The 115,061-nt window shown below is 72.1% G+C and carries 99 protein-coding genes, 1 tRNA gene and 2 pseudogenes (2 of these 102 running past the window's edge); 66 read left to right on the top strand and 36 right to left on the bottom strand.

The annotated features are described in order from the left end of the window. The 7 genes from AB0D29_RS16185 to AB0D29_RS16155 all read left to right on the top strand — a co-directional run. Positions 1-561: the 3' portion of a MoxR family ATPase gene (locus AB0D29_RS16185; protein WP_362854680.1), read on the top strand. 501 nt of this gene lie to the left of the window's left edge; the window shows 561 of its 1,062 coding nt (coding positions 502-1,062); its start codon lies beyond the left edge, outside the window; the stop codon is at positions 559-561. Between the two features lie 6 nt (positions 562-567). Beyond that, a complete protein-coding gene (locus tag AB0D29_RS16180) occupies positions 568-4,047 on the top strand; it encodes an SAV_2336 N-terminal domain-related protein (RefSeq protein WP_362854678.1) in 3,480 nt (1,159 codons plus the stop codon). Between the two features lie 100 nt (positions 4,048-4,147). Continuing rightward, a complete protein-coding gene (gene fxsA, locus AB0D29_RS16175) occupies positions 4,148-4,342 on the top strand; it encodes an FxSxx-COOH cyclophane-containing RiPP peptide (protein WP_362854677.1) in 195 nt (64 codons plus the stop codon). A gap of 136 nt (positions 4,343-4,478) precedes the next feature. Continuing rightward, complete coding sequence (locus AB0D29_RS16170) at positions 4,479-5,906, top strand: FxsB family cyclophane-forming radical SAM/SPASM peptide maturase (protein WP_362854676.1); 1,428 nt, start codon at positions 4,479-4,481, stop codon at positions 5,904-5,906. Then, on the top strand, positions 5,903-7,159 hold the full coding sequence (locus AB0D29_RS16165) for an HEXXH motif domain-containing protein (protein WP_362854674.1): 1,257 nt from the start codon (positions 5,903-5,905) through the stop codon (positions 7,157-7,159). Before AB0D29_RS16170 ends, AB0D29_RS16165 begins: the two co-directional genes overlap by 4 nt. Positions 7,160-7,233: 74 nt before the next feature. Then, on the top strand, positions 7,234-10,254 hold the full coding sequence (gene fxsT, locus AB0D29_RS16160; protein WP_362854673.1) for an FxSxx-COOH system tetratricopeptide repeat protein: 3,021 nt from the start codon (positions 7,234-7,236) through the stop codon (positions 10,252-10,254). Between the two features lie 72 nt (positions 10,255-10,326). Then, positions 10,327-11,067, top strand: a complete 741-nt coding sequence (locus AB0D29_RS16155; RefSeq protein WP_362854671.1) for a class I SAM-dependent methyltransferase — start codon at positions 10,327-10,329, stop codon at positions 11,065-11,067. A 120-nt stretch (positions 11,068-11,187) separates the two neighbouring features. On the opposite strand, the gene AB0D29_RS16150 is transcribed toward AB0D29_RS16155, so the two are convergent. The 4 genes from AB0D29_RS16150 to AB0D29_RS16135 form a co-directional block, all read right to left on the bottom strand. Beyond that, positions 11,188-15,066: a multifunctional oxoglutarate decarboxylase/oxoglutarate dehydrogenase thiamine pyrophosphate-binding subunit/dihydrolipoyllysine-residue succinyltransferase subunit gene (locus tag AB0D29_RS16150; RefSeq protein ID WP_362854670.1), complete on the bottom strand. Its 3,879-nt coding sequence runs from the start codon at positions 15,064-15,066 to the stop codon at positions 11,188-11,190. A gap of 259 nt (positions 15,067-15,325) precedes the next feature. Beyond that, positions 15,326-16,441, bottom strand: coding sequence for a HAMP domain-containing sensor histidine kinase (locus AB0D29_RS16145; RefSeq protein WP_362854669.1), 1,116 nt, complete (start codon positions 16,439-16,441; stop codon positions 15,326-15,328). Continuing rightward, on the bottom strand, positions 16,438-17,178 hold the full coding sequence (locus AB0D29_RS16140) for a response regulator transcription factor (protein WP_030709782.1): 741 nt from the start codon (positions 17,176-17,178) through the stop codon (positions 16,438-16,440). Before AB0D29_RS16140 ends, AB0D29_RS16145 begins: the two co-directional genes overlap by 4 nt. A 191-nt stretch (positions 17,179-17,369) precedes the next feature. After that, positions 17,370-19,127, bottom strand: coding sequence for a glycoside hydrolase family 3 N-terminal domain-containing protein (locus AB0D29_RS16135; protein WP_362854667.1), 1,758 nt, complete (start codon positions 19,125-19,127; stop codon positions 17,370-17,372). Positions 19,128-19,273: 146 nt separating this feature from the next. Here AB0D29_RS16135 and AB0D29_RS16130 point away from each other — a divergent pair, with 146 nt between their 5' ends. After that, a complete protein-coding gene (locus AB0D29_RS16130) occupies positions 19,274-19,942 on the top strand; it encodes a TetR family transcriptional regulator (RefSeq protein ID WP_362854666.1) in 669 nt (222 codons plus the stop codon). On the opposite strand, the gene AB0D29_RS16125 is transcribed toward AB0D29_RS16130, so the two are convergent. Further along, the gene (locus tag AB0D29_RS16125; protein WP_362854665.1) at positions 19,939-20,511 is read right to left on the bottom strand and encodes a hypothetical protein; all 573 of its coding nucleotides are present in this window, start codon (positions 20,509-20,511) and stop codon (positions 19,939-19,941) included. The genes AB0D29_RS16130 and AB0D29_RS16125 overlap by 4 nt on opposite strands. A 36-nt stretch (positions 20,512-20,547) precedes the next feature. Here AB0D29_RS16125 and AB0D29_RS16120 point away from each other — a divergent pair, with 36 nt between their 5' ends. From AB0D29_RS16120 to AB0D29_RS16100, 5 genes are all read left to right on the top strand, one after another. Further along, the gene (locus AB0D29_RS16120; RefSeq protein WP_362854663.1) at positions 20,548-21,930 is read left to right on the top strand and encodes a glycosyltransferase family 39 protein; all 1,383 of its coding nucleotides are present in this window, start codon (positions 20,548-20,550) and stop codon (positions 21,928-21,930) included. 70 nt (positions 21,931-22,000) lie between these two features. Then, positions 22,001-22,936: a sulfurtransferase gene (locus tag AB0D29_RS16115; RefSeq protein WP_362854661.1), complete on the top strand. Its 936-nt coding sequence runs from the start codon at positions 22,001-22,003 to the stop codon at positions 22,934-22,936. An 80-nt stretch (positions 22,937-23,016) separates the two neighbouring features. Then, positions 23,017-23,769, top strand: coding sequence for a DUF4097 family beta strand repeat-containing protein (locus AB0D29_RS16110; protein WP_362854660.1), 753 nt, complete (start codon positions 23,017-23,019; stop codon positions 23,767-23,769). Between the two features lie 366 nt (positions 23,770-24,135). Further along, complete coding sequence (gene lon / locus AB0D29_RS16105; RefSeq protein WP_362854659.1) at positions 24,136-26,532, top strand: endopeptidase La; 2,397 nt, start codon at positions 24,136-24,138, stop codon at positions 26,530-26,532. Between the two features lie 128 nt (positions 26,533-26,660). Then, positions 26,661-27,101 carry a MarR family transcriptional regulator gene (locus AB0D29_RS16100; protein ID WP_234323486.1) on the top strand — a complete coding sequence of 147 codons (441 nt, stop codon included), beginning with the start codon at positions 26,661-26,663 and terminating at the stop codon, positions 27,099-27,101. Positions 27,102-27,601: 500 nt separating this feature from the next. Here the strand turns inward: AB0D29_RS16100 and AB0D29_RS16095 are convergent, their stop codons facing one another. Beyond that, positions 27,602-28,375, bottom strand: coding sequence for a hypothetical protein (locus AB0D29_RS16095; RefSeq protein WP_362854658.1), 774 nt, complete (start codon positions 28,373-28,375; stop codon positions 27,602-27,604). A gap of 408 nt (positions 28,376-28,783) precedes the next feature. On the opposite strand from AB0D29_RS16095, the gene AB0D29_RS16090 reads away from it, so the two are divergent. Genes AB0D29_RS16090 through AB0D29_RS16070 form a run of 5 tightly spaced genes read left to right on the top strand, consistent with a single transcriptional unit; the run spans position 28,784 to position 35,156 of the window. Then, complete coding sequence (locus tag AB0D29_RS16090; protein ID WP_362854657.1) at positions 28,784-32,296, top strand: nitrate- and nitrite sensing domain-containing protein; 3,513 nt, start codon at positions 28,784-28,786, stop codon at positions 32,294-32,296. After that, a complete protein-coding gene (locus AB0D29_RS16085) occupies positions 32,293-32,784 on the top strand; it encodes a roadblock/LC7 domain-containing protein (RefSeq protein WP_362854655.1) in 492 nt (163 codons plus the stop codon). The genes AB0D29_RS16090 and AB0D29_RS16085 overlap by 4 nt, the downstream gene beginning before the upstream one ends. Further along, positions 32,781-33,170 carry a DUF742 domain-containing protein gene (locus AB0D29_RS16080; RefSeq protein ID WP_362854653.1) on the top strand — a complete coding sequence of 130 codons (390 nt, stop codon included), beginning with the start codon at positions 32,781-32,783 and terminating at the stop codon, positions 33,168-33,170. The genes AB0D29_RS16085 and AB0D29_RS16080 overlap by 4 nt, the downstream gene beginning before the upstream one ends. Beyond that, a complete protein-coding gene (locus AB0D29_RS16075; RefSeq protein ID WP_362854651.1) occupies positions 33,151-33,780 on the top strand; it encodes an ATP/GTP-binding protein in 630 nt (209 codons plus the stop codon). The genes AB0D29_RS16080 and AB0D29_RS16075 overlap by 20 nt, the downstream gene beginning before the upstream one ends. A 53-nt stretch (positions 33,781-33,833) precedes the next feature. Next, a complete protein-coding gene (locus AB0D29_RS16070) occupies positions 33,834-35,156 on the top strand; it encodes a styrene monooxygenase/indole monooxygenase family protein (protein WP_362854649.1) in 1,323 nt (440 codons plus the stop codon). Here the strand turns inward: AB0D29_RS16070 and AB0D29_RS16065 are convergent. The 5 genes from AB0D29_RS16065 to AB0D29_RS16045 form a co-directional block, all read right to left on the bottom strand. After that, positions 35,045-36,271, bottom strand: coding sequence for a C40 family peptidase (locus AB0D29_RS16065; protein ID WP_362854647.1), 1,227 nt, complete (start codon positions 36,269-36,271; stop codon positions 35,045-35,047). The two genes, AB0D29_RS16070 and AB0D29_RS16065, sit on opposite strands and share 112 nt — an antisense overlap. Positions 36,272-36,417: 146 nt before the next feature. Then, positions 36,418-37,665: an ABC transporter permease gene (locus AB0D29_RS16060; protein WP_362854646.1), complete on the bottom strand. Its 1,248-nt coding sequence runs from the start codon at positions 37,663-37,665 to the stop codon at positions 36,418-36,420. 11 nt (positions 37,666-37,676) lie between these two features. Next, a complete protein-coding gene (locus AB0D29_RS16055) occupies positions 37,677-38,375 on the bottom strand; it encodes an ABC transporter ATP-binding protein (RefSeq protein WP_362854720.1) in 699 nt (232 codons plus the stop codon). A gap of 59 nt (positions 38,376-38,434) precedes the next feature. Further along, on the bottom strand, positions 38,435-40,084 hold the full coding sequence (locus AB0D29_RS16050) for a peptidoglycan-binding domain-containing protein (protein WP_362854645.1): 1,650 nt from the start codon (positions 40,082-40,084) through the stop codon (positions 38,435-38,437). A 100-nt stretch (positions 40,085-40,184) separates the two neighbouring features. Continuing rightward, positions 40,185-40,880 carry a hypothetical protein gene (locus tag AB0D29_RS16045; RefSeq protein ID WP_362854644.1) on the bottom strand — a complete coding sequence of 232 codons (696 nt, stop codon included), beginning with the start codon at positions 40,878-40,880 and terminating at the stop codon, positions 40,185-40,187. Positions 40,881-41,704: 824 nt separating this feature from the next. Between AB0D29_RS16045 and AB0D29_RS16040 the strand changes: the two genes are divergently transcribed. The 3 genes from AB0D29_RS16040 to AB0D29_RS16030 all read left to right on the top strand — a co-directional run bounded on the left by AB0D29_RS16040 (position 41,705) and on the right by AB0D29_RS16030 (position 43,325). Beyond that, positions 41,705-41,962, top strand: a complete 258-nt coding sequence (locus AB0D29_RS16040) for a hypothetical protein (protein WP_362854643.1) — start codon at positions 41,705-41,707, stop codon at positions 41,960-41,962. Positions 41,963-42,064: 102 nt separating this feature from the next. Beyond that, a complete protein-coding gene (locus AB0D29_RS16035; RefSeq protein ID WP_362854641.1) occupies positions 42,065-42,811 on the top strand; it encodes a hypothetical protein in 747 nt (248 codons plus the stop codon). Between the two features lie 61 nt (positions 42,812-42,872). Beyond that, positions 42,873-43,325, top strand: a complete 453-nt coding sequence (locus AB0D29_RS16030; RefSeq protein ID WP_362854639.1) for a hypothetical protein — start codon at positions 42,873-42,875, stop codon at positions 43,323-43,325. A 15-nt stretch (positions 43,326-43,340) separates the two neighbouring features. Here the strand turns inward: AB0D29_RS16030 and AB0D29_RS16025 are convergent, their stop codons facing one another. Together AB0D29_RS16025 and AB0D29_RS16020 are read right to left on the bottom strand one after the other, a co-directional pair. Beyond that, a complete protein-coding gene (locus AB0D29_RS16025; protein ID WP_362854638.1) occupies positions 43,341-43,754 on the bottom strand; it encodes an SHOCT domain-containing protein in 414 nt (137 codons plus the stop codon). Further along, the gene (locus AB0D29_RS16020; protein ID WP_362854637.1) at positions 43,754-44,161 is read right to left on the bottom strand and encodes a DUF6325 family protein; all 408 of its coding nucleotides are present in this window, start codon (positions 44,159-44,161) and stop codon (positions 43,754-43,756) included. Before AB0D29_RS16020 ends, AB0D29_RS16025 begins: the two co-directional genes overlap by 1 nt. A gap of 96 nt (positions 44,162-44,257) precedes the next feature. Here AB0D29_RS16020 and AB0D29_RS16015 point away from each other — a divergent pair, with 96 nt between their 5' ends. Continuing rightward, positions 44,258-45,625: an FtsW/RodA/SpoVE family cell cycle protein gene (locus AB0D29_RS16015; protein WP_362854636.1), complete on the top strand. Its 1,368-nt coding sequence runs from the start codon at positions 44,258-44,260 to the stop codon at positions 45,623-45,625. Continuing rightward, positions 45,622-47,085 carry a penicillin-binding transpeptidase domain-containing protein gene (locus tag AB0D29_RS16010; protein ID WP_362854635.1) on the top strand — a complete coding sequence of 488 codons (1,464 nt, stop codon included), beginning with the start codon at positions 45,622-45,624 and terminating at the stop codon, positions 47,083-47,085. Before AB0D29_RS16015 ends, AB0D29_RS16010 begins: the two co-directional genes overlap by 4 nt. 655 nt (positions 47,086-47,740) lie before the next feature. On the opposite strand, the gene AB0D29_RS16005 is transcribed toward AB0D29_RS16010, so the two are convergent. Further along, positions 47,741-48,859: a ferritin-like domain-containing protein gene (locus AB0D29_RS16005; protein WP_362854634.1), complete on the bottom strand. Its 1,119-nt coding sequence runs from the start codon at positions 48,857-48,859 to the stop codon at positions 47,741-47,743. A 168-nt stretch (positions 48,860-49,027) separates the two neighbouring features. Here AB0D29_RS16005 and AB0D29_RS16000 point away from each other — a divergent pair, with 168 nt between their 5' ends. The 3 genes from AB0D29_RS16000 (at position 49,028) to AB0D29_RS15990 (ending at position 51,163) form a co-directional block, all read left to right on the top strand. Then, positions 49,028-49,957, top strand: a complete 930-nt coding sequence (locus AB0D29_RS16000) for a diiron oxygenase (RefSeq protein ID WP_362854632.1) — start codon at positions 49,028-49,030, stop codon at positions 49,955-49,957. A 212-nt stretch (positions 49,958-50,169) separates the two neighbouring features. Further along, positions 50,170-50,883, top strand: coding sequence for a helix-turn-helix domain-containing protein (locus AB0D29_RS15995; protein ID WP_351583520.1), 714 nt, complete (start codon positions 50,170-50,172; stop codon positions 50,881-50,883). 10 nt (positions 50,884-50,893) lie between these two features. Beyond that, positions 50,894-51,163, top strand: a complete 270-nt coding sequence (locus AB0D29_RS15990) for a hypothetical protein (RefSeq protein ID WP_362854631.1) — start codon at positions 50,894-50,896, stop codon at positions 51,161-51,163. Positions 51,164-52,312: 1,149 nt separating this feature from the next. Here AB0D29_RS15990 and AB0D29_RS15985 read toward each other — a convergent pair. The 3 genes from AB0D29_RS15985 to AB0D29_RS15975 form a co-directional block, all read right to left on the bottom strand. Continuing rightward, the gene (locus AB0D29_RS15985; RefSeq protein WP_362854630.1) at positions 52,313-53,548 is read right to left on the bottom strand and encodes a HAMP domain-containing sensor histidine kinase; all 1,236 of its coding nucleotides are present in this window, start codon (positions 53,546-53,548) and stop codon (positions 52,313-52,315) included. Continuing rightward, positions 53,545-54,369, bottom strand: a complete 825-nt coding sequence (locus tag AB0D29_RS15980; RefSeq protein WP_362854628.1) for a hypothetical protein — start codon at positions 54,367-54,369, stop codon at positions 53,545-53,547. The genes AB0D29_RS15985 and AB0D29_RS15980 overlap by 4 nt, the downstream gene beginning before the upstream one ends. Before the next feature lie 123 nt (positions 54,370-54,492). Further along, a complete protein-coding gene (locus tag AB0D29_RS15975; RefSeq protein WP_362854626.1) occupies positions 54,493-55,128 on the bottom strand; it encodes a hypothetical protein in 636 nt (211 codons plus the stop codon). Between the two features lie 191 nt (positions 55,129-55,319). Between AB0D29_RS15975 and AB0D29_RS15970 the strand changes: the two genes are divergently transcribed. Continuing rightward, a complete protein-coding gene (locus AB0D29_RS15970) occupies positions 55,320-56,123 on the top strand; it encodes a nuclease-related domain-containing protein (protein WP_362854625.1) in 804 nt (267 codons plus the stop codon). 88 nt (positions 56,124-56,211) lie between these two features. Here AB0D29_RS15970 and AB0D29_RS15965 read toward each other — a convergent pair whose 3' ends face one another. Continuing rightward, positions 56,212-57,318, bottom strand: coding sequence for a Ku protein (locus tag AB0D29_RS15965; RefSeq protein WP_362854623.1), 1,107 nt, complete (start codon positions 57,316-57,318; stop codon positions 56,212-56,214). Positions 57,319-57,349: 31 nt separating this feature from the next. Between AB0D29_RS15965 and ligD the strand changes: the two genes are divergently transcribed. Both ligD and AB0D29_RS15955 read left to right on the top strand, forming a co-directional pair. Next, a complete protein-coding gene (ligD, locus tag AB0D29_RS15960; protein ID WP_362854622.1) occupies positions 57,350-58,246 on the top strand; it encodes a non-homologous end-joining DNA ligase in 897 nt (298 codons plus the stop codon). Further along, a complete protein-coding gene (locus tag AB0D29_RS15955) occupies positions 58,246-59,148 on the top strand; it encodes an ATP-dependent DNA ligase (RefSeq protein ID WP_362854719.1) in 903 nt (300 codons plus the stop codon). Before ligD ends, AB0D29_RS15955 begins: the two co-directional genes overlap by 1 nt. Before the next feature lie 79 nt (positions 59,149-59,227). Here AB0D29_RS15955 and AB0D29_RS15950 read toward each other — a convergent pair whose 3' ends face one another. Together AB0D29_RS15950 and AB0D29_RS15945 are read right to left on the bottom strand one after the other, a co-directional pair. Continuing rightward, entirely contained in the window at positions 59,228-59,623 is a 396-nt protein-coding gene (locus AB0D29_RS15950; RefSeq protein ID WP_362854620.1) for a DUF6479 family protein, read from the bottom strand. Between the two features lie 117 nt (positions 59,624-59,740). Continuing rightward, complete coding sequence (locus AB0D29_RS15945; RefSeq protein ID WP_362854618.1) at positions 59,741-60,724, bottom strand: XdhC family protein; 984 nt, start codon at positions 60,722-60,724, stop codon at positions 59,741-59,743. A gap of 357 nt (positions 60,725-61,081) precedes the next feature. Here AB0D29_RS15945 and AB0D29_RS15940 point away from each other — a divergent pair, with 357 nt between their 5' ends. The 4 genes from AB0D29_RS15940 to AB0D29_RS15925 all read left to right on the top strand — a co-directional run bounded on the left by AB0D29_RS15940 (position 61,082) and on the right by AB0D29_RS15925 (position 66,506). Beyond that, positions 61,082-63,457, top strand: coding sequence for an AAA family ATPase (locus AB0D29_RS15940; protein ID WP_362854617.1), 2,376 nt, complete (start codon positions 61,082-61,084; stop codon positions 63,455-63,457). Further along, complete coding sequence (locus AB0D29_RS15935; RefSeq protein ID WP_362854615.1) at positions 63,454-63,846, top strand: hypothetical protein; 393 nt, start codon at positions 63,454-63,456, stop codon at positions 63,844-63,846. The genes AB0D29_RS15940 and AB0D29_RS15935 overlap by 4 nt, the downstream gene beginning before the upstream one ends. A 94-nt stretch (positions 63,847-63,940) precedes the next feature. Continuing rightward, on the top strand, positions 63,941-65,578 hold the full coding sequence (locus AB0D29_RS15930) for a hypothetical protein (RefSeq protein ID WP_362854614.1): 1,638 nt from the start codon (positions 63,941-63,943) through the stop codon (positions 65,576-65,578). A gap of 76 nt (positions 65,579-65,654) precedes the next feature. Further along, a complete protein-coding gene (locus AB0D29_RS15925) occupies positions 65,655-66,506 on the top strand; it encodes a nuclease-related domain-containing protein (protein ID WP_362854613.1) in 852 nt (283 codons plus the stop codon). An 823-nt stretch (positions 66,507-67,329) separates the two neighbouring features. On the opposite strand, the gene AB0D29_RS15920 is transcribed toward AB0D29_RS15925, so the two are convergent. Both AB0D29_RS15920 and AB0D29_RS15915 read right to left on the bottom strand, forming a co-directional pair. After that, positions 67,330-67,506, bottom strand: a complete 177-nt coding sequence (locus AB0D29_RS15920; protein WP_157854805.1) for a hypothetical protein — start codon at positions 67,504-67,506, stop codon at positions 67,330-67,332. A 34-nt stretch (positions 67,507-67,540) separates the two neighbouring features. Beyond that, positions 67,541-68,005, bottom strand: coding sequence for a hypothetical protein (locus tag AB0D29_RS15915; protein WP_362854611.1), 465 nt, complete (start codon positions 68,003-68,005; stop codon positions 67,541-67,543). 746 nt (positions 68,006-68,751) lie between these two features. Here AB0D29_RS15915 and AB0D29_RS15910 point away from each other — a divergent pair. Beyond that, on the top strand, positions 68,752-69,261 hold the full coding sequence (locus AB0D29_RS15910; RefSeq protein ID WP_362854609.1) for a hypothetical protein: 510 nt from the start codon (positions 68,752-68,754) through the stop codon (positions 69,259-69,261). 1,365 nt (positions 69,262-70,626) lie between these two features. Here AB0D29_RS15910 and AB0D29_RS15905 read toward each other — a convergent pair. After that, complete coding sequence (locus AB0D29_RS15905) at positions 70,627-70,836, bottom strand: e9imm peptide (RefSeq protein ID WP_362854607.1); 210 nt, start codon at positions 70,834-70,836, stop codon at positions 70,627-70,629. After that, a pseudogene (locus AB0D29_RS15900) lies at positions 70,833-70,974 on the bottom strand (NUDIX hydrolase); the annotation flags it as partial. The pseudogene AB0D29_RS15900 and the gene AB0D29_RS15905, both read right to left, overlap by 4 nt. Between AB0D29_RS15900 and AB0D29_RS15895 the strand changes: the two are divergent. Next, positions 70,971-71,339, top strand: a pseudogene (locus AB0D29_RS15895) (site-specific integrase); the annotation flags it as partial. The pseudogenes AB0D29_RS15900 and AB0D29_RS15895 sit on opposite strands and share 4 nt — an antisense overlap. 219 nt (positions 71,340-71,558) lie before the next feature. On the opposite strand, the gene AB0D29_RS15890 reads toward AB0D29_RS15895, so the two are convergent. Continuing rightward, positions 71,559-71,630 (bottom strand) — tRNA-Arg (locus tag AB0D29_RS15890). 83 nt (positions 71,631-71,713) lie between these two features. On the opposite strand from AB0D29_RS15890, the gene AB0D29_RS15885 reads away from it, so the two are divergent. The 25 genes from AB0D29_RS15885 (at position 71,714) to AB0D29_RS15765 (ending at position 97,669) form a co-directional block, all read left to right on the top strand. Further along, positions 71,714-72,211, top strand: a complete 498-nt coding sequence (locus AB0D29_RS15885; RefSeq protein ID WP_362854718.1) for a response regulator — start codon at positions 71,714-71,716, stop codon at positions 72,209-72,211. Positions 72,212-72,281: 70 nt separating this feature from the next. After that, positions 72,282-73,277 carry an ArgS-related anticodon-binding protein NrtL gene (nrtL, locus tag AB0D29_RS15880; protein WP_362854606.1) on the top strand — a complete coding sequence of 332 codons (996 nt, stop codon included), beginning with the start codon at positions 72,282-72,284 and terminating at the stop codon, positions 73,275-73,277. A gap of 19 nt (positions 73,278-73,296) precedes the next feature. Then, complete coding sequence (gene lysA, locus AB0D29_RS15875; protein ID WP_362854605.1) at positions 73,297-74,688, top strand: diaminopimelate decarboxylase; 1,392 nt, start codon at positions 73,297-73,299, stop codon at positions 74,686-74,688. 126 nt (positions 74,689-74,814) lie between these two features. Continuing rightward, positions 74,815-76,104 carry a homoserine dehydrogenase gene (locus AB0D29_RS15870; protein WP_362854716.1) on the top strand — a complete coding sequence of 430 codons (1,290 nt, stop codon included), beginning with the start codon at positions 74,815-74,817 and terminating at the stop codon, positions 76,102-76,104. Positions 76,105-76,110: 6 nt separating this feature from the next. After that, positions 76,111-77,181 (top strand): threonine synthase, encoded by a 1,071-nt coding sequence (thrC, locus tag AB0D29_RS15865; RefSeq protein ID WP_362854603.1) that lies wholly within the window; start codon positions 76,111-76,113, stop codon positions 77,179-77,181. A 361-nt stretch (positions 77,182-77,542) separates the two neighbouring features. Then, on the top strand, positions 77,543-78,469 hold the full coding sequence (gene thrB, locus AB0D29_RS15860) for a homoserine kinase (RefSeq protein WP_030708122.1): 927 nt from the start codon (positions 77,543-77,545) through the stop codon (positions 78,467-78,469). Between the two features lie 434 nt (positions 78,470-78,903). Next, a complete protein-coding gene (gene rho, locus AB0D29_RS15855) occupies positions 78,904-80,988 on the top strand; it encodes a transcription termination factor Rho (RefSeq protein WP_362854601.1) in 2,085 nt (694 codons plus the stop codon). A 256-nt stretch (positions 80,989-81,244) separates the two neighbouring features. Next, complete coding sequence (locus AB0D29_RS15850; protein WP_362854600.1) at positions 81,245-82,345, top strand: LCP family protein; 1,101 nt, start codon at positions 81,245-81,247, stop codon at positions 82,343-82,345. A 195-nt stretch (positions 82,346-82,540) separates the two neighbouring features. Continuing rightward, positions 82,541-82,759, top strand: coding sequence for a 50S ribosomal protein L31 (gene rpmE, locus AB0D29_RS15845; RefSeq protein ID WP_030708126.1), 219 nt, complete (start codon positions 82,541-82,543; stop codon positions 82,757-82,759). Positions 82,760-82,876: 117 nt separating this feature from the next. Further along, positions 82,877-83,956, top strand: a complete 1,080-nt coding sequence (gene prfA / locus AB0D29_RS15840) for a peptide chain release factor 1 (protein ID WP_362854598.1) — start codon at positions 82,877-82,879, stop codon at positions 83,954-83,956. 49 nt (positions 83,957-84,005) lie between these two features. Then, a complete protein-coding gene (gene prmC, locus AB0D29_RS15835; RefSeq protein ID WP_030295285.1) occupies positions 84,006-84,851 on the top strand; it encodes a peptide chain release factor N(5)-glutamine methyltransferase in 846 nt (281 codons plus the stop codon). Positions 84,852-84,900: 49 nt separating this feature from the next. Beyond that, positions 84,901-85,548, top strand: coding sequence for an L-threonylcarbamoyladenylate synthase (locus AB0D29_RS15830; protein ID WP_362854596.1), 648 nt, complete (start codon positions 84,901-84,903; stop codon positions 85,546-85,548). Next, positions 85,545-86,177, top strand: coding sequence for a protein-tyrosine-phosphatase (locus AB0D29_RS15825; RefSeq protein ID WP_351293191.1), 633 nt, complete (start codon positions 85,545-85,547; stop codon positions 86,175-86,177). The genes AB0D29_RS15830 and AB0D29_RS15825 overlap by 4 nt, the downstream gene beginning before the upstream one ends. Before the next feature lie 119 nt (positions 86,178-86,296). After that, a complete protein-coding gene (gene glyA / locus AB0D29_RS15820; RefSeq protein WP_362854595.1) occupies positions 86,297-87,526 on the top strand; it encodes a serine hydroxymethyltransferase in 1,230 nt (409 codons plus the stop codon). Between the two features lie 116 nt (positions 87,527-87,642). After that, positions 87,643-88,977: an MraY family glycosyltransferase gene (locus AB0D29_RS15815; RefSeq protein ID WP_362854593.1), complete on the top strand. Its 1,335-nt coding sequence runs from the start codon at positions 87,643-87,645 to the stop codon at positions 88,975-88,977. A 274-nt stretch (positions 88,978-89,251) separates the two neighbouring features. After that, positions 89,252-89,689 carry a hypothetical protein gene (locus AB0D29_RS15810; protein WP_362854592.1) on the top strand — a complete coding sequence of 146 codons (438 nt, stop codon included), beginning with the start codon at positions 89,252-89,254 and terminating at the stop codon, positions 89,687-89,689. A gap of 241 nt (positions 89,690-89,930) precedes the next feature. Further along, a complete protein-coding gene (atpB, locus tag AB0D29_RS15805; protein WP_362854714.1) occupies positions 89,931-90,737 on the top strand; it encodes a F0F1 ATP synthase subunit A in 807 nt (268 codons plus the stop codon). Positions 90,738-90,817: 80 nt separating this feature from the next. Beyond that, positions 90,818-91,045 (top strand): ATP synthase F0 subunit C, encoded by a 228-nt coding sequence (gene atpE, locus AB0D29_RS15800; RefSeq protein ID WP_030386954.1) that lies wholly within the window; start codon positions 90,818-90,820, stop codon positions 91,043-91,045. 40 nt (positions 91,046-91,085) lie between these two features. Continuing rightward, on the top strand, positions 91,086-91,628 hold the full coding sequence (locus tag AB0D29_RS15795) for a F0F1 ATP synthase subunit B (RefSeq protein WP_053705305.1): 543 nt from the start codon (positions 91,086-91,088) through the stop codon (positions 91,626-91,628). After that, positions 91,625-92,440 (top strand): F0F1 ATP synthase subunit delta, encoded by an 816-nt coding sequence (locus AB0D29_RS15790; protein WP_327264467.1) that lies wholly within the window; start codon positions 91,625-91,627, stop codon positions 92,438-92,440. The genes AB0D29_RS15795 and AB0D29_RS15790 overlap by 4 nt, the downstream gene beginning before the upstream one ends. Before the next feature lie 129 nt (positions 92,441-92,569). Further along, entirely contained in the window at positions 92,570-94,165 is a 1,596-nt protein-coding gene (atpA, locus tag AB0D29_RS15785) for a F0F1 ATP synthase subunit alpha (protein WP_266784490.1), read from the top strand. A gap of 20 nt (positions 94,166-94,185) precedes the next feature. Continuing rightward, positions 94,186-95,103 (top strand): F0F1 ATP synthase subunit gamma, encoded by a 918-nt coding sequence (locus AB0D29_RS15780; RefSeq protein ID WP_030153781.1) that lies wholly within the window; start codon positions 94,186-94,188, stop codon positions 95,101-95,103. Next, positions 95,103-96,545: a F0F1 ATP synthase subunit beta gene (gene atpD, locus AB0D29_RS15775; protein ID WP_266784486.1), complete on the top strand. Its 1,443-nt coding sequence runs from the start codon at positions 95,103-95,105 to the stop codon at positions 96,543-96,545. The genes AB0D29_RS15780 and atpD overlap by 1 nt, the downstream gene beginning before the upstream one ends. A gap of 140 nt (positions 96,546-96,685) precedes the next feature. Continuing rightward, positions 96,686-97,057: a F0F1 ATP synthase subunit epsilon gene (locus tag AB0D29_RS15770; RefSeq protein ID WP_030708154.1), complete on the top strand. Its 372-nt coding sequence runs from the start codon at positions 96,686-96,688 to the stop codon at positions 97,055-97,057. Between the two features lie 165 nt (positions 97,058-97,222). Then, positions 97,223-97,669, top strand: coding sequence for a DUF2550 domain-containing protein (locus tag AB0D29_RS15765; RefSeq protein ID WP_362800894.1), 447 nt, complete (start codon positions 97,223-97,225; stop codon positions 97,667-97,669). A 64-nt stretch (positions 97,670-97,733) separates the two neighbouring features. Here AB0D29_RS15765 and AB0D29_RS15760 read toward each other — a convergent pair whose 3' ends face one another. The 3 genes from AB0D29_RS15760 to AB0D29_RS15750 all read right to left on the bottom strand — a co-directional run bounded on the left by AB0D29_RS15760 (position 97,734) and on the right by AB0D29_RS15750 (position 101,604). Then, a complete protein-coding gene (locus tag AB0D29_RS15760) occupies positions 97,734-99,587 on the bottom strand; it encodes a glycoside hydrolase family 18 chitinase (RefSeq protein WP_362854590.1) in 1,854 nt (617 codons plus the stop codon). A gap of 182 nt (positions 99,588-99,769) precedes the next feature. Beyond that, positions 99,770-100,423 (bottom strand): response regulator transcription factor, encoded by a 654-nt coding sequence (locus AB0D29_RS15755; RefSeq protein ID WP_351293219.1) that lies wholly within the window; start codon positions 100,421-100,423, stop codon positions 99,770-99,772. Then, a complete protein-coding gene (locus tag AB0D29_RS15750) occupies positions 100,420-101,604 on the bottom strand; it encodes a histidine kinase (RefSeq protein ID WP_362854588.1) in 1,185 nt (394 codons plus the stop codon). Before AB0D29_RS15750 ends, AB0D29_RS15755 begins: the two co-directional genes overlap by 4 nt. A gap of 162 nt (positions 101,605-101,766) precedes the next feature. On the opposite strand from AB0D29_RS15750, the gene AB0D29_RS15745 reads away from it, so the two are divergent. Beyond that, positions 101,767-102,339, top strand: coding sequence for a hypothetical protein (locus AB0D29_RS15745; RefSeq protein ID WP_362854587.1), 573 nt, complete (start codon positions 101,767-101,769; stop codon positions 102,337-102,339). A gap of 4 nt (positions 102,340-102,343) precedes the next feature. Here AB0D29_RS15745 and AB0D29_RS15740 read toward each other — a convergent pair whose 3' ends face one another. Continuing rightward, on the bottom strand, positions 102,344-102,916 hold the full coding sequence (locus tag AB0D29_RS15740; protein ID WP_030708165.1) for a cob(I)yrinic acid a,c-diamide adenosyltransferase: 573 nt from the start codon (positions 102,914-102,916) through the stop codon (positions 102,344-102,346). 226 nt (positions 102,917-103,142) lie between these two features. Here AB0D29_RS15740 and AB0D29_RS15735 point away from each other — a divergent pair, with 226 nt between their 5' ends. The 3 genes from AB0D29_RS15735 to AB0D29_RS15725 all read left to right on the top strand — a co-directional run bounded on the left by AB0D29_RS15735 (position 103,143) and on the right by AB0D29_RS15725 (position 107,219). Beyond that, entirely contained in the window at positions 103,143-103,991 is an 849-nt protein-coding gene (locus AB0D29_RS15735) for a 3-hydroxyacyl-CoA dehydrogenase family protein (protein ID WP_362854586.1), read from the top strand. A gap of 177 nt (positions 103,992-104,168) precedes the next feature. Next, entirely contained in the window at positions 104,169-104,492 is a 324-nt protein-coding gene (locus AB0D29_RS15730; protein ID WP_030153791.1) for an STAS domain-containing protein, read from the top strand. Positions 104,493-104,684: 192 nt separating this feature from the next. Then, on the top strand, positions 104,685-107,219 hold the full coding sequence (locus tag AB0D29_RS15725) for an ATP-binding protein (protein WP_362854585.1): 2,535 nt from the start codon (positions 104,685-104,687) through the stop codon (positions 107,217-107,219). Positions 107,220-107,329: 110 nt separating this feature from the next. On the opposite strand, the gene nucS is transcribed toward AB0D29_RS15725, so the two are convergent. Beyond that, positions 107,330-108,001 (bottom strand): endonuclease NucS, encoded by a 672-nt coding sequence (gene nucS, locus AB0D29_RS15720; RefSeq protein WP_361754922.1) that lies wholly within the window; start codon positions 107,999-108,001, stop codon positions 107,330-107,332. A 220-nt stretch (positions 108,002-108,221) separates the two neighbouring features. On the opposite strand from nucS, the gene AB0D29_RS15715 reads away from it, so the two are divergent. Next, entirely contained in the window at positions 108,222-108,614 is a 393-nt protein-coding gene (locus AB0D29_RS15715) for an SCO5389 family protein (RefSeq protein ID WP_030660337.1), read from the top strand. Between the two features lie 16 nt (positions 108,615-108,630). On the opposite strand, the gene AB0D29_RS15710 is transcribed toward AB0D29_RS15715, so the two are convergent. Next, on the bottom strand, positions 108,631-109,662 hold the full coding sequence (locus tag AB0D29_RS15710) for an LLM class flavin-dependent oxidoreductase (protein WP_362854584.1): 1,032 nt from the start codon (positions 109,660-109,662) through the stop codon (positions 108,631-108,633). Between the two features lie 229 nt (positions 109,663-109,891). Here AB0D29_RS15710 and AB0D29_RS15705 point away from each other — a divergent pair, with 229 nt between their 5' ends. Then, positions 109,892-110,218, top strand: coding sequence for a hypothetical protein (locus AB0D29_RS15705; RefSeq protein ID WP_030009607.1), 327 nt, complete (start codon positions 109,892-109,894; stop codon positions 110,216-110,218). Between the two features lie 29 nt (positions 110,219-110,247). On the opposite strand, the gene AB0D29_RS15700 is transcribed toward AB0D29_RS15705, so the two are convergent. The 5 genes from AB0D29_RS15700 to AB0D29_RS15680 all read right to left on the bottom strand — a co-directional run. After that, positions 110,248-111,084: an ABC transporter permease gene (locus tag AB0D29_RS15700; protein WP_362854582.1), complete on the bottom strand. Its 837-nt coding sequence runs from the start codon at positions 111,082-111,084 to the stop codon at positions 110,248-110,250. Then, entirely contained in the window at positions 111,081-112,196 is a 1,116-nt protein-coding gene (locus AB0D29_RS15695; protein ID WP_362854581.1) for an ABC transporter ATP-binding protein, read from the bottom strand. Before AB0D29_RS15695 ends, AB0D29_RS15700 begins: the two co-directional genes overlap by 4 nt. A gap of 146 nt (positions 112,197-112,342) precedes the next feature. Further along, positions 112,343-113,113: an ABC transporter permease gene (locus AB0D29_RS15690; protein WP_362854579.1), complete on the bottom strand. Its 771-nt coding sequence runs from the start codon at positions 113,111-113,113 to the stop codon at positions 112,343-112,345. A gap of 2 nt (positions 113,114-113,115) precedes the next feature. Next, complete coding sequence (locus tag AB0D29_RS15685; protein WP_362854578.1) at positions 113,116-114,138, bottom strand: ABC transporter ATP-binding protein; 1,023 nt, start codon at positions 114,136-114,138, stop codon at positions 113,116-113,118. A gap of 104 nt (positions 114,139-114,242) precedes the next feature. After that, positions 114,243-115,061, bottom strand: partial view of a cellulose-binding protein gene (locus AB0D29_RS15680; RefSeq protein WP_030708181.1) — the 3' portion only. The gene runs 120 nt beyond the window's last position; only the last 819 of its 939 coding nucleotides appear in the window; its start codon lies beyond the right edge, outside the window; its stop codon occupies positions 114,243-114,245.

Raw genomic sequence — 115,061 nt, 5'->3', positions numbered from 1 at the left:
ATCGGGAAGTACATCCGGCTCGGGCCGCTGGGCACCGCCCTGCTGCCCACCGCGCGGCCCCGGGTGCTCCTCATCGACGAGCTCGACAAGAGCGACATCGACCTGCCCAACGACCTGCTGAACGTGCTGGAGGAAGGCGAGTTCGCGCTCCCCGAGCTGGAGCGCGTCGCCGACACCGAGCCCGAGGTGCAGGTGCTCACCGACGACGGGACCAAGGTGACCGTCCGCGGCGGCCGGGTCCGCTGCCGGGAGTTCCCCTTCATCATCCTGACCAGCAACGGCGAACGGGACTTCCCGGCCGCCCTGCTGCGCCGCTGCATCCAGCTCAAGCTCGGGCAGCCCGGCGAGAAACGGCTCGCCACCATGGTCCGCGCCCACCTCGGCGAGGAGGCCGCCCGGCTCGGGGCGGACCTGATCCGGGAGTTCCTCAGCCGCTCCCGGACCGAACTGGTCGCCGCCGACCAGCTGCTCAACGCCGTGTACCTGACCCACTACGCCGCCCCGCCCAGCCGGGAGGACCTCGCGGACCTGCTCATCCAGCGCCTCGACCGCCCGAGGTGACGGGCCGTGCCGCCGACCCCCGCCGTACCCCCGCCCGCCGTGCCGCCCCCCGCGGTGCCGCCTTCCGCCGTGCCTCCCGCCGCTCCCGAACCCCGACAGGGCGTCCGTGAACTGGCCGCACTGCTGCGCGCCGCCGGGCTCGACCCGAGCGCCGAGGAGCTCGCCGACGCCCTCTGGCTCGCCGGGCACATCCGCGGGCCGGGGCCGGCCGCACCGGTGCCGCCGGGGCCGGACCCCGAGGAGGACGCCGAGGATCCGGCCGGCAAGCCCGTCGAGCCCGAACGGGCGCGGCCGGACGCCGACGATCCGGTCAGGCTCTACGCACCCGGCGCGCGCCGCGCCGGCGGGGCCGAGGGGGACCGGCCCGAGGAGTCGCCCGAGGAGTACGGAGTGCCCGTACGGGTGCCCCGGGCCGCCGCGCTGCCGCGCATCCTGGACGTCCAGCGGGCCCTGCGCGCCCTCCAGCGGCACCGCCCGCCCGTCCCGCCCGCCCGGCTGGTGATCGACGAACCGGCCACGGCCGAGGCCAGCGCCCGGGCCCTCGGGCTGGTCATCCCGGTGCTCCGGCCGGAGAGCCGGCGCGAGGCGACCGTACGGCTGGTGATGGACGCCTCTCCCTCGATGGCCGTCTGGCAGGACATGTTCGACGAACTGCGTTCCGTGTGCGAGCGCTTGGGCGCCTTCCGGGACGTCCAGGTGCACTACCTGCACCGCCTGGCGGACGGCAGGGCGGTCCTCGGCCGCAGCCCCGTACCCGGCTCCGGGCTGCGCTCCGGCGACCAGTTGCGGGACCCCACCGGCCGGGCCCTGACCATGGTGGTCTCCGACTGCGCCGGGCCGCTGTGGCGCGAGGGCGCGGCGCAGCGGCTGCTGTACCGGTGGGCCGAGTGCACCCCGTGCATGGTCGTCCAGCCGCTGCCGCAGCGGCTGTGGGGCCGCAGCTGGCTGCCGACCGAACGGGGCACGCTCACCCGGCTGGAGGGCGGCGGGCAGCAGCTGCGGTTCCGCCCCGACCGGCCGCCGCTGCCCGGACGGCCCACCGGCGGGCTCACCGTGCCCGTGCTGCCGCCGAGCCCTACCGCCCTCGGGGCCTGGGCCCGGCTCGTCGCCGGACTCGGCACCGGACCGGTACCGGCCGAGGTCGGCCGGGTGCTGGCCGACCATCCGGCCGCGCCCGTACCGCCGCCGCGCGCCGTCCGGCCGCCGCGCGAGCTGGTGGCCAGGTTCCGGTCCTCGGCCGCGCCCCGGGCCGTACAGCTGGCGGTGTACCTGTCGGCGGCGCCGCTGACGCTGCCCGTGATGCGGCTGGTGCAGCGCACGATGCTGCCGGACTCGGAGCCCTCCGACCTGGCGGAGGTGCTGCTGAGCGGGCTGCTGCGACGCAGCGGCCCCGGGCCGGGGCACTGGTACGAGTTCGTCCCCGGGGTGCAGGACGTGCTGCTGGGGCCGCTCGGGCGGGACGAGGCCGCACTGGTGCTCAAGCACTGCTCGGAGTACGTGCTCGCGCACTTCGGGCGGGGCGTACGCAACTTCCCCGCGCTCGCGGTCTCGCAGCTCACCGGGGCGCCGCCGGCGGCGGTCGACCCCGGGCCGCAGGACGCCGAGCGGGCGCCCGAGGGGCGGCTCCCGCAGGCCTTCGCGCAGGTTTCGGCCAAAGTCGTACGGCGTTACGTGCCCGGCATGCCGGAGGAGGGCCCGGCCCGCCGCGAGCCTCCCGCCGTCCCCCCGCTCGGGCGGGCCGGAGCGGTGCGCGCAGCGCGGGCCCGGCTCGCGGACGCGGCCGCGGACGGCGGCGCGCGGGCCCTGCACGAGGCCGTGGCGGTCCTGCGGCGGGCGGTGACGGCCCCGGTGGCACCCGGCGACCCGCCGGAGGAGGCGGAGACCGAACTGGCGGGGGCGCTGCTGCGGCTGTGGGCGGCCCAGCGCGACCCGGAACTCCTCGCCGAGGCCGAACGGGCGGTGACCGGGCTGCGGACCGCGCCGGCGCGGGCGGTCCTCGGCCGGGTGCTGTACGAGCGGGCGCTGGCCCACGGCCCCGACGCGGAGCTGCTCGCCGAGGCGGACCGGGAGTTCGCGGCCGCGGGCGCCGCGGCCGACCCGGAGCTGCGGCGGGACTGCGCGGTGCGGCGGGCCGAGACACTGATCCGGCTGAGCGGGCTGCGCCCGGACGCGGGCGCGCTCCGCGAGGCCCGCGCGGCGCTGGAACCCCTGGCGGGACCCCCGGCGGCTCCCGGCCGGCCCCTCGACGGGCCCCTCGACGGGGACCCGGACGCGCACCCCGACGCGCACCCCGACGCCGAGCCCGAGCCGGACCCCGCACTGCAACGGGCCCTGGGCCGGGTGCTCCTGGCCCTGCTGCCCCGCACCCCGGACCCGGCCGAGCGCACGGCCCTGGCCGAACAGGCCGCCGCCCGGCTGGCCGTACCGGGCGCGGGCGCGGCCCGGGCCACGGCCGCGGAGGCCCGGGTGCGGGTGGACCTGGCGGGGGCGCTGCGCTACCTGCCGGCGCGGCTGGAGGAGGCGGCCGGCCAGCTCACCACGGCACTGGAGGAGGCCGGCGGGGACCCGGAGCTGCGGGTGGCCGCCCTGGTGTGCCTGGCCCGGGTACACCGGGAGCGGTACGCGCGCGACGCCGACCCGGCGGCGCTGGAGGACGCGGCCGAGGCGTACGGCCGGGCCCGGCGGCTGATCCCCCGCGACGGGGAGGCCTTCGGGGAGCTGCTGCCCGAGTGGGGCGAGGTGCTCCTGGAGCGGGCCCGGGCCGCCGACGGCCGGCGGTTCACCGGGGCCGCCGTACGCGTCCTGCGCGACAGCCGGGCGGCGGTCCCGCAGTCGGACCCGGGAGCCGCGCACCGGCTGATGCGGCTGGCCACCGGGCTGCGGCTGCGGCACGCGTACGAGGGCGACCCGGTGGACCTGCGGGAGGCGGAGTACCTGCTGGAACTGGCCGTCCGGCACAGCCGCAGCCCGCTGGAGCGGGCCCGGGCCTGGCGGGACCACGGCGACGTGCAGCAGGAGATCAACGGGCACACCCGGGCGGTGGAACGCCTCGACCGGGCGGCGGACTCCTACCGGCGGGCCTGGCGGGCCGCCCTGGAGGCCGACCGCGAAGGCCGCGAGCTCCGTGAGGTCCGTGAGGTCCGTGAGGTCCGTGAGGTCCGTGACGGCCGCACAGGCCATGCCGGGCCGGACGGGCACGCCGAGCCCGGGATCCGCGCGGACCTCGACCGCCGCGACGGTCACGAGGCCCCTGCCGGCATCGCGGGATCCGCGGGCTCCGCCGGCACCGCCGTCCGACTGGCCGCCCGCGTACAGGAGTCGCGCGGAGAGGTGCTGGAGCGCCTCGCCCGCCCCCGGGCCGCCCTGGACGCCTACCGCTCCGCGCTGGAGCTGTGGACGCGGCCCGATGCGGGCACCGAAGCCGAAGCCGAAGGCCGGACGGAGGCGCTCCGCGCCCGCGTGCGGGCCCTGGAAGCCGCACTCTGAACGCGGAGCGGCGAGCGGAGCGCGCTGTTTCCGCGGACCGGCCGGAGGGAAAGGGCAGTGGACCGTCCGGTCCGCGACGCGACAGGGGGAGCAGCGGCACATGGTGACGAAGCGGCAGGAAGTGGAGGCGGTGACCCCGGCATGCACCGGGCGCCTGCCGGATCTCTCCGGGCTGGACCTGGCCGCGCTGCGCGGGATCGACCATCCCGTGCTGGCCCAGGTGATCGAGGGCATGGTCGAGCGGGTGACGCATCCGGCCGAGATCCTCAACGCCTTCGACTCCGGAGTGGCCTGACCGGCGCGTGCCTGATCCGCCCCACCTTGAAAGCGAGTTGACCACTTTCCGCCGTTAGCCGGGTCCGTCCGAAGGGCAGGGATGGACCGTCCGCCGGGGGTCGCTCCCCGGAGGCGAGGGGGAGGGAGGTGGGGCGATGAGGCGAGCGGTCACGAGCGACTCCGTGCTGCCCGCGCCGCCCGCGCCCGGCGGCGCCGGCTCCGCCCCGCACCAGGACCCCGCCCGCCCCGCACCGGACCCCGCCCGCCCCGCACACGACCCCGCCGCAGGGCACCGGCTGCGCCACGCCCGGTACGCGCCCTGGCCCTACGCCCGGCTCGACGTGGCCGCCGCGCGGGCCGCCGGACACCGGCCGCACCCGATACGCCAGTTCGTCCTCAAGACGCGCAGCCGCTGCAACCTCGCCTGCACCTACTGCTACGTCTACGAGATGGCCGACCAGGGCTGGCGGGGCCAGCCACCCGCGATGACCCCCGCCACCGCCGCCCGCGCCGCCGAGCGGATCGCCGAGCACGCCGCCGCCCACGGACTGCCCCGCGTCGACCTGGTGCTGCACGGCGGCGAACCGCTGCTCACCGCCCCCGCCGCATTGGCCGGGCCGGTCGACGCCGTACGGGCCGCCGTGGCCCGGGCCGCCCCGCGCACCCGGGTCACCGCCACCGTCCAGACCAACGGCACCCTGCTCACCCGCGGCCGCCTCGCCGCGCTCGCCACCGCCGGGATCCGCGTCGGCGTCAGCCTCGACGGCGGCCTGCCCGCGCACAACGCCCGGCGCGTGGACCACGCCGGGCGGCCCGGCTTCGGCGCGGCCGCCCGGGGCCTGCGGCTGCTGGCCCGGCACCCGGACAGCTACGCCGGGGTGCTGTGCGTCGTCGACCTCGACCAGGACCCGGTGGAGACGTACGAGTCCCTGCTCGCCTTCGCCCCGCCCAGCATCGGGCTGCTGCTGCCGCTCGCCAACTGGAGCGCCCCGCCCCCCGGCCACCACCCGGGCCTGGCCCCGTACGCCGACTGGCTGCTCGCCGTCTTCGAGCGCTGGTGGCACGACGGGGTACGGCGCACCCGGATCCGGCTCTTCGAGGAGATCATCGCGCTGCTGCTCGGCCTGCCCGCCGCCACCGAGACCCTCGGGCTCGCGCCCGCCGCCACCGCCGTGATCGAGACCGACGGCTCCATCGAACAGGCCGATTCACTGAAATCCGCGTACGAGGGCGCCGCCGCGACCGGCATGAGCCTCGACACCCACAGCTTCGACCAGCTCCTCGACCACCCCGGCCTCGCCGCCCGCCAGCTCGGACGGGACGCGCTCGCCGCCGGCTGCCGCGCCTGCGAGCTGGTCGAGGTGTGCGGCGGCGGCCACTACCCGCACCGCTACCGCGCCGGCGAGGGCTTCCGGCAGCCGTCCGTGTACTGCGCCGACCTCCAGGTGCTCATCCGGCACATCGCCACCGCCGTCCACCGGGCCGCGCAGGCCCCCACGACGCCCGCCCGGCGCACGGCCCAGGCCGTGCCCCCGCGAGCCGCCCGTGCCGCCGCCGCCCACCCGCCGGCGGTCGCCTCATGACCACCGCGCTCACCGCCTTCACCGTCTCCTCCCGCACCCTGCGCGCCCTCGCCTCCACCGAACCCTCCCCGGAAGGCACCCGCCTGGTCCGCGACGTGCGCCGCTCCAAACGCCTCGTCCTGCTCCGCGCGGTCCTCGACGCCGCCCCCGGCGGCCCCTCCGGGGAGGCCGCCGACCACTGGGCCCTGCTGGAGGCGGCCGAGCGCCGCGACGCGGGCGCCGTGCGCGACGTACTGCACTACCCGGCCACCGGGGTCTGGGCCGAGGAGACCCTGCGCCGGCTGCACGCCTCCTACGGACCCCCGCCCGACCTCGGCCACCTCGGCGCCCTCGCCGTCGCCGCGGCCCTGCGCGCCGGGATCGCCTTCACCCACACCCTGCGGCCCCAGCAGGGCCGGCTCGTCCTGCCCACCCTCGGACTGCTGCGCCCGGAGCGCCCCGGCCCCCTCGCCCTCACCGAACGCTCCTGGGACCCCGACGACCCCGCCACCCTGCCCCTCCACGCCCTGCCCGGGGGCCGGACCGCCCTCGACGACCTCGACCCGTACCGGGCGCCCGGCCCCGCGCAGCCCGCACCCGTCCGCCCCGCCCGCCGGCTCACGCCGAAGGGGCACAAGCGCTGGGACACCCAGTGGTCCGGCGCGCTCACCCTGCTCCTGCGCTACGACACAGTCCGCGCCGAGGAGACCGCACAACTGCTGCGCTCCGTCGTACCGCTGTCCGGCGGCTCCCGCTCCAACGGCGCCACCCTGCCCGCGGCCGCCGGCTCCGTCCTGGCCCGCGCCCAGGCCCCGCCCGCCCTGGCCGCCACCCTCGTCCACGAGGTCCAGCACGGCAAACTCGCCGCCCTCGCCGACGTCCTGACCCTGCACAACGCCGACCGCACGGCCCGCCACTGGGCCCCCTGGCGCGGCGACCCCCGCCCGCTGGAGGGACTCCTGCACGGCGCCTACGCCCATCTGGCCCTGGCCGGGTACTGGCAGCGGGCCGCCCTCTACGGGGCCCGCGGCGCCTGGGCCCAGCACGCCCGGATCCGCGCCCAGGTGGCTGCCGTCCTGCCGGCCCTGCTGGCCCACGACCGACTGACCGCCGCCGGAAGGGAGTTCACCGAGGCGATGGCCGCCGCCGAACGGGCCATGGACGAGCTGCCGCCGCCAGGCGACCAGCACACCGCGGCCCGCCGGGCCGTCGACCGGGAGCGCCGAGCCTGGTGCGAGGCGCACCCCGAACTCGCCCCGTTCGCCCGCGGTTGAGGGGCCGCGCCCACCGGCACCCCTGCGGTACCTTTTCAGTCCCGTCCACTGCCCGGAGCCCAGGGAGACGGCGCATGACCACCGGTAGTCGGCAGGACCAGGGCAACACCGCGCACCCGTACCCGCACGCCCAGCCGCAGCGCTTCGTCATCAGCTTCGCCGGGTTCAACCGCCCCTGGGCCGTGTGGATCGGCCACCGCCTGGAGGAACACGGCCACCGCGTCGCCCTCCAGCGCTGGGACCCGCAGAACAGCCCCGGCATCGCCCAGGCCCTCGACGACCTCGCCCGCTCCGGCAGCCGGGTCCTCCTCGTCCTCAGCGAACGCTACTTCTCCGCCGGCACCCACGCCGACGAGGAGTGGAACACCGCCCTGCGCGCCGTCACCGACCGCCACCCCGACCGGTTCGCGGCCGTCTGCCTCACCGACGCCCCGCTGCCCAGCGCCGTCGCCGTACTGGAGAAGACCGACCTGTGGGGCCTGGACGCGTACGAGGCGGAGTACCGCGTGCTGCGCCGGCTGGAGCTGCCCACCGACCGGATCGGCACCGAGACCGGCCGCCGCGGACCCCGCTTCCCCAACGACCCGCCCGAGATCTGGGGCCGGGTCCCGCGCCGCAACCCGCGCTTCACCGGCCGCAACGACGTCATCGGCACCCTGCGCGAAGCGCTGACCGAGGCACCGGCCGGCGCCTCCACCGTGACCCTGCTCGGTCTCTCCGGCGTCGGCAAGACCCAGGTCGCCACCGAGTACGCCTACCGCTTCGCCTCCGAGTACGACGTGGTGTGGTGGGTCCCCGCCGAGGACCGGCCCACCCTGCGCGAACGCCTCGCCGACCTGGCCCCCGCCCTCGGCCTGCCCCGCGGCGCGGGCAGCTACGGCGAGCAGATCCGGGCCGTCCTCGAAGCGCTGCGGCGCGGATCCCCGTACGGCCGCTGGCTGATGGTCTTCGACGGCTGCGACAACCCCGACGACCTCATCGACCTGCTGCCCTCCGGCGCGGGCGACGTGATCATCACCTCCCGCAACCGCGAATGGGCCACCCGGCACACCAGCCTCGTCGAGGTCCCGCTCTACGCCCGCCCCGAGTCGATCACCTTCATCCGCCGCCGCGCCCTGCGCCTCACCGCCGACGAGGCCGACCAGCTCGCCGAGGCCCTGGAGGACTACCCGCTCGCCCTCGACCAGACCGCCGGCTGGCTCGCCGACTCCCCGCTCGCGGTCGGCGACTACCTCGCCCTGCTCCAGCGCCGGATGGACTCCCACGAAGCCGTCACCGTCTCCGACGACTACCCGCTGCCCTTCCCCACGGCCCTCGCCATACTCCTCAACAACGTCCGGGAGAACTTCCCCGACGCCCTCGCCCTGCTGCGGCTGTTCGTCTTCTTCGCCCCCGGACCGGTACCGCTGAGGCTGCTGCGCGAATTCCCCGCCGACGACGTCCCCGAACAGCTCGCCGGGCTGATCAACGACCAGATCCGGTGGAACGCCGCCCTCAACAAGCTCGTCCAGTTCTCCGTCGTCCGGCTGGAGTACTCCGACCTGCCCCTGGAGGAGGGCGGCGGTGGGCTGGAGACCGTACAACTGCACCGCATGGTCCACGGCATCGTCCGCGAGAACCTCTCCGAGGAGGAGGCCGAACCCCTCGCCCGCGCCGTACGGCAGGTCCTCGCCGCCGCCGACCCCGGCGGGCCCTCCGACTCCCGGCTGTGGCCCCGCTACGCCGAACTCGTCCCGCACCTGGCCACCTCCGGGGTACTCACCAGCGGCAACCCGCGCATCCAGAACTTCCTGCTGCGCTGCCTGCGCTACCTGATCCTCGCCGGGGAGTACCGCACCTGCCTGCGGCTCTCCGAGGAGACCGACCTGATCTGGCGGGCCGTGCTCGGCGAGGACCACCCCAAGGTCCGCGAGCTCAGCTACCAGTACGGCAACGCCCTGCGCAACCTCGGCCTGTTCCGGCGGGCCGAGACCCTCACCAGGGCCGTGTCCGGCCGGCTCACCGCGGAGCGCGGCGACCGGGACCTGGAAAGCCTGCGCGCCACCAGCGCGTACGGCGGCGTACTGCTGTGCATCGCGAAGTTCGAACCGGCCCGGGAGATCTTCGAGCACTGCCTGAGCACCTACCGGGAACTGCTCGGCGAGGACGACTCCGTCACCCTCGACGCCCAGAACAACCTCGCCGCCACCTACCGGCTGCTCGGCCGCTACCAGGACGCCTACGACCTCGACCTGGACACCCTGCGCCGCCGCGAGCGGGTCCTGAAGCCCCTGCACATCTCCACCCTCGCCTCCGGCATCGCCTGCGCCATGGGCCTGCGGCTGATGGGCCGCTACCGGGAGGCGCAGACCCGGCAGGAACAGGGGGTCAAGCTGAACACGCAGGTGCTGGGGCTGGGCCACCCGCAGACCCTGCGCGCCGAGCACAACCTCGGGATGTGCCTGCGCCGTTCCGGCGACATCCCCGGCGCGGGGCTGCGGCTGCGGACCGTGTGGGAGCGGGCGACGCGGGTCTTCGGGGTCGACTACCCCTGGACCCTGATGGTCGCCTCCGACTACGCCACCTACCTCCGGGAGTACGGGGACATCGGCGAGGCCCGACGGATCTCCGAGGACGTGGTCCGCGGCTACCAGACGCAGCTCGGCCTCGCCCACCCGTACAGCATCGGCACGGTCGGCAACCTCGGGCTGGTGCTCCGCGCCCAGGGCGAACGCGCGGAGGCCCTCTCCCTGGCGGAGCAGGCCCTCGTCGGCATGCGGGGCGCGCTCGGCGACCGCCACCCGTGGACCCTGGGCTGCGCCCTGAACGCCACCGGCCACCGCAACATCACCGGCCGGCTGGAGGACGCGCTGGACCTGAGCCGGGACACCCTGCGCACCGCGGAACAGGTGCTGGGCCCGGACCACCCGATGACGCTGAGCGCCCAGATCGCACTCGCGGCCGACCTCCGCTCCGTCCGCGAGGACACGGAGGCCGCGAAGCACGAGGACGCCGGCATCAAGGGCCTGACCCGCACCCTGGGCGCCCAGCACGTCCACACGATCTCCGCGAAGCAACGCGTCCGCCCGTACTGGGACTTCGAACCGCAGCCGTAGGCGGTACGGGACCACGCGCGCGGAGGGTAATTGCGTCGACAGCGCCCTCGGCACCCGGCAAAGTGGCCGCCCGTGACGAGCAGTGAACTGTGGACCCGTGCGACCGCCGACCGCTACGACGCCGAGGAGGCCGAAACGTCCTCGGCCGCCGTTCTCGGACCGACCCTCGCCTTCCTCGCCGAGCTCGCCGGAGACGGCCGGGCCCTGGAGTTCGCCATCGGGACCGGACGGGTGGGCGTCCCGCTCCGGGAGCGCGGCGTGCCGGTGGTGGGCATCGAACTGTCCGAGCACATGGCGGCGGTGCTGCGGCGCAAGACCGACGAGGACACGCTCCCGGTGTTCATCGGGGACATGGCCACCACCGTCGTTCCCGGCGGGTTCACCCTGGTCTATCTCGTCTACAACACCATCACGAACCTGCTCACGCAGGACGAGCAGGTCGAGTGCTTCCGCAACGCCGCACGTCATCTGGAGCCCGGCGGCCGATTCGTCATCGAACTGGGCGTGCCGCCGCTGCGGTTCCTGCCGTCCGGCCAGGTCGCGGTGCCGTTCGACGTCTCCGAGCGGCATCTCGGCTTCGACACCTTCGACCTCGTCGAGCAGATCCTCGTCTCGCACCACCTCACCCGCGACGGCGACGACGGCCGCTACCGCCGCGACGACTCCCGGCACCGCTACGCCTGGCCGGCGGAGCTCGATCTGATGGCACGGATCGCCGGGCTCGAGCCGGAACGCCGCGTCGCGGACTGGGACGGGGCGCCGTTCACCCAGGACTCCGCGAAGCACATCTCCGTGTGGCGCAAGCCGACCTGAGGTCGGCCACCGGGCCGTCGCCGGACGGCCGAGAGCCGACGGATCCGCCCCGGACGGCCGGAAGGCCCGGCCCCCGAGAGGGGAGCCGGGCCTTCCGTACTGCTGAGCTCAGCGCAGCCGTTACGCCTCGAAGACCTCGTTCAGCAGGAGCTGCTGCTCCGCCTGGTGGCGCTTCGCGGAGCCGACCGCCGGGGACGAGCCGTGCGGGCGGGAGATCCGGCGCAGGCGCTCGCCCGCCGGGACGTCCGCGCCGACCGCCAGGTCGAGGTGGTCGATCAGGTTGAGGGCGATGAAGGGCCACGCACCCTGGTTCGCCGGCTCCTCCTGGGCCCAGATGTACTTCGCCGCGTTCGGGAACTTGGCGATCTCGGCCTGGATCTCCGCACCGGCGAGCGGGTACAGCCGCTCGATGCGGATGATCGCGGTGTCGGTGACGCCGCGCTTCTCGCGCTCGGCCTCCAGGTCGTAGTAGACCTTGCCCGCGCAGAAGACGACCTTGCGGACCGCGTTCGCGTCCACCGTCGTGTCACCGATGACCGGACGGAACGAGCCGGTCGTGAACTCCTCCGCCTTCGACGCCGCCGCCTTCAGACGCAGCATCGACTTCGGGGTGAAGACGATGAGCGGCTTGTGGTGCGGGTTGTGGACCTGCCACCGCAGGAGGTGGAAGTAGTTCGACGGGAGGGTGGGCATGGCCACCGTCATGTTGTCCTGCGCGCACATCTGGAGGAAGCGCTCGGGACGCGCGGACGAGTGGTCCGGGCCCTGGCCCTCGTAGCCGTGCGGGAGGAGCAGGGTGACGCCGGAGGTCTGGCCCCACTTCTGCTCGGCCGAGGAGATGAACTCGTCGACGACGGTCTGCGCGCCGTTGACGAAGTCACCGAACTGGGCCTCCCAGAGGACCAGCGCGTCCGGGCGGGCCAGCGAGTAGCCGTACTCGAAGCCCATGGCCGCGTACTCGGAGAGCAGCGAGTCGTAGACGTTGTAGCGGGCCTGGTCGTCCGACAGGTAGAGCAGCGGGGTGTAGTCCTCGCCCGTCTCCCGGTCGATGAGGACCGCGTGGCGCTGGCCGAAGGTGCCGCGGCGGGAGTCCTGGCCGGACAGCCGGACCGGGGTGCCCTCCATCAGCAGCGAACCGAAGGCCAGGGTCTCGCCCATGCCCCAGTCGATGGTGCCCTCGTCGATCATCGCCGCGCGGCGCTGCAGCTGCGGCAGCAGACGCGGGTGGACGGTGACGCCCTCGGGGATGGTGACCTGGGACTCGGCGATCCGCTTGACGACGTCCTGCGAGATCGCCGTGTTCACGGCGACCGGGAACTCCTGCGCGGTCTGCGCGGGCGTCACCGGGGCGCCGGCGGCCGGAGCCGTGGAGGCCTCGCGGACCTCCGCGAACACCTTCTCCAGCTGGCCCTGGAAGTCCTGGAGCGCCTGCTCGGCCTCTTCCAGGGTGATGTCGCCGCGACCGATGAGGGACTCGGTGTACAGCTTGCGCACCGAGCGCTTCTTGTCGATCAGGTCGTACATCAGCGGCTGGGTGAAGGCCGGGTTGTCGGACTCGTTGTGGCCGCGACGGCGGTAGCAGATGAGGTCGATGACCACGTCCTTGTTGAACGCCTGGCGGAACTCGAAGGCCAGGCGGGCAACGCGGACGACGGCCTCGGGGTCGTCGCCGTTCACGTGGAAGATCGGCGCCTCGATCATGCGGGCCACGTCGGTGGCGTACATGGACGAACGCGAGGACTCCGGGGCGGCGGTGAAGCCGACCTGGTTGTTGATGACCACGTGCACGGTGCCGCCGGTGCGGTAGCCGCGCAGCTGCGACATGTTCAGCGTCTCGGCGACGACGCCCTGGCCCGCGAAGGCCGCGTCGCCGTGGAGCGCGAGCGGGAGGACCGTGAAGTCCGTGCCGCCCTTGTTGATGACGTCCTGCTTGGCGCGGGCGACACCCTCCAGGACCGGGTCGACCGCCTCCAGGTGCGAGGGGTTCGCGACGAGCGAGACCTTGATCTGCTCGCCGTCCAGGCCGGTGAAGGTGCCCTCGGCGCCCAGGTGGTACTTGACGTCGCCGGAGCCGTGCATGGACTTCGGGTCGAGGTTGCCCTCGAACTCGCGGAAGATCTGCGCGTACGACTTGCCGACGATGTTCGCCAGGACGTTCAGGCGGCCGCGGTGGGCCATGCCGATGACGACCTCTTCGAGGCGGGCCTCGGCGGCCGAGTCGATGACGGCGTCGAGCAGCGGGATGACGGACTCGCCGCCCTCCAGGGAGAAGCGCTTCTGGCCGACGTACTTCGTCTGCAGGAAGGTCTCGAAGGCCTCCGCCGCGTTCAGGCGGCGCAGGATGCGCAGCTGCTCCTCGCGCTCCGGCTTGGAGTGCGGGCGCTCGATGCGGTCCTGGATCCAGCGGCGCTGCTTCGGGTCCTGGATGTGCATGAACTCGACGCCGGTGGTGCGGCAGTACGAGTCGCGCAGCACGCCGAGGATGTCGCGGAGCTTCATCATCGACTTGCCGGAGAAGCCGCCGACGGCGAACTCGCGCTCCAGGTCCCACAGGGTGAGCCCGTGCTCGGTGATGTCGAGGTCGGGGTGCTTGCGCTGCTTGTACTCCAGCGGGTCGGTGTCGGCCATGACGTGGCCGCGGACCCGGTAGGAGTGGATCAGCTCGAAGACGCGGGCGGCCTTCGTGACGTCGTCGTCGTGCGAGGCGTCGATGTCCCGGTTCCAGCGGACGGGCTCGTACGGGATGCGCAGCGACTCGAAGACGGCGTCGTAGAAGCCGTCCTCGCCGAGCAGCAGGTTCGCGACGATGCGCAGGAACTCGCCGGAGGCCGCGCCCTGGATGACCCGGTGGTCGTAGGTCGAGGTCAGGGTCATGACCTTGGAGATGCCCAGCTTGTTCAGGGTGTCCTGCGAGGTGCCCTGGAACTCGGCGGGGTAGTCCATGGAGCCGACGCCCATGATGACCGACTGTCCGGGCATCAGGCGGGGCACGGAGTGGACGGTGCCCAGGCCGCCGGGGTTGGTGAGGGAGACCGTCACACCGGTGAAGTCGTCCATCGTCAGCTTGCCGACGCGGGCGCGGCGGACGATGTCCTCGTAGGCCTGCCAGAACTCGAAGAAGCTGAGGGTCTCGGCCTTCTTGATGCCGGCGACGACGAGCTGGCGGTCGCCGTTGGGCTTCACCAGGTCGATCGCGAGGCCGAAGTTGATGTGCTCCGGCTTGACCAGGGTCGGCTTGCCGTCCTTCTCCGCGAAGGAGTAGTTCATGGCCGGCATGGCCTTGATCGCCTGCACCATCGCGTAGCCGATCAGGTGCGTGAAGGAGATCTTCCCGCCCCGGGCGCGCTTGAGGTGGTTGTTGATGACGATGCGGTTGTCGAACAGCAGCTTCACCGGGACGGCGCGGACGGACGTGGCCGTCGGCACCTCGAGGGAGGCGTTCATGTTCTTGGCTACGGCAGCCGCCGGGCCGCGGAGCGTCACCAGCTCGGGGCCCGCGGGGGCCTCGGTGGCGGGCGCGGCCTTCTGGGGGGCTACGGCGGAGGGGGCGGGCGCGGCCGGTGCGGCGGCCGGGGCCTGGGAGGTGACAGTCACAGCAGGGGCACCAGAGGGGGTGGCAGGAGCAGGGGCAGGAGCTGACACAGGCGTGGGCGCGGGAGCCGGTGCGGCGGTCGCGGGCGCGGCGCTCGCCGCCCCCGTGGCGGCGTCGGCGACCTGCGGGGCCTGGGCGACGGCGGTGGCGGCCTGTGCGGAGGCGCCGTCCGTCGTCGTCGTGGGCTTCTCCGTGCCGGCGGACTTCACCGGAGCGGCGACGCCCCCCGGCTTGTAGTCGGCGAAGAAGTCCCACCAGGCCCGGTCGACCGAATTCGGGTCCTGGAGGTACTGCTGATAGATCTCGTCGACGAGCCACTCATTGGCACCGAAGCCTGAGGCAGGGTTCTTCCCGCCCTCTGCTGCTTCGGTCGTGGTGCTCGAGTTACTGGGGGACTGTGGCGACACGGCGGCAACCGCCCTCTTCCGCTTCACAAGGTATGGACAGCGGGAATAAAGGCTACGCCTCCTCGGCCGCTGCATGCAGGCCGGGCGGGACTTACGTCACGCAGGTCACATCGAACGGCGGGTTTCATGACGTGGAATGGCGGGAAACCAGCCTGGTTCGGGTAGGCGGCACCGAGGTTGCGGCCCCCTTGGCTTCGCACCCCTGACGGACCCCGGGTACGTGTGGCCGAGATCATGTCCTTCCCACTCGAACCCTACGTCAACACGGAGCCTGCGAGCTGCCTGGAAGCGTGACGAGGATGCGGCAGCCGCGTGACGATTCGGCCACTCCGATCCGCCCTCCGTGCAGCTCCACGGCCCAGCGGGCGATCGCCAGCCCCAATCCGGTGCCGCCGTCGCCCCCGCGGGCGCTGCCCCGGTTGAACCGCTCGAAGACCCGGTGGCGCTCCGCCTCCGGGATGCCGGGACCCTCGTCCCGTACCTCCAGCACCAGGGCGCCGGGTGCGTCGCCGCCCCGGGCGCGGACCGTGACCCGGCCGTGCGGAGGGCTGTGCTTGACCGCGTTGTCGATCAGATTCGCGACCACCTGGTGCAGGCGCTCGTTGTCCGCGTACGCCCACAGCTCGGGCGGGAAGACGTCCAGGTGCAGGTGCACGTCGTTGCGGGCGTGCCCGCCCGAACCGGAGAGCAGCCCGGGCCGGCCGGCTGCGGCCAGCCGCGACTCCTTCAGCACCCCCGAGAGGTACGGCCACACCTCGAAGCGGCGAGCGCGCAGCGGGACCACGCCGTTGTCCACCCGGGACAGGTCCAGCAGGGTCTCCACGAGACCGCCGAGGCGCTCGGTCTGCTTCAGCATCGTGCGCATGGTCTCGGGATCGGCGGCCGAGACCCCGTCCACCACGTTCTCCAGCACCGCCCGCAGCGCGGCGATCGGCGTGCGCAGCTCGTGCGAGACGTTGGCGACCAGCTCCTTGCGGTGCCGGTCCACGGCCTCCAGGTCGTCCGCCATCAGGTTGATGGTGGAGGCCAGGTCGCCCAGCTCGTCGCGGCGGCCGGCCCCGCGCACCCGCCGGGTGTAGTCGCCGTGGGATATCGCCCGGGCCACCGTCGTCATGTCGTCGAGCGGAGCCGTCAGACTGTGCGCCACGAACTGTGTGATCAGCATCGAGGCGATCACCGAGAAGACCGTGATGAAGCGCAGCTCCGTGTCGGTGCGCAGGGCCACCAGCAGCAGGCCGGTCGTGATGAAGACCGAGACCACCACGAGCGTGCCCAGCTTGGTCTTGATCGAGAACGGCGAGAAGGGCCGCAGGCCCCCGGTGGGCCGCTGCCGCTGCCTGGGCCGCTGCCTCTGTCCGCTCTGCGGGCCGCTCATGCCTGGGCCGGGGTCTCCAGGGCGTACCCGACGCCGTGGACCGTACGGATCCGCTCCGCGCCGATCTTGCGCCGCAGGGCCTTGATGTGGCTGTCGACCGTACGGGTCCCGGACGCGTCGGCCCAGTCCCACACCTCGGCCAGCAGCTGCTCCCGCGAGAGCACCGCCCGCGGGGTCCCGGCCAGGCACACCAGCAGGTCGAACTCGGTCGGCGTCAGGTGCACGTCCTCGGTGTGGACCCGGACCCGGCGCTGCGCGTGGTCGATCTCCAGATCGCCCAGGCGCAGGGTGGCCCCGCGCGGGGTGTGCGCGGCGATCGTGGCCCGCTCCACGCGCCGCAGCAGCACGTGGACCCGTGCGGCCAGCTCGCGCATCGAGAACGGCTTCGTCATGTAGTCGTCCGCGCCGACCCCGAGCCCCACCAGCAGGTCGGTCTCGTCGTCGCGCGCGGTGAGCATCAGCACCGGGACCGGCCGCTGCGCCTGGACCCGGCGGCAGACCTCCAGCCCGTCGAAGCCGGGCAGCATGACGTCCAGGACCAGCAGCTCCGGCAGCCAGCTCTCGGCCGCGGCCACGGCGGCAGGGCCGTCCGCCGCCGTCTGCACCTGGAAGCCCTCGGCGCGCAGGCGGGCCGCGATGGCCTCGGCGATGGTGTGGTCGTCCTCGACGACGAGCACACGCCGCTGGGCGCCGGGTGTCGCCGCGGCGCCGTTGTGTGTGGTGTGTGTCTGTTCCATGTCCGCCCCTGAAGATCCCGCGTGAATGGGGTGCAGCGTAGAGGAGGCACCGGCCTGCGGCTACGTGGGGTTCGGACATGGCATATGTGCTGGAGACGGTAAGCGGAATGATATGTACCGGGTGCCGGACCCCCCACGGGACCGGCACCCGGCGGGCGGGACCGGTCAGGTGCCCCGCCGTCCGCGGCCCTTCAGAGGGCCAGTCCGTGCCCGTGCGGGAAGACCGGGTCGTGGGTGTCGTTCGGCACATCGGGACGGGAGGCCGCGACCGCTTCCATCGAGCGCGGGAGCTCGAAGGGCAGGCGGCCCTCGGGCACCGCGCGGCCGAAGGCCACGTCCAGCAGGGCGGCGTCGCAGGCGCCGTAGTCGGCGATCAGGGCGGCCGCGCGTTCGGCGATCTCCGGGATGACGGCGGCCCGCTCCAGGTTGATGCAGACCAGGGTCGGGACCCGGTCCAGGAGGTCCAGGATCTCGGCCAGCTCCGGCTCCGGGAAGGCCAGCGAGCCCGAGTGGAAGAAGGACTCGAAGACGTTCTCCCGGGGCTCGTACGGGGTCCGCAGCCGCAGCACGGCCAGGTCCGCGTCGGCCGGCCCGGCGACCACCTCGCCGTATCCGGCGGCGACCTCCTCGTCCACGCCCCGCACGTACAGCCTCGGCCGCCCGCCCAGCGGCAGCAGCCCGTCCGGATTGGTCAGGACGGTCAGGGAGCGGCGCTGGGCCGCGGCGCCCAGGGCCGTGAAGTCGGCCCGGCCCACGGTCTCGGCCGCCGCGTCCGGGTCCACGTACGGGTTCTCGAACAGGCCGAGCGTGAACTTCTCGCGCAGCAGTCGGCGTACGGACGCGTCGATGCGGGACTCGGCGACGCGGCCCGAGCGGACCAGCTCCACGATGACCTCGGGGCACTGCTCGCCGCCGAACTGGTCGCAGCCGGCGTCCAGGGCGCGGGCCGCCCGCTCGGCCACGCTCAGGTGCTCCAGGCCCCAGGCGCGCGCCGGATGCACCTGCCCGAAGATCCTCGCGTCGTTGAGCAGCCCCCAGTCGGTGCAGACGATCCCGTCGAAGCCGAGCTCCTCCCGGAGCAGGCCGGTGACCACGCCCTTGCTGAAGCCGAAGCCGACCTCCTCCCAGTCCGTGCCCGTCGGCTGGCCGTAGTACGGCATCATCTGCGCGCACCCGGCGGCTATCGCGGCCTTGAAGGGCTCGAGGTGGTGCTCGCGCATGCCGCCCGGATAGACCTGCTCCTTGCCGTGCGCGAAGTGCGGGTCCTCGCCGTCCTTCTGGGGGCCGCCGCCGGGGAAGTGCTTGACCATGGCGGACACCGACCCGGGGCCGAGGGACGGGCCCTGGAGCCCGCGCACGTACGCCTGGACGAGCCGGCCGGTCAGGTCGGCGTCGGAGCCGAAGGTGCCGGTCTGGCGGGCCCAGCGCGGCTCGGTCGCCAGGTCGATCTGCGGGTGCAGGGCGACGCGGAAGCCGACGGCGAGGTACTCGCGGCGGACGGTGTCGGCGAACCGGTGGACGAGCTCGGGATCGCCGATCGCGGCGAGGCCCAGGGCCTCCGGCCAGGCGGAGAAGGCGCCGGCGTTGAAGGAGGCGCCGACGTTGTCGGTGAAGGCGTGGCGCGGGTCGGTCGAGAGGGTGACCGGAATGCCGAGGCGGGTGGCCGCGGCCATCTCCTGGACGGCGTTCTGCCACACGGCCATCTCGCGGGCCCCGTAGGTGCCGAGCAGGTTGAAGTGCGACAGGAAGCGGTCCTCGACCAGCTCGGGCGTGGTGAACGGGAGCATCGAGCCGTCGGTCTCGGTGACCGGGCTGCCGTCCGCGTTCATCATCAGCATCGAGTGGAAGAGCTGGCCGGCCTTCTCCTCCAGCGTCATCCGGGAGAGCAGATCGGCCACGCGCCGCTCGACGGGGAGGGAGGCGTCCTGGTACTCGGGGATTGCGTTCACGGCGGGGCTCCTGGACTGCGTGACCGGGCGGATCGGCGGCGTGGGCGTCACGGTAGGGGCGAAAACCTTGTACCCGCTAGGTTTTTGAAAAGTGACCTGGGTCACCCTCGGTGAAGGCGGACGCCGGGCGCCTTAGGGTGGTGCGCATGGCACGGGATACGGGGCGGGCTGCCGCGACGGGCGCCGGACGCGGGACCTACGCGGTGGGCGACGCCCGCCGGCAGAAGATCCTCGACACCGCCGTCGAACACTTCGCGCAGTGGGGCTTCCACGCCTCCTCGCTGGCCCGGATCTCGGCTGGCTGCGGGATCACCCAGGGCGGGCTGCTGCACCACTTCCGCGGCAAGGAGGACCTGCTGCTGTCGGTGCTCGCCCAGAGCGAGCGGCACGACGTGGAGCGGCGGTTCGGCGAACCCGCCGCATCGGTCGCCGCGTACTTCACCACCCTCGTGGACCTCGCCGCCGACAACGAGCGGCGGCCCGGGATCGTCCGGATGTTCAACACCCTGGTCGGCGAGGCCGCCGACCCCGGTCACCCCGCACACGAGTACTTCGAGCAGCGCTACGCCCGGGTCCTCGGCCACACCCTCGACGTGCTGGAGGCGGGCGTCGCGCGCGGCGAACTGCGCCCGGACGCCGACTGCGAGGCCGCCGGGCGGGAGATCCTCGCCGTCATGGACGGCCTGCAGATCCAGTGGGTGCTGACGCCCGGCAACGTGGACATGCCGGCCCGGCTGCGCGGCTTCCTGGACCGGCTGCTGCGGGAGCTCTCGGCCGCCCCGCCGGCGGCGCCGACGCCTCCTGGGACGGCCTAGCCCGCCGTGAAGGAGGGCAGCGCGTCCACCACCTTGTTCAGGGCCGGCGGCAGGGAGCCCTGGTCGCCCGCCACCTCGTATCCGCCGTGCACGAAGGCGTAGTGGTACCCGTCGTAGATCGTGGGGCCGCCCGTGGCGATCCTGGGCAGGTGGGCGAAGTCCGCCTCCTGGAGGGCGGTGCGCAGCGCGGCCAGTTCGGCCTGCGGCATCGTGCCGGTGCTCTCCGTCTTCGCCTTGGCGTCCAGCAGGGTCCAGGAGCCGTCGCCCTTGACGATGAGGGTGTGGGTCTGGCCGGCGAAACCGCCGCTGCGGGTGACGCGGACCAGGGTCTCGCCGGGGGCGGGGACGCGGCTCGGGGTGGGGCTTGCGGTGGGGCTCGCGCCGGAGCTCGCCGTGGGGCTCGCGCTGGGGCCCGTACCGGAGCCGGAAGGGCTCCCGGACGGGCTCGGTCCCGACGCCGTGGAGGTCTTCGGGGGCGCGTCGTCGCCGCCCGTGGAGGCGTCCGGTCCGCACCCCGCCAGCAGCGCCGCACTCAGCGCCAGGCCCGCCACCGCTCGTAACGCGCGCACACCCACCTCCGCAGTCACCCGGGTCCAACCCCGAGTATGGAGTCCGCACACCCGTTCCGACAGCTCCCGGAGGCCGACATCAGCCGGATCGCCCCCTGGCGACTGCTGCCGCCGCTGCTCGCCGTGGTCCTCGGCCTCTGGGGCTTGGAGCGGGGCGCCAGCATGTGGCGCGACGAGTCCGTCACCTGGCAGGTGGCCCACCGACCGCTCGGCGGGATCCGGGACCTGCTGGGCGGCGTCGACGCCGTGCACGGTCTGTACTACCTGCTCATGCACGCGGTGTTCCAGCTCTGGGACGGCGGCCTGTGGGCGCTGCGGCTGCCCTCCGTCGCCGCCACCGCGCTCGCGGCCGCCGGGGTGGCCGCCGTCGCGCACCGGCTGGCGGGGGAGCGGGCCGCGCTGATCGCAGGCTGCGCGTACGCCGTCCTGCCGCCTGTACAGATGTACGCCCAGGAGGGGCGCTCGTACGCCCTGGTCGCGGCCGCCGTGGTCTGGGCGACGTACCTGATGCTGCGCGAGCGGTGGGCCGCGTACACGGTCGTGCTGCTGCTCGGCTGCTGGCTGCACGAGTTCGCCGTGCTGGCCCTGCTCGCCCACGCCTTCACCGCGTGGCGCTCGCGCGGCTGGCGGTGGAGCGCCGGGGTCGTGGCGGCCCTGCTGCTGCCGCTGGCCCTGGTGAGCGCGCGGCAGGCCGAGCAGCAGCTCGGCTGGCTCGGCCGGCCGAGCTGGCAGGACTGGGCGGCGTACGGGGTCGTGGGCGGCGCGGCCCTGCTGCTCGCGCGGGGGGCCGCGAAGGACCTCGTACGGGTGGCGCTTCCGCTCACCCTGCTGCCGCCCGGGCTGCTGATGGTGATCTCCCTGGTGCACCCCTGGTACGTCGACCGGTACGTGCTCTACGCGCTGGCCGGACCCGCCCTGCTGGCCGGGGCCCGGCTGGCGGCGGCCCGCGGCTGGTGGCCGTGGGTGCTGACCGGGGCGCTGCTCGTGCCGGTCGCCATCTGGTCGGTGTGGCTGCGCACGCCGGAGAGCCGCAAGGACGACGTCCTCGCGGTGGCCGCCGCGGTCCGGGAGCGGGCCCGGCCGGGGGACGCGGTGGTGTTCATGCCCTCGCGCCGGCGCGAGTGGCTGCTCTCCTCGCCCGAGGTCTACGCGTCACTGCGCGACGTGGCCCTGGACCGCACCCCGGCGGCCTCGCACAGCCTCCAGGGCACCGAGCTGTCCCCGGACCGGATCCGCGCGGCGCTGCTCGCCTCGCCGCGGGTGATCGCCCTGCTGGACCCGGCCGGGCAGCCGCTGGACCCGTACCCGCGGGAGGCGGCCAAGCGGGACACGCTGGCCGCCCGCTTCGAACTGTGCTCGCTGACCGGCGTCCGCGGCGCCCGGATCGCGGTGTACGCCCACCCGGGCACCTGCCCCTGACCCGCCGGGCCGGGGGCCCGTGCGGCGGTGGAGGATGGGGCGACCCGCGTCGCACAGCCGGAGGTGCCGAATGCCCACGCCCCAGAACGCCGCGCCCCAGAACGCCGCGCCCCACGAGCCCGTGCCCGGAGCGGGGTCCGGGCCGGAGGCCGGGGCGCTGCCCGGGCCGCTGCCCGGGGCGCTCGTCGGAGTGGAGTGGCTGGGCGCGCGGCTGGGGGTGGGCGGGCTCGTCGTCCTCGACGCCTCCGTCGGCGCCCACCGGGGTGCGGAGCGCCGGATTCCGGGGGCGCGTCCCTTCGACCTCGACGGGGCCCTGTCCGACCACGACGCGCCCGCCCCGCACACCATGCCCGGGGCGCGGGCGTTCACCGAGGCCGTGCGGGAGCTCGGCGTGGACGACTCGGACACCGTCGTCGTCTACGACGGCGCGGGGATCTACTCCAGCGCCCGCGCCTGGTGGATGCTGCGCGCCATGGGCTTCGACCGGGTGGCCGTGCTCGACGGGGGACTGCCCGCCTGGACCGCCGCCGGCCTGCCCGTCGAGGCCACCGGCCCGACGTACGAGGGCCCGCGCGGCTCCTTCACCGCCCGGCCCCGCCCCGGGCTGCTGGTCGGCAGCGGGGCCGTCGCCGCGGCCCTGGCCGACCCGGCCGCGGCCGTCGTCGACGCCCGCACCCGCGGCCGCTTCGCCGGCACCGCCCCCGAGCCCCGCCCGGGCCTGCGCGGCGGGCACATGCCGGGTGCGGTCAACCTCCCGTTCGGCGAACTCCAGGACCCCGACGGCCTGATGCGCCCGGCCACAGAGCTCCGTACGGCCTTCGAGGAAGTGGCGGGCGGGCGCCGGCGCCTCTACTTCAGCTGCGGCTCCGGGGTGACCGCGTGCGTACTGGCCCTCGCCGCCGAGCTCGCCGGGTACGAGGACACGGCCGTGTACGACGGCTCCTGGAGCGAGTGGGGCGTGCCGTCGCCCCTGCGCCCGGTCACCACCGGCCCGGCCGCGCCCTAGGCCGGCCGGGGGTTAACCCCACCCGGGGTCCGGGTACCGGCACCATCGGCCCGGCCGCGCTGCCGCGCGAGGATCGGGCCATGACTCCTCACGCCACGTCACGCCGTCTCGTCCGCACCGCGGTTGCCGTCCTCGGGACCGGATTACTGCTGGCCGGCTGCTCCTTCTCGGACGGACCGAGGAAGACGGCGACCGCCGACACCACGGTCACCGAGGCCGTCGCGGCGGTCGAGGTCACGGACGCCCGGTCCGGCTCGATCGAGGTCACCCCGGGAACGGGGCCCGGCGTCACGGTCCGCCGCACCGTCCACTACCGGGGCGACACCGCCCCCACCCCCGGCCAGCAGGTCAGGGCGGGCGTGCTCACCTTCTCCAACGGCTGCTCCGGCAGCTGCTCCATCGACTACCGCCTGGAGGTCCCCGCCTCCGCCAAGGTCAAGCTGGAGAGCAGCAGCGGCCGCATCACCGTCACGGGCGTGGCCGCCGCCGAGGTGGAGGCCGACTCCGGCGACGTCCGGGCCGAGCGCATCGCGGGCCCGCTGAAGATCCGTACCTCCTCGGGCGACATCACCGCGGCCGGCCTGTCCGGCCCGAGCGCGGACGTCCACTCGGACTCGGGCGACGCCCGCATGGACTTCACGGCGGCCCCCTCCTCGGTGCTCGCCGAGACCTCCTCGGGCGACGTCACGCTGAAGGTCCCGCAGGCCCCGTACCGGTTCGCGGTCTCCACCACCTCCGGCGCCCGCGACATCGGGCTGACCGAGGACCCCTCCGCCACCTCCCGCCTCTCCGCGAAGACCACCTCGGGCGACGTCCACATCTCCGCCGTCTGACGCCCGCCGCGGTAATCCGTTGACCGGCCAAACCCCGCGGTGAAGGATGCGATCCATGGCGCTCCTCGCAGGTCGGACGCAGGTTTCTCCGGATCCGTTCCTCCTGGTGTGGGGACTGCCGGCCATCGTCATGGGGGAACCTTCGCGACGCGCAGCGGACCGGTCGCATGCGCGCGTTCGTGGTGAACGGTGGTCATGACGACCCGCGCCTGACGGGCTCTGAGCAGCCGTCGCCCACCCGGGTCCCCTCGGCCTCCACCAGCACGCCCGCCCCTGTTCGCCCCCGGCGAACGAGGGTTGGGGAACATTGGGAGGCGCACGTGCATTGAGTCGGCATAGCTCAACTTCACTGCCGGAGGGAAGATCATGGCTTCGACGTCCGTCACACTCACTCTGCCCGTGCTGCCGCTCGACGACGAGGTCGTGCTGCCCGGAATGGTCGTGCCGCTGGACCTGTCCGACGCCGAGGTGCGCGGTGCCGTGGAGGCGGCCCAGGCCGCGGCGGGCACCGGGAAGCCGCGGGTGCTGCTCGTGCCGAGGATCGACGGGAAGTACGCCGCGACGGGAGTGTTCGGGACCGTCGAGCAGGTGGGGCGGCTCTCCGACGGGGACCCCGGGGCCCTCATCCGCGGCCGCGGGCGGGTCCGTATCGGCGCCGGGACCACCGGACCCGGGGCGGCGCTCTGGGTCGAGGGCGAGAGCGTGGACGAGCACGTGCCGGACCCGCTGCCGGGTTCCGTGGCCGAGCTCGTCAAGGAGTACAAGGCCCTCGCCACCAGCTGGCTCAAGAAGCGCGGCGCCTGGCAGGTCGTGGACCGGGTCCAGCAGATCGAGGGCGTGTCCGCGCTCGCGGACAACTCCGGGTACTCGCCGTTCCTGACCCTCGACCAGAAGGTCGAACTGCTGGAGACCGCCGACCCCGTCGCCCGCCTCAAGCTCGCCGTCAAGGCGCTCAGCGACCACCTCGCCGAACAGGACGTGGCCGAGTCCATTGCCAAGGACGTCCAGGACGGCGTCGACAAGCAGCAGCGGGAGTTCCTGCTCCGGCGGCAGCTGGAGGCCGTGCGCAAGGAACTGCGCGAGCTGAACGGGGAGAAGGACGGCGAGGAGTCCGACGACTACCGGGCCCGCGTCGAGGCCGCCGACCTGCCCGAGAAGGTACGGGAAGCCGCCCTCAAGGAGGTCGAGAAGCTGGAGCGGGCCAGCGACCAGAGCCCCGAGGGTTCCTGGATCCGCACCTGGCTGGACACCGTGCTGGAACTGCCCTGGAACGAGCGCACCGAGGACCAGTACGACATCCAGGGCGCCCGGGCGGTGCTGGACGCCGAGCACGCCGGCCTGAGCGACGTGAAGGACCGCATCACCGAGTACCTCGCCGTGCGCAAGCGGCGTTCCGAGCGCGGCATGGGCGTCATCGGCGGCCGCCGCGGCGGGGCCGTGCTCGCGCTCGTCGGGCCGCCCGGCGTCGGCAAGACCTCCCTCGGCGAGTCCGTGGCCCACGCCATGGGCCGCAAGTTCGTGCGCGTCGCCCTCGGCGGCGTACGGGACGAGGCCGAGGTCCGCGGCCACCGCCGGACCTACGTCGGCGCCCTGCCCGGCCGCATCGTCCGGGCCATCAAGGAGGCCGGTTCGATGAACCCGGTGGTCCTCCTCGACGAGATCGACAAGGTGGGCTCCGACTTCCGCGGCGACCCGGCGGCCGCCCTCCTGGAGGTCCTGGACCCGGCGCAGAACCACACCTTCCGGGACCACTACCTGGAGGTGGAGCTCGACCTGAGCGACGTCGTCTTCCTGGCCACCGCCAACGTCCTGGAGGCCATCCCGGAGGCGCTGGCCGACAGGATGGAGCTCGTCCGCCTCGACGGTTACACCGAGGACGAGAAGGTCGTCATCGCCCGCGACCACCTGCTGCCCCGTCAGCTGGAGCGCGCCGGCCTCGGCGGCGACGAGGTGGTCCTGCAGGAGGACGCCCTGCGCAGGCTGGCCGGGGAGTACACCCGCGAGGCGGGCGTCCGCACCCTGGAGCGGTCCATCGCCCGCCTGCTGCGCAAGGTGGCCTCCCAGCACGAGCTGGGGGAGCGGGAGCTGCCCTTCAGCATCGGCGCCGACGACCTGCGCGCCCTGATCGGACGCCCGCACCACGTGCCCGAGTCCGCCCAGGACCCGGCCGAGCGGCGCACCGCGGTCCCCGGCGTGGCCACCGGCCTCGCGGTGACCGGCGCGGGCGGCGACGTGCTGTTCGTCGAGGCCTCGCTGGCCGACCCGGAGACGGGCGCGGCCGGCCTGACCCTCACCGGCCAGCTCGGCGACGTCATGAAGGAGTCGGCGCAGATCGCACTGAGCTTCCTGCGCTCGCACGGCGCGGAACTGGAACTCCCGGTCGCCGACCTGAAGGACCGGGGCGTGCACATCCACTTCCCGGCGGGCGCCGTGCCCAAGGACGGCCCGAGCGCCGGCATCACGATGACGACCGCGCTCGCCTCGCTGCTCTCCGGACGGCAGGTGCGCACGGACGTGGCCATGACCGGAGAGGTCTCGCTGACCGGGCGGGTCCTGCCGATCGGCGGGGTCAAGCAGAAGCTGCTGGCCGCGCACCGGGCCGGGCTGACCACCGTGATCATCCCGAAGCGGAACGAGGCCGACCTGGACGACGTCCCGGCGGAGGTACTGGAGGGGCTGGAGGTGCACCCGGTGACGGACGTGCGTCAGGTGCTGGAGCTCGCCCTGGCGCAGGCGCAGCTGGAGGTCACCGCCGCGGCGTGACCGAGGCCGCACGCCCGTCGCACGGCCCGGCTCCCCGCTCCGGCGGGGTCCCGGGCCGTCGGCACACCCGCTGCGAAATACTGGCCCCTCACCCACCGGGGTGCCACACACCATCGAAGGAGCGGGACGTGCACGGGAGCGAAGACCAGGAGTTCCTTGCCCTGGAGCGGGAGCTGTCCGTCTTCCTCCGGCGCGCCCGCGCCTCCTCCGGCGAGATGGCCCGCGAGCTCCACCCCGAGCTGGAGCCCGCCGCCTACGGACTCCTCGTACGCCTGGAGGCGGCCGGCCGGCAGCGGGCCACCGAGCTCGCCGCCTACTTCGGGGTCGGCAAGGCCACCATGAGCCGGCAGCTGCGGGCCCTGGAGGTCCTGGGCCTGGTGGCCCGCGAGCCGGACCCCGCCGACGGCCGGGCCTTCCTGGTCGGCCTCACCGAGGAGGGCCGCGAGCGGTTCCTGCGGGTACGGGGCGCACGGCGCGAGCAGTACATGCGCAAGCTCGCCGACTGGGACCGCGGCGAGGTCGCGGAACTGGCCCGACTGCTCAACCAGTTGAACGCGGGCGCCGAGTAATTAGGCCCCGCACCCCGCGCCTCAATCGCCGGCGGGGCTGAATATGGTGCGACGAAGCCGGAGGCGGTGCGACTCAAAGAACGGGGCTCCGCCCCGGACCCCGCGCCTCAAACGCCGGCGAGGCTGAATTGGTGCGGCGGAGCTGAAAGGCCGCAGGACCGGGCTCGAACCGGCCGGTTGGGGCGGGGTCGGGTGTGTGTCGGGGTGATCCCCGCAGGGCGCCGAACGCCTCGGGGCTCCGCTCTCCGACCCCTCGTCACGTTCGGCGTCCGAGGAGACACCCCGGCGCGCGCCCGGCCCCGGCACAACCGGCCCCCTCGTACCCCGCCCGAGCGGCGCAGCCAACCGGCGCCCGGCCCCGTCACAACCGGCCCCCACCGCACGCCCGAGCGGCGCAGCCAACCGGCGCCCGGCCCCGGCACAACCGGCCCCCTCGTACCCCGCCCGAGCGGCGCAGCCAGCCGGCCCCCACCCCTGCCGAACCGCCGGAGGCAACCGGCCTACAGCTCCGCATACACCGCCGAAGCATCGTCGTGCCGCTTGTACCGGGCCGACGGCCGGGACGGGTCGGACTCGATGGCGCGGACCCGGCCGATCAGGCCCTCCGCACCCTCCTTGCGCAGCACCGCCAGGCACTCGGCCCAGTCACCCTCCCCGAACGTGTCCGTCCACCGGCTCGCCCCGTCCGTGAGCGCGGCCACCGCCCGCACCTGCCCGCGCGGGGTGCGCCCGGTCACCGCCCGGGCCGCCACCGCGGGGTCCGCGGCGGCCGTGAAGAAGCCGCCCTCCGCGTTGCGCAGCGCGTCCGTCGCCGCCACCGAGCGCAGCACCTCCCGCGGCACCCGGTCCAGCCGGTCGTCGAGCACCGCCGTCACCCCGCCCCCGACCGCCTGGAGGAGCAGTACGGAATCCGAGAGCACGAGGTGTTCCACGTACGCCTCGTCCCAGCGGACCACGACGACCGTCGCCTGCGGCGTGCGCACGTGAGAAAGGTCACACGTGTCGCGGTGGGCGTCGGCCGTGGCGCGGACGGATTCGGCCAGGATCCGGTCCAGCGGCATGTCCCGCCGCGATCCGGACAGTTCGGTCAATCGGCCGCCGAGCCGGGCCGCGAACCACGGAACCCCGTGCACGCAACCGTCCTCTCCGCTCGGCGGGGTGACCCCGTCCAGGGCCACCAGGACGCCGCCGCCCGAGGCGGGGATCGCGGCCGACACCCAGTCCTCATTGGGGCGTTCTTCACTGCCGGGGGCCGAGGCGAGGTCGATGCGCATGCCGCCATTCTGCCGGGCGGCGGCCCCCGCGCACGCGCAGGTCCGTACCAAAACGGAACGGGGCGGGCGGGCCCGTACGCGGACCTCCGGGGGCGGGCCGGAAGGGCCCGGGCGGGGCGCCGGCACGCGGGCGGACATGTGGGCGGGCATCCTGCCAAAGCCCGCATCGATCTTTCAACCACCTGTCCACGGAGGCGCTCTGGGGCAGGGTGTCCGAGTTGGTTGCCAACTCATCCGTGATGTTCACTCGTTCGAGTGGCCGGGTGGGCGATGTGCGGCTCTCTCCCCAACACGCTGCAAAGGTCTGAGGCGGTACGAGGGGGCAGGGGGCGTTTACTTGTTGACCGGCCGTTACCTCGGCCACACGAGTAGACGAGCACAAGCACACGTACAGGATTGCGAGCACCGGTGCAGAAGAAGCGGTCTCGGAAGAACGGCACCGCCGCCGACGGCCCGGCCCCCGCAGGACGCCGCGTCCGCGTGCGCCGCAGGCTGGTCGTCGGCGTAGCCGTCGCCGGCCTCACCGTCCTCGCGGCAGGCACACCCGCCGTCGTCACCGCCGCGAGGGAGCTGAACGACTCCCAGCGGCTGGTCACCCTCGCGGAGCAGACCGGCCAGATCCTCACCGTCGCGCACGTCCTCGCCGACGAGCGCGACGCCGTGGTCGAGTACGCCGCCAAGGGCCGCCCCGGCGCCGCCAGGGGCGCCCTCCAGGAACGCATCCTGCGCACCGACCGGCAGATCGCCGAGGCCGCGACCGAGGTCGACGAGCCCCTCGGCACGGCCCTCGCCCGCGTCGCGGCCGTCCGTACCGAAGCCGTCGACGGCAAGGGCACCGCCCTCGCCGCCCACCAGGCCTACAGCGGCGTCCTCACCGAACTCCTCGCCCCGGGCGACCGGCTCGCCGAGCAGACTCCGCCGCGCGCCGAGGCCGCCCTCACCACCACCCGCCCGCTCGCCCCGCTGGGCCAGGCCGTGGAACAGGCCTCGTCCACCCGTGGACTGCTGCTCGCCGCGCTGGCCGTCCCCCGCGGCGACCAGCCCCCGGGCTCGGCCGCGGTCGACGAACTCACCACCGCCGCCCAGCGTTCGCGCGTACGGGAACTGGCCGCGCTGGACGACTTCGCGCGGGCCGCACGGCCCGACGTGCGCCAGACCCTCACCGCCACCGTCACCGGCCCCGAGGTCAAGACGGCCGACGACTTCCTCAAGCGGCTCACCGACCGGCCCACCCTGACCCCGGCCGACCGCAAGACCGACGGGGCCGCCGTCGGCAGCGCGCTCACCGCCCGCATCGACCGGATGCGGACCGTCGAGGCCACCCTCGCGGGCCAGCGGGCCTCCGCCCTGGCCTCCCTGCGCGACGACGACGTGACCCGGCTCGAAACCCTGGTCGCCCTGCTGGGCCTGCTCTTCCTGGTCGCCGTCGGCGTCGCGACCGCCGTCGCGCGCTCGCTGACCCGGCCGCTGTCCGTGCTGCGGCGCGGCGCGGCGCGGCTGGCGACGCCGGAGGGCTCGGTGGAACCGGTGCGCTTCACCGGCCGCAACGACGAGTTCGCCGAGGTCGTGCGGCACCTGAACGCGGTCCGCGACCAGACGGTCTCCCTGCACACCCGGATCGCCGGGCTCGACGCCGACCGCCGCCGGATCATCGGCCGCAACGAGGCGCTGACCGCCGGCCGGGACGTGCTGGAGGAGGAGCTGGGGAAGCTGCGGGCGGGGCTGGAGGAGCACCGCCGCGTCATGTCGACGACCTCCGTCTCGCTGTCGCTGCGGACCCTGGGCCTGGTCGAGCGCCAGCTCGTGGTCATCGAGGAGCTGGAGTCCAAGGAGCAGGACCCGGACCGGCTCGCGACCCTGTTCAAGCTCGACCACCTGGCGACCGTGATGCGCCGCCACAACGAGAACCTGCTGGTCCTCGCCGGGCAGGAGCACGGCCACGGGCAGGTGCTGCCGGTACCGCTGGTCGACGTGATGCGGGCCGCCGTCAGCGAGATCGAGCGCTACGAGCGCGTCGACCTCGCGGCGCTGCCCTCGTACACCCAGGTCGCCGGGCACGCGGCCGACGACCTCTCGCACGTGCTGGCCGAGCTGCTGGAGAACGCGACGACGTTCTCGCCGCCCGACGTCAAGGTGAAGGTGTCCGGCTGGACGCTGGACTCCGGTGACGTGGTGGTGTCCGTCGTGGACGAGGGCATCGGGGTCACCGGGGACCGGCTGGAATCGCTGAACTCCCGGCTGTCCACGCCCGAGGCGTACGACGAGGAGCCCGAGGCCGAACACGGCCTGGGCCTCGGCCTGTACGTGGCCGGACGGCTCGCGGCCCGGCACGGGGTCACCGCGGAACTGCGCGCCGGGCGGCACGGCGGGACCGAGGCCCTGGTGGTCGTCCCGGCCGCGCTGCTGCCCAACACCCCGCCCGTCTCCCCGGTCCACACCCTGGCCACGCCGGGCGCACCCGCGCTGCACCTCCCGGGCGTGATCGCGGAGGCCAACGAGAACACCCTCCCGCCCCGCCGCCGAGGCACCCACGCCGCCCCGGACCCCACCGCCGCCGACGCTGCCGCGGAACCCGCCGTCGACGCTTCCGCAGCCGATGCTGCTGCGGAACCCGCCGCCCCGGCTGCGCCCGCCGCCGACGCTGCCGCGGAGCCCGCCGCCCCGGCTTCCGACACCGCCGTGGCTTCGGCGGACACGGAGCCGGAGTCGGCCTTCCGCGTGCCCGCCACCGCGGTGGCCCCGGTCACCCTGGCCGAGGCCCTCGCAGGCCCCGTCCTCCCGGCCGCCGAGGCGGACCTTCCCCCCGCCGACCAGATCTTCACGGCCGCACCCCCGGCAGGCGAGGCCCCCGCAGAGCCGAACCTCACCGCGGAGTTCCCCGCAGGGGACGCCTCCGCGGAGCAGGACTTCCCGGCGGAGCCCCCGGCAGCGGGCGTGCCCGCGGACCAGGTCTTCACCGCCGCGCCCCCCGCAGGGGACCCGGCAGGGCCGGACGTGGCGGCGCCCCCGGCGGGGGACGCCCCCGCTGAGCCGGACTTCACCGCGGAGTTCCCCACAGGGGACGCTTCCGTGGAGCGGGACTTCGCCCCTGAGCCCCCCGCAGGGGACACCTCCGTGGAGCGGGACTTCCCGGCGGAGCCGCCGGCAGCGGGCGTGCCCGCGGACCAGGTCTTCACCGCCGCGCCCCCCGCAGGGGACCCGGCAGGGCCGGACGTGGCGGCGCCCCCGGCGGGGGACGCCCCCGCTGAGCCGGACTTCACCGCGGAGTTCCCCGCAGGGGACGCTTCCGCGGAGCGGGACTTCGCCCCTGAGCCCCCGGCAGGGGACGCCTTCGCGGAGCAGGACTTCCCGGCGGAGCCGCCGGCAGCGGGCGTGCCCGCGGACCAGGTCTTCATCGCCGCGCCCCCCGCAGGGGACCCGGCCGGGCCGGATGTTGCGGCCGTACCCCCGGCAGGGGATGCCTTCGCAGGGCCGGACTTCGCGGCGGAGCCCCCCGCAGGGGACCCGGCAGGGCCGGCCTTCACCGCGGAGCCCCCCGCAGGGGACCCGGCAGGGGGCCCGGGGGAACCGGCTCCCGAGGCCGTTTCCGACCCCCACTCCCACGCCCCCGCCGAAGGCAACTGGGTGCCCCGGCAGGGCAGTCACCCCGCCGATCCCGCCGACGCCGTCACCGGCAAGGGCCTGCCGAAGCGGACCCCGCGCACCGTCACCGCCGGGCGCGTGGACGACGTACGGCCGCCCGAACCACCGCGCCGGATCGACGCCGACGAACTCCGGCGCCGGCTCGGCGGTTTCTACCAGGGAGCCCAGGACGGCCGACGCGTCGTCGCCGCCGAGCTCGCCCAGGACCACGCGCAGGACCAGGGGCAGGGGCACAGCAAGACCGACCAGGGGGACACCGCACAGGAGGCACGCACATGACCGCGCCCAGTACGTACGGACCGAGCACCCAGGCCCGCAACCTGCAATGGCTGCTGACCGACCTGGTCGAGGAGGTCCCCGGCGTCAACTCCGTCGCCGTGGTCTCCTCGGACGGGCTGCTGCTCCTGTCCTCCGACCCCACAGCGGGCGGCGGCGCGGGCGATCCACAGACCAAGGCCGGGCCGAAGGGCCCACGCGGCGCCTCCGCCGACCTCGCCACCATCGTGTCGGGCCTCGGCAGCCTCACCACCGGCGCCGCGGCCCTCCTGGAGAGCGGCTCCGTCAAGCAGACCATGGTGGCGATGGAGCACGGCTCCGTCTTCGTCATGGCCATCAGCGACGGCTCACTGCTGGGCGTGCACGCCACCCCCGACTGCGACATGAGCGTCGTCGCCTACCACATGGCCCTGTTCGTCGGCCGCGCCGGCCACGTCCTGACCCCCGAAGTCCGCAGTGAGCTGCGCCAGTCGATGGAGAACACCCCGTGAGGAGTACGGCCTCCGACCGGCTGCCGATACGCGGCGCCGACCGCCGCCCCGCCCGCGTCCGCCCGTACTCCCTCACGGGCGGCCGCACCCGCTTCACGCAGGTCCTGCACGTCGAGACCTTCGTCGCCACCCTGGAGACCAAGGCCTCGGAGCCGCAGAAGCCCGACCGCATGCCCGAGATGCCCGCCATCGTCGAGGTCTGCCGTCGCATGCGCACCATCGCCGAGATAGCCGCGCTGCTGAAACTGCCGCTCGGTGTGGTCCGCGTGCTCGTCAGCGACCTCGCCGACCAGGGCCGGCTGCGGGTCTACGGAACGGGCCACGGCACGGGCCGTCCCGAACGCGCGCTGCTCGAAAGGGTGCTCAGTGGTCTTCGCCGTCTCTGATCAGCCGCTGCCGCCGGCCGTGGACGACGAGCCCGTCCAGCCCTGGCAGTACGACCGTTCCCGTGCCCCCGTCGCCGTCAAGGTGCTGGTCGCAGGCGGCTTCGGCGTCGGCAAGACCACCTTCGTCTCCTCCGTCTCCGAGATCACCCCGCTGCGCACCGAGGCGGTGATGACCGAGGCCGGCGCCCCCACCGACGACCTGTCCGGCACCCCGGACAAGAACACCACCACCGTCGCGATGGACTTCGGCCGCGTCACCCTCGACGACGACCTCGTCCTCTACGTGTACGGGACCCCGGGCCAGAAGCGGTTCTGGTTCATGTGGGACGACCTGGTGCGCGGGGCTATCGGCGGGCTCGTGCTGGCCGACACCCGCCGGCTGCGCGACTGCTTCCCGGCCCTCGACTACTTCGAGACCTGCGGGCTCCCGTACGCCGTCGCCGTCAACCACTTCGAGGGCTCGCAGTCGTACGAGCCCGAGGACGTGCGCGAGGCGCTCAGCGTGCCGCCCCACGTGCCCGTCGTGATCATGGACGCGAGGCGTCGGCACACCGTGGTCGAGTCCCTGCTGGTCCTCGTGGGCCACGCCCTCGACACCACTCCCGAATAGCCCTGCGGGCCCGTGCGCCCGTAGCCCCGTACTCCCCGAATCGAGAACGTGAGATGCGCAGGATACTCGTCGTCGGAGCCGGTCAGTCCGGTCTCCAGCTCGCCCTCGGCCTCCAGTCGAAGGGGTACGAGGTCACCCTCATGTCCAACCGGACGGCGGACGAGATCCGCACCGGCCGGGTGATGTCGACGCAGTGCATGTTCGACACGGCGCTCCAGCACGAACGCGACCTCCAGATCAACTTCTGGGAGCGGCAGGCCCCGAGGATCGAGGGACTCGGCGTCTCCGTCGCCGCCCCCGACGCCGGCCGCGCCGTCGACTGGCTGGGCCGCCTCAAGGGGTACGCGCAGTCCGTCGACCAGCGCGTGAAGATGGCCGGCTGGCTGGACACATTCGCGCAGCGCGGTGGGCAGCTGGTCATCCACGGCGCGTCCGTCGCCGACCTCGACTACTTCTCCCGTACGTACGACCTGGTGCTGGTCGCCGCCGGCAAGGGCGAGCTGGTGTCGATGTTCGGGCGGGACGCGGCGCGCTCCCCGTACGACGCCCCGCAGCGCGCGCTGGCCGTCTCGTACGTGCACGGGCTCGGGCCGCGTGCCGAGCACCCGGAGACGGAGGCCGTGCGCTGCAACCTGGTTCCGGGCGTGGGCGAGCTGTTCGTGATGCCGACCCTGACCACCTCGGGCCGGGCGGACATCCTGTTCTGGGAGGGTCTCCCGGGCGGCCCGCTGGACGTCTTCAACGGGATCAAGGACCCGGCGGAGCACCTGGCGCTCACGCTGGAGCTGATGGAGAAGTTCACGCCGTGGGAGTACGCGCGGGCGACGAAGGTGGAGCTGACGGACGCGGGCGGGACCCTGGCGGGGCGTTACGCGCCGGTGGTCCGCAACCCGATCGGGCGGCTGCCCGGCGGCGGGCTGGTGCTGGGCGTCGCGGACGTGGTCGTCGCCAACGACCCGATCACCGGGCAGGGCTCGAACTCCGCCGCCAAGTGCGCGGCCTCGTACCTCTCCTCGATCCTGATGCACGGGGACAACCCGTTCGACGAGGCGTGGATGAAGGCGACCTTCGACAAGTTCTGGTTCACCACGGGCAAGCCGGTGACCCAGTGGACCAACGCCATGCTGGGCGTCCCGCCGGAGCACGTGCTCAACCTGATCGGCGCGGCCGGGCAGCTGCAGCCGGTGGCGGATCGATTCGCCAACGGCTTCGACAACCCGGCCGACTTCGACGCCTACTTCTACGACCCCGAGGACGCGGCGGACTACGTGGCGGAGGTCGCCTCGTCGGTGGCGGCCGCCTCCGAGGCCTCTTCCGAGGCATCCTCCGCGGGTGCCGCCGCAGGTGCCGCCGCGGGAGCCTCCTCCGACGAGTAGCCGGTGTCCTCGTCCCCCGACGTGCCCGTCGCACCCGCCCCGGGCAGGAGCGGGGGAGTGAACTCCGCGAGCGGGGTGCCGCCGGGGTCCGGGCGGACGGCGCCGAGGAGCGGATTCGCGGCGAGGGGCGAGACCTTCACCTTCGCCCCCGGCCGCGGCGCCTGGATCACCTTGCCCTCGCCCACGTACAGCGCCACGTGCGTGGCCTTCGGGAAGTAGACCACCAGGTCCCCCGGGCGGAGCTGGTCCAACGGCACCTTCGGCAGCTGCGCCCACTGCTCCTGGCTGGTCCGCGGGATGCTGCGCCCGGCGTGCGCCCAGGCCTGCGAGGTGAGCCCGGAGCAGTCGAAGGACCCCGGGCCCTCGGAGCCCCAGACGTACGGTTTGCCGATCTGGGCCGCCGCGTAGGTGAGGGCGGCGCCGCCGGCCGCCGTGGGCGTGCCCGTACGCGTCGGGAGCCGGCCCGAGTCCAGCAGATCGCGCTGCGCGGCCGCGGTGTTCTTGTCCTCCTGCGCCCCGAGCCGGGTCAGCTGTTCGGGGGTCAGCGAGGCGAGCACCCGCTCGACCTCCTTGAGCTGCGCCGCGACCTCGTCCTTGTGGAGCTTCTGCCGCGCCGCCAGCGTCTGCCGGGTGTCCAGCGCCTTGCGGGCCCGTACGGCGAGTTCGTCCGCCTTCTTCTCGCCGCGCGCGAGCCGGTTCAGTACGCCGGCCCGCCGCGCGCCCTCGCGGGCGGTGAGCAGGCGCTGGTCCAGGGCGGCCTGGGGGGTGCCGGCGAGCAGCATCCGGGCGTAGGGGGAGAGGCCGCGGGTGCCCTGGTACTGCTCCCGGGCCAGTTTTCCGACCAGGGCCCTCTCGGAGTCGAGGGCGGTACGGGCCCGGCCGAGGTCGGCGGTGCGCTGCCGCTCCTCCTCCTGGCCGGCCTTGAGGGCGACTTCGGTGGCGTTGTACGCCTCGGTGGCCTCCTCGGCCTTCTGGTAGAGCCCCTGCAGGCGGGTGAGCAGGACCCCGACGGACTCCGCCTCGGGTCGGGCGGGCTCGGCGCCGGCCCGCGGGACGGGACCGGCGACGAGGAGCACTGCGGCGATGCAGGCGGCGCGAAGCGGCCGATGTGACATGGGATCACCTCCGAGGCGCCCGATGCTGCCACGCCCGGTATGACAAATCGCCCAACGGGGCGGCCGGTCGCGGGCCGGCCACCCGGTTGGGGGAGCCGGACGCAATCGCCCACGGAGCCTCCCGCCGTAGGGTCACCCGCCCGGGGTCAACGGCGGAGCGCCTCGGCCGGCTGGATGCTCGCGGCGCGCCACGCCGGATAGAGCCCGGCGAGGAGGCCGGTGACCAGGCCGATCGCCGGGGCCGCGGCGACCGTGCCCAGGTGGATCACCGGGGTCCAGTCCCGGGCGACGGCGACACCCACGACGGTCATGGTCCCCAGGGAGGTGCCGACCAGGCCGCCGAGGGTGCCCAGGGCGCCGGACTCGGCGAGGAACTGGACCGTGACGTGCCGGCCCCGCGCGCCCAGCGCCCGGCGCAGACCGATCTCACCCGTGCGCTCCAGGACGGCGACCAGCGTGGTGTTGGCGATGCCGACCGCTCCGATGACCAGACAGATGGTGGCCAGCAGCAGGAACAGCTGATTGAGGTCGGAGGTGACGCTGCCGCGCAGTGCCTTGGGGTCGGGCGGCGGGATCACCTTGAGGTACTCGGGGTGGTCGGGGCGCAGGGCGAGGGCCGCTTCTCCGGCGACCTGGGTGGCCGCCCCCAGCTCGGTGGAGACGAGCATCTTGGCGCGGTTGCCGGAGCCGGGCCCTCCCCAGATCTTCTCCGCCGCCCTGGAGGGGATGACCACGGAGAGCAGGAGGTCGGCCTTGCGGTCCACGTCGTCGACGATGCCGATGACGGTGAAGGGCTGCCCCTCGATGAAGACGGCGGGGCCGGTCTCCAGAGTGGTGATGCCGAGACGGGAGGCCATGCCGGAGCCGATGACGGCGACCTGTTCGCCGCGGTCACCGGCGAAGCGGTCGAAGGTGCGGCCGGTCTTCAGCCGGGGCCCCGCCGCCTCCAGGACACCGGGGGAGGCGGCCACCACCTGCATCTGCTGGGCGGGCGCGTCGACACCCGGGGGTGCGGAGCGGACCGAGGCCCCGTGCAGGGAGACGGTCCAGTACACCCCGGCCGCCTTGACCCCGTTGAGGGCGCCGACGCGGCGGTCGGCATCGGGCGGGAAGGCGTTCGGGGTGATGACACCGGAGGTGGCGTCGCCCGCTCCTGCGGTGTCCTCGACGTTGACCTCGGTGGCCGTCAGCTCGTTGAACCGGGCGTCGATCTGCGAGGACGTGGTCGCGGTCAGCCCGAGGATGGCCACGAAGGTGCCCACGCCGAGGATCGTGCCCAGAGCGGTCAGCGCCGAGCGGGCCGGGCGCTGCAACACCCCGGCGAGGGACTCGGACAGCAGGTCGGCCGCGGAGAAACGGGACGGGGGGATCCCGTGGTCGCGGCGGCGGGGCATCGCTCTCACTCTCATGTGCCCACCCGCACGGTCTCGCTCAGTGTCTCGCTCAGTGCCTCGCTCAGCACACCGTCGCGAATGGACACGGTCCGCTGCCCCCGCCGCGCCACCTGGAGGTCGTGGGTGATGACGAGGATGGTCATCCCGTCCGCGTGCAGCTCGTCCAGGAGTTCCAGGATCGAGCCCGCGGTGACGGTGTCCAGGTTCCCCGTCGGCTCGTCGCACAGCAGGAGGGAGGGTGCGGCGACCAGCGCGCGGGCGATCGCCACCCGTTGCCGCTCGCCGCCGGACAGCCGTGTGGGCAGGGCGTCGACGCGGTGCTCCAGGCCCACGCGGACCAGGGCCGCACGGGCGCGACTGCCGCGCTCCTTGCGCGGGGTGCCGTTGTAGACCATCGCCAGCATCACGTTCTCCAGCGCTGAGCGGTGCGGCAGCAGGTGGAACGCCTGGAAGACGAACCCGATCCGCTGCCCGCGCAGCGCGGTGCGGTCCGCGTCCCGCAGGGTCCCGGTGTCGATGCCGTCGAGCAGGTAGCGGCCCGAGGTGGGTGCGTCGATCATCCCGACCACGTTCAGGAAGGTGGACTTCCCGGAACCGGACGGGCCGACGACGGTGGCGTACTCGCCCCTGGCGAGGGTCAGTTCGCAGTCCTTGAGCGCGGCGACCGGGGGCGGTCCGGGGTACGTCAGCCCCACGTGCTCCAGACGGATGACGGGTGGGGCCGTACCGGGGGCCGCACTGGGCTCCGTACGGGCCTTGGACAGGAAGCTCACCGGCTCGACCTCGCACCCGCACCCGGGCCGCCGGCGCCGGACTTCTCGCCCACGAGGACCTTCTCGCCCTCGGCCAACTGCCCGCCCGCGGCCGCCGAGACCTCCACGAACCCGTCGGCGGACATCCCCGGCGTGACCTCCACCCGCCGTCGCGAGCCGTCGCCGGCCACCACGGTCACCGACGTACGGCCGTCGGCTCCCGCGGATATCGCCGAGACCGGCGCCGAGAGGACCGGACCCGAGGAGGCCGCGGCCTCCACCGTCACGCGCACGTCCTGGCCCGCCAGTGCGACGTCCAGCATGCCGTCGGGCTTGACGATCATCAGGTACCCCTGGGCGGCCCCGGCGGCCGTACCACCCTGCGCGCCGTCCTGCGCGCCGCCCGGAGCCGGCGGCGGGGCCGGGGCATCCGCCACCGACAGCACCGTGCCGGTCGCCGTGACACCGCTCAACTCGGACAGGACCTGCACCTTCTGGCCCGGCCGCACCATGCCCTTCTCGTGCTGGGCGAGCATGCCGCGTACCACCAGGTCCCCGGCGGAGACGGTGAGCAGTCTCTCGCCCACCGTGGCCCCCACGGCCGCGGTCACCGCGTCCACCCTGGCCGGGAAGCCCTTGAGGAAGACCACCTCACCGGCGGGAACCATCGGCCCGGCCGCCGCCTGTACTTCGCTCAACTTGGTCCTGGCCTTCGTCAGGTCCTCCGCCGCGTAGTCCATCGCCCGCCTGGCTTCCTTCACCGGATCCGCGCCACCGCCACCGCCGCCGGAGGCGGCGCCGCCCGTGGCCGAACCGGTCTTCGGGTCGGGGGACTTGCCGGCCGCGGGCCCGGCGACGGAGCCCTCCGTGGCGCCCGGCGCGGGGGTGGCCTGCCCGGCCGCCCCGCTCTTCGCCCGTTCCCAGGCCTCCTTCGCCGAGGTGAACGCCCGGTCCGCCTGCGTGACGGCGGTCTGCGCGCCCTCCACCTGCTCCTTGTCCTGGGGGCTGGCGGGAACGACGTCGTAGCCGATCGTGGCGTAGAAGGCCTGCACCGCCGCCTTCGTACCGGGCCCGAACGTCCCCTTGGCGTCGGCGCCCGTCTTGTGCCCCAGCGTGGTCAGCGCCTGCTGCAACTGCGCCACGTCCTGCCCGGTCGCTCCCGGCTTCAGGTCCCGGTACACCGGCAGGGCGCCCTGGAGGGCGAACACGGGACGCCCGGAGGTCTCGACGAGGACCTTGCCCGGGGCGACGGTCTCCCCGGCCTTCACGTTCACCTTGGTCACCACGGGCTTGGCGCCGCCACCGGCCGCGCCCGCCGCCGCCCCGGTCACCTGCACCGACTGGTCCGCGGTGACCATCCCCCTGATCGTCACCGTGTCCTTCAGCACCCGCTTCTCCAGCGCCGCGGAAAGCACCGACGGAGGGGGCGCCGTCTTGTCCGCGGCAGCCTGTGCCGGGGACTTGATGAACGAGCCCACGCCGACACCGGCCACGGAGAACAGGGCGGCGGCCACCACCACGACCCCGAGCACCTTGCGGCGGCGGCCGATCCCCGAGGCTTGCGGATCCGCTCGTTCCGCCATCGGCATCGGCATCGGCATCGGTTCCGGCTCCGGCTGCTCGTCCACCCGGCGTCGAGTCCCGCCCTCGGCGTCGTCAGGCCCCATCAAGATCCCCTCCCTGACCAGTGTTCATTTCCGCGTCGGGCGACCGGCCGCCCGCAATGGGAGACGGAGCCCGCGTTGCACGGTCCGGCTCGCCGGATCCCTACTGCTTGCCCCGCAGGACCTCGTTCGCCCTTTCGAGCACCTGAGTCCACTCCCCCTGGCCTTCGCGGAGCTTCTCGGCGTTGCTCTCGATGAGGCTCTTCTGGTAGGCGGCCGTCACGACCGCCCTGATCTGGACGTACTGCGTCACGCGCTTACAGGTGGCGTCCGCTGCGGCCGCGGTCTTCTCCTGGGTGGAGGAGGGCACACCACCCTTGCCCAGGAGGACCTTGTCGGTGGCCGCGGCCATCGGGTCGGGATACGAGAACCCCGCATCCTTCATGCACTTGCTCCACTCGGCATTCGCCGCCCGTACGCGGCTGTCGTTCATCGACCTGCTGTGGGCCTTGTCCTGGAGCCCTTGAACGTACTGGTAGGCCGCCTCGGACTTCGACGTGGAAAGGCTCTGCTGGCTCTTGCCCTCGCAACCGAGTTCCTTTTTCTGCGGGTTGCCGAAATACGCGGCAACGGCAGCGCTGGACAGCTCGGCCGGAGGCGGGGTGTTCGCCCGGCCAACGGTGTCCGCCGACGGGGGCACCTCGTATCCGTGGAGCTTGGCCCACTCGAGGTCGATCACGCCGTACTCGGCCTCGACAGGAAGATTGACGCCCTGCTCTCGCGGCTGGCCGGGCCAATCCACGCCCTGCTCCTTCATGCATTCCCGATCCAGAATGTCGAGGGCGCGGAACAGCTGCACTCGGTCGGCCTGGGGTATGTATGCATCCAATGGCATTGACATGGTTCCGCCGGGACGAAGGGCGGCTCCTCCGATATCAAAACTGATCGGCTTGGCGGGATCTCCCGGTACTCCGACAACGCCCGAAGGGATGGAGGGCTCCTCGATCTCGTCCTTCTTCGTCTTCCCGGTCCCGCCGCATCCAGCGATTGCGATGGAGGCGACAAGGAGGGGAATTGCGTAACGACGGGACTTCGCCCTCATTGTCGAGCGCCTTTCATTGGAAGTTCATTCGCGAATTGCATCCATTTCCACCCGGAGTCCAGAGGATAGCACTCGTGATCTTGAACGTCGCGGCAGTTTGTGCTCCCGGCGACCGTGTCGACTCCCCAACTTGGAGGGGCAGTTGGGTGGCTCTGTGGTGCCGCTGGTGTGCCAGACCGGCGAAAAAGATGCCAGAGGGTGCAGTGTTGCCCGTACTGGGCAAATCGCCCTAATTCGCGAGGTCGAAAAAGCGGATTCATATCGTCCGCGACGCGTTCTCCCTCGTCAAAACGATCTTGCTGGCCTGGGATTGGCGTGCTAAATTCCCGGAGCGTTCCAAGGGCCTTTCTTGTGAGGTCCGAATCAATCCACATCAAGCGGGGGTATCTCGGATGATTGCGAAGCGAGTTCTGTCGGCTGTCGGCGCAGTGGCGGCCGCGTCGACGCTCATAATCGGAGTGGCGGGCTCCGCTGCGGCCGAGGCCGGACAGGTCACTTGGGAGAACGTGGCCACGGGCAGGTGTCTCCTCCACAATGGAAACAACCCTTCCACGGGGCAGTGCTGGGGCAACAACCTGTGGATGGACTCGCGTACCGACGACGGCGTGACCTGGAACGAATTGAACGCCACCCAGATGAAGAACCTCGACAGCGATGCGAGTGGCGACGTGTACGAGCTGACGCCCAACAACAACAACTGGCAGCGCTGGTACGAGCTCAAGGACTCCCAGGGCTGGTACCTGAAGAACAAGGCGACCGGTCGCTGCCTCGACAGCAACAGCGGGGGCGACGTCTACGCCCTCGGCTGCAACGGTGGAAACTACCAGCACTGGAAGTAGTTCCCTCCGGCCCACGTCGGCCTCCGGTGCCCCGACCTCGAAAATCGATTCGAGGTCGGGGAAGCCGTCGTGGGAAGCTGACCGGCGATGATGACATTTGCCATGCGCCGCAGCACCACAATCTCCACGGCCGCCGTTGCGGTCGCCCTCACCGCGCTGTCCGGATGCAAGGACGCGTCGAGCGGGGCGGCCGCGACGGCGGCGCCGGCGGCCACCGCCGCCGCACCCGTCGCCGGGGCGTTCGACCCGGAGGCCGCCCTCGCGGAGGCCGAGAAAACGCCGTACGCGGCCTCCGTGAAGGTCGTCACCGAAGCCGCGGGCCAGGAGATCTCGACCACGACGGGTCGTTCCAACCTCGGCACCCGGTTCACCGGCCGGGTCGAGGTCCGCTCCGCGAGCGCGGTCCCGGCCGCCCAGGCCCTCTGGATGGAAACCGTCACGACGACGGACGCCAACTACATCCGCAACCGGAACCAGAGCGGCAGCGGCTGGGTGAAGATGCCCCGCTCCGAGGGCGGCAACGAGGCGGACTACGCGGGTTATGCCAAGCTGCTGCTCGCCACCGGACCCTCGGCGCGCAAGGGCATGGAGGACCAGGGCGGGACTCCCGCCTACCACCTCACCGGGCACCTCGGCATCGACCAGGTGGCCTCCGTCGACCCGCGCACCCAGCGTTCCATGAAGGCCAAGGGCGTCACCGGCTTCGACATCGACCAGTGGATCGACAGCCAGGGCCGCACCCTCCGCTTCGAGCAGTGCATGGACATGCGGGGCGTACCGGCCGCCAACAAGGCCACTTTCGGTGAATTCGGCCCCGTCGAGACCTTCGCGGCGCCGGCCGGCGACTGACCGCCGGCTGACCGGCGGTTCCGCCCTCGCGTTCGTGCGGCTGTTCTGATGGACTCCGCGGATGGCGCTCCTGCTTCTGCTGCTCATCCCGGCCGCACCGGTCGCGGCCCTCGGGCTGCTCGGCTACGGCCTCGGCACCCTGGGCCACCGCGCGTGGCACCGGAACGTGGCCGCGCTCCTGGGTGCCGTCGCAGCCGGGTTCTACACCTGGGGCCTGCTCCACCTCGCCGGTGCGGTGGTTGAGGCGGAAGACGGCGGAGCCTCTTCGTCGCCGCTGCTGCCCTGCCGGACCCTGGCGCAGGAGGAGCGGGCCGCGAGGGTCGTCGACTACTCGGTGGACTACGTGCCCCTCCGGTTCGTCTGCGAGACGACCGGCGGCGGGAGTTACCCCGCCGAGTCCGTCCCCGGCTACGTCAACCCGGCCGTGGCGGGCCTCGCGCTCGCCGCCGGCGTCTGCGCGGTCGTCCCCGCCCTGGTGTCCGGGCGCCGCGCGGCGAAGAGTCGCGCCGCGTGATGCGGCCGCGCGGCGTCAGCCGTGCAGCAGGCGGGCCTTGGCCTCCGTGAACTCCTCCGGGGTCAGCAGGCCCTCGCGGGCCAGGTCGGCCAGTTGCCGGAGCTCGGCCACCAGCGGGGTCTGCGGGGGCGCGGCCGTCGGCGGGCCCGTCCGGGTGTCCGCCGCCTCCACCGCAACGTCCGCCACCTCAGCCGGCTCGGGCTCCGGCTCCGTTCCCGGTTCCCGCTCGGCCGGGGCATCCGCGCCCGGCGACTCCCCGGCCCGGACCTCCCGCGCCGGCAGGCCCCCGCGCGCCGCTCCGGGCGGGCCCACCGCGCCCGCCGTGTCCTCCGCCGCCCCGGCCGCCCGCGCCAGCAGGCCCCGTAGCAGCGGGTGCCCCGCCGGCCGCTGCGCCGGCCGGACCGTCACGCCCATCGGCCGGATGAACATCAGGCCACCCCCGCCCGGGGGTCCGCCGGGACCCGGTCCGGCGGGATGCGGACCGAGCCGACGATCCGCCCGCCCGCCGCCCGTACGGCGACCGCCGCGTCCTCGGCCCACACGTGCTCGACCACCAGCAGCAGTGCGCAGCTGCCGCGTTCCAGCAGCCCCGCCGCCTCCTGTACGTCCTCCGGTCCGATGAGCCGTGCCACGTCCCGCCCCGTCAGCAGCCCGTGCAGTTCCACGAACTCGTCGAACTCCGCCGCGAGCACGTCGCCCGAGGCGGTCCTCGTCACCACGAGCCCGTCGATCAGCCGGACCACCCCGGTCTTGCGCAGCCCCATCACGGCCTCGATCGCCGGGACCCGCAGCTGCTCCTCCGGGAAGGCGAGGACGATGAATTCCACGGGTCCCATACGCCTCGGCTCCTCACGTGTGACCGTTTTTGACGACTCTTCGGCACACTATGACATAAGCGGACATACCATCCGTCTGCTTGCTACGTTTCGCGTATGACCGCTCTGACGGCGAAGGTGACGGAGCCCGCGCCCCCGCCCCCCGACGCCCGCGCCCCCAAGCGCCGCGGCGTCGAGCTGACGCTCCTCGCCGGCGCCGTCATGGTCTCCGTCCTCGGCCACCTCTACGTCGGCCTCGCCACCACCGGCCACACCCCCCGACTCGCCGCCCGGTACGCCGGCGGGCTCGCCGCCGCCGCGCTCCTCGCCCACCTCGCCGTCCGCTTCAGGGCCCCGTACGCCGACCCGCTCGTCCTGCCGATCGCCGTCCTGCTCAACGGGCTCGGGCTCGTCCTCATCCAGCGGCTCGACGCGACCACCCCCGGCCACCTCACCGCCGGGGACCAGCTCCGCTGGTCCGCCCTCGGCCTGGCGCTGTTCGTCCTGGTCGTCGTCGTGCTGCGCGACCACCGCGTGCTCCAGCGCTACGCCTACCTGTCGGTCGCCGCCGCCCTCGTGCTGATGCTGATCCCGGTCTTCTTCCCGGCGGTCAACGGTGCGCACATCTGGATCCGGTTCGCCGGACTCTCCTTCCAGCCGGGGGAGTTCGCCAAGATCCTGCTCGCCGTGTTCTTCGCCGCCTACCTCGCCGCGAACCGCACCGCCCTCGCCCTCACCGGCCGCCGGCTCTTCTGGAAGCTGCGCCTGCTCCCCGGCCGCGTCCTCGGCCCGATCCTCGCGATCTGGCTGCTCAGCGTCGGCCTGCTCGTGCTGGAGCGGGACCTGGGGACCTCGCTGCTCTTCTTCGGACTGTTCGTGATCATGCTGTTCACCGCCACCGGGCGGATCGGCTGGATCGCGATCGGGCTGCTGCTCGCCGCCCTCGGCGCGTACGCCGTCGGGACCTTCGAACCGCACGTGCACAGCCGCGTGAACGACTGGCTGAATCCTTTCGCCTCCATCGAGCGCGGCGAAGGCCCCGGTCAGCTCGCCCAGTCCCTCTTCGCCTTCGCCGCCGGCGGCCTGCTCGGCGCCGGGCTGGGCCACGGCCACTCCTTCCTCATCGGCTTCGCCGCCAAGTCGGACTTCATCCTCGCCACCGCCGGCGAGGAACTCGGCCTCGTCGGCCTCGCCGCGATCCTGCTCCTCTACGGACTCCTCGTCGCCCGCGGCTTCCGCGCCGGGCTCGCCCTGCGCGACCCCTTCGGCCGGCTGCTCGCCACCGGGCTCGCCTCGATCGTCGCCCTCCAGGTGTTCGTCATCGCGGGCGGAGTCACCGGGCTGATCCCCCTCACCGGCATGGCCATGCCCTTCCTCGCCCAGGGCGGCTCCTCCGTCGTCACCAACTGGATCATCGTCGCGCTGCTGGTCCGGCTGAGCGACAGCGCCCGCAGGCCGCGCCCCGCCGAGGAGGAGGCCCCGTGATCCGCTACATCCGCTGGTGCGCGTACTTCTGCGCGCTCCTCCTCGTCGCCCTGCTGGTCAACCTCGCCCGCGTGCAGGTCTGGGAGTCCGCCGCCTACGGCGCGAACCCGGCCAACAAACGCCCCGCCATCGAGCGCTACGCGAAGCCGCGCGGGGACATCCTGGTCGACGGGCGGCCCGTCACCGGCTCCCGCGACAGCGGCCAGCTGCTGCGCTACGAGCGGACCTACGCGAACGGCCCGCTCTACGCGCCGGTCACCGGCTTCTCCTCCCAGACGTACGGGACCAGCTTCGTGGAGCGCGCCGAGGACGCGGTCCTGTCGGGCACGGACCCCGGCCTCTCGGCCTTCCCGCTCTGGTACGACCTGGCCCGCGGCCGCCCGGCCGGCGGGAACGCCGCCACCACCGTCCGCTCCGGCATGCAGCTGGCCGCGTACGCCGGGCTCGCGGGCAAGCGGGGGGCGGTGGCCGCCGTCGAACCGGCCACCGGGAGGATCCTCGCGCTGGTCAGCAGCCCCTCGTACGATCCGGCGGAGCTGTCGGGGACGGGCACGCGGGTGAAGGACGCCTGGGCACGCCTGAACGCGGACCCGGCCAAGCCGATGCTCAACCGGGCGCTGCGCGAGACGTACCCGCCCGGCTCCACCTTCAAGATCGTGACGGCTGCGGCCGCGCTCGACGCGGGCGTGGTCACCGACGTGGACGCGCCGACCCGGACCCCGGACCCGTACCCGCTGCCCGGGACCAGCACCCTGCTGCCGAACGCGGCCACGGGGTGCGAGGACGCCTCGATGGCGGACGCCGTGCAGTGGTCCTGCAACACGGTGATGGCGAAGATCGGCGTACAGGTCGGGCTGCGCGCGATGGTGGAGGCGGCCGGCCGCTTCGGATTCAACGGGGCGGGGCTGCGGGTGCCCTCCTGGGTGTCCCGGTCGAACTTCGACACCGACATGAGCCAGGACCAGCTGGCGCTGTCCTCGATCGGCCAGTTCAACACGAAGGCCACCCCTCTCCAGATGGCGATGGTGGCGGCGGCGGTGGCCAACGGCGGCGAGCTCAAATCGCCCTACCTGGTGGAACGCACCACCCAGGACGACGGCTCCCCGGTCCGGCGCGGGGACCAGCGCAGCCTGGGCCGGGCGATGAACCCGGCCACGGCGCTGCGGATGCAGGACCTGATGGTGAAGGTCGTGGAGAACGGGACGGGCCGGAACGCGGCGATCCCGGGCGCGGTCGTCGGCGGCAAGACCGGCACCGCACAGCACGGCGTCGGCAACGTGGGGACCCCGTACGCCTGGTTCATCTCCTGGGCCAAGGCGGAGGGCTCGCCGCTGCCGGCGGTCGCGGTGGCGGTGGTGGTCGAGGACGCGGCGGCGGACCGGGGTGACATCAGCGGCAACAGCGCGGCCGCGCCGATCGCCCGCGCGGTGATGGAGGCCGCACTGACCCCGCCCCCATAACCCCACCGGGCTTCCGCCCCGCACCTCAATCGCCGACGGGGCTGGATTGTGCGGCAGGGCCGGAGTGGTGCGGCGAAGCCGGAGGTGGCGCGGGTCAAAGATCGGGGCTCCGCCCCGGACCCCGCGCCTCAATCGCCGGCGGGGCTGGATTTTGGTGCGGCAAAGCTGGATTTGGTGCGGCGTAGCCGAAGGTGGTGCGCCAAGGCTGGAGTAGTGCGGCGCAGCCGAAAGGCCGCTGGGATCGAAGCGGGCCGGTTGGGGCGGGGTCGGGTGTGTGTCGGGGTGATCCCCGCAGGGCGTCGAACGCACTGCCGCCGAGCTCTCCGACCTCCCGACACGTTCGGCGTCCGAGGAGACGCCCCGGCGCGCGCCCGGCCCCGTCACAACCGGCCCCCGCCCAGCCAGGCTCAGCCCTGACCTCGGCTCCGGCCCTGGCCCCGGCCTCGGCTCTGGCACTGGCCCGCTCAGGCCCTGGCCCGGCCTCGGCTCGCCCGGCCCCGGACCTGGCCCGTTTTGACCCGGGCCCTTCCCTCGGCCCCGGTCCTGGCCTGGCCCGGCTCCGGCCCGCACGGGCCCTGGCCCGGCCTCGGCTTCGCCCCGGCTTCGCCCCGGCTTCGCCCCGGCCGGGCCCCGGCTTCGCCGAGGGTTCGTGGGCCTAGCCGGGGGCGTCGTCGTTCGCGCCCTCCCTTACCGCGGCCTCGACCTCCGCCACCCGCAGGGCCTCCTCCGCCGCGAACCGCTCCCGGTCCAGGACCTCCGCGATCTCCTCGTCCTGACTCATCAGCAGGTCCAGGTTGGAGTCGCCCATCTCGAAGACGCCCATGTCCAGATAGGCCCGCTGGAGCCGTTCCCCCCACAGCCCGATGTCCTTCACGCACGGCACGATCCGGCTGAACAGCAGCCTCCGGAACAGGTGCACGAACTCCGACTGCTCGCTGAGCTGCTCCGCCTCCTTCGCCGCGATGCCGAAATTCTCCAGCACCTCCACCCCGAGCAGCCGGTCCCGCATCAGGTGGCAGCCCTCGATCACGAACTCCTCGCGCTCGCGCAGCTCGGCGTCCGTGAGCTGCCGGTAGTAGTCCCGCAGCGCCATCCGCCCGAAGGCCACGTGCCGGGCCTCGTCCTGCATCACGTACGCCAGGAGCTGCTTCGGCAGCGGCTTCGCGGTCGTGTCGCGGATCATGCCGAAGGCGGCCAGCGCCAGCCCCTCGATGAGCACCTGCATGCCCAGGTACGGCATGTCCCAGCGGGAGTCGCGCAGGGTGTCGCCCAGCAGCCCCTGGAGGCTGTCGTTGATCGGGTACAGCATCCCGACCTTCTCGTGCAGGAAGCGCCCGAACACCTCGGCGTGCCGGGCCTCGTCCATGGTCTGCGTGGCGGAGTAGAACTTCGCGTCGAGGTCCGGCACCGACTCCACGATCCGCGCCGCGCACACCATCGCGCCCTGCTCGCCGTGCAGGAACTGGCTGAAGTTCCAGGAGGTGAAGTGGCGGCGCAGCTCGCCCTTGTCCTGCGCGGTGAGCTTGGCCCAGTGCCGCGTCCCGTACAGCGGCAGGGCCTCGTCGGGGGTGCCGAGCGGATCGTACGGGTCCACCTCGATGTCCCAGTCGATGCGCTTGGCGCCGTCCCACTGCTTGTCCTTGCCCTTCTGGTAGAGCGCGAGGAGCCGCTCGCGGCCGTCCTCGTACTCCCAGCTGAAGCGGGCGGAGCCGGAGGCGGGGATCTGCCAGACGGCCTCGCCCGGGTCCTCGGTGTAGAGCTCGTGCGTCGACACTGACGCCCCCTCGTCTCACGTACTGCCGTGCGGGACCGGACAGTTGGCAGGGTCACACGTTGGTAGACACGGGGTCAACAAGTCGTGCGCGGGGGATTGACGACCTTGCTGACAGGCAGTCTCATAAGAAATGACCGCCGGTAACTCGACCACGAGGTGTCCGAAACCATGACGACCGTGACCGAACGAGCCGCGCTCAGGGACGCCCTCGGCCTGCTGAAGGACCGGGAGCAGATCGCCGAGCGACTGCTCGAATCCTCGGCCAAGCACTCCTTCGACCCCGACAAGGAACTCGACTGGGACGCCCCCACCGTCGAGGGCAAGTACTACTGGCCGCCCGAGCTGCTCTCCCTCTACGACACCCCGCTGTGGAAGAAGATGGGGGAGGAGCAGCGCATCGACCTGTCCCGCCACGAGGCGGCGGCGCTCGGCTCGCTCGGCATCTGGTTCGAGATCATCCTGATGCAGCTGATGGTCCGGCACATCTACGACAAGTCGCTGACCAGCAATCACGTGCGCTACGCACTCACCGAGATCGCCGACGAGTGCCGCCATTCCATGATGTTCGCCCGCATGATCAAGCAGAGCGGCAGCCCCGAGTACCCGGTCTCCCGCGTCAACCACAACCTCGCGCGGATCCTGAAGACGGTCTCCACCACACCCGGATCCTTCGCCTGCACCCTCCTCGGCGAGGAGATACTCGACTGGATGCAGCGCCTGACCTTCCCGGACGAGCGCGTCCAGCCGCTGGTCCGCGGGGTCACCCGGATCCACGTCATCGAGGAGGCCCGGCACGTCCGGTACGCCCGCGAGGAACTGCGCCGCCAGATGCTGACGGCCCCGCGCTGGGAGCAGGAGCTCACCCGGATCAGCTGCGGAGAGGCCGCCCGCGTCTTCTCGCTGGCGTTCGTGAACCCGGCCGTCTACGACAACGTCGGCCTGGACCGCCGCGAGGCCGTCGCCCAGGTCAGGGCGAGCGGCCACCGCCGTGAGGTCATGCAGACCGGAGCGAAGCGGCTCACCGACTTCCTCGACGACATCGGCGTCCTGCGCGGAGTCGGCCGGAGGCTGTGGAAGAGCTCGGGCCTGCTGGCGTAGGCCCGGGGGCCGGGCGGGGGCGCGGGCCGGGCCTGGGCCGGCCTGGGTCAAGCCCGTCCGGCCTGGACCGCTCCCGGACCGGCCTGGACCGCTCCCGGACCGGCCTGGACCGCCCCCGGACCGGCCTGGACCGCCCCCGGACCGGCCTGGACCGGTCTGCGGAGATCGGTCGGACCGGGCCCCGGCGGCGCCCGTGGGGCTACCCTGCGGTCATGACCGTACGCGCCTACCGCAGGCTCAGCGTCGAGGAGCGGCGAGCCCAACTCCTCGACGCGGCCCTCTCGCTGTTCGCGCACCGGGCGCCGGAGGAGGTCTCGCTGGACGACGTCGCGGAGGCCGCCGGGGTCTCGCGCCCGCTCGTCTACCGCTACTTCCCGGGCGGCAAGCAGCAGCTCTACGAGGCCGCCCTCCGCTCGGCGGCGGACCTCCTCGAACTCTGCTTCGCCGAACCCCAGCAGGGGCCGCTGACCCAGCGCCTGGCCCGGGCCCTGGACCGCTACCTCGCCTTCGTCGACGAACACGACGCCGGTTTCGCCGCGCTCCTCCAGGGCGGCAGCGTCGTGGAGACCTCCCGCACGACGGCGACGGTGGACGGCATCCGCCGGGCCGCGGCGGACCAGATCCTCGTCCACCTGGGTGTCCCGGCGCCCGGTCCCCGGCTGCGCATGATGGTCCGTACGTGGATCACGGCCGTCGAGGCGGCCTCCCTGATCTGGATCGACGAGGGCAAGCAGCCGGAGGTCGAGCGGCTTCGGGACTGGCTGCTGGACCAGTTCATCGCCCTGCTGACGGCCACCGCGGCCACCGACCCGGAAACCGCGGCGGCCGCGCGGGCCGCGCTCGCGCTGGAATCGGCGGACGGGCCGGTCGGGGTGCTGGCCCGCCGGGTGATCCCGGTGGTCTCCGAGGCCGCCCACCTGCTGTGACACTGGTGGGGTGAGAAGCCAACCGACCCCGTTCGAGGGCGGCCCGATGGACGGCCGGGTCCTCCCGATCCTCCTCGGCCTGACCGGACACCCGCCGAAGTGGTACGAGATTCCCGTCCCGGTGCCGGACGGGCCGGCGACGGTGCTGCTGTACGAACGCGTTCCGTCGGGGTACTCGAAGCGACTGGGCCTCCAGAAGGGCTGGAAGTACGAGTTCCGCCCGTCGGGACAAAAGCCGAAGCCCCGCTGGCCCTGGACCAAGCCCCCTCGCCGCCCCTGATGCCAAGGCCCGGCGCGACCCCGTCGCCGGGTTGATGGGGTCGGGCCTCGGTCGGGGTCGGGTGCGCGCCGGGGTGTCTCCTCGGGCGCCGAACGTGTCGGGGGGTCGGAGGGCTCGGCGGCAGTGCGTTCGGCGCCCTGCGGGGATCACCCCGGCACACACCCGACCCAGCCCGAGCCCCTCCGGCGCGCGCCGTGTCGCCGGTACGCGGGGCCGGGTTGATGGGGTCGGGCCTCGGTCGGGGTCGGGCGCGCGCCGGGGTGTCTCCTCGGGCGCCGAACGTGTCGAGGGGTCGGAGGGCTCGGCGGCAGTGCGTTCGGCGCCCTGCGGGGATCACCCCGGCACACACCCGCCCCCGACCGAGCCCCTCCGGCGCGCGCCGTGTCGCCCGTACGCCGATCAAGGTTGCCCGGTTCGGACACGACTGCGCCTCGTCCCGATGATTACCCGGCCCCCGCCGTCTCCCTCCGGTGCGGTCCGGGGGTCGTACGCGGTGCTCGGCGCAGACCGCGGTTGTATCGCTGCGCCACCCTTCCCCGGGCTGCCGCCCGGTGCGCTCCGCACCTCTCACTCGCCGAGCCGCGGGCTGGATACCCGGCCATGGAACGGCCCCCGCCGAGCCGGTGCGGTACCCCCACCGCTCCCACCAAGTCCCCCCGCAAGGGAGCACCCCCGGCCGGCAGGCCTGCGCACGGCGCGGGAACGGCCACCCGCCGAAACTCCGGTTGGCCCACCCTGCCGCCATCCCCGGCGGTAGTCCGGCGCGGGTGGCGCGCGCCCGCGCCGTCCAGCTTCCCGCCGAGCCCGGGCATGGGAGCCGTATCCCCGTCCGACGAACCTCGCGCCGGAGGACCGGCAAGGGAACGGCCTCCCGCCGAGCCTCCGGCTGGCCCCGGCGGTGGGCCGGGGCCTGGCGCGGGGGGCGCGCCCGCGCCGTTGAACCTCCCGCCGCTGCCCCCGGCTCGCTGGGCCTCGGGCCGGAAGCCTGGCACGGTAACGGCCTCCCGCGAGCCTCCGGTTGGGAGGCTGGTGTGGGAGGCGCCCCTCGCCGAGCCCCCGGCAGGGCGCGGTACGGGGCCGAACTGCCTCCCGCCAAGCCCGCGGAAGGGCGCGGTGCGGGAACCGAGGCCCCGACCGCCGAGCCTCCGGTCAGGAGGCCGGTAGGGAGAGGACGGCCAAGGCGCCGCCGGCGTCCGCTCGGCGGAACTCCAGGCGGGCGCCGATCGCCGCAGCCTGGCCCGCCGCGATCGTCAGGCCCAGGCCGTGGCCCTTGCCGCCGCCGCTGCGGAAGCGTTGCGGGCCGTGCGCCAGGAGGTAGTCGGGGAAGCCGTCCCCGTGGTCCCGTACCGTCACCACCGGCCCGTCCACCGTCAGGACCACCGGCGGGCGCCCGTGCCGGTGGGCGTTGGCCACCAGGTTGCCCAGCACCCGTTCCAGCCTGCGCCGGTCCGTCTCCACGTGCGCGTCCCGGACGACCACCACCTCCGTGTCCGTCCCCGAAGCCCGTACCACCCGCCCGGCCAGCCGCCCCAGCTGGTGCAGGTCGGTCTCGACCACCTCGCTGCCCGAGTCCAGCCGGGAGATCTCCAGCAGGTCCTCCGTCAGCTGCCGCATCGTCCGTACCCGTTCGCGCACCAGCTCCGTCGGCCGGCTCTCCGGCAACAGCTCCGACGCCGCCTGCAACCCCGTCAGCGGTGTGCGCAGTTCGTGCGCCACGTCCGCCGTGAACCGCCGCTCGCTCTCCAGCTTCGACTGGAGGCTGCCCGCCATCGTGTCCAGTGCCCCCGCCACCGTCGCCACCTCGTCCTGGTGCCGCGAGGGGTCCTTCGTCCGCGGGTCGTCCACCCGCGCGTCGAGGTCGCCCTGGGTGATCCGCCGCGCCACGGTCGCCGTCTGGTGCAGCCGCCGCGTCACCCGGGTCACCGCGAACGCGCCGACCAGCAGCGTGCCGCCGATCGCCAGCACCGACGAGCCGATGATCGCGTGGTCGAGCCCGCTGATCGTGCGCGCGCTCTGCCCGTAGTCGACGGCGGTCGCCAGCGCCCGGCCGTCCGCCGGGGCCGCCGCCCACATCACCGGGCGGCCCCGATATTCCGCCACGACCGTCCCCCGCTGCCCGCTGACGGCGAGCGCCCGCAGCGTCGACGGCAGGCCCACGGGATCCAGCCCCGCGTCGCGCGGCAGTGCCTCGCCCGCCTCGTACGCGCGCGAGACGTCGTGCAGTTTGCCGAGTGCCTTCTCGCGCGCCGTGGCCACCGTCTGCCGGGTGACCTCCACGTGGACGAGCACACCCAGCACGGCCGCCAGCGAGCAGCACATCACCACGATGAAACACGCCGACTTCCAGGTCAGCGTGGCCGTCCAGGCGGGCAGCCCCGGTCTCATGGCCGGACCGGCTCGGAATCGGTTCCGGGGCCAGGGCCGGGGCCGGGGCCGGGGCCGGGGCCGGGGCCGGTTCCGGGGCCAGGGCCGGGGCCGGATCCGGGGCCGCGGTTCGCCGGGCCCTGCCCACTCGCGGGCACCCGCACGACCTGCTCGCGCGTCGGCAGCATGGTGAGCTGCTTCTCGTCCCAGGACCAGGCGGTGATCAGCTCGTAGCCGCGGTTCCCGCTGGGCACCCGCAGGACCACGTCCCGCCCGGCCAGTTCCACCGAGATGACGGTCTGCGTGGTCGCCATGATCCGGTTGAGCCGTCCGTCCGGGTCCGCCGTGTACACCCGTACGGACATCATCCGGTCGGGGAACTCGATGCCGACGATCAGCTCGTCCTTGCCGTTGCCCGTGAGGTCCCGGTAGTACGGCGTCAGCACCGGGCACGCCCCGGCTTCCGCGTCCCCGCCGTCCCCGCCGTCCCCGTCCTCCCCGTCCTTCGCGCAGGCCCTGATCGCGGCCGCGGTCTCGGCCGGCATCCCGTCGGCGCCGACGTCGGTGTTCGGGTGGGCCCGCAGCTCCGCCTGGACGAGGGCCACCGGATCGACCCCGTGCACGTCCTGGTCGCGGACGGGCGGGATCCCCTTGACGTACTCGGGCGGGGCCCCGCCCGGATCGGCGGGCGGTACGGTCGCCCCCGTACGGTCGGGCCACAGGTGGACGGGCCCGCTCGCGGTCGGCGTGGCGCCGGCCGCGACCAGCTCGCCGGTGTCGCCGCAGCCGGCCAGCAGCGGAAGCAGGGCCAGGGCCGGCAGGGCGTAGGGCCAGGGCCCCAAGGCGCGAAGCCTGTTCACAACTGCCCGTGCCCTTCTCTCCGCACTACGACGACTGACGACGACCGACAACTGATGTCGACCGATGGCGTCAACCATATGCGGAGGTACGTCCCCTTTGGGATGTCAGCTGTCCGTGCGCCCTCGGCGCAGCATCGCGAAGCCGAGCCCGGCGGCGCCGACGGCCGCGATGCCGCCGCCGGCCGCGAGCAGCAGCACGCCCTCGCCCGGTCCGTCGGCCAGCGTGCTCAGCCGCTGCGCGTCGGCCGGGGCGGAGGCGAGGTCCCGGAGGCCGCCCGCGGCCGGCCGCTGCGGAGCCGAGGCGGGGACCACGTGCCCACTGCGGGTACCGGTCTTGTGCCCGTCGCCCGCGACGACGTGCCCGCCGCCCTGTGCGGTGGTCTCACCGACCCAGGAGGTCAACTGTCCGGTGGAGTCCAGCGCGGCGTGCAGCTCCCCGGCCGTGCCGAAGTCGGTGACGCCGTCGCGGCTGGTCAGCGTGGTCGCCTTGGAGCCGTCGGCGGTCAGGATCTCGGCCTGGTACGCGCCCTGGAGGGTTCGGTAGACCTTCGCCGTGGACTCGCCGTCCGCGAGGGAGAGGCTCTTGACCAGGGTCCGCTGCGGGGCCGCGGAGTGCGCGGACGAGGCCGCCGGCACCCCTTCGGCCAGCGCGGCGGCGGCGGGCAGCGCCAGCAGGCTCGCGGCACATGCGGTCACGGCGGCGGCGCGAACGAGGGTGCGGCGGCGGCTGACGGTGCTCACGGGAAGCCCTTCGGTGCTGGTGCTGGTCAGGCCCTGGCGTGTCCAGGTGGGACAAACCTAGGGGCCTGCCGTTGCGGCCGAGCCCCGGACGTGTAACAGCGAAGCCGCAACGTCCCGTCGGAGTCGTTACACAACCGAGGGATTGTGGTGCGGCGTTCCGGCTGCTCCCATGGACGGCGGGGGTGAGGGCGATGCGCGGACTCAAGGTACTGCCGAGCGGCCGGCCCGGCCGCGGCCGGCTGTACGTCAACCTGCCCGACGGGCAGGCGGTTGGCTGGTACGACCGGCAGGCCAACCGGATCAGCGTCCTCGCGGACGACCACCGCGAGGCGATCCTGGCGGTGCTGCGCCCCTACTTGAGCGGGACCGTCTCGATCGGCCCGCCCCCGGTCCCCACGGCGGCCGACCTGCGGCGCCTCGCCCTCCCGCCGGACGCGGACCTGGCCCCGAACCGCCCCGGCGAGACCTTGCTGGGCGACCTCGAACACGGCTCGGCGGGCACCCGCGCCCGGCACCGGCTGCGCCAGGACCTCACCGCGCAGCAGCGGATCGGCGACGCCTTCGACGCCCTGGAGCCGGACGGATGGCGGACCCTGCACTGCGTTCCGCTGCCGGGTCTGGGCCGCATCGACCACCTGCTCATCGGCCCGGCCGGGATCTTCTGCGTGCGTACGGTCCCGGGCCGCCGTCAGCGCGCGGTGGTCGGCGACCTCCTGCTCACGGTGGGCCGTACGGAACCCCGCCCGGACCCCCGCTGGCTCCGCCGCGCGGCAGCCCGCGCCTCCCTGACCCTCACCGCCCGCGTCACCCCGGCCCTGGCCCTGGTCGACGCCTCCCGCATCGACAAGGCCCCCACGGTCCGCGACATCCGCATCCTCCATCCCCCGACGGCCACTTCGGACCTCACGGGATCCCCCACCACCCTCAAACCCCCAGAAATCGAAACCCTCTTCGCCCAGGCCCGCGACACAAGAACCTGGCTCCCCTCCACATAGCCCCCGGCCGCGCCGCGAACTCCAGCCCCGCCGGCGTTTGAGGCGCGGGGTCCGGGGCGGAGCCCCAGGTTCTGGAGCCCCCGCCCCCTCAGGCGGAGGACCGCTTCCGAGGCGTCGCCGCCTTCTTCGCCCCCGCCCCCGTCTTCTTCGCGGCCGCACCCGCACCCGAAGTGGACTTCGTGGCCGCCGACTTGCCCGTGGTCGCCTTCTTCTTCGTCGCGGCCGACGCCGACGCCGCAGTCTTCTTCGCCGAAGCCGCCGTCGACTTCTTCCCGCCCACCGCCTTCGGCGCAGCCGCACCCGCGCCCGCACCCGCACCCCGCGCCTTGCGCCGTAGAGGAGTCACCTCACCCCCGGCACCCGCACCGGCACCCGCACCGGCACCCGCACCGGCACCCGCATCCCCCTCCACCTCCCCCCGAGACGCCTTCGCCGCCCGCACGCTCTTCTCCAGCGCCGCCATCAGGTCGATGACCTGGCCCCCGGCCGGCTCCCGCTCGGACTCCACCGGCTCGAACCCGCCCCCCGCCTTCGCCGCGATCATGGCTTCCACGGCCTCCCGGTAGTCGTCGTGCAGCGAGGCCATCTCCACCTCGCCCAGCGTCGCCATCAGCGCGTCCGCCAGGTCGAGTTCGGCATCCCGTACCGACACCGTGACCTCCGGCGCCACGCCTTCCGGCGCCCGGATCTCGTCCGGCCACAACAACCCGTGCATCGCGATCACGTCGTCGACGACCCGCAGCATGCCCAGCCGCTCCCGCCCCCTCAGCGCGTACTTGGCGATCGCGACCTTCCGGCTCCGCTTCAGCGCCTCCCGCAGGAGCGTGTACGGCTTGGCCGCCGTCGCCCCGTTCGCCGCGAGGTAGTACGCCGCGTCCATCTGCAACGGATCGATCTCGTCGGCGGGCACGAACGACATGATCTCGATCGTCTTCGCGGTCGCCAGCGGCAGCTGCGCCAGGTCCTCGTCCGTGATCGGGATGACCGACCCGTCGGCCTCCTCGTACCCCTTGCCGATCTCGGCGCTCGACACCTCCTCGCCGTCCAGCTCGCACACCTTGCGGTAGCGGATCCGTCCGCCGTCGCCGAGGTGGATCTGGCGGAAGGAGATCGAGTGGCTCTCGGTGGCGTTCACGAGCTTGATCGGAATGCTGACCAAGCCGAAGGAGATCGCCCCGTTCCATATGGATCGCACGGTTCCTCCTGTTTCGTGGCAGTCTCATCGTATGACGCCGATCACCATGGTGGAGGGCCGTCGCATCGCGCTCAGCAATCTCGACAAGGTCCTCTATCCGGAGACCGGCTTCACCAAGGGCGAGGTGCTCCACTACTACGCCACCGTCGCGGGCCCGCTCCTCGCCCACGTCCACGACCGGCCGATGTCCTTCCTGCGCTATCCCGACGGACCCGACGGCCAGCTCTTCTTCACCAAGAATCCGCCGCCCGGCACACCCGACTGGGTGAAGACCACCCCCGTGCCCCGCTCCGACGACCTCTCCGCCGAGCAGGTGGTCATCGCCGACATGGCCTCCCTCATGTGGGCCGCCAACCTCGTCGTGGAGCTCCACACCCCCCAGTGGCCCGCCGGCAGCCCCGCCGTCGCCGACCGGATGGTGCTCGACCTCGACCCCGGCGCGCCCGCCACCGTCGTCGAGTGCTGCGCCGCCGCGCTGTGGCTGCGCGAGCGGCTCGCCGCCGACGGCCTGCACGCCTACGCCAAGACCTCCGGCTCCAAGGGCATGCACCTGGCCGTGCCGCTGGAGCCGACCCCGTCCGCGCAGGTGTCGGCGTACGCGAAGCAGCTCGCCCAGGAGGCCGAGCGCGAGCTCCCCGACCTGGTGGTGCACCGCATGGCCAAGGCCCTGCGCCCCGGCAAGGTCTTCGTCGACCACAGCCAGAACGCCGCCGCCAAGACCACCGCCGCTCCCTACACCCTGCGCGCGCGGGCCCGGCCGACCGTGTCCGCGCCGGTGTCCTGGGAGGAGGTCGAGGCCTGCCGGACCCCCGCCGCCCTGGTCTTCCTCGCCGACGACATCGCGCCGCGCCTGGAGCGCGACGGGGACCTCTTCGCCCCGCTGACCGACCCGGACCGGGCCGGCCGACTGCCCGGTGACCGGCCGTGATCCGCGTCGCGCTGGCCGCGGCCGTACGCACCCTGCCGCGCGCGGCGGGGCTGGCGTACGAGCCGAAGTTCGACGGCCACCGGCTGGTGATCGTGCGCACGGCCGAGGAGGTGGTCCTCCAAGCGCGTTCCGGCCGCATCGTGACCAGCGCCTTCCCCGACCTGGCCGCGGCCGCGCTGCACCTGCCCGCCGCGACGGTCCTCGACGGGGAGGTGGTGGTCTGGCACGCCGGCCGTACGGACTTCGCCCTCGTCCAGCGGCGGGCGGCGGCCACGGCCGCGCGGGCCGCCGTACTCGCCCAGAGCCTGCCGGCCTCGTACGCCGCCTTCGACGTACTGGAACTGGCCGGGCTCGACCTGCGCGCACGCCCGTACGAGCGCCGCCGGGCGCTCCTCGTCGACCTGCTCCTGCCGCTCGGGCCGCCGCTGCAGCCCGTACCGATGACGACCGACCCGGAACTGGCCGCCACCTGGTACGAGACCCTGCCGGCCAGCGGTATCGAGGGACTGGTCGTCAAGCGGCTGGACCAGGCCTACCCGGCCGGGCGGCGCGGCTGGCAGAAGCTCCGGCACACGGACGTCCGGGACGCGGCGGTGATCGGCTACACCGGGACCCCGCGCCGGCCGCTCGCCCTGGTGCTCGTGCTGCCGGTCGGGGACGAGACCCCGCTGGTGTCGAGCCCGCTGACGGCGGCGCTGCGCGCGGAGGTGGCCGCGGAACTGGCCTCGCGCACGGCGACGGCGAATGCCGCGTCAACTGCCGCTGCTCCGGCCACGGTGACGGCGATCGGCCTCGGGGAGGTCCCCTTCCGGCCGCTCGACCCGCCGCTCACGGCGGAGGTCCGGCACACCTCGACCCGGCACCCGCCGCCGGAAGTGCTCCGGCTGCGGCCAGACCTCTGACTGCGGTCAGACCTCTGACCCGCGCGGGGCGCACGGGCCAGAGGGGGGCTGGATGAACGGACGGCCGGATCGCCGGAGGTCAGGCGTGCGCACCGCGTCCCGAGTCCGGGGGAGACCCCGGCTGCGGGTGCGGGCCCGGGCCTTCGGGCAGCTCGTAGCCGGACTCGCGCTCCTTCCTGACCTCGTCCGGATGGGTGGAGGTCGTGGAGCCGAAGTTTCCGTAGCCCTGCATCTCATGCGGCCTCAGGCCGCCCTCGGGGATCTCCACCGGATCCCGCTCCTCGCGGACCTCGTAGACCGCCCCGCCGTTCGGCAGGTTCGGCTGTTCCGCGGTGGTGGGCGGCGGCGGTTCCTTGGCCCGCACCCGCTGACCCAGCTTGAATCCGCCGAGCAGCAGGGCGACGACGACCAGTCCGACGAACAGGAACCACGCGATGTGGCTGAGGATCGCGTCCACGCTCAGGATCGTGTCCATGCTGCCCAGTTTCGCTCACATCGCCCAGATCTGCGCACTTCCGTCCCGGGAGCTGTGCGGCATCCGGGGCGGAACGCCGACGAGAACGCCGACGAGGAAGACGGGGGACTGGGAGGGCTAGGAGTTGATGGGCCCGTCGGAATCCCGCAGCGCACCCGCCGTGCGGGCCCCCAGCACCCCCAGGATCTCGGCGCAGATCGCCAGCGCGGTCTCCGCCGGCGTACGGGCCCCGAGGTCCAGGCCGATCGGGCCGTGCACGCGGGCCAGCTGGGCCTCGCTCACGCCCGCGGAGACCAGCCCGTCCCGCCGCCGCGCCGTCGTGCGCCGCGACCCGAGCGCCCCGATGTACGGAACCCCCGCGGCCAGCGCGACCCGTAGCGTCGGCACGTCGAACTCCTCGTCGTGACTCAGCATGACCACGCACGCCGCGTCCCGGCGGGCCTCGATCAGCTTGGCGGCCTCCTCCCGGCCGGTGACCAGCGCGGCCTCCCAGCCCAGCAGCAGCGCCTGCCGCTCGATGATCTCGGCCAGTTCGCCGTTGCCGCCGATGACCACGTACGGGGCCGACGGGTGCGCCTCGACCAGCACCAGCCCGGACTCCCCGTACAGCGCGTCCCGCCCGGGCCGCCGTACGGCCAGCAGCTCGCCGGCGCGCCGCCCGGCGTCGTCATGCGGGACGTCGGTGGCCCGTACGACCTCACTGGAGGCCCGGTCGGCGGCCTCGTTCAGCCGGGTCACCAGCGCCACCCCGACCCCCTCGCCGAGCAGCTCCCACCACTCGGCCGGGATCGCCGACAGCGGCTGGAGCAGCACCTCGGCCTGCCCGCCGCAGGTCAGCTTCGCCTCCACGGCCTCGGCCAGCCGCACCGACACCTCGCACACCCGCGCGGTGTCCCCGGGCCGCATGGCCCCGGCCTCGGCGACCAGCTCGGCGTCGAAGACCCCCCGGTACAGGGCGCCGACGCACTCCCCCCGCGCATCGACGAGCACGGCCCCGGCCGGATCCCGCGGCCCGAACCCCTGCTCGGTCACGGGCCGGGCCAGATACCCCGCCCGCCCCTCGGCCACCCACTGCCGCGCCGTCTCCACCAGCTCACGCATCTGTGCCGCCCCATCCACTCCGAGCTCACTCCCCGCAAAGCGCCAGGTCAACGGCACAATGCGGGCTCAGAACCACCCTAAGCACGCCCCCCATCCCTACCCACCCCCCAAACCCACAGACCCCACCCCACCTCCCTCGTACAGACCACCGGAACGGCACGCACGCGACCGCGGGCACAGGCTGGACGGTTCCGGCTCCTGGGGGCAACGGACTCGGGCACCATGGAATGTGGATCACGTACGAGATCGGCCAGTGCGGATCGATCAGTACGAGATCGGTCAGTGCGGATCGGTCAGTGCGGATCGGCCAGTACGAGATCGGTCAGTGCAGCCCCCGTGCCCCGACAAGGAGCCGCCGTGAGCGAGCAGCCCCACCCCTCCCTGCGCGACCTGTTACTCGGCCGCCTCGCGGCGTCCGGGCTGACCCCCGCGGCGCGGCAGCTCGTGGCCGGGCTGCTGCCCGAGGCGCGGGCCAGGAGCGCCGGGCGGGCCGGGCCGCTGTACCTGCGATCGATATCGGCCGCCGGCTGGCGCGGCATCGGACCGGCCGCGACGCTCGACCTCGAACCCGGCCCCGGCCTCACCATCGTCGCGGGCCGCAACGGTTCGGGTAAGTCGAGCTTCGCCGAGGCCGCCGAGATGGTGCTCACCGGAGACAACTTCCGCTGGCAGGACCGGACCCAGATCTGGAAGCAGGGCTGGCGCAACCTGCACGACCACACCGCTCCGCAGGTATCCGTGCAGCTGTGTGCGGATGGCGCCGGCGATCCGCTGACCGTGCACAGGAGTTGGCACGGGGGCGGCGTGGAGGACTCCCGCACGGTCGTCCACCGGCCCGACGGGTCCGAACAGGACCTCCGCGAGGTGATCGACGCCGAAGACCTCTCCCTCTACCGGCCGTTCCTCTCGTACAGCGAGCTCGGCGCGATGATCAACGGGCGGATGAGCGCCCTGCACGACGCGCTCGCGCAGCTCCTCGGCCTGGACCTGCTCAGCGACGCCGACACCGAGGCCCGGGCCCGCGCGAAGAAGCTCACCGACACCGTCACGGGGGCCGGTGACCTGATCCGCGCCGTGACCGCCGAACTGTCGGAGTCGGACGACCCGCGGGCCGCCGAGGCCGTGGGGGCGCTCGGCGGACGCCAACCGGACCTCGAGCGGTTACGCGCGCTGCTCAAGGGCCAGGTCGCGACGGACGGCGCCGAACTCGCCCGGCTGCGCCGCCTCGCCGGCCTCGAAGGCCCCGACCCGCGCGAGGTCGCGGGCGCGGTCGCCCGGCTCCGGGAGGCCGCGGCCGTGACCGAGGACGCGCGGTTCACCACCGCCGAGGACGCCCTGCAGCTGATCGAACTGCTGGAGCGCGCCCTGGACCACCGCCAACGCCACCCGCAGTCCGCCGACTGCCCCGTGTGCGGCGCCGAAAGCCGCCTCGACGAGGGCTGGTCGGCGCGCGCCCGGGATCAGGTCGAACGGCTCCGGCGGGAGGCCGCCGAGGCGCAGACCGCCCGTACGGACCTGGCGGCCGCGGTGCGGGCCGTACGGGACCTCGTACAGCCGGTTCCTGGCTGGCTCCGGGGCGATGCCTCGCCGCTCGCCCCGCTCTGGGACGAGTGGGCCGCCTGCCGGAACGTCGCCGACCCGCGCGAACTCGCCGACCGGATCGAGCGCGTGGCGGCCACGATGGCCGACGCGTGCCGCCGGCAGAGCGAGGAGGCCGCGGACCGGATCGCGGAGCAGGACGGCCGGTGGCAGCCCCTCGCCCTGCGCCTCGGCGAATGCCTGCGCGCCGCGGAGGCGGCGGAGGCCGCCCGGCCGCTCATCAAGCAGATCAAGGACGTCCGCGCGTGGCTGAGGAAGGTCACCGACGAGCTGCGCGAGGAACGGCTCCGGCCCTTCGCCGACCAGTCGCAAGGCATCTGGAAGCTGCTGTGCGAGCGCAGCAGCGTCTCGCTCGGCTCGATCAGCCTCGCCGGCACCGCGACCGCGCGCAAGGTCGTGCTCGGAGCCTCCGTGGACGCCGTCGACGCGCCCGCCTTCGGAGTGATGAGCCAGGGCGAACTCCACTCGCTCGCGCTCTCGCTGTTCCTCCCGCGGGCCACGCACCCCGACAGCCCCTTCGGCTTCCTGGTGATCGACGACCCCGTACAGTCCATGGACCCGGAGAAGGTCGAAGGACTCGCCCGCGTCCTCCACTTCTGTTCCCAACGCCGCCAGGTGGTCGTCTTCACCCACGACACCCGGCTCCAGGCGGCCATCCGTCAACTGCGCGCCCCCGCGACGATCATGCAGGTCTCCCGTCAGACCGGCTCCGTCGTACGGGTCACCCGCACGGATGATCCGGTCTCCCTCGCGCTGGACGAGGCCCGGGCCGTGGCCGGCGACCGCAACGTGCCGCAGGACGTCGCCGACCGGGTCCTGCCCCAGATGTGCCGTGCAGCCCTGGAAGCGGCCTACCTGGATCCCGCGCGGCGCCGACTGCGGGCCGCCGGCCACGGTCACCTCGAGGTCGAGGCGAGGATCGGCACCACGTACGAGCTCACCGAGCTGGCCGCGCTCGCGTTCTACGACAGCGCGATGGCACCGGCCGAGGTGCTCGCCGCGGTCGCCCGGGACCACGGGCCGTGGGCGCGCGTCCTGATCGAGCGGTGCAGCGCGGGCGCCACCCCGAACGGTGCTCCCATGGACCTGGTCCGCGACGCCGAACGGCTCGCCAGGGCGGTGCAGGCCCGGTGACCCGATCCGCCCGCGCACTCGTCGCCTCCGCCGACCAGCTGATCGCGCCCCCGCCGGGCGCCACGCCCCCGCTCACGCCCGGACTGCGCGCCCGCGCGGCGGCCGCTCTGCTGCAGCAAGCCCTGGACGAGGCGATGGACGACTTCTGGCGCGGAGTCAGCCCCGGCATGGTCCACGCCGCACCCCGCACCAAGGCGCTCTGCCTGGACCGGTACGTGAGCCCTTCGCCGGCCCGCCAGTGGTACGCCGTCCGGTCCGCGCTCAGCGCCGCCTGCCACCACCACACCTACGAACTGCCGCCCACCCCGGCCGAGGTGAAGGCCTGGCACGCGGCCGTCACGGACCTCCTCCAGGCCATGCCGTCCGGTACGTCCCCCACCGGGCCGTGACGGCAGCCAGTACCGCAGTCAGCACCGCAGTCAGCACCGCAGCCAGCACCGCAGGCAGCACCGCAGTCTGTACGGAAGGAAGGGAACGCACCACGTGGACACCCGCCGCTACCGCATGGTCGTCACCAGCGGACTCGACTACGTCGGAACCGGAGCCCAGGTCGACGACCGGCTGCGCAACTGGCTGAAGGAGCCGCCCAAGCAGTACGACATCGACGCCTTCGCCGAGGGGCGCAACGAGATAGCCCGGGGCGTGACCCTCGACCACGACTCCGCCACCGGGGCGTCGGGAACGTACGGACGCTGGCGGCTGCGGGAGACCACCCCGGACGGGACCTGGCAGACGACCGTCGTGATCCGGCAGGCCGGGGCCGGACCGACCTGGGTCCAGCTGGACGTGGAGCACCTTCCCGACGACCCCCACGCCTTTCCCATACCGGCCAAGACCCCGCGGCTCGCCGGAAACCTGCTCGACGTACTCCAGGCGCGCGACGGGCTCGCCGACGTGACGCGGGTGCCGCAGGTCATCGAGGTCGACGACGTCGACTCCGTCATCGACGAGCTGTGCGACGAGCGGCGGCGCCTGCCCGTCGTCGTGGCCAGCACCCCGTACGGCGTGGACTTCGACGCGTGGCTGGAAGGCACCGTGGACCCGCTGGTCCGCCCGCTGGCCGGCCTCGCCGTCCTCTACGTCCTCACGCCCGAGGCCGAGCCGCGCTTCAACCGGGCCCTGGAGCACCACCAGGTCTTCGCCGGCGGGATCCGCACCTATCTGCCGGGAGTGGACCCGGCCTGGGCGGCCGACGGGCAGCGCCACCGCGTGATGTCCCGCAAGGCCGTCACCGAGAGCCCGGCGCGGGCCCGCCGCCTCCTCGCCCAGCTGCCGCAGAGCCTGGCGACCCACGCCCCGCTGCCGCCTGCCCTCGACTCCGTTCCCCTCCTGCGCACCCGCACCAAGGAAGCCGTCGGGACGTCCGACCTGGAGCGGCTGAAGGACGAGAACCACGCCCTCTTCGAGATCCTGGAGGAGGCGGGGCGCGAGCAGCGGGTCCGGGCCGACGAGATCCGGGACCTGAAGCAGGAACTGCAGAGCGCACGGCAGGGTGAATCGCTGCTGACGGTCGAGTACGACGAGCAGTACCGGGACCTGCAGCGCGCCAAAGCCCAGGTACGGGCCCTCCAGAAGAGGCTCCTCGTACTCAACGCCGGCGAGGCCGCGTACATGCCGGTCGAGCCCGGACCCGCGGAGCCGGCGTCCTTCTCGGAGATCCTCGCCCGGATCGCCGAGATGCCCCGCGTCCACTTCACCGGCTCCCGCAAGATCACCCTCGAACTCGACGACCAGGCGTACGGCTCGTCCTGGGGCCGCATGACCTGGGACGCCCTGCTGGCGCTCCGCGACTACGCCGACGCCGCGGCCGGCGGCGACACCTCCCGCGACTTCAAGCAGTGGTGCGAGGACGTGCCCGAGGGCATGCACGCCATCTCCCCCCGGAAGATCATCCGGGACGAGTCGAAGTCGGTGAAGAGCAAGCCCGACTGGCGCAAGGAACGCACCTTCCCCGTACCGGACTACGTCGACCCCACCCGCAAGGTCTTCATGGGCGCGCACATCAGGATCGGCGGCGGCAACACCGTCGCCCCCCGCCTCCACTACCACGACGCCTCCTGCGCCACCCACGGCATCTTCGTCGGCTACATCGGCCCCCACCTCACCAACACCCTCACCTGACACCCGGCGCCCTTGCCGGGGGTGGGGGTCCGCTGGTGCCATGGCTTGAGGGTCGCCGTGAGCGTCAGGGGGACGGGTGGACGAGTTGCGGGTCACTTCGTGGAAGCGGTACGGGCACGATCGTCTGTACGTGAACCTGCCGGACGGGACGGCGGTGGCGTGGGCGGACCGCAAGACCGGAGAGGTCACGTTCTTGCGCACGGGCTACGGGGACGCCGTCCTGGACGCGCTGGCCCGTCGGTCGGCCTACGTTCCGCCGGAGGCTCAGGATGCTCCGGATGCCGTCCCCGGGCCGACCCTGCCTCCGCTGACACCGGAGTACGACCTCGCTTCGAACCGCCCCGGTGAGCAGTTGCGGGAGCGGCTCGGCGAGACGGGGCCCGGCCTCCTGGGGCGTGCGGTCGCCCGGGTGCTCCGGCGCGGGAGCGACGGGGATGCGTGGCGCACCGGATTGACCGGCGAGCGCCGGGTCGGGGAGGAACTGGACCGGCTCACCCGCCAGGGGTGGCACGTCCTGCACTCCGTGCCCCTGCCGCGCCAGGTCGACATCGACCACCTGCTCATCGGCCCCGGCGGGGTCTTCACCATCAACACGAAGCGGCACCCCCGGAAGACCGTCTGGGTCGGGGACGACATGGTGAAGATCAACGGCGGCAAGGCCCAGCCGTACGGGATCAAGAGCCGGTCGGAGGCGAAACGCGCGCGGAAGGTGCTCGAAGAGCACTGTGACTTCGCCGTACCCGTCGAACCGGTCCTGGTCTTCGTCGACGTCCTCACGCTCGACGTCGTCGCCACGCAGCTCACGATCCGCGTCTACCAGGAACGCGAGGTCTCCGCTCTGGCCCCTCTCTCGGGAGCGTTCAGCACACCTCAAGTCGAGCAGATCTACGGCGTCGCCCGAGACCGACGGGCGTGGCTCGACGCATGACCGGGGCGGGCAGCGCGTCGCTCCCCAGGCGGCCCGACCCGCTCCGCGGCGAGCATCCGCGTCCGGGACTGCTCGAAGTCGGGCTCGACCTCGACGCCGAGGTCATGCCGCAGGGTGACCCGCAGGAGGTACACGCCGTCGGACAGCGGCCCGGCGAACCACCCCTCGGCCCGCCGGTACGCCTCGTCGAGCCGGGGACTGCCCGACTCCGAGTGACCTGTTGAGAGCCGAGGCCACGTCCAGGACCTCGTTCGACAGCGCCATCTGCGCCTGGGAGTACTGCTCGGCCCCGGCCTCCTTGGCGGCGTCGAGAAGCGCCGGATCGACGCTCTCACCGCCCTCGACGGCTTCGACCCGGTAGGCACGAGCCGCGGTGTTCAGCCGGGCATAGAGCTCGAGCTTGGCCTCGAACGCCTGCCGGCGCGCCCCTCCTCACGCTCGCGGTCGCCCCGCCGGTTCTGCTCCGCAGCCTGCGCCCGCCCGGCCCGCTGACTGAGCACCGCCCCACCCAAAGTGCCCCCAGCGTCCCCCCGACCCCTATGAGCGCGACGGCGAGCGTATTCACATCCACGAGATCCCCCCGGGGCCACAGCACGGTCATACGCCTGCACAGCACGGCAGTTGGCCGCGCATACGCGAAGACCCCGTCTCAGCTGAGGCGCTGACGGCGGGGTCTTTGGGCACTTCCTGCGAAGTGCCCCCGGCAGGATTCGAACCTGCCCACACGGCTCCGGAGGCCCCGTGCGGCTAAGGCGTTTCAGCCGGTCAGAAGCCTAGCGGGGTCATACAGAGTCCCAGCGGTCCACGAATAGGCCGCGCGAGCTCACTTCTTCTTCCGCAGCTTCCGCATCTTTGCTTCAGCTTCCTTCTTCTTTCGCTGCGCCACACCGTAGGCGGTCCAGGCCCCTTGATGCTTTGAGCATTGCCCGCTTCCGGTGATCGCCTTGTTCCGGCAGCGGCGACCATCCTGCGTCGCCGCTCCGCACAGCGGCTGCGTCATCTCGCCCCCCGGCCGTCGGGGGTACGCCGGGTGTTCAGGCGTTGCGCCATGCTTCGAAGAATCGCTTGCGGTCCTGGGACGTCTCAAACTCCCGCCTACTAGCCAGCGCCACGCGGCATGCGCTCATCTCTGCGTCTCGTAGCCATAGCTCGCCCCCGTAGCGGCCACTCACACCAATGGTGTCGGTCTCAAGGGCCGAGCCGATGACCTCGGCCACATCGATGCGCTGTGATGGCGACAGTTCCTTGAGGAAGTGCAGGACTCGGGAGGCGATGCCACCTTCGTTGCCACCACGAATGCGGTCGAAGAAGGGGCCGCCCATGTTGGCCGGGATGATGTTCCAGGCGGCTTGGCCCCCCGCGTCCCTGATGCGCTTCCAGAAGTCTTGACCTTCTGCAGTTCCCGGCAGTGGGAGGGCGGCGAACAGGTCTATTAAGTGACCGTTGGCAGCACGGCTATACGCGGTGTCGCATGTAACAGCATCGGCGACGTTGCGCACGGTGAGCCGGCTATCTTCCGGCCAGTCGAGCGGGATGTTGAGCTTTTGGGTCAGGTGATGCTCTTACTCGTCAGGCTCTTCGCCGCCGACGATGCTCCGTTTTACGATCACACGTCCCCCTGGGGCTGCAGTCCGATACTCGGACCTGCCAGCATGCCAGCGCAAGGAGCCTCGGCGTGGGGGTTCTGCGACTAACCTGCTCCCGCATCGCGAGCGCCTACGCCTACCTCACGGTGAGGCGAGGCCCTGTGCAGCCACAACTGACGCCCCGCCGGCCTGACCTGCGGCTGAGCAACCAACCAACACGCTGACCAGCGGCTGAGCCGCCACCAGTTGTCAACGTTGGTCACCAACGAGCGCCCTCCCACGGCCCCACCACGGCCCGGGAGGGCGCTTGCGCTTGGGTGATCTGGCCGCCCGCCTTGGCGCGCGACCTCTTCCTCCCGAAGGATCCAGGGCGGGCGCTCGACCAGGGGGCGGTGTGGCTCTCAGCTGGTGCGATGGTCCACAGGCGTCCGAGCTTGTCCGCCGCTGTCCGTCGGCGTTGTCGCGCACTTAGACATGCAAAGGAGTCGCTCACCACGAGGTATCAGCCCGCAGGCGGCCCGACGAACATCGGATCCGTGTCCATGAAGGTTGGCAGTCTGAGAATGGGTATGAGTGCTGAGTAGCTGGGGGCTGGGGGGCAAGTGAGTGGACTCGCGGACCAACTACCCGCGCTTGTCGGGGTGGTTGTTGGTGGCGTCATGTCCTACGCCGCTGGAGCGCTGACTGAGAGAAGTCGGTGGCGCCGGCAGCAGGCAACGCGTTGGGACGAGCGCCTGCTTCAGGCGTACAGCGACTATGGCCATGCAGTGAAGGAATGCTCCAGCTACTACCTGCGACTGGCCGCTGGCCGCAACCTGACAGACCATCCGGCGCCCCTTGAGTCGACCAATGACGTATTGGAACAAGCAGCAACCGCCGAGCGCCGACGATCAGCCATGGTGGAACCCATGAGCCTGCTGGCCGATGCTCGTACAGCTGATGCGGTACGAGCGCTCAACCGCAGCCTCTGGCACCTTGAGTGGTTGGCCCGCGGGAGAATGCCGGGAGACACCGCCACTTGGGCCAACGCCTTCAGCGACTACAGGGCTGCACGGGCCGATTTCTATCAGCACGCAAGGAGGAGCCTGCAGGTCGCTGAGATGACGGACCTGCAGGAAGCACCCTGGCCACCCAGCTGGCGACCGGTTCGGGAACCTTCTGATCCGTAGCTCTAGCCAGACCGGTCAGCAACGGTCATACCGGCCGCTACGAGGCTCCAAAGGGGCGCTGCCGGACGGGGGTAGTCATTGTGGTTGCGGTACCACGTTGCTGTGCATCCTCGTGTCCGCAGCGACCGTTAGTCGTGGATCCTCCGGAGGTAATCCTCAATTCCATTCTTAACCGGCACGCCGCGAAATGCGTTACTGGCTCCCATGGCCGACCTAATTTGATCGGCGCAGCGTTGCATATTCTTCACGGTAACTCCGGTGAAGCGATAGCGCCCTCTCGTTATATCATCCCCCAGGTCCAACAGTCGACCGCGAATTCGATTGGCGACGGAAAATGTGACCGGACGGAAGGTGGCAGCCACCCCGACTCCATGTGTGCGCCGGGGTGCATCGTCAAGGATTCGTGCCAAATCGGGCTCCATCTCACAGAACCGGGCAGAGAGGGCTTGAGTCACTAGATCCGAGATCTGGAAACTGGCGAGCGCTTCGCTCATGTTCATCCCCCTGGGAGTCGGCTGGCACGTCCTGCGCCACTCCAAAGATAGCGGATCCTTCTTCTCGTTTTCGAGCCCCGATTCGCCTCGGATTGGCCCATCCCCATTCCATTCTGAATCCATTACAGCCATCCCCGATTCATTTTCATGATTGACTGATGTCGTGGAAGGGCGGTGACAGCGGCTGGGTCGGCCATGCGCTGTCCAGCGACTCGGGCAAGCCTTTGAGAACGACACGCTCATCAGCCACGACGAGACCGGTACCGACGCGGCGCGACCACACCGGCCGGCACCACATCGCGGCAGCAGCTAGCTCCCCGCCAGCCCATTCCCGGTGGTGCGTTCGCCTCACGCACCCGTCATCCGTGACGGCGGGGGTACGGCGCCCAACCAGACTCAGGCCCGGCAGACAGCCGGCCTCGCGCAAGAGGCCCCCCGCCGCTGGCCGTCTTTAAGCACCCCGTCTCGGCCGCAGTCGGCAGTGCTCCCGGCCACGCATGCCATGTGACGGTTGCCGCGTCTGAACGCCTGGCTTGAACCGTGTCGGACCGGGACGGACAACCTCCGACCCCCTCGACCTGGGGCGCCGCAACCCATCAACCCGAGCCGCAGGCGTGCGGCCGGCGCCGCGCCATCCCAGAGCCTGAGGCCCCCGCCGGAGGCAGGTCGCTGAGATTGGAACCGGCTGGCCGTGGGGGACTGCCTCATGCCTTTGGGCCTATCCCGGTGCAGGGGCGGGCATCGGCGCAGCGGGGGCGGAGCGGGCCGAAGGCAGGAGCGTCGCCCCGAGCGGAGCCGGGAAGCCCCCCGGCGGAGCGGAGCGCAGCCGGGTGCTTGATGAAGTAGGGAAACTCTTACCGCGCTGCCCGGCTCAGAGTGCGAAGGGCTCGTATGCCAGGGCTCGGGCAACGACCTTCTCAGCGCTCAGTTCGGGGTCGAAGTCCCGGTAGATGTAGTCGCTGACGTGGGGGCATCGCAGTTCCTGTTGCAGGGCATTCAAGGTTGCGTCGACTTCGGCCTCGTCGGTGATGCTGCCATCCATGAGCTGTCGGACCAGCCGTATCGCTTCGTCGCGCGTCACGCCGTGAGCAGCTGGCGGCCGTCGTGGCCGCGGACGTGAGGGCGCGTCGTCCAGGGCATCCAGGAGGCGGATCGCGAAGACCTCGGACATCTGGGCGGAGACTTCTTCAGGGGTGAGCCAGGCGACCGCGGTCGATTCCTCCACAGCTCGTGAGCATCCTGCGCGAGCACCTCGACACCTTCGGGACGGCCAAGGGCGGGCGGCTCTTCTTCAGTGAGGGCGGGGGAGTGGTGTCGTCGTCCACGTACTACCGGGCCTGGCAGGAAGCTCGCGTGCTCGCCCTGTCCCCGGCTGCCGCTGCGTCGCCGCTTGCCCAGCGGCCGTACGACCTGAGGCACTCGGCGCTGTCCACGTGGCTCAACGCCGGCGTCGACCCGACAGAGGTCGCAGAGAGTGCGGGCAACAGCGTGGAGGTGCTGCTCAGTCGGTACGCGAAGTGCCTTGACGGCCGCCAGGAGGTGGCCAACCGGAGGATCGAAGATCTGCTGCGCGAGTACGAGTGATCGCGAGTGAGTGGCGATACGCCGCGAGGCCCCTGGAGCTGTCCGGGGGCCTTCGGCGTTTCCCGGGCTGACCTGCGGCGATCCGTCAAGATCCTGTCCACGAATAGTCCACAGGGTCTGACATACGGGTGCACAGGGCGGCAGTTGACTGCACATACGCGAAGACCCCGGCTTCAGCGTTACCGCTGATGGCGGGGTCTTTGGGCACTTCCTGCGAAGTGCCCCCGGCAGGATTCGAACCTGCGCACACGGCTCCGGAGGCCGTTGCTCTATCCCCTGAGCTACGGGGGCGCGGTCGCTGGTGTTGCGGCGACGGGTTGAACACTACCAGCTTCCGTGGGGTGATCAGGAACGGGTTTCCGGGGGAGGAGGGGGTGGGTCGCCCGCAGGGGGTGGAAGTGGCAAAAACCCGGACGCGGAGGCCCGGCTCGACCTACTCTCGAGTTGTGCCAGGCGTCTCAGGCCGGGTGCTTGTTGTCGACGACAACAAGGTCATCCGGCAGCTGATCAAGGTCAATCTCGAGCTGGAGGGCTTCGAGGTCGTGACCGCGAACGATGGTGCCGAGTGCCTGGACGTCGTGCATCGTGTCCGCCCCGATGTGATCACCCTTGATGTGGTCATGCCGCGCTTGGACGGGTTCGGTGCGGCCGCGCAACTGCGGGCCGATCCGCGGACCCGGGACGTGCCCGTGGCCATCGTGAGCGCCTGCACGCAGCAGGAGGTGGAGGCCGGGATCGCGGCCGGAGTGGACGCCTTCCTCGCGAAGCCCTTCGAGCCCGCCGAGCTCGTGCGCGTCGTACGCAGGCTGGTCGAGCGCAAGGACCGGCGCGACGGGAGGAAAGGGGCGCCCGCCGGACGCGGGAGGGGCTGAGTCGGCGGTCTCCTGTTCACATGGCGAAACCCTTCGTGGGATGACACGGCGTCTCCCCTAGGCTGGTCCCGTGACCCCCGCAGACCTCTCCCCTTGCGTCGTACGCGCCGTGCGCTGCGCCGTCGCGGACGGGGAGCTGGCCGCCGGTGCGGCCGCGCCCGAGCGGGTCGTGATCGAGCGGACCCGGCCCGGCGGGGTGGGGGAGTACGCCACCCCCGTCGCCTTCCAGGTCGCCAAGGCGGCCGGCTGCCCGCCCCGTGACGTGGCGGACGTACTGGCCCGTCGGCTCGGCGCGGAGCCCGGGATCGAGCACGTCGAGGTCACCGGAGCCGGGTTCCTCAACTTCGTGCTGTCCGCGCCCTCCGCCCCCGACGTCGTCCGCGACGCCCTCATCCGCGACATCGTCATCCCCCTCGATGACAAGGACGACGAGACCGACACCGACAGCGGGACCGGGCTGCGCGAGCGCGTCGTGCGCCGCAGCGTCCTGCGGCTCGTGCACGCCCAAGGCGGTACCGGGCGCGACCTGCCCGAAGGCCTGCCCGAAAGCCTGACCGCGAGCCTGCCCGTCGCCCCCCTCGCCCAGCGGGACTCCGACGTCGTCGCCCGGTACGGGACCGGGGCCGCGCACTGGCGGATGCTCTCCGTGCCGGCCCGGGAGACCCCCGTCTTCTCCGACCTGCTGCTCCTCCAGGGCGAGGCCAACGAGTTCTTCCGGGTGCGGTACGCCCACGCCCGCAGCCGGGCGCTGCTCCGCAACGCCGACCAGCTGGGCTTCCACCCCGAAACCGGGGAGGTCTCCGACGCGCCCGCGCTGCTGCGCGCCCTCGCCGACCACCCCCTCGCCCTCGAAGCCGCCGCGCACCACCGTGCGCCCGAGCGGCTCACCCGGGACCTCGTCGAGCTGTCCGACGCGCTGCTCGACTTCCAGTACCGCGTACTGCCACAAGGTGACGAGAAACCCTCGGCCGCCCACCGCGCCCGGCTGGCTCTTGCCGAAGCCGCCGGGACGGTGCTGGCCGGCGGCCTGGCCCTGCTCGGCATAGACGCACCGACACGACTGTGAACCGCGAAGAGAGATACCGATGAGCCGTTCCGCGCACCCCGCCGGACCCCGCCACGCCGACGTCCTGCCCGAGGGGCACTACTCCCCGCCGCCCGCCGACCTGAACGCACTGGACGAGAAGGTCTGGGCGCGGACCGTCACGCGCGACGGCGACGGTGTCGTGTCCGTCGGCGGCATCGAAGTGACCCGGCTCGCCGAGGAGTTCGGTACGCCCGCGTACTTCCTGGACGAAGAGGACTTCCGGGCGCGGTGCCGGGCCTGGGCGCACGCCTTCGGTCCCGACGCCGACGTCTTCTACGCCGGCAAGGCGTTCCTCTCCAAGGCCGTCGTGAAGTGGCTGAAGGAAGAGGGGCTGAACGTCGACGTCTGCTCCGGCGGGGAGCTGGCCACCGCCCTCGCCGCCGGGATGCCCGCCTCCCGCATCGCCTTCCACGGCAACAACAAGTCCGAGGGCGAGATCCGCCGGGCCGTCGGGGCCGGGGTCGGACGGATCGTCCTCGACTCCTTCCAGGAGATCGCCCGCGTCGCGCACATCGCCCGTGAGCTGGGCGTGCGCCAGCCCGTGCAGATCCGCGTGACGGTCGGCGTCGAGGCGCACACGCACGAGTTCATCGCCACCGCCCACGAGGACCAGAAGTTCGGGATCGCCGTCGCGGACGGGTCGGCCGCCGAGGCCGTGCGGCGCGCGCTCGGGCACGACAGCCTGGAGCTGCTCGGCGTCCACTCCCACATCGGGTCGCAGATCTTCGACATGGCGGGCTTCGAGGTCTCCGCCAAGCGCGTCGTGCGGCTGCTCGCCGCCGTGCGCGACGAGCACGGGGTGGAGCTGCCCGAGATCGACCTCGGCGGCGGGCTCGGCATCGCCTACACCTCGGGCGACGACCCGCGCGAGCCCCACGAGATCGCCAAGGCGCTGCACGAGATCGTGGCCCGCGAGTGCGAGAGCGCGGGGCTGCGCGCCCCCCGGATCTCCGTCGAGCCCGGCCGGGCCATCGTCGGCCCGACCGCCTTCACCCTCTACGAGGTGGGGACGATCAAGCCCCTCGAAGGACTCCGTACGTACGTGAGCGTCGACGGCGGGATGTCCGACAACATCCGCACCGCCCTGTACGACGCCGAGTACTCCATCTCCCTGGTCTCCCGCACCTCCACCGCCGAGCCCATGCTCGTACGGGTCGTCGGCAAGCACTGCGAGAGCGGCGACATCGTCGTGAAGGACGCGTTCCTGCCCGCCGACCTGGCCCCCGGCGACCTCCTCGCCGTACCGGCCACCGGCGCGTACTGCCGCTCCATGGCCAGCAACTACAACCACGCGCTGCGCCCGCCCGTCGTCGCCGTGCGTGACGGACAGGCCCGAGTGATCGTCCGCCGCGAGACGGAGGAAGATCTCCTGCGTCTCGACCTCGGATAATGAAATTGGTGTCTCACTCAATGGACCGAGGATGGAAACTGCTGTCCATTGAGTGAGACTGGTCCCACCCGGCGCGCAACCCGCGCGCGGGGTACTGATGGAAGATCGAAAGGCGTAGGTCGAATGATGCGTACGCGTCCGCTGAAGGTGGCGCTGCTGGGCTGTGGAGTGGTCGGCTCAGAGGTGGCTCGCATCATGACGACGCACGCCGACGACCTCACGCAGAGGATCGGCGCGCCCGTGGAGCTCGCCGGCGTGGCGGTGCGCCGCCCCTCGAAGGTGCGCGAGGGCATCGACCCCGCCCTGATCACCACCGATGCGACCGCCCTCCTCAAACGCGGTGACATCGACATCGCCATCGAGGTCATCGGCGGCATCGAGCCCGCCCGCGGCCTGATCACCACCGCCTTCGAGCACGGCATCTCCGTGGTCTCCGCGAACAAGGCGCTGCTCGCCCAGGACGGCGCCGCGCTGCACGCGGCAGCCGAGCGGCACGGGCTGGACCTGTACTACGAGGCCGCCGTCGCCGGCGCCATCCCGCTGGTCCGCCCGATGCGCGAGTCCCTCGCGGGCGACAAGATCAACCGGGTGATGGGCATCGTCAACGGCACGACGAACTTCATCCTCGACAAGATGGACTCGACCGGCGCCGGCTACCAGGAAGCGCTCGACGAGGCCACCGCCCTCGGGTACGCCGAGGCCGACCCGACCGCCGACGTCGAGGGCTACGACGCCGCCGCCAAGGCCGCGATCCTGGCCGGCATCGCCTTCCACACCCGCGTCCGCCTGGACGACGTGTACCGCGAGGGCATGACCGAGGTCAGCGCCGCCGACTTCGCCTCCGCCAAGCGGATGGGCTGCACGATCAAGCTCCTCGCCATCCTGGAGCGCGCCGCGGACGGCGAGTCCGTCACCGCCCGCGTCCACCCGGCGATGATCCCGCTCACCCACCCGCTCGCCTCCGTCCGCGAGGCGTACAACGCCGTCTTCGTCGAGGCGGAGGCCGCCGGGCGGCTCATGTTCTACGGGCCCGGTGCGGGCGGTTCTCCGACCGCGTCGGCCGTCCTCGGCGACCTCGTCGCCGTGGCCCGCAACAAGCTCGCCGAGGCAACGGGGCCCGGCGAGTCCGCGTACACCCAGCTGCCGGTCAGCCCCATGGGGGACGTCGTCACGCGCTACCACATCAGCCTCGATGTGGCGGACAAGCCGGGCGTCCTCGCCCAGGTGGCGACCACCTTCGCGGAGCACGGTGTCTCCATCGACACGGTCCGCCAGCAGGGCAAGGACGGCGAGGCCTCCCTCGTCGTCGTCACTCACCGCGCGCCCGACGCCGCCCTCTCCGGGACCGTCGAGGCACTGCGGAAGCTGGACACCGTCCGCGGTGTCGCCAGCATCATGCGTGTTGAAGGGGAGTAAGGACCCATGAGCAGCAATCGCACCCACCAGTGGCGCGGCATCATCGAGGAGTACCGGGACCGCCTGCCGGTGACGGACACCACTCCTGTGGTCACGCTCCGTGAGGGCGGCACTCCCCTCGTCCCCGCGCAGGTGCTCTCCGAGCGCACCGGCTGCGAGGTCCACCTGAAGGTCGAGGGGGCCAACCCCACCGGGTCCTTCAAGGACCGCGGCATGACCATGGCGATCACCAAGGCCAAGGAGGAGGGCGCCAAGGCGGTCATCTGCGCCTCCACCGGCAACACTTCGGCCTCCGCCGCCGCGTACGCGGTGCGCGCCGGGATGGTCTCGGCGGTGCTCGTGCCGCGCGGCAAGATCGCGCTCGGCAAGATGGGCCAGGCCCTCGTGCACGGCGCCAAGATCCTGCAGGTGGACGGCAACTTCGACGACTGCCTGAACCTGGCCCGCGCGCTCTCCGACAACTACCCGGTCGCGCTGGTCAATTCGGTCAACCCGGTCCGCATCGAGGGCCAGAAGACGGCCGCGTTCGAGATCGTGGACGCGCTCGGCGACGCACCCGACATCCACGTGCTGCCCGTCGGCAACGCCGGCAACATCACCGCGTACTGGAAGGGCTTCAAGGAGTACAAGGCCGACGGCCTGTCCTCCCGTACGCCCCGCGTGTGGGGTTTCCAGGCGTCCGGCTCCGCGCCGATCGTGCGCGGCGAGATCGTCAAGGAGCCGCACACCATCGCCACCGCGATCCGCATCGGCAACCCGGCCTCCTGGGACTACGCCCTGCAGGCGCGCGACGAGTCGGGCGGCTTCATCGACGAGGTGACCGACCGCCAGATCCTGGCGGCCTACCGGCTGTTGGCCGCGCAGGAGGGCGTCTTCGTCGAGCCCGCCTCGGCCGCCTCGGTCGCCGGCCTGCTCAAGGCCGCGGAGCTGGGCCTGGTGGACCCCGGTCAGAAGATCGTGTGCACCGTCACCGGCAACGGCCTGAAGGACCCCGACTGGGCGATCGCCGGCGCTCCGCAGCCGGTCACCGTTCCGGTGGACGCCGAGGCCGCCGCCGTCCGTCTGGGTCTGGTCTAGGCCGGATCCGCCGCGGGGACCCGGCCGTGCCCGGTCCCCGTGTGGTCCCGCTAGTAACGCACACCACGTGAGAGCCGGTTCCGGAGGGCTTCCGAGGCCCTCCGGAACCCGGCAACTCACCCCGTACGACGACAAAAGTGCGGCCGTAGCCGTCGAAGTCCGCGACACGCATCGTGCGCCTCCTGTGCGCCCTATGTCGCGAGAGAACCTTCCTTCGATACGCTGTACTTACATCCGCCACCGCGCATATGACTGCGGTGCTGCCCCGAGGGCCTTCGGGTGTCGTACGTTCTCCAGTACATTCGCAGCGAGCCAGCGAAGAGCGAAGATCTCGCACAGTCACAAGGAGTGTCATCGGACGATGGCCGGTCCAGCGTTCCGCGCCGCCGCCGTACGGGTGCGCGTCCCCGCCAGCAGTGCCAACCTCGGCCCGGGCTTCGACGCCCTGGGCCTGGCCCTGGGGCTCTACGACGACGTAGTCGTCCGGGTGGCCGACTCCGGCCTGAACATCGACATCGCGGGCGAGGGCGCCGACACCCTCCCGCGGGACGAGAGCCACCTGCTCGTACGCTCCATGCGCACCGCCTTCGACCTGCTGGGCGGACAGCCGCGCGGCCTCGAGGTCGTCTGCGCCAACCGGATCCCGCACGGCCGCGGCCTCGGTTCCTCCTCAGCCGCGATCTGCGCCGGCATCGTCGCCGCCCGCGCCGTGACCATAGGTGGCGAGGCCAGGCTCGACGACGCGGCGCTGCTGGAGCTCGCCACCGAGATCGAGGGACACCCCGACAACGTCGCCGCCTGTCTGCTCGGCGGATTCACCCTGGCGTGGATGGACGGCGGCAGTGCCAAGGCGATCCGAATGGAGCCTGCCGAATCCATCGTTCCGGTGGTCTTCGTACCGTCCAAGCCGGTCCTGACGGAGACCGCGCGCGGCCTGCTGCCGCGCAGCGTCCCGCACGTGGACGCGGCCGTCAACGCGGGCCGTGCGGGCCTGCTCGTGGAAGCCCTGACCAGGCGTCCCGAGCTGCTGCTGCCCGCCACCGAAGACCGGCTCCACCAGGAGTACCGGTCCCCGGCGATGCCCGAGAGCGTCGCACTCGTGAACCGACTGCGGGCGGACGGGATCCCCGCGGTCATCTCCGGCGCGGGCCCCACGGTCCTCGCGCTGGTCGACAACGGCGCGGCCGACAAGGTCGCGCAGCTCGCGGGCGAGGGATGGGCGGCCAACCGGCTCGCCCTCGACGCCGCGGGCGCGAGCGTACTTCCGCTGGGCACCCAGGGCGGCTAAAGCCGTTCTCGTGGGGTGCGCAGCCGGTCAGGGGCGGGCGGCCAGGGCAGGCCGCCCGCGCGGAAGGGCGCGATTGCCGGTGATTGAGAGGGGGAATATCTATTGGATCCGGTAGTGTTAGTCTCAAGTGCGCATCGGAAGCCTCCATGGCTCGGTGCTCAGTGTCCCCATCCGGGACCACATTTCTTCCGGGAGCCTCCCCAACTGCTTTGATCACTTCCAGCAGTTTCGAGCACGCTCCGGAATCGGCGTGACATTCCCACGCTTTCAGCTCGGGGGCTTCTCGCCGGAACCACCCATGCACGTTTCTCTCCCGCCGTATCTCTATCGGCGGACCACCGCCCCGGCACGGTCCACACCTAGGACTGTTGTCGGACAGCACAACCGGTCGCCGAGCCAGACAGGCCGACGTCCGCTCCAGGGAAGGACCCTTCGTGAGCGACACCACCGATCTGATGGGCGCTGCCGACACCTCTGTCGACACCAGTGCCCCCGCCGCGGGCGCCGCACCCAAGCGTCGACGCACCGGCACCGGCCTTGACGGCATGGTCCTGGCCGAGCTGCAGCAGGTCGCGTCGGGCCTCGGGATCAGGGGCACCGCGCGGATGCGCAAGAGCCAGCTGATCGAGGTCATCAAGGAGGCGCAGGCGGGCAGCAGTGCTCCCAAGGCCGCGGCCTCCGCCGCCGGGGACACCGCCGAGGCCAAGCCGAAGCGCCGCGCCACCAGCAAGGCCCGAACGGGTGAGGCCGCCGCCGAGGCGCCCGCCGAGAAGCCTGCCGCGCAGGCGCAGATCGAGATCCCGGGCCAGCCGGCCAGCGATGACGCGCCGGCCGGCGAGCGCCGCCGCCGTCGGGCCACGGCTCCCTCCGGCAGCCCCGAGGGCTCGGCCCCCGTCGCCGTCCAGGTCGAGCAGAAGACCGAGACCGTGACCGCCGCCCCGGCGCAGTCCGAGGTCAAGGCCGACGCCACGGCGGTCTCCGCCGGCCAGGCGCAGGGTCAGGACGGCGAGGGCCGCGGCCGTCGCGACCGCCGTGACCGCGCCGAGCGCGGCGACCGCCAGCGCGACCGCCGTGACCGCGGTGCCAAGGCCGACGACCAGGGCCAGGCCGGCCAGGGTCAGGCCCCGCAGGGTGGCCAGGGCGGACAGGGCGGCGGCCGTCAGGACCGCGCCGACCGTCAGGACCGCCAGCAGCAGGGCGGCCGCGGCCAGGGCCAGGGCCAGGGTCAGCAGGGCCGTCAGGACCGCCAGGACAACGGCCCGCAGGACGACTTCGACGACGAGAGCGGCCGCCGTGGCCGTCGCGGCCGCTACCGGGACCGCCGTGGCCGTCGCGGCCGTGACGAGTTCGCCCCGAACGAGCCGCAGGTCGCCGACGACGACGTGCTGATCCCCGTCGCGGGCATCCTCGACATCCTCGACAACTACGCGTTCATCCGGACCTCGGGCTACCTGCCCGGTCCCAACGACGTGTACGTGTCCCTCGCCCAGGTCCGCAAGGCCGGCCTGCGCAAGGGCGACCACACCACCGGTGCGGTCCGTCAGCCCAAGGACGGCGAGCGCCGCGAGAAGTTCAACGCCCTCGTGCGTCTGGACTCGGTGAACGGCATGGCGCCCGAATCCGGCCGCGGGCGCCCGGAGTTCCAGAAGCTGACCCCGCTCTACCCGCAGGACCGGCTCCGTCTGGAGACCGACCCGGGCGTGCTGACCACCCGCATCATCGACCTCGTGTCGCCGATCGGAAAGGGCCAGCGCGGCCTGATCGTGGCCCCGCCGAAGACCGGCAAGACCATGATCATGCAGGCGATCGCCAACGCGATCACCACGAACAACCCCGAGTGCCACCTGATGGTCGTCCTGGTCGACGAGCGTCCGGAAGAGGTCACCGACATGCAGCGGTCGGTCAAGGGCGAGGTCATCTCCTCGACCTTCGACCGCCCGGCCGAGGACCACACCACCGTCGCCGAGCTGGCCATCGAGCGCGCCAAGCGTCTCGTCGAGCTGGGTCACGACGTGGTCGTCCTGCTGGACTCCATCACCCGTCTGGGCCGCGCGTACAACCTCGCGGCGCCCGCCTCCGGCCGCATCCTGTCCGGTGGTGTCGACTCGACCGCGCTGTACCCGCCGAAGCGCTTCTTCGGTGCCGCGCGCAACATCGAGGACGGCGGCTCGCTGACCATCCTGGCCACCGCGCTCGTCGACACCGGCTCGCGCATGGACGAGGTGATCTTCGAGGAGTTCAAGGGCACCGGCAACATGGAGCTCAAGCTCGACCGGAAGCTCGCCGACAAGCGCATCTTCCCGGCCGTCGACGTCGACCCGTCGGGCACCCGCAAGGAGGAGATCCTCCTCAACGCGGAGGAGCTCGCCATCGTCTGGAAGCTGCGCCGGGTGCTGCACGCGCTCGACTCGCAGCAGGCGATCGAGCTGCTGCTCGACAAGATGAAGCAGACGAAGTCGAACGCCGAGTTCCTGATGCAGATCGCGAAGACGACCCCGTCGGGCAAGAACGACGACTGAGGTCCGGCGTCGGGCGCATGACGCCTGACACGTGGCATCGACCCGGCAGCCCCCGTCGCACCAGCGGCGGGGGCTGCCGGGCGTTCAGGGGGCTCCACACGGCTCCACACGGCCACTGGGGGCACCGGGTGCGGGCTTCGCCACACCCCGCCCCTGGAACCCTGCGGGACGTTCACCCGTCTGTGTGAGAGGGGCCCGCGGAGTGGACGGCGGGCCGGAACGGACCAGGGGACCGGACTCAGGGACTGAGGAAAGCATGACCGAGGACAGCAAGGGCCGCGGCCGACGTGCCGCAGGCCGGCGCCGACGCAAACCGGCGAAACGCCGCAAGGCTCTCGCCATCGCCGCGTGGAGCGCGGCGGGGGTGGTCCTGCTGGGGGGCGCGGGCCTCGGCTACTTCTACTTCAAGCTCAACGGCAATCTGAAGACCGTCGACCTCGACCAGGCCCTCGGCACCGACCGCCCGCAGAACGTCGACAACGGCTCGATGGACATCCTGGTGCTCGGCTCCGACTCCCGCGGCGGCGCCAACGGCGAGTACGGCCAGGACGACGGCGGCTCGGCCCGCTCCGACACCGCGATGATCGTCCACCTCTACGAGGGCCACAAGCAGGCCAGCATCGTGTCGATACCGCGCGACACCATGACGGCCCGTCCCGAATGCCCCACCGGCAAGGGCAAGACCGACCCGGGCGGCTCGCGCAAGCAGTTCAACGAGGCGTACACCATCGGCGGGGCCGCCTGCGCGGTCAAGACCGTCGAGAAGATGTCGGGCATCCGGATGGACCACTACATCGAGGTCGACTTCACGGGCTTCAAGAAGATCATCGACAACCTCGGCGGCGTCGACGTGACGACCACCAAGCCGATCAAGGACGGCGCCAGCCACCTCGAACTCGCGGCAGGTCCGAACCACCTCAACGGGGAACAGGCCCTCGGCCTCGTCCGTACCCGCAAGAGCGTCGGCGACGGCAGCGACCTGGGCCGAATACAGCTCCAGCAGGCCTTCATCAAGGCACTGATCAAGCAGGTCAAGAGCATCGGGGTGTTCGACAACCCCAAGCGGCTGGTCGACCTCGCCGACTCCGCGACCAAGGCGATCACCACCGACAAGTCGCTCGGCGACGTGAAGTCCCTCATGGGCTTCGCCCAGGGCCTGCAGGGCATCGAGGCCCAGAACATGCACATGATCACCCTGCCGGTGACGGTGGACCCGCGCGACGCCGATCGCGTCGCCCCGCTGACGAAGGAGTCGAAGCTCGTCTGGGAAGCGCTGCTCGCGGACCAGCCGATCCCGGCCGAGGCCACCGAGAAGTCCATGGGGGACAAGGGCACGGTCGGCGGCATCGTCCAGTAGGAGCCCCTGCTCGGGCGGCTTCCGAACGGATTGCGCGGGGGCGCGGAATAGATGCCGGCCCCCCTCCGTTGAGGGAGGCGTCCTCAGAATTTTGACAGGCAGCCCGGTCCTGGCAGACTGGTCTGTCGGCCCCGGTTCACGCAGTGCGCAATTCGGCTCCTGCGACCCGGTGCCCTCCCGAATCTAGGAGACACCTTGAAGCGCGATGTTCACCCCGAGTACGTCGAGACCCAGGTCAGCTGCACCTGTGGCGCGTCGTTCACCACCCGTAGCACCCTGACCGAGGGCTCCATCCGAGCCGAGGTCTGCTCCGAGTGCCACCCGTTCTACACGGGCAAGCAGAAGATCCTCGACACCGGTGGCCGCGTGGCCCGCTTCGAGGCCCGCTTCGGCAAGGGTGCGGCCAAGAAGTAGCGCGACCCAGGCGCCGGTCACCGGCCGCCCCCTGTCCACTCGGGGGCGGCCGGACCGGCGCCTTTGTCGTCGTCTCGCCAAGTCACCCCGTTCGTACTTTCACCACAGGAGCCCCCGATGTTCGAGGCGGTCGAGGAATTGGTCGGCGAACACGCCGATCTTGAGAAGAAGCTCGCCGACCCTTCGGTCCACTCGGATCAGGCCAACGCGCGCAAGCTGAACAAGCGCTACGCGGAGCTGACCCCGATCATCGCGACCTTCCGCGCCTGGAAGCAGTCGGCCGAGGACATCGAGACGGCCAAGGAGTTCGCGGCCGACGACCCGGACTTCGCCGCCGAGGTCAAGGAGCTGACCCAGCAGCGCGAGGAGCTCACCGAGAAGCTCCGCCTGCTGCTGGTCCCGCGTGACCCCAGCGACGACAAGGACGTGCTCCTGGAGGTCAAGGCGGGCGCGGGCGGCGACGAGTCGGCGCTGTTCGCCGGCGACCTGCTGCGCATGTACCTGCGCTACGCCGAGCGGGTGGGCTGGAAGACCGAGATCATCGACGCCACCGAGTCCGAGCTCGGCGGCTACAAGGACGTCCAGGTCTCCGTCCGCACCAAGGGCGGCAACGGTGCCACCGAGCCCGGCCAGGGCGTGTGGGCCCGCCTGAAGTACGAGGGCGGCGTGCACCGCGTCCAGCGGGTTCCGGCCACCGAGTCCCAGGGCCGCATCCACACCTCCGCCGCCGGCGTGCTCGTCACCCCGGAGGCCGAGGAGGTCGAGGTCGAGATCAACATGAACGACCTCCGCATCGACGTGTACCGCTCCTCCGGCCCCGGCGGCCAGTCCGTCAACACCACCGACTCGGCCGTGCGCATCACGCACGTCCCGACCGGTGTGGTCGCCTCCTGCCAGAACGAGAAGAGCCAGCTCCAGAACAAGGAGCAGGCCATGCGCATCCTGCGCTCGCGCCTGCTGGCCGCCGCCCAGGAAGCCGCCGAGCAGGAGGCCTCCGACGTACGCCGCAGCCAGGTGCGCAGCGTGGACCGGTCCGAGAAGATCCGCACGTACAACTACCCGGAAAACCGGATCTCGGACCACCGGACCGGTTTCAAGGCGTACAACTTGGACCAGGTGCTCGACGGTGACCTCGACCCGGTCATCCAGGCCTGCGTGGACACCGACTCCGCGGCCAAGCTCGCGGCCGCGCACTGACCCTGATCCCTGCTTCACCCCCCGTTCGACAGCAGCCCGGAGGACCAGCGTGAACTTGCTGCTTGCCGAGGTGGCCCAGGCCACCCAGCGGCTGGCCGCCGCCGGCGTGCCCTCACCGCGTTTCGACGCGGAGGAGCTCGCGGCCTTCGTGCACGGCGTCAAACGGGGGGAACTGCACCACGTCAAGGACGCGGACTTCGACGCCCGCTACTGGGAGGCCGTCGCCCGCCGCGAGGCGCGCGAGCCGCTCCAGCACATCACCGGCCGCGCCTTCTTCCGCTACCTGGAGCTCCAGGTCGGACCCGGGGTGTTCGTGCCCCGGCCCGAGACCGAGTCGGTCGTCGACTGGGCCATACACGCCGTCCGGGCGATGGACGTGGTCGAGCCGATGATCGTGGACCTGTGCACCGGCTCCGGCGCCATCGCGCTCGCCATGGCGCAGGAGGTGCCGCGCTCGCGCGTGCACGCGGTCGAGCTGTCCGAGGACGCCCTGCGGTGGACCCGCAAGAACGCCGAGGGTTCCCGGGTCACCGTCCACCAGGGCGACGCCCTGAGCGCCCTGCCGGAGCTCGACGGCCAGGTCGACCTGGTCATCTCCAACCCGCCGTACATCCCGCTCACCGAGTGGGAGTACGTCGCCCCCGAGGCCCGTGACCACGACCCGGAGATGGCGCTCTTCTCCGGCGAGGACGGCCTCGACACCATCCGGGGCATCGAACGCACCGCCCACCGGCTGCTGCGGCCCGGCGGCATCGTCGTCATCGAGCACGCCGACACCCAGGGCGGCCAGGTCCCGTGGATCTTCGCCGAGGAACGGGGCTGGGCCGACGCGGCCGACCACCCGGACCTCAACAACCGTCCCCGCTTCGCGACCGCGCGCAAGGCACTGCCGTGACCGGCGCGACGATTCCCGCCACCCCCCTGCTGCACGAGGAGGCCCGCTGATGGCCCGGCGATACGACTGCAACGACGCGACGGACCGTAAGACGGGTCTGCGTGAAGCCGCGTCCGCCGTGCGCCGCGGCGAGCTCGTCGTGCTGCCCACCGACACTCTGTACGGGATCGGCGCGGACGCCTTCAGCCCGGAGGCCGTCCACGACCTGCTCGCCGCCAAGGGGCGGGGGCGCGGTATGCCCACCCCGGTGCTCATCGGCTCCCCGAACACCCTGCACGGCCTCGTCACGGACTTCTCCGAGCAGGCGTGGGAGCTCGTCGACGCCTTCTGGCCGGGCGCGCTGACGCTGGTCGCCAAGCACCAGCCGTCCCTGGCGTGGGACCTCGGGGACACCGGCGGCACGGTCGCCGTCCGCATGCCCCTGCACCCCGTCGCGATCGAGCTGCTGACCGAGGTCGGCCCGATGGCGGTGTCCTCGGCCAACCTGTCCGGGCAGCCCGCGCCCGAGGACTGTGACGCGGCGCGCGAGATGCTCGGGGACTCCGTGTCCGTGTACCTGGACGGCGGCCCGACGCCCGGCATCCAGCCGTCGTCGATCGTCGACGTCACCGGGAAGGTTCCCGTCCTGCTGCGGGAGGGCGCGCTCAGCGCCGAGCAGCTGCGGGAGGTCGTACCCGACCTCGAGGTCGCCCCGTGAGCCCTGAGGGGCGTGGCATAGCTGGGGGAAACGCTTTCCGCATACTCCACGTCAGCACCGGCAACGTGTGCCGCTCGCCGATCACCGAGCGGCTGACGCGGCACGCCCTGTCGCACCGGCTGGGCGGGATCGTGACGGGCGACCTCATCGTGGAGAGCGCCGGTACGTGGGGCCACGAGGGCGCCCCGATGGAGGCCAACGCGGCCGCCGTACTGGCGGACTTCGGGGCCGACGCCTCCGGTTTCACCGGGCGCGAGCTGCTGGACGAGCACGTCATACGTGCCGACCTGGTCCTGACCGCCACCCGTGACCACCGGGCGCAGGTCATCTCGATGGGCCACTCCGCCGGGCTGCGGACCTTCACGCTGAAGGAGTTCACCCGGCTGGTGCGGGCGATAGATCCGGCCACGCTGCCGCCGCTGGACGACGGCATGGCGGAGCGGGCGCGGGCGCTGGTGCGGGCTGCCGCGGCGCTGCGGGGGTGGCTGCTGGCGCCTTCGCCGGACGCGGACGAGGTGTACGACCCGTACGGGGCGCCGATCACCTTCTTCCGCTCGATCGGCGACGAGATCAACCAGGCGCTGGACCCCGTGGTCACGGCCCTGACGGGCGTCACGGCCTCGCGCTGACCCTGCGGGCCGGTTGTGCCGGCCGGGCCGGATCGGCCCGGGCCCCGGCGGTGCCGCAGGGCGCGGTGCGGGGTGCGGGCCTACAGTGGCTGGTACCCGGTACCACCTGGAGTCGCGCCATGAGCGTCATCACCCAGCCCACGGACCTGCTGCGGCAGCAGGATCCGCAGATGGCCGACGTGCTCGACGGGGAGCGCCGGCGGCAGGCCGGGAGCCTGCAGCTGATCGCCGCCGAGAACTTCACCTCCGCCGCCGTGCTCACCGCGCTGGGATCGCCGCTCGCCAACAAGTACGCCGAGGGCTACCCCGGCAACCGGTACCACGGCGGCTGCGAATACGCCGACCTGGCCGAGCAGGTCGCCGTGGAGCGGGCCAAGGCGCTGTTCGGGGCCGAGCACGCGAACGTGCAGCCGCACTCCGGCTCCTCCGCCGTGCTGGCCGCGTACGCCGCGCTGCTGCGGCCCGGGGACACCGTGCTGGCGATGGGGCTCCCGTACGGGGGGCACCTCACCCACGGTTCGCCCGCCAACTTCTCCGGGCGCTGGTTCGACTTCGTCGGGTACGGGGTCGACGCCGAGACGGGTCTCATCGACTACCAGCAGGTGCAGGACCTCGCCCGCGCGCACCGCCCCAAGGCGATCGTGTGCGGGTCCATCTCCTACCCCCGCCACCCCGAGTACTCGGCCTTCCGGGAGATCGCCGACGAGGTCGGGGCCCATCTGATCGCCGACGCGGCCCATCCGATCGGGCTGGTGGCCGGCGGGGCCGCGCCCAGTCCCGTGCCCTACGCAGACGTCGTGTGCGCGACCACGCACAAGGTGCTGCGCGGGCCGCGCGGCGGGATGGTCCTGTGCGGCGCCGAGTTCGCCGAGCGCATCGACCGGGCGGTGTTCCCCTTCACCCAGGGCGGCGCCCAGATGCACACCATCGCCGCCAAGGCCGTGGCCTTCGGCGAGGCGGCCCGGCCGGCCTTCACCACGTACGCCCACCGGGTCGTCGCCAATGCCCGGGCGCTGGCGGGCGCGCTCGAAGAGCACGGTTTCACCATCACCACCGGCGGCACCGACACCCATCTGATCACCGCCGACCCGGCGCCGCTGGGCATGGACGGCCCGACGGCCCGCGGCCGGCTGGCCGCCGCCGGGATCGTCCTCGACACCTGCGCCCTCCCGTACGGGGACCAGCGGGGCGTCCGGCTGGGTACGGCCGCGGTGACCACCCAGGGGATGGGGGAGGCGCAGATGTGCCGGATCGCGGAGCTGTTCGCCGCGGGGCTGCGCGGGGACGCCGCGAAGACACGTACGGAGGTCAATGAGCTGGCACTCGAATTTCCCCCTTACGGGGAGTAAGCGGGACAAGAGGGACGCAGTGCAACCGGGATACGGCCCCCTCGCGTCCTCGGGGGAGGGGACATCGCAGCTAATGTGTGGGGCTGAGATGGCCGGCGATACATCTGGGGCAGCCCGTGCGTGAATATCTGCTGACGCTTTGCGTCACGGTCGCGGTGACCTACCTGCTGACCGGGCCCGTGCGGAAGTTCGCGATCGCGGCCGGGGCCATGCCGGAGATCCGTGCCCGCGACGTGCACCGAGAGCCCACGCCACGGCTGGGCGGCATCGCCATGTTCGGCGGTCTGTGCGCGGGCCTGCTGGTCGCCGACCACTTGCGGAACCTCAACGGCGTGTTCGAGCTGTCGAACGAACCGCGCGCGCTGCTCTCGGGCGCGGCCCTGATCTGGCTCGTCGGCGTCCTCGACGACAAGTTCGAGATCGACGCCCTCATCAAGCTCGGCGCGCAGATGATCTCCGCCGGCGTGATGGTCATGCAGGGCCTGACGATCCTGTGGATCCCGGTGCCCTTCTTCGGCACGGTCTCGCTCACCCAGTGGCAGGGCAACCTGCTCACCGTGGCCCTCGTGGTGGTCACCATCAACGCGGTGAACTTCGTCGACGGCCTCGACGGCCTGGCCGCGGGCATGGTCTGCATCGCCGCCGCGGCGTTCTTCCTCTACGCGTACCGGATCTGGTTCGGCTACGGCATCGAGTCGGCCGCGCCCGCCACCCTCTTCGCCGCGATCCTGATGGGCATGTGCCTCGGCTTCCTGCCGCACAACATGCATCCCGCGCGGATCTTCATGGGCGACTCCGGCTCGATGCTGATCGGCCTGGTGCTCGCCGCCGCCGCCATCTCCATCACCGGCCAGGTGGACCCCGACGCCCTCGCCCTGTACGCGCAGGGCGAGCGCAACGCGACGCACGCGATGCTCCCCGTCTTCATCCCGCTGATCCTGCCCCTGACGATCATCGCGATCCCGATGGCGGACCTGGTCCTGGCCATCGTGCGGCGTACGTGGAAGGGCCAGTCGCCCTTCGCGGCCGACCGCGGGCACCTGCACCACCGGCTGCTGGAGCTCGGGCATTCGCACAGCCGAGCGGTCCTGATCATGTACTTCTGGTCGGGGCTGATCGCCTTCGGCACGGTGGCGTATTCGGTGCATTCCGCCACCATGTGGATCGTGCTGGCGATCGCCGCGCTGAGCGCCATCGGTCTGATCCTGCTGCTCCTGCCGCGCTTCACCCCGCGCACCCCGCGGTGGGCGGAGGGTCTGGTTCCGCCGCGTTACCGGCACGCCGCACGGGCGGCCGAGGCGGCCGCGGAAGCGGCCGCGCTGGACGCCTCGGGCGCGGAGCCGCTGCCCGCCAGGCCGATCGCGGCGGGCGTCTCCGGCGTCAACGGAGCGACCGCCGTGGGCCCCCGTTCGCGCTTCCCCGACCGGCGTAAGGCTGAATCCACCCGCTGACAGCCGCCGCGCATGTCGGACATGGATGCCCTTTACCAGACAACCCGCATGCCTGTCGCGCACACACGCGCAGGGTCCCTCTCATGTGTGACAGTCAGCACACCGGGCAGGTAAAGCTCTCATCAAATAGTTTGTGATACCGTTCACTAAACCCGGCGACAGAGCCGAAGGACCGTAGTGCGACGGCCCCTTGGCCCGAGGTTCTCTCTCGGACCGGGCTTACGCTCGTCCTGTACGAGTCCCGTGCCCCCACCACCACGCGGAGCAAACCGCCATGCGGTCAGATGACGTCCGACTCCTCCTGCAAGCCGCTGTACCCACAGCTGTAGCCGGCGCTCTCGCTGCCGTGATCAGCGCGTTGGTCGTCGGCAGCAAGGGCGCAGTCGGAGCCGTCGTCGCGACGCTGGTAGTGATTCTGTTCATGGGCATCGGATTCGTCGTTCTGCAGCGCACGGCGAAATCACTCCCGCATCTCTTCCAGGCCATGGGGCTCATGCTCTACACGGCCCAGATTCTGCTGCTCTTCGTGTTTGTCGCGGCGTTCAAGAACACCACCCTGTTCAACCCCAAGGCGTTCGCGATCACGCTCGTCGCCACCACCCTGGTGTGGATCGGCGCGCAGACCCGTGCTCATATGAAGGCCAAGATTCTTTACGTCGAGCCGGACTCGGTGAAGGGCGACAAGCCCGAAAATCCGGGGCCGAAGTCGTGAAGGGTAGGGCCGGGATAAGTGGGCGTTCGAGATCCTGCTATCGTCCGGTGCCAACTGCGGCACTGCGGGCGCGGGCATCTGAGCTGACGCCTGTTCCATCGCGAGGCTCGATGCCTGACTGCCGCCCCACCATCCGTTACACCAGTCCAGTGCCGAACCGCGGCTGCGCGCCGCGCCGACACAACGAGGTTGCCGTACCTATGCGCCACGCTGAAGGAGCCCTGCGGTGAGTGCTGCTGACATGACGCTCGCCTTCGAGATCAATTGTCATTTCGAAGACGGCACTGGCTGCGGCTTCCCGGGCCCGACCCTGTACTCGTTCCTGTTCAAGCCGATCTTCGGTGATGACAGCGGCCTGTACTTCAACAAGACGATGCTGCTGGCCCTGCTGGGCTCGATCATCATCGTCGGCTTCTTCTGGGCTGCGTTCCGGAAGCCGAAGGTCGTCCCGGGCAAGCTGCAGATGGTCGCCGAGGCCGGCTACGACTTCGTGCGCCGCGGCATCGTCTACGAGACGATGGGCAAGAAGGAGGGCGACAAGTACGTCCCCTTCATGGTCGCGACGTTCTTCTTCGTCTGGATGATGAACCTCTGGTCGATCATCCCGCTCGCCCAGTTCCCGGTGACCGCGGTCATCGCGTACCCGGCCGGGCTGGCCCTCGTCATCTACGTCATGTGGATGTCGGTGACCTTCAAGCGCCACGGCTTCGTCGGCGGCTTCAAGAACATCACCGGCTACGACAAGTCGCTCGGCGGGATCCTGCCGCTGGTCATGGTGATCGAGTTCTTCTCGAACGTCCTGGTCCGGCCCTTCACCCACGCGGTCCGACTGTTCGCGAACATGTTCGCCGGTCACACCCTGCTGCTGCTGTTCACCATCGCCAGCTGGTACCTGCTGAACGGGATCGGCATCGCCTACGCGGGCGTCTCGTTCGTCATGGTCATCGTGATGACCGCGTTCGAACTCTTCATCCAGGCTGTCCAGGCCTACGTCTTCGTGCTCCTGGCTTGCAGCTTCCTGCAGGGCGCGCTCGCCGAGCACCACTGAGCGCGACCCGCTCCAAGCAATTCCCCCAGTCGTCCGGTGGCCAACCCCCACCGGTCCGTGAAAGAGAAGGAAGAACTGGCATGTCCCAGACCCTTGCTGCCGTCACCGGTTCCCTCAGCTCCGTGGGCTACGGCCTCGCGGCCATCGGCCCCGGCGTCGGCGTCGGCATCATCTTCGGTAACGGCACCCAGGCGCTCGCCCGTCAGCCCGAAGCTGCCGGTCTGATCCGCGCCAACCAGATCCTCGGCTTCGCCTTCTGTGAGGCGCTCGCCCTCATCGGTCTGGTCATGCCGTTCGTCTACAGCTGACGAACCCCACGACTAGTCCGAATCGACGAAAGGCACTGATGTGAACCTCCTGGTTCTCGCGGCCGAGGAGCCGGGTAACCCCCTCGTCCCGCCGATCCCCGAGCTCGTCATCGGTCTGCTCGCCTTCGTCATCGTCTTCGGTTTCCTCGCGAAGAAGCTCCTCCCGAACATCAACAAGGTTCTGGAAGAGCGCCGCGAGGCCATCGAGGGCGGTATCGAGAAGGCGGAATCCGCCCAGACCGAGGCCCAGAGCGTCCTGGAGCAGTACAAGGCCCAGCTCGCCGAAGCCCGGCACGAGGCCGCGCGCCTGCGCCAGGAAGCGCTGGAGCAGGGCACTGCGCTCAAGGAAGAACTGCGCGCAGAGGGCCAGCGGCAGCGTGAGGAGATCATCGCTGCCGGCCACGCCCAGATCGCGGCCGACCGTAAGGCCGCTTCCCAGGCGCTGCGTCAGGACGTGGGCAAGCTCGCCACCGACCTGGCCGGAAAGCTCGTCGGCGAGTCCCTTGAGGACCACGCCCGACAGAGCCGCACCATCGACCGCTTCCTCAGCGAGCTTGAGGAGAAGGCCGAGGCGGCCCGATGAACGGAGCGAGCCGCGAGGCGCTGGCCTCCGCGCGTGAGCGTCTCGACGCGCTGACGGACAACACGTCCGTCGACGCGGCGAAGCTCGCCGGTGAGCTGGCCGCCGTCACCGCGCTGCTCGACCGTGAGGTCTCGCTGCGTCGGGTCCTCACCGACCCGGCGCAGTCCGGCGAGGCCAAGGCCGAGCTGGCCGGACGGCTGCTCGGCGGTCAGGTCGGCGGGGAGACCCTCGACCTGGTGTCCGGCATGGTCCGGTCCCGCTGGTCGCAGTCCCGCGACCTGGTGGACTCGCTGGAGGAGCTGGCGGCCACCGCCGACCTCACGGCGGCCCAGCAGGGCGACGCGCTCGACAACGTCGAGGACGAGGTGTTCCGGTTCGGCCGGATCGTCTCCTCGAGCACCGAGCTGCGTTCCGCGCTGACCGACCGCGCGGCGACCGCCTCCGCCAAGAGCGAGCTGCTGCGCAGCCTGCTCGGCGGCAAGGTGAACGCCGTCACCGAGCGCCTGGTGATCCGTCTTGTCACGCACCCGCGTGGACGTAGCCTGGAAGCGGGACTCGAGTCCCTTTCCAAGCTCGCCGCCGAGCGCCGTGACCGCATGGTCGCCACCGTGACCAGCGCGGTTCCGCTCAGCGACGTGCAGAAGGCGCGCCTCGGTGCGGTGCTGGCCAAGCTGTACGGCCGCCAGATGCACCTGAACCTCGACGTGGACCCCGAGGTCCTCGGCGGGATCTCGGTGCGAGTCGGCGACGAGGTCATCGACGGCACCATCGCGGACCGCCTCGCCGAGGCGTCCCGCCGCATGGCCGGCTGACCAGCCACCAAAAGAACAAAGCATTCCTAGCGGCCCGGTTGGGCCGTGCAGAACTTGCAGAAGATTCCTGGGGGTCGCCCCCAGACCCCTAAGAAGCTTCAGGCCCAACAAGGAGAGCAGGGAACCCAGATGGCGGAGCTCACGATCCGGCCGGAGGAGATCCGGGACGCACTGGAGAACTTTGTCCAGTCGTACCAGCCGGACGCGGCCTCGCGCGAGGAGGTCGGAACGGTCAGCGTTGCCGGCGACGGCATCGCGAAGGTGGAGGGCCTGCCCTCCGCCATGGCGAACGAGCTGCTGAAGTTCGAGGACGGCACCCTCGGTCTCGCCCTCAACCTCGAGGAGCGCGAGATCGGTGCGGTCGTCCTCGGCGAGTTCAGCGGTATCGAGGAGGGCCAGCCGGTGCAGCGCACCGGTGAGGTGCTCTCCGTCGGCGTAGGCGAGGGCTACCTCGGCCGCGTCGTCGACCCGCTCGGCAACCCGATCGACGGTCTCGGCGAGATCGCGACCGAAGGCCGCCGCGCCCTCGAGCTGCAGGCCCCCGGCGTCATGGTCCGCAAGTCGGTCCACGAGCCGATGCAGACCGGCTACAAGGCCATCGACGCGATGGTCCCCGTCGGCCGCGGCCAGCGTCAGCTGATCATCGGTGACCGTCAGACGGGTAAGACCGCCCTGGCCGTCGACACGATCATCAACCAGCGCGACAACTGGCGCTCCGGCGACGTGAACAAGCAGGTCCGCTGCATCTACGTCGCCATCGGCCAGAAGGGCTCGACCATCGCGTCCGTTCGCGGCGCCCTGGAAGACGCCGGCGCGCTCGAGTACACGACGATCGTCGCCGCCCCGGCGTCCGACCCGGCCGGCTTCAAGTACCTGGCGCCGTACACCGGTTCCGCCATCGGCCAGCACTGGATGTACGCCGGCAAGCACGTCCTGATCATCTTCGACGACCTGTCGAAGCAGGCCGACGCCTACCGCGCCGTGTCGCTGCTGCTGCGCCGCCCGCCGGGCCGTGAGGCCTACCCGGGTGACGTCTTCTACTTGCACTCCCGTCTGCTGGAGCGCTGCGCGAAGCTGTCCGACGACATGGGTGCCGGTTCGATGACCGGTCTGCCGATCGTCGAGACCAAGGCGAACGACGTGTCGGCGTTCATCCCGACCAACGTCATCTCCATCACCGACGGCCAGTGCTTCCTCGAGTCCGACCTGTTCAACGCGGGCCAGCGCCCGGCGCTGAACGTCGGTATCTCGGTCTCCCGCGTCGGTGGCTCGGCCCAGCACAAGGCCATGAAGCAGGTTTCCGGCCGTCTGCGCCTGGACCTCGCCCAGTACCGCGAGCTGGAGGCGTTCGCCGCCTTCGGTTCCGACCTGGACGCCGCTTCGAAGGCTTCGCTGGAGCGCGGCAAGCGTCTGGTCGAGCTGCTGAAGCAGGGCCAGTACCAGCCGATGCCCGTCGAGGAGCAGGTCGTCTCCGTCTGGGCCGGCACCACCGGCAAGATGGACGACGTCCCGGTCAACGACATCCGTCGCTTCGAGTCGGAGCTGCTGGAGCACCTGCGCCGCGAGCGCAAGGACCTCCTCACCTCCATCGCCGACGGCGGCAAGATGTCGGACGACACGCTGACGTCGATCGCTGACGCCATCGCTTCCTTCAAGCGCCAGTTCGAGACCTCGGACGGCAAGCTCCTGGGCGAGGACGCACCGGCCGTCAACGTCTCCAAGTGACGACGGAAGGGACCTGACTCATGGGAGCGCAGCTCCGGGTCTACAAGCGTCGCATCCGTGCCATCACGGCGACCAAGAAGATCACCAAGGCGATGGAGATGATCGCCGCCTCGCGCATCGTCAAGGCGCAGCGCAAGGTGGCGGCGTCGATGCCGTACGCGACCGAGCTCACCCGTGCGGTGACCGCGGTGGCGACCGGCTCCAACACCAAGCACGCCCTGACCACCGAGGTCGAGGCGCCGACCCGTGCCGCGATCGTGCTCATCACGAGCGACCGCGGTCTGGCCGGCGGCTACTCCTCGAACGCCATCAAGCAGGCGGAGCGGCTCACCGAGCGGCTGCGCGCCGAGGGCAAGGACGTCGACACCTACATCGTCGGCCGTAAGGGTCTGGCTTACTACGGCTTCCGCGAGCGCAAGGTCGCGGATTCGTGGACCGGCTTCACCGACAGCCCGGCCTACGCCGACGCCAAGCGCGTCGCAGGGCCGCTGATCGAGGCCATCCAGACGGAGACGGCCGAGGGTGGCGTCGACGAGCTGCACATCGTCTACACGGAATTCGTGTCGATGATGACGCAGAACCCGGTCGACGGCCGGATGCTGCCGCTCAGCCTCGACCAGGCTCCGGAAGAGGACGGTGCGAAGGGCGAGATCCTTCCGCTGTTCGACTTCGAGCCGTCGGCGGAGGACGTCCTCGACGCCCTTCTGCCGCGCTACGTCGAGAGCCGTATCTACAACGCACTGCTGCAGTCGGCCGCTTCCGAGCACGCCGCCCGCCGCCGCGCGATGAAGGCGGCGACCGACAACGCCGGAGACCTCATCAAGAGCCTCTCCCGGCTTGCCAACGCGGCCCGCCAGGCCGAAATCACCCAGGAAATCAGCGAGATCGTCGGTGGCGCGAGCGCCATGGCTGACGCGACCGCGGGGAGTGACAAGTAATGACGACCACTGTTGAGACGGCCGCCGCCACGGGCCGCGTCGCCCGGGTCATCGGCCCGGTCGTCGACGTGGAGTTCCCCGTCGACGCCATGCCCGAGATCTACAACGCCCTCAAGGTCCAGGTCGCCGACCCGGCCGAGGACGGCAAGCTCAAGACCCTGACCCTCGAGGTCGCGCAGCACCTGGGTGACGGCCTCGTCCGTACCATCTCGATGCAGCCGACCGACGGTCTGGTCCGCCAGGCCCCGGTGACCGACACGGGCGAGGGCATCACCGTCCCCGTCGGTGACTTCACCAAGGGCAAGGTGTTCAACACCCTCGGTGAGGTGCTGAACTACCCGGAGGAGAACGCCAACGTCACCGAGCGCTGGCCGATCCACCGCAAGGCCCCTCGCTTCGACGAGCTCGAGTCGAAGACCGAGATGTTCGAGACCGGCGTCAAGGTCATCGACCTTCTCACCCCGTACGTCAAGGGTGGAAAGATCGGTCTGTTCGGTGGTGCCGGTGTCGGCAAGACCGTTCTGATCCAGGAAATGATCTACCGCGTCGCCAACAACCACGACGGTGTGTCGGTCTTCGCGGGCGTCGGTGAGCGTACCCGTGAGGGCAACGACCTCATCGAGGAAATGGCCGACTCGGGCGTCATCGACAAGACGGCGCTTGTCTTCGGCCAGATGGACGAGCCCCCGGGCACGCGTCTTCGCGTCGCGCTCGCCGGTCTGACCATGGCGGAGTACTTCCGCGATGTGCAGAAGCAGGACGTGCTCTTCTTCATCGACAACATCTTCCGTTACACCCAGGCCGGTTCCGAGGTCTCCACGCTGCTCGGCCGCATGCCGTCCGCAGTGGGTTACCAGCCGAACCTGGCTGACGAGATGGGTCTGCTGCAGGAGCGCATCACCTCGACGCGCGGTCACTCGATCACCTCGATGCAGGCGATCTACGTCCCCGCGGACGACCTGACCGACCCGGCGCCGGCGACCACCTTCGCCCACCTCGACGCGACGACGGTTCTTTCCCGTCCGATCTCCGAGAAGGGCATCTACCCGGCCGTGGACCCGCTGGACTCGACGTCCCGCATCCTCGACCCGCGGTACATCGCGGCGGACCACTACGCCACGGCGATGCGCGTCAAGGGGATCCTGCAGAAGTACAAGGACCTCCAGGACATCATCGCGATCCTCGGTATCGACGAGCTGGGCGAGGAGGACAAGCTCGTTGTCCACCGTGCCCGTCGCGTCGAGCGCTTCCTGTCGCAGAACACCCACGTGGCGAAGCAGTTCACCGGCGTGGACGGTTCGGACGTTCCGCTCGACGAGTCGATCACCGCGTTCAACGCGATCTGCGACGGTGACTACGACCACTTCCCCGAGCAGGCGTTCTTCCTGTGCGGTGGCATCGAGGACCTGAAGGCGAACGCCAAGGAGCTGGGCGTCTCCTGATCCGGCGCGCTCCTCGCGGAGCGCTTCCGGTTCGCAGGTTTCGCGGAGAGGGGCGGGTGTGTCCCGTCCCTCTCCTCACGCCCATTAGAATTTGACCCAACACCCGGCCGACCCGCCGGGTGGTGACCCGAGGAGCCACCTTGGCTGCTGAGCTGCACGTCGAGCTGGTCGCGGCGGACCGCAATGTCTGGTCCGGCGAGGCCACCCTTGTTGTCGCCCGCACCACGTCCGGCGACATCGGCGTCATGCCCGGTCACCAGCCGCTTCTCGGTGTGCTGGAATCGGGCCCTGTGACCATCCGCACCAGCGAGGGCGGCACTGTCGTCGCCGCGGTGCACGGCGGTTTCATCTCGTTCGCGGACAACAAGCTGTCCCTGCTGGCCGAGATCGCCGAGCTCGCGGACGAGATTGACGTCCAGCGTGCGGAGCGGGCACTGGAGCGTGCGAAGGCGGAGGCGGACGCCGCCGCCGAGCGTCGCGCTGATGTCCGGCTGCGCGCCGTAACGGGCTGAACGCCCGTCGGAGTTTGAACCGCTGAGTACCGGGGGGCGACCGCCGGGACTCGGCAGACCTCAGCCGCGGTCCGTTCTGGAATTTTCCAGACCGGGTCGCGGCTGAGGCGATGCAGGTCTGTTTTTTTCTCATGCGGTATTCGATGAGCGAGGAGGTCGGTGAAGATGCTCCTCGCTCTGCTTGTGAGCGGCCTGGTCGTAGCCCTGGTGGTGATCGGGCTGTTTGTCTTCGGGCTGCGCCGCAGGCTCATCCAGCGGTCCGGCGGGACCTTCGACTGCAGCATGCGCTGGGGCGTGGCCGACAAGCCCGACGTCTCCGGCAAGGGCTGGGTGTACGGGGTCGCACGCTACAGCGGTGACCGGATCGAGTGGTTCCGTGTGTTCTCGTACGCGCACCGGCCGCGCCGGCTGCTGGAGCGGTCCTCCATCGAGGTCGTCGCCCGCCGCGCCCCGGAGGGCGAGGAGGAGCTGGCCCTGCTCTCCGACGCCGTCGTGCTCGGCTGTGTCCACCGCGGGACCCGCCTGGAGCTGGCGATGAGCGAGGACGCGCTGACCGGCTTCCTGGCCTGGCTGGAGGCGGCGCCTCCAGGGCAGAGGGTGAACGTGGCCTGAGCTTTCAGGACGTGAAGAAGCCGGGGAGACGGGGGCGGACCCGTCTCCCCGGCTTCCGTCTTTCCTACTGCAGCCCGGTGTGGATGGCGTTCGCGAGCTCACCGTTGGTGGTGTCCCCGCTGAACTCCCAGAAGAAGGCCCCCTTGAGGCCCTGCTGCTTGGCCCAGGTCATCTTCCCGGCGATGGTGGCGGGGGTGTCGTAGCTCCACCAGTTGCTGCCGCACTTCGCGTAGGCCGTGCCGGCGATCGTGCCGGTGGCCGGGCAGCTGGTCTTGAGCACCTTGTAGTCCTCGATGCCCTGCTCGTACGTGCCCGGGGCGGGGCCGGTGGCGGTGCCGCCGGGGGCCGCCTGGGTGACGCCGGTCCAGCCGCGGCCGTAGAAGCCGATGCCGAGGTTGAGCTTGGCGCCGGGGACGCCCTTGGCCTTCAGCTTGGCGATGGCGTCGGCCGAGTTGAAGCCGGCCTGCGGGATGCCCGCGTACGAGGTGAGCGGGGAGTGCGGGGCCGTCGGGCCCTGCGCCGCCCAGGCGCCGAAGAAGTCGTACGTCATCACGTTGTAGAAGTCGACGTACTGTGCGGCGCCGCCGTAGTCGGCCGCGTCGATCTTGCCGCCGCTGGAGGCGTCGGCGGTGATGGCGGCGGTGACCAGGTTGTTCGCGCCGAACTTGGCGCGGGTCGCCTGCATCAGGTTCTTGAAGGCGGCCGCGCCGCTGGTGTCACAGGACAGTCCGCAGGCGTTCGGGTACTCCCAGTCCAGGTCGATCCCGTCGAAGACGTCGGCCCAGCGCGGGTCCTCGACGAGGTTGTAGCAGGACTGGGCGAAGGCGGTCGGGTCGGCCGCGGCCTGCGGGAATCCGCCGGACCAGGTCCAGCCGCCGAAGGACCACAGGATCTTGATGTTCGGGTAGGCCTTCTTCAGCTTGCGCAGCTGGTTGAAGTTGCCGCGCAGCGGCTGGTCCCAGGTGTCGGCGACGCCGTCGACGCTCTGGTCGGCGGTGTAGGCCTTGTCGTAGTCGGCGTAGGCGTCACCGATGGTGCACTGGCCGTTCTGGACGTTGCCGAAGGCGTAGTTGATGTGGGTGATCTTGCTCGCGGTCCCCGAGGTGACCAGGTTCTTCACGTGGTAGTTGCGCCCGTAGACGCCCCACTCGGTGAAGTAGCCGAGCTTGACCTTGCCGCCCGGGTCCGGGGGCTGCGTGCCGCCGGCCGTCGTGAACGACGCGGTGACGGACGAGGGACCGGTCTGGTCGATCGTGTCGCGCGCGACCACGTGGTAGCCGTACGTGGTGCCCTTGGTCAGGCCCGTCTGGGCGTAGGTGGTGCCGGTGACCGTGGCGATCTTGACGCCGTCGCGGTAGACGTCGTAGTTCTTGATGCCCTTGTCGTCGGTCGCGGCGCCCCAGCTCAGCGTCAGCGAGGTCTCGGTGATGTTGGAGGCGGACGGGGCGCCCGGGGACGAGGGGGGAGCGTCGCCGGGCTGGGTGGAGCCGTCACAGGAGGCGCCGTTGATCTTGCAGCCGGTGGGGGAGCCGCCGCCGGCGCCGTTGAAGCCGAAGCTGGCGCTCGCGCCGGGGGCGAGGGTGCCGTTCCAGCCGAGGTTCTTGGCCGTCCAATGGGTGCCCGAGCTGGTGACGGTGGCGTCCCAGGCCGAGGTTACCGAGGTGCCGGCCGGGTAGTCCCACTCCACGGTCCAGCTGGTGAGGGTGGTGGTGCCGGTGTTCTTCACCACCCACTTGCCCTCGAAGCCGGTGCCCCAGTCGGAGACCTTGGTGTACGTCGCGGTCGCCGCGGCCGCCGCCTGGGCCGGGGCGGCGAGCACGACGAGCCCGGTGACGGGCAGGGCGAGCGCGGCCACGATCGCCGCGACGCGGGTGAAGAACCGGGTGCGCCTGGTGCGGGGTGGGGATGCTGTGCTCAAGGGTGATCCTCCGTAGGTCCGTCTCGGTCGTGGGGGACCTCGACATGGGGGTGGGACCTGCGCCGCCCGTGAGCACGCTTTGTCATGGCACGCTCACCACAGTGTTGCGGCGAGCGTAGAAAGGTCTGGACCAACCGTCAAGAGGTCCAGACCGGTACGCGCGTGGCCGCCCGGAGCCCGGGCTATATCCCCAACTCCTGCGCCAGTACCGCGGCTTGGAGTCGGCTGCGCAGTTCCAGCTTGCCGAGCAGGCGACTGACGTGCGTCTTCGCCGTCGCCTCCGCCATCTCCAGCCGCTGGGCGATCTCCGCGTTCGACAGGCCCTCGCCCAGCGCGCTCAACACCTCCCGCTCCCGCGGGGTCAGCGAGGCCACCGCCGCGGCCGTCTCCGGCGCCGGGGTGGCCCGCGCCGGCCGGGGCGCCGCGAACTCGGCGATCAGCCGCCGCGTCACCGCCGGGGCGATCAGGCCCTCCCCGCGCGCGACCGTCCGTACCGCCTCGATCAGCTCCGCCGCGTCCGCGTTCTTCAGGAGGAAGCCCGCGGCCCCCGCCCGCAGCGCCCCGAAGACGTACTCGTCGAGGTCGAAGGTGGTCAGCACCAGCACATCGGCCAACCCCTCCGCGACCACCTGGCGCGTCGCGGACACCCCGTCCAGCCTGGGCATCTGCACGTCCATGAGGACGAGGTCCGGCCGCAGCTCCCGGGCCAGGCGCACCGCCTCCTCCCCGTCGCCGGCCTCGCCCACCACCTCCACGTCCCCCGCGCTGCGCAGGATGAGCACCAGCCCGGCCCGCACCGCGCTCTGGTCCTCCGCCACCACCACCCGGATGGTCATGCCTCCACCGCCTTCTCCTCCGCGGGCAGTGTCGCCCGCACCTGCCACACCGTGCCGGACCGGCCCGCCGTGAACGCTCCGCCCAGCAGCTCCGTCCGCTCCCGCATGCCGATCAGCCCGGCTCCGGAGCCGGGGGCGCGGGGGCCCGGCCGCTCCCCGTAGGGCGAGTCCACCCCCACGGTCAGCAGCCCGTCCGTGTGCGCCACGCGGATCGTGACCGTGCCCGGGGCCGCGTGCTTGAGCGCGTTGGTGAGCGATTCCTGCACGATCCGGTACGCCGCCAGCTCCACCGGGGCCGCCGCGGGCTCCCCGGACGGCCGCTCGTCGTGGAGTACGAACGTCAGCCCGCTCGCCGAGCCGTTGGTCCGGGCCTGCGCGATCAGGGAGTCCAGGCCGTCCAGCGAGGGCACGGCGACCGGCTCCTGGTCGCCCCCGGCATCCCGCAGCAGCCCGATCAGACGCCGCATCTCGGCCAGCCCCTGCACGCTGTTCTCGCGGATCACGCCGAGCGCGTCGCGGCTGGTCGCGGCCGTGTCGATGGAGAGCGCGGCGGTGGAGTGGATGGCGATGGCGGAGAGGTGGTTGGCCACCATGTCGTGCAGCTCCCGGGCCATCCGGGCGCGCTCGGCGGCCACGGCCTGGGTGCGGTCCATCTCGGCCAGCAGCGTGGTCTGCTCGGCGCGCAGCCTTGCGGCCACGGCGGCCTCGCGGTGGTTGCGCAGGGTGGCGCCGGTCAGGGCCGGGCCGAAGCTCACGATGCCGGTGACCACGCCGATCAGCAGGGCCTGCGGGGTGCGCAGCCAGGCCACCGAGGCGATGGTGACCACGAGGGTGATCAGGCCGGTGGTGACCGGGAGCCGCCGGGCCATGGCCGGTTTTCCGTACACGACGGCGGCGTACATCAGGTCGGTGAAGATCACGACGGTGGCGAGGCTGCCGACCGTGAACTGGTCGGCGACCACCCCGACGGTGCCGACGGCCAGGGTCAGGTTCGGCTTGGTGCGGCGCAGCAGCTCCATCGCGCCGAGGGCCACGAGCGGCACCAGGGCCGCCCAGGCCGGCAGGGAGCCGCGGCCGGGGCTGCTGTAGACGCCGAGCGACCAGAAGACCAGGCCCGCGGCCGTGCTGACCACCGCGAGGAAGACGTCGTCACGGTGGGGGCGCAGGCTCTTCGTGGTCACGGTCCCATCCAACAGGGTGCGCGGGCCGCGGACGTCGGCGGAGGGGCCGAGGTGCGGCTACATCGAAGGATGCAGGCCCACATGGTCAATGACGACGACGAAACGGGCCCGGCCGGACGGGAGTCTGGAGGGGAACGGAGAACCGAGCGGACGGAGAGTCCCATGATCGTCGCGCTGATCATCGCCTGTGAGGTCGGCTTCTGGGTGCTGCTGGCGGCCGGACTGGCCCTGCGCTACCTCGCGCGGATGCCCCGGCTGGGGGCGGCGGTCCTGCTGTGCGAGCCGCTGATGGAGCTGGTCCTGCTGGTGGTCACCACGCTCGACCTCAAGAACGGCGCCGAGCCGGACTGGAAGCACGGTCTGGCCGCGCTCTACATCGGCTACACCGTCGCCTACGGCCACTACACGATCAAGTGGCTCGACGGGCACGCCGCCCACCGGCTGGCCGGGGGGCCCAAGCCGGCCGGCGCCGGATACGGGAAGGCGCGGGCCGTGCACGAGTGGAAGCTGTGGGTCCGTACCGTCGTCGGGGCCGCCGTCGCCCTCGTCCTGCTCCAGGTGGCCATCTGGTACGTCGGGGAGGCGGGCGACGTCAGCTCGCTGAAGGCGTGGCAGTTCGGCGCCCTGCGCGCGGTCGGCATCCACGCCCTGGTCGCCGTCGGATACACGATCTGGCCGAAAAAGGCCCCCGCGGGCGTCGAGGAGCGGCCCGCGCTGGCGAAGACCGACCGATAGCGTCCTACCGCTCGCCGCCCGGTACCCACAGGACGTCGCCGACCTCCTTGTTGGCCACGCGGGCCAGGATGAACAGGAGGTCGGAGAGGCGGTTCAGGTAGGTGGCGGTCAGCGGGTTCATCACCTCGCCGTGCACCTCCAGCGCCGCCCACGTCGAGCGCTCGGCGCGCCGGACCACCGTGCAGGCCTGGTGGAGCAGGGCCGCTCCGGGGGTGCCGCCGGGCAGGATGAAGCTGCGCAGCTTCTCCACCTGCTCCAGGAAGAGGTCGCAGTCCGCCTCCAGCTTGTCGATGTAGAACTGCTCCACCCGCAGCGGCGGGTACTCCGGCTTCTCGACCACCGGCGTGCACAGGTCGGCGCCGACGTCGAACAGGTCGTTCTGCACGCGGACCAGGACCTTCACGACCTCCGCCGGCAGCCCGCCGAGCGCGATGGCCGTCCCGATGGCCGCGTTGGCCTCGTTGGCGTCGGCGTACGCGGAGATCCGCAGGTCGGTCTTGGCCGTGCGGCTCATGTCGCCGAGGGCGGTCGTGCCCGAGTCGCCGGTACGGGTGTAGATGCGCGTGAGGTTCACCATGCGGCCAGCGTAGACGGAGCGCCCCCGGCCGCGGCGAGCCGGAGGACGGGTGAACTGGAGGGCTGGGCAGGGGTGCTGGGCCGTACCGGTGTGATGTCCGTCATCTGAGACGTGACGCGTGTTACTTCGCGGTCACACCGCACCGCCCGGGCGCTAGTCTCCGCCGGAGTGGCTACGAGACCGTGCCGTATTTGAGACTGGTCATTTGAAGAACGTGGGGTGTGCAGTGGCTGGGAAGCTCGCCGTCATCGGTGCCGGACTGATGGGTTCCGGGATCGCTCAGGTCTCCGCTCAGGCGGGTTGGGACGTCGTGCTGCGCGATGTCACCGACGCCGCGCTGACCCGTGGCACGGACGGGATCAAGGCCTCGTACGACAAGTTCGTCTCCAAGGGCAAACTGACGGCCGAGGACGCCGAGGCGGCGCTCGCGCGCATCACGACGACCACCGACCTCGACGCGGTGGGCGACGTGGACATCGTCGTGGAGGCCGCCTTCGAGAAGATCGAGATCAAGCACGAGATCTTCCGGGCCCTCGACAAGGTCGTCCGCGAGGACACGATCCTCGCCTCCAACACCTCCGCCATCCCGATCACCAAGATCGCGGCCGTGACGGAGCGTCCGGAGCGGGTCGTCGGCGCGCACTTCTTCTCGCCCGTCCCGATGATGCAGCTGTGCGAGCTCGTGCGCGGCTACAAGACGAGCGACGAAACCCTCGCCACCACGCGGGCGTTCGCCGAGTCCGTCGGCAAGACCTGCATCGTCGTCAACCGCGACGTCGCCGGTTTCGTGACGACCCGTCTGATCTCCGCGCTGGTCGTCGAGGCCGCCAAGCTGTACGAATCGGGCGTGGCGTCCGCCGAGGACATCGACATCGCGTGCAAGCTGGGGTTCGGCCACGCGATGGGGCCGCTGGCCACCGCCGACCTCACGGGCGTCGACATCCTGCTGCACGCCACCAGCAACATCTACACCGAGACGCAGGACGAGAAGTTCGCGCCGCCGGAGCTCATGCGCCGGATGGTGGACGCGGGCGACATCGGCCGCAAGAGCGGCCAGGGCTTCTACAAGCACTGAGGCCGGGCCAGCCACTGAGCACCACCGTTCGAATATCTCGTTCACCCCTCAGGGTGAATTAGGTATCGGTTCGCTCACGGTCGGCAACTTCCCTGCCCGTCGGGCAGTCAGTTGAAGTGAGAGTTGCCGACCACGGACCAGTCGGACCATACGTACGCAGTACTGCCGGGAGTACACATGCACATCAGGGGCGACCACGCCGAACTCGCTGTCGGGGGCCGCCTCGACGTGCGCAGCGCGGCGGACGCCCGTACGGCCCTCCACACCGCGCTCGACGACGGCCACGGCGACCTCGTGCTCGACCTCACCGGGCTCGACTCCTGGGACGCGACCGGCCTCGGAGTGATCATGGGAGCGCACCGGAGGGCCGGCCGGACCGGCCGGCGCCTCGTCCTGCGCGGGGTGCCGCCCCAGATGCAGCGGCTGCTCGTCGCGACGCGCCTGCACCGGATCCTCGCCATCGAGGGCGGCCTGGAGGCGGAGTCCCTGCCCCGCGTCTGAACGGCAGGCCTCTGACCTTTGCATTTCCTGCGGAAACGTAACGGTCCGGTGGTGATCGCCCCCCTGCGGTTTCCCGCACCACCGGCCACGGTCTAGGGTTCGGGCGGAAACCGGACCAGGAGCGACCGCGGGTGCGCCGAGGCCGGGCGGTACGACGGCGAGGCGCGCGGCCCGCGATCGGGGGACTGGGTCATGGACCGTACACAGGGGCAGACCGAACAGGACGGGCAGTCCGCAGGCGGCTCCGCGCCGCCCGTGCCCGGATCCGGGCAGGCTCCGGCCGCGTCCGCCACGACCCCCGCGCCCACGGCTCACGGACCCGCACGGGTCGTCACCCTGACCGCGGGCGATTTCACCCTCACCGTCAACCCGGTCGACGGCAGTGAGATCGAGCCGCTCCGCCCCGGCACCGAGCGCGGCCGCCCCGCCAAGCGCGACGCGGCGGCCCGTACGGCCCGGGAGACCGCGGCACGGGTGCCCGCCCTGCCGGGCCCCGGCGGCCTCATACGCCCCCTGCTCGGCCGCGACGAGGAGCAGGAGCGCCTCGTCCGACTGCTGGCCCGGGGCCGGTCCGTACGGCTGACAGGGCCCGCCGGATCCGGCCGCAGCGTGCTGCTCGACGCGGTCGCCGCCCGGTGCGCGGGCCTCGCGCCCGACGGCGTCGTACGGCTCTCCGGGTGCGGGCACCAGCAGCCCTCGGAACTCCTGCAGACGCTCTACGCGAGCGTGTACGAGGCCCCGGGGGAGCGGCCCGAGCGGGACGAGCTCCTCGCCCGCGTGCGGGACATCGGCGCCATCGTCCTCCTCGACGACCTGGAGATGGGCGGCGCCGCCCTCGACGAACTGCTGCGCGCCACCCCCGAATGCGCCTACCTGCTCGCCACGACCCCCGACACCCGCTCACCCTCCGACGACTCGCACATCGAGGAGGTCTTCCTCACCGGGCTGGACAAGGCCGCCTGCGTGGAACTGCTCGAAGCGGGCGTCGGACGGCCGCTGACGGACGAGGAGACCGCCTGGGCGGGGGACCTGTGGTTCGCCTCCGAGGGGCTGACGCTGCGCTTCGTACAGGCCGCCGCGCTGCTGCGGCAGCGGGACGAGCTCAACCACACGGCCGAGGACGACGACGAGGAGGAGCCCGGCGTCTTCGACGAGCGCCCGCGCGACGCCGCGCAGGTGCCGATGCCGACGCTGGCCGAGGGCGCCGCCCCGGCCGAGCTGCTGGCCTCGCGGGTCAGCGAGTCGGCGCGGGCGGCCCTGCGGATCGCCTGCGCGCTCGGCGGGGAGCTGCCGCACCACGCGCACCTGCCGGCCCTGGTGGGGGACACCCACGCCGACACGGCGGTGGCGGAGCTGCTGGCCTGCGGGCTGCTGACGCCCGTCGGGACGCGCTACCGGCTCGCCGCGGGCGTCGCACGGCAGCTGGAGGAGGCCGCGTACGGGGACACCGCCGCGGAGGAGGCCCGTACGGCCGCCCGGCACTACGCCTGGTGGACCGGACACGCCTCGGTGACCCCGGAGCGGGTCGCGGCCGAGGCGGACGCGGTGCTCGCGGCGCTGTCCGGCGCCGACGTGGTGGCCGCGGTGCTGCTGGCGCGGACGGCGGCTCCGGCCTTCGCGGGCTCGCTGCACTGGGAGGCGTGGGAGCGGGTGCTGCGCTCCGGAGCGGAGGCCGCGCGCAAGGCGGGAGAGGTCGCCGAGCAGGCGTACTTCCACCACGAGCTCGGCGTGCTGGCCCTGTGCGAGGGGCGCCTGGACCGGGCGCGGGCCGAGCTGGAGACCTCGATCGGGCTGCGCGGGGCGCTGGCCGACAAGCGGGGCACGGTGGCCGGGCGGCGCGCGCTGGCGCTGGTCGTGGACCGGGAGACGCAGGTGGCGGCGTCGCCGCCGCTGCGGCTGGAGGCGCCGGCCGCCCTGGCGGCGGCTTCGGAGGCGCTGACGGTGGCGACCCCCGCGACCCCGGCCACCCCGGCCGGCCCGGTGGCCTCGTCCGCCCCGACCGCGCCGCTCGCCAAGGCCGCCCCGACCGCGCCGCTCGCCAAGGCCGCGCCGACCGCGAACCGGCCGGCCCCGTCGTCCCGCGTCGCCCCCGCGGTCCCGGTGGGCCCGGTCTCCGCCGAGGCGGTGACGCGGATGACCCCGGTGGTGCCGGTGGGCCGGAGCTCGGAGCCGCCCACGACGCTGTCGGAGGTGTTCGAGGACGCCTTCCCGCTGTCGCCCAAGCCGGTGGCGCCCGCCGCCCCGAAGCCCGCGCCCGCGCCGGCCCGGCGGCCGGACCGGCGCCGGCTGGTGCTGCTCGCCGGGGCGGGAGCCCTGACGGTGGTGGCGCTGGGCACGGTCGTCGCCCTGGCGCTGGGCTCCTCGGAGGACACGCCGCCGGCGCAGGGCCCGGCGGTCTCCGCGACCCCGTCGGCCCTGATCCCGCCGACCGTGCCGGGCACCAGCGGGAACGATCCTGCACCGGAGCCGCCGGCGGCCTCGGCCCCCGCGTCGGAGGCCGCACAGCCCGGGCAGAGCGCCGCCGCCCCCACGCCGGGCCGCACGCCGGGCCGGACCCCGTCCCGCCGCCCGTCCGCGACGCCGCCGAACTCCCCGCCGCCGTCGTCCGTTTCGCCCCCGCCGACCACCGCGGGACCGTCCCCGACGCCGACCGAGACCGCCGTGCCCTCGCCGACGGCGACCCAGGTGGTCACGGCCACCGCCGCCTCGCCCACCGCGGGCCCGTGAACGCCGACGGCTCCGTCCCCATGGGGGGGCGGAGCCGTTGCGTCAGTGGGCGGTCGGGTCGGTCGTCGCCCGGACAGCCGGACAGCCGGACAGTCGGGCGGGGCCGGGGATCAGAACAGGCGGAGCTTGTCGTCCTCGATGCCGCGCAGCGCGTTGTAGTCCAGGACCACGCAGTCCATTCCGCGGTCCGTCGCCAGCACCTTGGCCTGCGGCTTGATCTCCTGGGCGGCGAAGATGCCCCGGACCGGCGCCAGGTGCGGGTCGCGGTTGAGGAGCTCCAGGTAGCGGGTCAGCTGCTCGACGCCGTCGATCTCGCCGCGCCGCTTGATCTCCACGGCCACCGTCGCGCCGGAGGCGTCCCGGCACAGGATGTCCACCGGACCGATCGCCGTCATGTACTCGCGCCGGATCAGGGTGTAGCCCTCGCCCAGCGTTTCGATGCGGTCCGCGAGGAGTTCCTGGAGGTGTGCCTCGACGCCGTCCTTGATGAGTCCCGGGTCGGTGCCGAGCTCGTGGGAGGAGTCGTGCAGGACTTCCTCCATGGTGATGATGAGCTTCTCGCCCGCCTTGTTGATGACCGTCCACACCCCGGCGTCATCACCGCTCCCCTCCTTGAGGGTGCACGGGGGCGACATCCAGTTGAGCGGTTTGTACGCCCTGTCGTCCGCGTGGATCGAGACACTGCCGTCGGCCTTCACGAGGATCAGACGGGGTGCCGAGGGCAGATGGGCGGTGAGCCGGCCCGCGTAGTCGACGGAGCAGCGGGCAATGACGAGACGCATGGTCGGCAACGCTACTCGACGAGAAGGCCTCCACGCGATTCGCCCCTGAAAGCCCCCTTCGCGGATGGCGCGTTGTATGCGCATTCTCCTGGTGCGCCACCCATGGGGCGCCTACCGTGGTGAGCGGGAGGTGGCGGAGCGTGCACTCTGCGTCGCGACCTCCTTCCCTGCCCGTAAGACTCCGGCAACCCAATCAGCCGGGGTCGCGAGAGGAGAACCCATGTCGCTCGACGTCTCACCGGCCCTACTCGAACAGGCCGAGCGAGGCGAGGTCGACGAAGCCGCTTTCGTCGACTGCGTCCGGACCTCCCTGCCCTACGCATGGGAGATGATCAGCTCGTTGGTGGCCCAGCTGAAGGTGGACGGCGGACAGTTCGCCGACAACCAGACGCCGCCGCCCGACGAGCAGGCGCGGGGGCAGCTGCTGCGTGCCCTCGCGAGTGACGCGATACGGGGTGCCCTGCAGCGGCACTTCGGAGTGCGCCTGGCATTCCAGAACTGTCACCGGGTTGCGGTGTTCCCGCTGGACCCCTCGGTGGACGACCGGCTGGCCAAGTTCACTTCGATCCGCGGTCAGCTGCTCAACCAGTCGCCCGAACTGCGGGACTGCTAAGCAGGTCCGGTCGATCTCAGCCGAGGCGGGGCAGGACCTCGACGCCGAGTCGTCGTACGTTCTCCTCCGTCGCGGCGAGATCGCCGGAACCCTCCGTGAGGAGGGCGAAGCGCGTGATCCCCGTCCGTGCGGACGTGGCCGCCAGCCGGTCCGCCGCCACCTCCGGGGTACCCACCGGGTGCAGGTCGCACAGCAGTTCCGTGTACGCGACCGGATCCCGCATCGCGCGCACGCGTCCGTCCACGGTCACGTGCGCGTCCAGACCCTGCTTGAGCCATCCCGGCATCGCCTTGAGCAGGGTCTCGCGGGCGTCCGCCGTGCGGTCCGCGAGCTGGCACACCCCGGCGGAGACGTGTCCCGCGCCGGCCACGTGCTCCCGCGAGTGGCCCGCCGCCAGCGCCGTGCCGCGCCACAGCGCGACCATCTCCGCCTTGGTCTCGTCCCCGCAGTGCATGCCGAGGAGCATCGGCAGCCCGCGCTGCGCGGCCAGTCGCACGGAGGCGGGAGAGGTGCACGCCACGATGACCTCCGGCCCCGAGCCGTCCCCGTCCAGGGCCTCCGACGGGCGCGGTACGACGGCCACCTCGCGGAAGCCGTACCGCTCGCCGGCGGCGCCCACCCGCGCCTGCGTCAGCCAGCGCCGCAGCAGGTCCAGCGCCTCCGGGAATCCGTTCTCGTACGAGTCCAGGCCGCCCCCGAACACCTCCAGGTCGACCCACGGCCCGCCGCGGCCGACCCCCAGGGTGAACCGGCCGCCCGAGGTCACGTGGAGCAGCGCCGCCTGCTCGCCGAGGGCCACCGGGTGCGTGCTCGGCAGCACGCTCACCGCCGTGCCCACCCGCAGCCGCCGGGTCCGGCCCAGCAGCAGGGCCGCCAGGGTCACCGCCGAGGGGCAGACCCCGTACGGGACGAAGTGGTGCTCGGCGAGCCAGACCGAGTCGAGCCCGGCCTCCTCGGCCACCTCGGCGGTCCGCACCGCCCGGTGCAGTGCCTCTCCCTGTCCCTGGCCCGGGAACTGGGCCGCCAGTACAAACGCTCCTACGCGCATCGCCTTTAGCCTCCTCGCGGCTGACGCGGCCTCCCCCAGGTGGACCGGTTCTTCCTATGGCAACAACGTCTGACACGTGCCAAAGGCACGGGCTGACAGGAAAGTTATTGGGATTGTCGGGCCATTCCTCTTCGGACCGCGGCCTTCCTCAGCCACCCTGCGGGTACCCGGCCTCGCTGCGCGTAGTCTGGGAGAAAGTCACTGCCGTCCGCCCTTCCGTGAGGTATACGTGTCACCGCGCAACAACCGCCCCAGGGGCGGCGAGACCCCGGACGAACGCCCCAGCACCGGCCTCGACCGCTACGGGCTGGAGCGCACCGAGGAGTACCAGGGCGAGGACTGGAAGGTCCGGCACGTCGCCGGCGCGAGCGCGGCGGGCAAGCGCTACCGCTGCCCCGGCTGCGACCAGGAGATCCCCTCCGGCACCCCGCACCTGGTGGCCTGGCCGGAGTACGGCGGCGTGGACGACCGGCGGCACTGGCACAAGGCCTGCTGGAACGCGAAGGACCGCCGCACCTCGAAGGTGCAGCGGTCCCGCAACGCGCCGAGGTACTAGAACCCCGGTACCGGAACCCCCTGGGCGTCCTAGACGTCCCGGCGGCCGACCGACAGGTACGAGGCGGTCACCGCCGCGCCCGTCACCAGCACGATGAGCAGCACGTGCGAGAAGATGCTGGGCGCCGCGCCCAGGTCGCCGCCCTCCTTCATGCCGAAGAGCTGGCTCAGCGCCACCGGCACGTTGCGCTGGAGGACGGCCCGCCCGAGGGGCGCCACGGCCTCCCAGGTGCTGAGCATGGCCCCTATGACCGGCGGCAGCGTGATCATGCCGAGCATGACGGCGATCGCCCCGGCCGAGTGCCGCACCAGCGCGCCGATGGCGAGCGCGAGCACGCCGAGCAGGGTGACGTAGAGGCAGCCGAGCAGCGCGCCCAGCCACTCGTGGGCCGCGTGCGAGCCGGCCGTGGCACCGTCGTGGACGAGCGAGGCGGCGATCCCGACCACGAAGACGGACAGCACGGTGGTGACGAAGGCCGTGGTGCTGAAGACGAGGTACTTCGCGGTGAGGACCCGGTAGCGGTCCGGGGCGGCGGTGAACGTGGTCCGCGCCAGCCCGGTGCCGTGCTCCGAGGTGATGGTCAGCACGCCGAGGACCATCACCGCGATCTGCCCCACGAGCAGACCGAAGAGGGCGGGTGTGGTGAAGGTGATCCCCGAGTAGTCCTCGTCCCCGGTCTGCGAGACGAAGAGCAGCCCGATGCCGACGACGGTGAGCACGAGCGAGCCCAGCGTCCACATGGTGGAGCGGATGGAGACCAGCTTGGTCCACTCCGAGGCCACCGCGTGCCCCAGGTGCGGCCGCGGCGTGGGGAGGGGAGAGCTGTAGCTCCGGGACCGCTCCGGCGTCGTGGTCGTCGGGGTCATCGTGAGTCCTCGGGGGATTTCTTGGCGGTGCTCGTGAGCTCGCCGGGATTGCTGGGCATGAGGAAGGGCTGCCCGCCCGCTCCGGGCGGGGGCGGCGCGAAGAAGCCCGTCTGCGGGACCTCCGGTGCCGCCGGTTCCTCCTCCCACGCCGGGAGGGTCAGCGGTTCGGGCTCCCAGAGCTCGGCCCGCGGGTCCTCGGTGGAGGTGTACTCGACGGCGGACTGGGTCATCCGCATGTACGCCTCCTCCAGCGAGGCGTGGTGCGGCGACAGCTCCCACAGCCGTACGCCGGCCCCGTGCGCGAGGTCAGAGATGCGGGGCAGCTCCAGACCGGTGACGCGCAGTGCTCCGTCGGGCTCCTGGAGCACCCGGCCGCCGGCCTTGGTGAGGGCCGTACCCAGCGTCTCCCGGCCATCGCGATCAGTGTCGGCCGCGCGCACCCGAGCGAATCCGGCCGAGTTGTGCGCGATGAACTCCTGGGTGCCCATATCGGCCAGCAGCCGCCCCCGCCCGATGACGATCAGGTGGTCGGCGGTCAGCGCCATCTCGCTCATCAGGTGCGAGGAGACGAAGACGGTGCGGCCCTCGGCGGCGAGCCGGCGCATGAGGTTGCGGACCCAGAGGATGCCCTCGGGGTCGAGCCCGTTGACCGGCTCGTCGAACAGCAGCACCTGCGGGTCGCCGAGCAGGGCGGTGGCGATGCCGAGCCGCTGGCCCATGCCGAGGGAGAAGCCCTTCGTGCGCTGCCGGGCGGCCTCCTGGAGCCCGACCACGGCCAGCACCTCGTCCACCCGCCTCTCCGGGATCCCGGAGAGCTGGGCGATGGACAGCAGGTGCGTACGGGCCCGCCGGCCGCCGTGCACGGCCTTGGCGTCGAGCAGGGCCCCGACGTGCCGCTGGGCGTTCGGGAGCTCCCGGAAGGGCTGGCCGTTGATCGTGACATGACCGGAGGTGGGCCGGTCCAGACCCACGATCATCCGCATGGTGGTGGACTTCCCGGAGCCGTTGGGCCCCAGGAATCCAGTGACGTGACCCGGCTTGACCTGGAAGGACAACTGGTCGACGGCGGTCTTGGCGCCGTAGCGCTTGGTCAGGCCGACTGCCTCGATCATCTTGCTGCCCCTTACCAGGCCGGGACGACTTTCGCCCGCGTAAGGGTTAAGAGGATAACGAGCTTCCTCTGGTTCCGTCCCGGGCCGGATCCCTGAGCTGCCCCTGAGAGCGACCCGGGGATCTCCCGTAGTACGTCGGCAGGAGGTCAGGCATCCCTCTTGCGGAGGACGGCGTAGCCCCCGAGTACCGCGGCCAGCGTCCAGAGGACCATGATCCCGAAGCCGCCCCAGGGTCCGTACGGGGTCTCGGGGGACCCGAAGGCGTTGGGTACGACCTGCATGATCCGCGCCCCGGCGTTGCTCGGCAGGTACTGGCCGACCGTACGGGTCGCCTCGAAACCGTTGAGGAGGTTCGAGACGATCAGGAAGAACGGGACCAGGATGCTGATGGCGGCGACCGAGCTGCGCAGCATGGTCGCCACGCCCATGCAGAACAGGGCGAGCAGTGCCAGGTACAGGGCGGCGCCGATCAGGGCGCGCAGCACGTTCTCCTCGCCGAGGCCGATGCCGAGGTCACCGAGGAGCGCCTGGGTGAGGAAGAACGACACGAAGCTGGTCAGCAGCCCCACGGCCAGGGCCAGCGTCGTCGCCACCGCCATCTTGCCGAGCAGGAAGTGCCCGCGGCGCGGTACGGCGGCCAGGGAGGTGCGGATCATGCCCGTGCTGTACTCGGTGCTCACGACCATCACACCGAAGACGATCATCGCCAGCTGACCGAACTGCATCGAGGCGAAGCTCATCGCGGTGGCGTCGAAGGTGGCCTGCTGGGCCGCGTCCAGATTGTTCTTGTCGAACGTGGCGCTGAACAGCGCGGCGAACCCGACGGTGACGAGGAAGACGAGAGCGAGGGTCCAGCTCGTGGAGGCGACCGTGCGGATCTTGGTCCACTCGGACTTGAGGACGGCGCTGTAGGCCATGGTCACTCGCCACCCTTGCGCGTCGCCTCGTAGCCGGCGCCCCACGCGGGGACGTCGGCCGGCCGGGCGGGGTTGTCGGCGGCCATGCCCGGCGGGAGCGGGGCGCCGGGTGCGCCCGGTGCGTGGGCGTGGTATTCGACGGAGTCGGCCGTCATGCGCATGAACGCTTCTTCCAGTGAGGCCCTTTGCGGGCTGAGCTCGTGCAGCACGATCTGGTGCCGGGCGGCGAGCTCGCCGAGCTGTTCCGCGCTCGCTCCGTCGATCTCCAGCGTGCCGGTGGCGGGGACGCTGACGGCGTTGATCCCGGCGTCGTGCAGGACGTCCTTGAGGCGTTCCTGCTGCGGGGAGCGCAGCCGGACGTAACTGCGGGAGTTCTGCTGAATGAAATCAGCCATCGGAAGATCGGCCAGAAGCTTCCCTTGACCGATGACGACCAAATGGTCTGCGGTCAGCGCCATTTCACTCATCAGATGGGAGGACACGAAGATCGTCCGTCCCTCTGCCGCCAGGCCCTTCATCAGATTGCGGATCCAGAGAATTCCCTCCGGGTCCAGACCATTGACGGGTTCGTCGAACATCAGGATTTCCGGATCACCCAGCAGTGCGGAGGCGATTCCCAGTCGCTGGCCCATGCCCAGCGAAAATCCTTTGGACTTCTTCTTCGCCACGGCCGTCAGTCCGACCAGGTCCAGCACCTCGTCGACCCGCCTCTGCGGGATCTCGTTCGACTGGGCCAGACAGAGAAGGTTGTTGTACGCGCTGCGGCCGCCGTGCATGGCCTTCGCGTCGAGCAGCGCCCCGATGTGCTTCAGAGGTTCCGGCAGTTCGCGGTAGTGCTTCCCGTCGATCCGGACCGTCCCGCTGGTCGGATTGTCGAGGTCGAGCATCATGCGCATGGTCGTGGACTTCCCTGCCCCGTTGGGGCCGAGGAAGCCGGTCACCACCCCCGGTCGGACCTGGAAGCTGAGGTTGTCCACGGCGGTCTTCGCGCCGAATCGTTTGGTAAGTCCCTCTAGCTCGATCATGCGGCCACGCTAGAACGCCCGAGGGCCCTACGCCACCTCGAAAAGGTGACACAGGGCCCTCGGTCGGGCCAAGCACGTGCGACGGGTTTCGACCCGCCGGTCGCTCAGCGGCTCTGCTGCGCCGGGACGCCGCGGCTGACCGGCTCGTCGTCCACGATCGGGTTGGCCGCGGCGACGGCCGCACCGGTGAGCGTCGCCAGCATCTCGCGGACGTTGGTGAGCTGCGCGTTGATCGAGTCGCGGCGGTTGGTGAGCGCCGCCAGCTCGCGCTCGGACTCGCTGCGGATACGGTCCGCCTTGGCGTTGGCGTCGGCCACGATGTCCTCGGCCTGGCGCTGCGCGGTCTCCACGGTCTGCCGGGCGCGGCGCTCCGCGTCCGTACGCAGCTTCTCGGCCTCCAGGCGCAGCTGCTCCGCGCGGTGCTCGATCTCGGCGAGGCGCTTCTCGGCCTTCGCCTGACGCGAGGCCAGGTCGCGCTCGGACTGCTCACGGCGCTTGGCCAGGTTGGTCTCGAAGTCCGCGGCGGCCTGGGCGGCCTTGGCACGGGTCTCCTCGAACAGCGCGTCGGCCTCCTCGCGCTTGGAGGCCGCGTCCTTCTGGGCCTCCGCGCGCAGGGTCGACGCGTCGCCCTTCGCCTTCTCGACGATGCGGACGCCCTCGTCCTCCGCCTTCGACTTGCGGTCGGCGGCGAACGACTCGGCGTCGTTGCGCACCTGCTGGGCGGCCGACTCGGCGAGCTCGCGGTGCTGCTCGGCCGCGCGACGGGCCTCCTCGCGCAGGTCCTTCGCCTCCTCCTCGGCCAGCCGCAGGATCTTCTCGACCCGGGCGCCGAGACCGGCGTACGACGGCTCGGCGTCGTTCACCTGGGCCTGGGCGTTCTGCGTCTCGAGGTGCAACTCCTCGATCCGCTTTTCCAGAGAGTT

The sequence above is a fragment of the Streptomyces sp. NPDC048424 genome, assembly GCF_040651555.1.
Taxonomy (GTDB): Bacteria; Actinomycetota; Actinomycetes; order Streptomycetales; family Streptomycetaceae; genus Streptomyces.
Note: the sequence above shows the minus strand (reverse complement) of the source record. Positions and strands in the feature narration are given on the sequence as shown.

What these genes read in the sequence shown, in the direction of transcription:
- fxsA (WP_362854677.1), top strand. Translation starts at nt 4,148, where the DNA reads ATGGTGACGAAGCGGCAGGAAGTGGAGGCGGTGACCCCGGCATGCACC.
- AB0D29_RS16170 (WP_362854676.1), top strand. Translation starts at nt 4,479, where the DNA reads ATGAGGCGAGCGGTCACGAGCGACTCCGTGCTGCCCGCGCCGCCCGCG.
- AB0D29_RS16165 (WP_362854674.1), top strand. Translation starts at nt 5,903, where the DNA reads ATGACCACCGCGCTCACCGCCTTCACCGTCTCCTCCCGCACCCTGCGC.
- fxsT (WP_362854673.1), top strand. Translation starts at nt 7,234, where the DNA reads ATGACCACCGGTAGTCGGCAGGACCAGGGCAACACCGCGCACCCGTAC.
- AB0D29_RS16145 (WP_362854669.1), bottom strand. Translation starts at nt 16,441, where the DNA reads ATGAGCGGCCCGCAGAGCGGACAGAGGCAGCGGCCCAGGCAGCGGCAG.
- AB0D29_RS16140 (WP_030709782.1), bottom strand. Translation starts at nt 17,178, where the DNA reads ATGGAACAGACACACACCACACACAACGGCGCCGCGGCGACACCCGGC.
- AB0D29_RS16130 (WP_362854666.1), top strand. Translation starts at nt 19,274, where the DNA reads ATGGCACGGGATACGGGGCGGGCTGCCGCGACGGGCGCCGGACGCGGG.
- AB0D29_RS16120 (WP_362854663.1), top strand. Translation starts at nt 20,548, where the DNA reads ATGGAGTCCGCACACCCGTTCCGACAGCTCCCGGAGGCCGACATCAGC.
- AB0D29_RS16115 (WP_362854661.1), top strand. Translation starts at nt 22,001, where the DNA reads ATGCCCACGCCCCAGAACGCCGCGCCCCAGAACGCCGCGCCCCACGAG.
- AB0D29_RS16110 (WP_362854660.1), top strand. Translation starts at nt 23,017, where the DNA reads ATGACTCCTCACGCCACGTCACGCCGTCTCGTCCGCACCGCGGTTGCC.
- lon (WP_362854659.1), top strand. Translation starts at nt 24,136, where the DNA reads ATGGCTTCGACGTCCGTCACACTCACTCTGCCCGTGCTGCCGCTCGAC.
- AB0D29_RS16095 (WP_362854658.1), bottom strand. Translation starts at nt 28,375, where the DNA reads ATGCGCATCGACCTCGCCTCGGCCCCCGGCAGTGAAGAACGCCCCAAT.
- AB0D29_RS16085 (WP_362854655.1), top strand. Translation starts at nt 32,293, where the DNA reads ATGACCGCGCCCAGTACGTACGGACCGAGCACCCAGGCCCGCAACCTG.
- AB0D29_RS16070 (WP_362854649.1), top strand. Translation starts at nt 33,834, where the DNA reads ATGCGCAGGATACTCGTCGTCGGAGCCGGTCAGTCCGGTCTCCAGCTC.
- AB0D29_RS16065 (WP_362854647.1), bottom strand. Translation starts at nt 36,271, where the DNA reads ATGTCACATCGGCCGCTTCGCGCCGCCTGCATCGCCGCAGTGCTCCTC.
- AB0D29_RS16060 (WP_362854646.1), bottom strand. Translation starts at nt 37,665, where the DNA reads ATGCCCCGCCGCCGCGACCACGGGATCCCCCCGTCCCGTTTCTCCGCG.
- AB0D29_RS16050 (WP_362854645.1), bottom strand. Translation starts at nt 40,084, where the DNA reads ATGGGGCCTGACGACGCCGAGGGCGGGACTCGACGCCGGGTGGACGAG.
- AB0D29_RS16040 (WP_362854643.1), top strand. Translation starts at nt 41,705, where the DNA reads ATGGACTCGCGTACCGACGACGGCGTGACCTGGAACGAATTGAACGCC.
- AB0D29_RS16035 (WP_362854641.1), top strand. Translation starts at nt 42,065, where the DNA reads ATGCGCCGCAGCACCACAATCTCCACGGCCGCCGTTGCGGTCGCCCTC.
- AB0D29_RS16030 (WP_362854639.1), top strand. Translation starts at nt 42,873, where the DNA reads ATGGCGCTCCTGCTTCTGCTGCTCATCCCGGCCGCACCGGTCGCGGCC.
- AB0D29_RS16025 (WP_362854638.1), bottom strand. Translation starts at nt 43,754, where the DNA reads ATGTTCATCCGGCCGATGGGCGTGACGGTCCGGCCGGCGCAGCGGCCG.
- AB0D29_RS16020 (WP_362854637.1), bottom strand. Translation starts at nt 44,161, where the DNA reads ATGGGACCCGTGGAATTCATCGTCCTCGCCTTCCCGGAGGAGCAGCTG.
- AB0D29_RS16015 (WP_362854636.1), top strand. Translation starts at nt 44,258, where the DNA reads ATGACCGCTCTGACGGCGAAGGTGACGGAGCCCGCGCCCCCGCCCCCC.
- AB0D29_RS16000 (WP_362854632.1), top strand. Translation starts at nt 49,028, where the DNA reads ATGACGACCGTGACCGAACGAGCCGCGCTCAGGGACGCCCTCGGCCTG.
- AB0D29_RS15995 (WP_351583520.1), top strand. Translation starts at nt 50,170, where the DNA reads ATGACCGTACGCGCCTACCGCAGGCTCAGCGTCGAGGAGCGGCGAGCC.
- AB0D29_RS15985 (WP_362854630.1), bottom strand. Translation starts at nt 53,548, where the DNA reads ATGAGACCGGGGCTGCCCGCCTGGACGGCCACGCTGACCTGGAAGTCG.
- AB0D29_RS15970 (WP_362854625.1), top strand. Translation starts at nt 55,320, where the DNA reads ATGCGCGGACTCAAGGTACTGCCGAGCGGCCGGCCCGGCCGCGGCCGG.
- ligD (WP_362854622.1), top strand. Translation starts at nt 57,350, where the DNA reads ATGACGCCGATCACCATGGTGGAGGGCCGTCGCATCGCGCTCAGCAAT.
- AB0D29_RS15950 (WP_362854620.1), bottom strand. Translation starts at nt 59,623, where the DNA reads ATGGACACGATCCTGAGCGTGGACGCGATCCTCAGCCACATCGCGTGG.
- AB0D29_RS15945 (WP_362854618.1), bottom strand. Translation starts at nt 60,724, where the DNA reads ATGCGTGAGCTGGTGGAGACGGCGCGGCAGTGGGTGGCCGAGGGGCGG.
- AB0D29_RS15920 (WP_157854805.1), bottom strand. Translation starts at nt 67,506, where the DNA reads ATGACGCAGCCGCTGTGCGGAGCGGCGACGCAGGATGGTCGCCGCTGC.
- AB0D29_RS15910 (WP_362854609.1), top strand. Translation starts at nt 68,752, where the DNA reads ATGTCCTACGCCGCTGGAGCGCTGACTGAGAGAAGTCGGTGGCGCCGG.
- lysA (WP_362854605.1), top strand. Translation starts at nt 73,297, where the DNA reads ATGAGCCGTTCCGCGCACCCCGCCGGACCCCGCCACGCCGACGTCCTG.
- AB0D29_RS15870 (WP_362854716.1), top strand. Translation starts at nt 74,815, where the DNA reads ATGCGTACGCGTCCGCTGAAGGTGGCGCTGCTGGGCTGTGGAGTGGTC.
- thrC (WP_362854603.1), top strand. Translation starts at nt 76,111, where the DNA reads ATGAGCAGCAATCGCACCCACCAGTGGCGCGGCATCATCGAGGAGTAC.
- thrB (WP_030708122.1), top strand. Translation starts at nt 77,543, where the DNA reads ATGGCCGGTCCAGCGTTCCGCGCCGCCGCCGTACGGGTGCGCGTCCCC.
- AB0D29_RS15850 (WP_362854600.1), top strand. Translation starts at nt 81,245, where the DNA reads ATGACCGAGGACAGCAAGGGCCGCGGCCGACGTGCCGCAGGCCGGCGC.
- prfA (WP_362854598.1), top strand. Translation starts at nt 82,877, where the DNA reads ATGTTCGAGGCGGTCGAGGAATTGGTCGGCGAACACGCCGATCTTGAG.
- AB0D29_RS15830 (WP_362854596.1), top strand. Translation starts at nt 84,901, where the DNA reads ATGGCCCGGCGATACGACTGCAACGACGCGACGGACCGTAAGACGGGT.
- glyA (WP_362854595.1), top strand. Translation starts at nt 86,297, where the DNA reads ATGAGCGTCATCACCCAGCCCACGGACCTGCTGCGGCAGCAGGATCCG.
- AB0D29_RS15810 (WP_362854592.1), top strand. Translation starts at nt 89,252, where the DNA reads ATGCGGTCAGATGACGTCCGACTCCTCCTGCAAGCCGCTGTACCCACA.
- atpB (WP_362854714.1), top strand. Translation starts at nt 89,931, where the DNA reads ATGACGCTCGCCTTCGAGATCAATTGTCATTTCGAAGACGGCACTGGC.
- atpE (WP_030386954.1), top strand. Translation starts at nt 90,818, where the DNA reads ATGTCCCAGACCCTTGCTGCCGTCACCGGTTCCCTCAGCTCCGTGGGC.
- AB0D29_RS15790 (WP_327264467.1), top strand. Translation starts at nt 91,625, where the DNA reads ATGAACGGAGCGAGCCGCGAGGCGCTGGCCTCCGCGCGTGAGCGTCTC.
- atpA (WP_266784490.1), top strand. Translation starts at nt 92,570, where the DNA reads ATGGCGGAGCTCACGATCCGGCCGGAGGAGATCCGGGACGCACTGGAG.
- AB0D29_RS15780 (WP_030153781.1), top strand. Translation starts at nt 94,186, where the DNA reads ATGGGAGCGCAGCTCCGGGTCTACAAGCGTCGCATCCGTGCCATCACG.
- atpD (WP_266784486.1), top strand. Translation starts at nt 95,103, where the DNA reads ATGACGACCACTGTTGAGACGGCCGCCGCCACGGGCCGCGTCGCCCGG.
- AB0D29_RS15765 (WP_362800894.1), top strand. Translation starts at nt 97,223, where the DNA reads ATGCTCCTCGCTCTGCTTGTGAGCGGCCTGGTCGTAGCCCTGGTGGTG.
- AB0D29_RS15755 (WP_351293219.1), bottom strand. Translation starts at nt 100,423, where the DNA reads ATGACCATCCGGGTGGTGGTGGCGGAGGACCAGAGCGCGGTGCGGGCC.
- AB0D29_RS15745 (WP_362854587.1), top strand. Translation starts at nt 101,767, where the DNA reads ATGATCGTCGCGCTGATCATCGCCTGTGAGGTCGGCTTCTGGGTGCTG.
- AB0D29_RS15740 (WP_030708165.1), bottom strand. Translation starts at nt 102,916, where the DNA reads ATGGTGAACCTCACGCGCATCTACACCCGTACCGGCGACTCGGGCACG.
- AB0D29_RS15730 (WP_030153791.1), top strand. Translation starts at nt 104,169, where the DNA reads ATGCACATCAGGGGCGACCACGCCGAACTCGCTGTCGGGGGCCGCCTC.
- AB0D29_RS15725 (WP_362854585.1), top strand. Translation starts at nt 104,685, where the DNA reads ATGGACCGTACACAGGGGCAGACCGAACAGGACGGGCAGTCCGCAGGC.
- nucS (WP_361754922.1), bottom strand. Translation starts at nt 108,001, where the DNA reads ATGCGTCTCGTCATTGCCCGCTGCTCCGTCGACTACGCGGGCCGGCTC.
- AB0D29_RS15715 (WP_030660337.1), top strand. Translation starts at nt 108,222, where the DNA reads ATGTCGCTCGACGTCTCACCGGCCCTACTCGAACAGGCCGAGCGAGGC.
- AB0D29_RS15710 (WP_362854584.1), bottom strand. Translation starts at nt 109,662, where the DNA reads ATGCGCGTAGGAGCGTTTGTACTGGCGGCCCAGTTCCCGGGCCAGGGA.
- AB0D29_RS15700 (WP_362854582.1), bottom strand. Translation starts at nt 111,084, where the DNA reads ATGACCCCGACGACCACGACGCCGGAGCGGTCCCGGAGCTACAGCTCT.
- AB0D29_RS15695 (WP_362854581.1), bottom strand. Translation starts at nt 112,196, where the DNA reads ATGATCGAGGCAGTCGGCCTGACCAAGCGCTACGGCGCCAAGACCGCC.
- AB0D29_RS15690 (WP_362854579.1), bottom strand. Translation starts at nt 113,113, where the DNA reads ATGGCCTACAGCGCCGTCCTCAAGTCCGAGTGGACCAAGATCCGCACG.
- AB0D29_RS15685 (WP_362854578.1), bottom strand. Translation starts at nt 114,138, where the DNA reads ATGATCGAGCTAGAGGGACTTACCAAACGATTCGGCGCGAAGACCGCC.